114 protein-coding genes and 1 tRNA gene (1 of these 115 running past the window's edge) are annotated in these 108691 nt (G+C 70.5%); 56 read left to right on the top strand and 59 right to left on the bottom strand.

What is annotated here, in order from left to right; all coding sequences use genetic code 11:
* Positions 1-214, top strand: partial view of an ANTAR domain-containing protein gene (locus ACZ5U5_RS14570; protein ID WP_469020750.1) — the end only. The gene continues 683 nt to the left of window position 1, outside the view; only the last 214 of its 897 coding nucleotides appear in the window; its start codon lies beyond the left edge, outside the window; it ends in the stop codon at positions 212-214.
* Positions 215-244: 30 nt separating this feature from the next.
* On the opposite strand, the gene ACZ5U5_RS14565 is transcribed toward ACZ5U5_RS14570, so the two are convergent.
* On the bottom strand, positions 245-1129 hold the full coding sequence (locus tag ACZ5U5_RS14565) for an NAD(P)-dependent oxidoreductase (protein ID WP_469020747.1): 885 nt from the start codon (positions 1127-1129) through the stop codon (positions 245-247).
* 48 nt (positions 1130-1177) lie between these two features.
* Between ACZ5U5_RS14565 and ACZ5U5_RS14560 the strand changes: the two genes are divergently transcribed.
* Positions 1178-1582 (top strand): MerR family transcriptional regulator, encoded by a 405-nt coding sequence (locus ACZ5U5_RS14560; RefSeq protein WP_469020744.1) that lies wholly within the window; start codon positions 1178-1180, stop codon positions 1580-1582.
* A gap of 39 nt (positions 1583-1621) precedes the next feature.
* Here the strand turns inward: ACZ5U5_RS14560 and ACZ5U5_RS14555 are convergent, their stop codons facing one another.
* Both ACZ5U5_RS14555 and ACZ5U5_RS14550 read right to left on the bottom strand, forming a co-directional pair.
* Entirely contained in the window at positions 1622-1822 is a 201-nt protein-coding gene (locus ACZ5U5_RS14555; protein ID WP_469020741.1) for a hypothetical protein, read from the bottom strand.
* A complete protein-coding gene (locus ACZ5U5_RS14550; protein WP_469020738.1) occupies positions 1819-1971 on the bottom strand; it encodes a hypothetical protein in 153 nt (50 codons plus the stop codon). The genes ACZ5U5_RS14555 and ACZ5U5_RS14550 overlap by 4 nt, the downstream gene beginning before the upstream one ends.
* A gap of 176 nt (positions 1972-2147) precedes the next feature.
* Here ACZ5U5_RS14550 and ACZ5U5_RS14545 point away from each other — a divergent pair, with 176 nt between their 5' ends.
* From ACZ5U5_RS14545 to ACZ5U5_RS14535, 3 genes are all read left to right on the top strand, one after another.
* Positions 2148-3521, top strand: a complete 1374-nt coding sequence (locus ACZ5U5_RS14545; RefSeq protein ID WP_469020735.1) for an AMP-binding protein — start codon at positions 2148-2150, stop codon at positions 3519-3521.
* Between the two features lie 81 nt (positions 3522-3602).
* Complete coding sequence (locus tag ACZ5U5_RS14540; RefSeq protein WP_469020732.1) at positions 3603-4085, top strand: MarR family winged helix-turn-helix transcriptional regulator; 483 nt, start codon at positions 3603-3605, stop codon at positions 4083-4085.
* A complete protein-coding gene (locus tag ACZ5U5_RS14535; protein WP_469020730.1) occupies positions 4082-4552 on the top strand; it encodes a MarR family transcriptional regulator in 471 nt (156 codons plus the stop codon). The genes ACZ5U5_RS14540 and ACZ5U5_RS14535 overlap by 4 nt, the downstream gene beginning before the upstream one ends.
* Before the next feature lie 156 nt (positions 4553-4708).
* Here the strand turns inward: ACZ5U5_RS14535 and ACZ5U5_RS14530 are convergent, their stop codons facing one another.
* Positions 4709-4894, bottom strand: a complete 186-nt coding sequence (locus tag ACZ5U5_RS14530; RefSeq protein ID WP_469020728.1) for a hypothetical protein — start codon at positions 4892-4894, stop codon at positions 4709-4711.
* A gap of 300 nt (positions 4895-5194) precedes the next feature.
* Between ACZ5U5_RS14530 and ACZ5U5_RS14525 the strand changes: the two genes are divergently transcribed.
* Complete coding sequence (locus ACZ5U5_RS14525) at positions 5195-5596, top strand: nitroreductase family deazaflavin-dependent oxidoreductase (RefSeq protein WP_469020725.1); 402 nt, start codon at positions 5195-5197, stop codon at positions 5594-5596.
* A 92-nt stretch (positions 5597-5688) separates the two neighbouring features.
* Here the strand turns inward: ACZ5U5_RS14525 and ACZ5U5_RS14520 are convergent, their stop codons facing one another.
* Positions 5689-6453 (bottom strand): NAD(P)-binding domain-containing protein, encoded by a 765-nt coding sequence (locus ACZ5U5_RS14520; protein ID WP_469020723.1) that lies wholly within the window; start codon positions 6451-6453, stop codon positions 5689-5691.
* 457 nt (positions 6454-6910) lie between these two features.
* On the opposite strand from ACZ5U5_RS14520, the gene ACZ5U5_RS14515 reads away from it, so the two are divergent.
* The gene (locus tag ACZ5U5_RS14515) at positions 6911-7279 is read left to right on the top strand and encodes an STAS domain-containing protein (RefSeq protein ID WP_469020721.1); all 369 of its coding nucleotides are present in this window, start codon (positions 6911-6913) and stop codon (positions 7277-7279) included.
* A gap of 33 nt (positions 7280-7312) precedes the next feature.
* On the opposite strand, the gene ACZ5U5_RS14510 is transcribed toward ACZ5U5_RS14515, so the two are convergent.
* A complete protein-coding gene (locus ACZ5U5_RS14510) occupies positions 7313-8689 on the bottom strand; it encodes an FAD-binding oxidoreductase (protein WP_469020718.1) in 1377 nt (458 codons plus the stop codon).
* Positions 8690-8915: 226 nt separating this feature from the next.
* Between ACZ5U5_RS14510 and ACZ5U5_RS14505 the strand changes: the two genes are divergently transcribed.
* The gene (locus tag ACZ5U5_RS14505) at positions 8916-10742 is read left to right on the top strand and encodes a helix-turn-helix domain-containing protein (protein ID WP_469020715.1); all 1827 of its coding nucleotides are present in this window, start codon (positions 8916-8918) and stop codon (positions 10740-10742) included.
* A gap of 10 nt (positions 10743-10752) precedes the next feature.
* Positions 10753-11151, top strand: a complete 399-nt coding sequence (locus tag ACZ5U5_RS14500) for a VOC family protein (protein WP_469020712.1) — start codon at positions 10753-10755, stop codon at positions 11149-11151.
* On the opposite strand, the gene ACZ5U5_RS14495 is transcribed toward ACZ5U5_RS14500, so the two are convergent.
* A complete protein-coding gene (locus tag ACZ5U5_RS14495) occupies positions 11144-12511 on the bottom strand; it encodes an MFS transporter (protein ID WP_469020709.1) in 1368 nt (455 codons plus the stop codon). The genes ACZ5U5_RS14500 and ACZ5U5_RS14495 overlap by 8 nt on opposite strands.
* Before the next feature lie 280 nt (positions 12512-12791).
* On the opposite strand from ACZ5U5_RS14495, the gene ACZ5U5_RS14490 reads away from it, so the two are divergent.
* Positions 12792-13904, top strand: a complete 1113-nt coding sequence (locus ACZ5U5_RS14490; protein WP_469020706.1) for a polyprenyl synthetase family protein — start codon at positions 12792-12794, stop codon at positions 13902-13904.
* Positions 13905-13916: 12 nt separating this feature from the next.
* Here the strand turns inward: ACZ5U5_RS14490 and ACZ5U5_RS14485 are convergent, their stop codons facing one another.
* Entirely contained in the window at positions 13917-15056 is a 1140-nt protein-coding gene (locus ACZ5U5_RS14485; RefSeq protein ID WP_469020703.1) for a winged helix DNA-binding domain-containing protein, read from the bottom strand.
* Positions 15057-15058: 2 nt separating this feature from the next.
* Positions 15059-16282: a PucR family transcriptional regulator gene (locus tag ACZ5U5_RS14480; protein ID WP_469020701.1), complete on the bottom strand. Its 1224-nt coding sequence runs from the start codon at positions 16280-16282 to the stop codon at positions 15059-15061.
* Between the two features lie 107 nt (positions 16283-16389).
* On the opposite strand from ACZ5U5_RS14480, the gene ACZ5U5_RS14475 reads away from it, so the two are divergent.
* From ACZ5U5_RS14475 to menC, 5 genes are all read left to right on the top strand, one after another.
* Positions 16390-17286 (top strand): SGNH/GDSL hydrolase family protein, encoded by an 897-nt coding sequence (locus ACZ5U5_RS14475; protein WP_469020698.1) that lies wholly within the window; start codon positions 16390-16392, stop codon positions 17284-17286.
* Between the two features lie 29 nt (positions 17287-17315).
* A complete protein-coding gene (locus ACZ5U5_RS14470; RefSeq protein ID WP_469020695.1) occupies positions 17316-18269 on the top strand; it encodes a poly(ethylene terephthalate) hydrolase family protein in 954 nt (317 codons plus the stop codon).
* Positions 18270-18453: 184 nt separating this feature from the next.
* The gene (locus tag ACZ5U5_RS14465) at positions 18454-19545 is read left to right on the top strand and encodes a M20 family metallopeptidase (RefSeq protein WP_469020899.1); all 1092 of its coding nucleotides are present in this window, start codon (positions 18454-18456) and stop codon (positions 19543-19545) included.
* Positions 19542-20360 carry a GNAT family N-acetyltransferase gene (locus ACZ5U5_RS14460; protein ID WP_469020692.1) on the top strand — a complete coding sequence of 273 codons (819 nt, stop codon included), beginning with the start codon at positions 19542-19544 and terminating at the stop codon, positions 20358-20360. Before ACZ5U5_RS14465 ends, ACZ5U5_RS14460 begins: the two co-directional genes overlap by 4 nt.
* A 41-nt stretch (positions 20361-20401) precedes the next feature.
* On the top strand, positions 20402-21502 hold the full coding sequence (gene menC / locus ACZ5U5_RS14455; RefSeq protein ID WP_469020896.1) for an o-succinylbenzoate synthase: 1101 nt from the start codon (positions 20402-20404) through the stop codon (positions 21500-21502).
* Positions 21503-21507: 5 nt separating this feature from the next.
* Here menC and ACZ5U5_RS14450 read toward each other — a convergent pair whose 3' ends face one another.
* The 3 genes from ACZ5U5_RS14450 to ACZ5U5_RS14440 all read right to left on the bottom strand — a co-directional run bounded on the left by ACZ5U5_RS14450 (position 21508) and on the right by ACZ5U5_RS14440 (position 24821).
* Complete coding sequence (locus ACZ5U5_RS14450; protein WP_469020689.1) at positions 21508-23136, bottom strand: PucR family transcriptional regulator; 1629 nt, start codon at positions 23134-23136, stop codon at positions 21508-21510.
* 138 nt (positions 23137-23274) lie between these two features.
* Entirely contained in the window at positions 23275-23961 is a 687-nt protein-coding gene (locus ACZ5U5_RS14445) for a GNAT family N-acetyltransferase (RefSeq protein WP_469020686.1), read from the bottom strand.
* Positions 23958-24821 (bottom strand): class I SAM-dependent methyltransferase, encoded by an 864-nt coding sequence (locus ACZ5U5_RS14440; RefSeq protein WP_469020683.1) that lies wholly within the window; start codon positions 24819-24821, stop codon positions 23958-23960. The genes ACZ5U5_RS14445 and ACZ5U5_RS14440 overlap by 4 nt, the downstream gene beginning before the upstream one ends.
* Positions 24822-24997: 176 nt before the next feature.
* Between ACZ5U5_RS14440 and ACZ5U5_RS14435 the strand changes: the two genes are divergently transcribed.
* Together ACZ5U5_RS14435 and ACZ5U5_RS14430 are read left to right on the top strand one after the other, a co-directional pair.
* On the top strand, positions 24998-25606 hold the full coding sequence (locus tag ACZ5U5_RS14435) for a helix-turn-helix domain-containing protein (protein ID WP_469020681.1): 609 nt from the start codon (positions 24998-25000) through the stop codon (positions 25604-25606).
* A 126-nt stretch (positions 25607-25732) separates the two neighbouring features.
* Positions 25733-26599 (top strand): class I SAM-dependent methyltransferase, encoded by an 867-nt coding sequence (locus ACZ5U5_RS14430; protein WP_469020678.1) that lies wholly within the window; start codon positions 25733-25735, stop codon positions 26597-26599.
* 203 nt (positions 26600-26802) lie between these two features.
* On the opposite strand, the gene ACZ5U5_RS14425 is transcribed toward ACZ5U5_RS14430, so the two are convergent.
* Positions 26803-27468 (bottom strand): histidine phosphatase family protein, encoded by a 666-nt coding sequence (locus ACZ5U5_RS14425; RefSeq protein WP_469020675.1) that lies wholly within the window; start codon positions 27466-27468, stop codon positions 26803-26805.
* A gap of 157 nt (positions 27469-27625) precedes the next feature.
* Entirely contained in the window at positions 27626-28759 is a 1134-nt protein-coding gene (locus ACZ5U5_RS14420) for a PQQ-dependent sugar dehydrogenase (RefSeq protein ID WP_469020672.1), read from the bottom strand.
* Between the two features lie 432 nt (positions 28760-29191).
* Between ACZ5U5_RS14420 and ACZ5U5_RS14415 the strand changes: the two genes are divergently transcribed.
* The gene (locus ACZ5U5_RS14415) at positions 29192-30478 is read left to right on the top strand and encodes a phosphatase PAP2 family protein (RefSeq protein ID WP_469020670.1); all 1287 of its coding nucleotides are present in this window, start codon (positions 29192-29194) and stop codon (positions 30476-30478) included.
* A gap of 44 nt (positions 30479-30522) precedes the next feature.
* Here ACZ5U5_RS14415 and ACZ5U5_RS14410 read toward each other — a convergent pair whose 3' ends face one another.
* Together ACZ5U5_RS14410 and ACZ5U5_RS14405 are read right to left on the bottom strand one after the other, a co-directional pair.
* Positions 30523-30972, bottom strand: coding sequence for a DinB family protein (locus ACZ5U5_RS14410; protein WP_469020667.1), 450 nt, complete (start codon positions 30970-30972; stop codon positions 30523-30525).
* Positions 30969-31688, bottom strand: coding sequence for an SAM-dependent methyltransferase (locus tag ACZ5U5_RS14405; RefSeq protein ID WP_469020664.1), 720 nt, complete (start codon positions 31686-31688; stop codon positions 30969-30971). The genes ACZ5U5_RS14410 and ACZ5U5_RS14405 overlap by 4 nt, the downstream gene beginning before the upstream one ends.
* A 131-nt stretch (positions 31689-31819) precedes the next feature.
* On the opposite strand from ACZ5U5_RS14405, the gene ACZ5U5_RS14400 reads away from it, so the two are divergent.
* The gene (locus tag ACZ5U5_RS14400) at positions 31820-32416 is read left to right on the top strand and encodes a helix-turn-helix domain-containing protein (protein ID WP_469020659.1); all 597 of its coding nucleotides are present in this window, start codon (positions 31820-31822) and stop codon (positions 32414-32416) included.
* 33 nt (positions 32417-32449) lie between these two features.
* Here ACZ5U5_RS14400 and ku read toward each other — a convergent pair whose 3' ends face one another.
* Positions 32450-33481 (bottom strand): non-homologous end joining protein Ku, encoded by a 1032-nt coding sequence (gene ku / locus ACZ5U5_RS14395; RefSeq protein ID WP_469020656.1) that lies wholly within the window; start codon positions 33479-33481, stop codon positions 32450-32452.
* 173 nt (positions 33482-33654) lie between these two features.
* On the opposite strand from ku, the gene ACZ5U5_RS14390 reads away from it, so the two are divergent.
* Positions 33655-34497 (top strand): restriction endonuclease, encoded by an 843-nt coding sequence (locus ACZ5U5_RS14390; protein WP_469020653.1) that lies wholly within the window; start codon positions 33655-33657, stop codon positions 34495-34497.
* A 58-nt stretch (positions 34498-34555) separates the two neighbouring features.
* Here ACZ5U5_RS14390 and ACZ5U5_RS14385 read toward each other — a convergent pair whose 3' ends face one another.
* From ACZ5U5_RS14385 to ACZ5U5_RS14375, 3 genes are all read right to left on the bottom strand, one after another.
* Complete coding sequence (locus ACZ5U5_RS14385) at positions 34556-34816, bottom strand: GlsB/YeaQ/YmgE family stress response membrane protein (RefSeq protein WP_453685923.1); 261 nt, start codon at positions 34814-34816, stop codon at positions 34556-34558.
* 79 nt (positions 34817-34895) lie between these two features.
* The gene (locus ACZ5U5_RS14380; protein ID WP_469020650.1) at positions 34896-36155 is read right to left on the bottom strand and encodes a cation:proton antiporter; all 1260 of its coding nucleotides are present in this window, start codon (positions 36153-36155) and stop codon (positions 34896-34898) included.
* A 49-nt stretch (positions 36156-36204) separates the two neighbouring features.
* Entirely contained in the window at positions 36205-36804 is a 600-nt protein-coding gene (locus ACZ5U5_RS14375; RefSeq protein WP_469020648.1) for a flavodoxin family protein, read from the bottom strand.
* A 254-nt stretch (positions 36805-37058) separates the two neighbouring features.
* Here ACZ5U5_RS14375 and ACZ5U5_RS14370 point away from each other — a divergent pair, with 254 nt between their 5' ends.
* On the top strand, positions 37059-37187 hold the full coding sequence (locus ACZ5U5_RS14370; protein ID WP_351165998.1) for an LPFR motif small protein: 129 nt from the start codon (positions 37059-37061) through the stop codon (positions 37185-37187).
* A 31-nt stretch (positions 37188-37218) separates the two neighbouring features.
* Here the strand turns inward: ACZ5U5_RS14370 and ACZ5U5_RS14365 are convergent, their stop codons facing one another.
* Positions 37219-38430 (bottom strand): FUSC family protein, encoded by a 1212-nt coding sequence (locus ACZ5U5_RS14365; RefSeq protein ID WP_469020645.1) that lies wholly within the window; start codon positions 38428-38430, stop codon positions 37219-37221.
* A gap of 112 nt (positions 38431-38542) precedes the next feature.
* Complete coding sequence (locus tag ACZ5U5_RS14360) at positions 38543-38698, bottom strand: DUF6131 family protein (RefSeq protein WP_469020643.1); 156 nt, start codon at positions 38696-38698, stop codon at positions 38543-38545.
* A gap of 294 nt (positions 38699-38992) precedes the next feature.
* Between ACZ5U5_RS14360 and ACZ5U5_RS14355 the strand changes: the two genes are divergently transcribed.
* From ACZ5U5_RS14355 to ACZ5U5_RS14345, 3 genes are all read left to right on the top strand, one after another.
* On the top strand, positions 38993-39646 hold the full coding sequence (locus ACZ5U5_RS14355; protein ID WP_469020640.1) for a YceI family protein: 654 nt from the start codon (positions 38993-38995) through the stop codon (positions 39644-39646).
* A 108-nt stretch (positions 39647-39754) separates the two neighbouring features.
* On the top strand, positions 39755-40411 hold the full coding sequence (locus ACZ5U5_RS14350) for a maleylpyruvate isomerase N-terminal domain-containing protein (protein WP_469020893.1): 657 nt from the start codon (positions 39755-39757) through the stop codon (positions 40409-40411).
* Between the two features lie 160 nt (positions 40412-40571).
* Entirely contained in the window at positions 40572-41282 is a 711-nt protein-coding gene (locus tag ACZ5U5_RS14345) for a heparin lyase I family protein (protein WP_469020637.1), read from the top strand.
* A 22-nt stretch (positions 41283-41304) separates the two neighbouring features.
* Here the strand turns inward: ACZ5U5_RS14345 and ACZ5U5_RS14340 are convergent, their stop codons facing one another.
* The 3 genes from ACZ5U5_RS14340 to ACZ5U5_RS14330 form a co-directional block, all read right to left on the bottom strand.
* Positions 41305-43026, bottom strand: coding sequence for an ABC-F family ATP-binding cassette domain-containing protein (locus ACZ5U5_RS14340; RefSeq protein WP_469020635.1), 1722 nt, complete (start codon positions 43024-43026; stop codon positions 41305-41307).
* Between the two features lie 3 nt (positions 43027-43029).
* Positions 43030-43512 carry a cupin domain-containing protein gene (locus ACZ5U5_RS14335; protein WP_469020632.1) on the bottom strand — a complete coding sequence of 161 codons (483 nt, stop codon included), beginning with the start codon at positions 43510-43512 and terminating at the stop codon, positions 43030-43032.
* 51 nt (positions 43513-43563) lie between these two features.
* A tRNA-OTHER gene (locus ACZ5U5_RS14330) sits at positions 43564-43684 on the bottom strand.
* Positions 43685-43799: 115 nt separating this feature from the next.
* Here ACZ5U5_RS14330 and ACZ5U5_RS14325 point away from each other — a divergent pair.
* Entirely contained in the window at positions 43800-44417 is a 618-nt protein-coding gene (locus ACZ5U5_RS14325) for a GNAT family N-acetyltransferase (RefSeq protein WP_469020629.1), read from the top strand.
* 26 nt (positions 44418-44443) lie between these two features.
* Here ACZ5U5_RS14325 and ACZ5U5_RS14320 read toward each other — a convergent pair whose 3' ends face one another.
* The 8 genes from ACZ5U5_RS14320 to ACZ5U5_RS14285 all read right to left on the bottom strand — a co-directional run bounded on the left by ACZ5U5_RS14320 (position 44444) and on the right by ACZ5U5_RS14285 (position 50912).
* A complete protein-coding gene (locus ACZ5U5_RS14320) occupies positions 44444-45085 on the bottom strand; it encodes a class I SAM-dependent DNA methyltransferase (protein WP_469020627.1) in 642 nt (213 codons plus the stop codon).
* Between the two features lie 11 nt (positions 45086-45096).
* Positions 45097-45543: a response regulator gene (locus tag ACZ5U5_RS14315; protein WP_469020625.1), complete on the bottom strand. Its 447-nt coding sequence runs from the start codon at positions 45541-45543 to the stop codon at positions 45097-45099.
* Positions 45540-47129 (bottom strand): sensor histidine kinase, encoded by a 1590-nt coding sequence (locus ACZ5U5_RS14310; protein ID WP_469020891.1) that lies wholly within the window; start codon positions 47127-47129, stop codon positions 45540-45542. The genes ACZ5U5_RS14315 and ACZ5U5_RS14310 overlap by 4 nt, the downstream gene beginning before the upstream one ends.
* Before the next feature lie 70 nt (positions 47130-47199).
* A complete protein-coding gene (locus ACZ5U5_RS14305) occupies positions 47200-48471 on the bottom strand; it encodes a PP2C family protein-serine/threonine phosphatase (protein ID WP_469020622.1) in 1272 nt (423 codons plus the stop codon).
* A gap of 275 nt (positions 48472-48746) precedes the next feature.
* Positions 48747-49316: a mycothiol transferase gene (locus tag ACZ5U5_RS14300; RefSeq protein ID WP_469020620.1), complete on the bottom strand. Its 570-nt coding sequence runs from the start codon at positions 49314-49316 to the stop codon at positions 48747-48749.
* A gap of 32 nt (positions 49317-49348) precedes the next feature.
* Positions 49349-49735: a VOC family protein gene (locus ACZ5U5_RS14295; protein WP_469020617.1), complete on the bottom strand. Its 387-nt coding sequence runs from the start codon at positions 49733-49735 to the stop codon at positions 49349-49351.
* Entirely contained in the window at positions 49732-50025 is a 294-nt protein-coding gene (locus tag ACZ5U5_RS14290; RefSeq protein ID WP_469020614.1) for an ArsR/SmtB family transcription factor, read from the bottom strand. Before ACZ5U5_RS14290 ends, ACZ5U5_RS14295 begins: the two co-directional genes overlap by 4 nt.
* Positions 50026-50102: 77 nt before the next feature.
* Positions 50103-50912 carry an IclR family transcriptional regulator gene (locus tag ACZ5U5_RS14285; protein WP_469020612.1) on the bottom strand — a complete coding sequence of 270 codons (810 nt, stop codon included), beginning with the start codon at positions 50910-50912 and terminating at the stop codon, positions 50103-50105.
* Positions 50913-51028: 116 nt separating this feature from the next.
* On the opposite strand from ACZ5U5_RS14285, the gene ACZ5U5_RS14280 reads away from it, so the two are divergent.
* The 3 genes from ACZ5U5_RS14280 to ACZ5U5_RS14270 all read left to right on the top strand — a co-directional run bounded on the left by ACZ5U5_RS14280 (position 51029) and on the right by ACZ5U5_RS14270 (position 54815).
* Positions 51029-52003, top strand: a complete 975-nt coding sequence (locus ACZ5U5_RS14280; protein ID WP_469020609.1) for a 5-dehydro-4-deoxyglucarate dehydratase — start codon at positions 51029-51031, stop codon at positions 52001-52003.
* An 80-nt stretch (positions 52004-52083) separates the two neighbouring features.
* Positions 52084-53421, top strand: a complete 1338-nt coding sequence (locus ACZ5U5_RS14275; RefSeq protein WP_469020606.1) for a gluconate:H+ symporter — start codon at positions 52084-52086, stop codon at positions 53419-53421.
* A 62-nt stretch (positions 53422-53483) separates the two neighbouring features.
* Positions 53484-54815 carry an enolase C-terminal domain-like protein gene (locus ACZ5U5_RS14270; protein WP_469020603.1) on the top strand — a complete coding sequence of 444 codons (1332 nt, stop codon included), beginning with the start codon at positions 53484-53486 and terminating at the stop codon, positions 54813-54815.
* Positions 54816-54824: 9 nt separating this feature from the next.
* Here the strand turns inward: ACZ5U5_RS14270 and ACZ5U5_RS14265 are convergent, their stop codons facing one another.
* Positions 54825-55727 carry a TetR/AcrR family transcriptional regulator C-terminal domain-containing protein gene (locus ACZ5U5_RS14265; RefSeq protein WP_469020600.1) on the bottom strand — a complete coding sequence of 301 codons (903 nt, stop codon included), beginning with the start codon at positions 55725-55727 and terminating at the stop codon, positions 54825-54827.
* A gap of 115 nt (positions 55728-55842) precedes the next feature.
* Between ACZ5U5_RS14265 and ACZ5U5_RS14260 the strand changes: the two genes are divergently transcribed.
* The 5 genes from ACZ5U5_RS14260 to ACZ5U5_RS14240 all read left to right on the top strand — a co-directional run bounded on the left by ACZ5U5_RS14260 (position 55843) and on the right by ACZ5U5_RS14240 (position 60871).
* Positions 55843-57429 (top strand): MFS transporter, encoded by a 1587-nt coding sequence (locus tag ACZ5U5_RS14260; protein ID WP_469020597.1) that lies wholly within the window; start codon positions 55843-55845, stop codon positions 57427-57429.
* Between the two features lie 218 nt (positions 57430-57647).
* Positions 57648-58223 carry an HPP family protein gene (locus tag ACZ5U5_RS14255; RefSeq protein WP_469020594.1) on the top strand — a complete coding sequence of 192 codons (576 nt, stop codon included), beginning with the start codon at positions 57648-57650 and terminating at the stop codon, positions 58221-58223.
* A 99-nt stretch (positions 58224-58322) separates the two neighbouring features.
* Positions 58323-59156, top strand: coding sequence for an aldo/keto reductase (locus tag ACZ5U5_RS14250; RefSeq protein ID WP_469020591.1), 834 nt, complete (start codon positions 58323-58325; stop codon positions 59154-59156).
* Positions 59157-59261: 105 nt separating this feature from the next.
* A complete protein-coding gene (locus ACZ5U5_RS14245; protein WP_469020588.1) occupies positions 59262-59459 on the top strand; it encodes a DUF6479 family protein in 198 nt (65 codons plus the stop codon).
* Positions 59460-59470: 11 nt separating this feature from the next.
* On the top strand, positions 59471-60871 hold the full coding sequence (locus ACZ5U5_RS14240; RefSeq protein WP_469020586.1) for an NADP-dependent succinic semialdehyde dehydrogenase: 1401 nt from the start codon (positions 59471-59473) through the stop codon (positions 60869-60871).
* Here ACZ5U5_RS14240 and ACZ5U5_RS14235 read toward each other — a convergent pair.
* On the bottom strand, positions 60865-61545 hold the full coding sequence (locus ACZ5U5_RS14235) for a TetR/AcrR family transcriptional regulator (protein ID WP_469020583.1): 681 nt from the start codon (positions 61543-61545) through the stop codon (positions 60865-60867). The genes ACZ5U5_RS14240 and ACZ5U5_RS14235 overlap by 7 nt on opposite strands.
* 145 nt (positions 61546-61690) lie before the next feature.
* Between ACZ5U5_RS14235 and ACZ5U5_RS14230 the strand changes: the two genes are divergently transcribed.
* Positions 61691-62818 carry an FAD-dependent oxidoreductase gene (locus ACZ5U5_RS14230; protein WP_469020580.1) on the top strand — a complete coding sequence of 376 codons (1128 nt, stop codon included), beginning with the start codon at positions 61691-61693 and terminating at the stop codon, positions 62816-62818.
* A gap of 25 nt (positions 62819-62843) precedes the next feature.
* Here the strand turns inward: ACZ5U5_RS14230 and ACZ5U5_RS14225 are convergent, their stop codons facing one another.
* The 3 genes from ACZ5U5_RS14225 to ACZ5U5_RS14215 all read right to left on the bottom strand — a co-directional run bounded on the left by ACZ5U5_RS14225 (position 62844) and on the right by ACZ5U5_RS14215 (position 65289).
* Entirely contained in the window at positions 62844-63266 is a 423-nt protein-coding gene (locus tag ACZ5U5_RS14225) for a hypothetical protein (protein WP_469020577.1), read from the bottom strand.
* A gap of 123 nt (positions 63267-63389) precedes the next feature.
* Positions 63390-64355 carry an LLM class F420-dependent oxidoreductase gene (locus tag ACZ5U5_RS14220; RefSeq protein ID WP_469020574.1) on the bottom strand — a complete coding sequence of 322 codons (966 nt, stop codon included), beginning with the start codon at positions 64353-64355 and terminating at the stop codon, positions 63390-63392.
* Positions 64356-64461: 106 nt separating this feature from the next.
* A complete protein-coding gene (locus tag ACZ5U5_RS14215) occupies positions 64462-65289 on the bottom strand; it encodes a glycoside hydrolase family 16 protein (protein WP_469020572.1) in 828 nt (275 codons plus the stop codon).
* Positions 65290-65570: 281 nt separating this feature from the next.
* Between ACZ5U5_RS14215 and ACZ5U5_RS14210 the strand changes: the two genes are divergently transcribed.
* The 4 genes from ACZ5U5_RS14210 to ACZ5U5_RS14195 all read left to right on the top strand — a co-directional run bounded on the left by ACZ5U5_RS14210 (position 65571) and on the right by ACZ5U5_RS14195 (position 70195).
* Positions 65571-66386 (top strand): SAM-dependent methyltransferase, encoded by an 816-nt coding sequence (locus tag ACZ5U5_RS14210; RefSeq protein WP_469020571.1) that lies wholly within the window; start codon positions 65571-65573, stop codon positions 66384-66386.
* 148 nt (positions 66387-66534) lie between these two features.
* On the top strand, positions 66535-67068 hold the full coding sequence (locus tag ACZ5U5_RS14205; protein ID WP_469020569.1) for a 2Fe-2S iron-sulfur cluster-binding protein: 534 nt from the start codon (positions 66535-66537) through the stop codon (positions 67066-67068).
* Positions 67065-68060: an FAD binding domain-containing protein gene (locus ACZ5U5_RS14200; protein ID WP_469020568.1), complete on the top strand. Its 996-nt coding sequence runs from the start codon at positions 67065-67067 to the stop codon at positions 68058-68060. The genes ACZ5U5_RS14205 and ACZ5U5_RS14200 overlap by 4 nt, the downstream gene beginning before the upstream one ends.
* Positions 68061-68098: 38 nt before the next feature.
* On the top strand, positions 68099-70195 hold the full coding sequence (locus ACZ5U5_RS14195) for a xanthine dehydrogenase family protein molybdopterin-binding subunit (protein WP_469020565.1): 2097 nt from the start codon (positions 68099-68101) through the stop codon (positions 70193-70195).
* Between the two features lie 24 nt (positions 70196-70219).
* On the opposite strand, the gene ACZ5U5_RS14190 is transcribed toward ACZ5U5_RS14195, so the two are convergent.
* Together ACZ5U5_RS14190 and ACZ5U5_RS14185 are read right to left on the bottom strand one after the other, a co-directional pair.
* Positions 70220-71242 carry a PHP domain-containing protein gene (locus tag ACZ5U5_RS14190; RefSeq protein ID WP_469020562.1) on the bottom strand — a complete coding sequence of 341 codons (1023 nt, stop codon included), beginning with the start codon at positions 71240-71242 and terminating at the stop codon, positions 70220-70222.
* 111 nt (positions 71243-71353) lie between these two features.
* Positions 71354-71536, bottom strand: a complete 183-nt coding sequence (locus tag ACZ5U5_RS14185) for a hypothetical protein (protein WP_469020560.1) — start codon at positions 71534-71536, stop codon at positions 71354-71356.
* A 252-nt stretch (positions 71537-71788) separates the two neighbouring features.
* Here ACZ5U5_RS14185 and ACZ5U5_RS14180 point away from each other — a divergent pair, with 252 nt between their 5' ends.
* Both ACZ5U5_RS14180 and ACZ5U5_RS14175 read left to right on the top strand, forming a co-directional pair.
* Positions 71789-73093 carry a PP2C family protein-serine/threonine phosphatase gene (locus ACZ5U5_RS14180; RefSeq protein WP_469020557.1) on the top strand — a complete coding sequence of 435 codons (1305 nt, stop codon included), beginning with the start codon at positions 71789-71791 and terminating at the stop codon, positions 73091-73093.
* 157 nt (positions 73094-73250) lie between these two features.
* On the top strand, positions 73251-73742 hold the full coding sequence (locus tag ACZ5U5_RS14175; RefSeq protein WP_469020888.1) for a DUF5709 domain-containing protein: 492 nt from the start codon (positions 73251-73253) through the stop codon (positions 73740-73742).
* A gap of 78 nt (positions 73743-73820) precedes the next feature.
* Here the strand turns inward: ACZ5U5_RS14175 and ACZ5U5_RS14170 are convergent, their stop codons facing one another.
* Positions 73821-74393 (bottom strand): GNAT family N-acetyltransferase, encoded by a 573-nt coding sequence (locus ACZ5U5_RS14170; protein WP_469020555.1) that lies wholly within the window; start codon positions 74391-74393, stop codon positions 73821-73823.
* Positions 74394-74744: 351 nt separating this feature from the next.
* On the opposite strand from ACZ5U5_RS14170, the gene ACZ5U5_RS14165 reads away from it, so the two are divergent.
* From ACZ5U5_RS14165 to ACZ5U5_RS14140, 6 genes are all read left to right on the top strand, one after another.
* The gene (locus tag ACZ5U5_RS14165; RefSeq protein WP_469020552.1) at positions 74745-75395 is read left to right on the top strand and encodes a carbonic anhydrase; all 651 of its coding nucleotides are present in this window, start codon (positions 74745-74747) and stop codon (positions 75393-75395) included.
* A 54-nt stretch (positions 75396-75449) separates the two neighbouring features.
* Complete coding sequence (locus ACZ5U5_RS14160; protein WP_469020550.1) at positions 75450-77042, top strand: SulP family inorganic anion transporter; 1593 nt, start codon at positions 75450-75452, stop codon at positions 77040-77042.
* Between the two features lie 270 nt (positions 77043-77312).
* Positions 77313-77480: a hypothetical protein gene (locus ACZ5U5_RS14155; RefSeq protein WP_469020548.1), complete on the top strand. Its 168-nt coding sequence runs from the start codon at positions 77313-77315 to the stop codon at positions 77478-77480.
* Between the two features lie 87 nt (positions 77481-77567).
* A complete protein-coding gene (locus ACZ5U5_RS14150) occupies positions 77568-78794 on the top strand; it encodes a hypothetical protein (RefSeq protein ID WP_469020545.1) in 1227 nt (408 codons plus the stop codon).
* A gap of 65 nt (positions 78795-78859) precedes the next feature.
* Entirely contained in the window at positions 78860-79438 is a 579-nt protein-coding gene (locus ACZ5U5_RS14145) for a glycine-rich domain-containing protein (protein ID WP_469020544.1), read from the top strand.
* Positions 79439-79478: 40 nt separating this feature from the next.
* Entirely contained in the window at positions 79479-80786 is a 1308-nt protein-coding gene (locus tag ACZ5U5_RS14140) for an MFS transporter (protein WP_469020542.1), read from the top strand.
* Between the two features lie 178 nt (positions 80787-80964).
* Here ACZ5U5_RS14140 and ACZ5U5_RS14135 read toward each other — a convergent pair whose 3' ends face one another.
* From ACZ5U5_RS14135 to ACZ5U5_RS14120, 4 genes are all read right to left on the bottom strand, one after another.
* Positions 80965-83034 carry an iron ABC transporter permease gene (locus ACZ5U5_RS14135; protein WP_469020540.1) on the bottom strand — a complete coding sequence of 690 codons (2070 nt, stop codon included), beginning with the start codon at positions 83032-83034 and terminating at the stop codon, positions 80965-80967.
* Between the two features lie 6 nt (positions 83035-83040).
* The gene (locus ACZ5U5_RS14130) at positions 83041-84021 is read right to left on the bottom strand and encodes an ABC transporter substrate-binding protein (RefSeq protein WP_469020537.1); all 981 of its coding nucleotides are present in this window, start codon (positions 84019-84021) and stop codon (positions 83041-83043) included.
* Entirely contained in the window at positions 84018-84821 is an 804-nt protein-coding gene (locus tag ACZ5U5_RS14125) for an ABC transporter ATP-binding protein (RefSeq protein WP_469020534.1), read from the bottom strand. Before ACZ5U5_RS14125 ends, ACZ5U5_RS14130 begins: the two co-directional genes overlap by 4 nt.
* A gap of 238 nt (positions 84822-85059) precedes the next feature.
* Positions 85060-85653: a hypothetical protein gene (locus tag ACZ5U5_RS14120; protein ID WP_469020532.1), complete on the bottom strand. Its 594-nt coding sequence runs from the start codon at positions 85651-85653 to the stop codon at positions 85060-85062.
* A gap of 319 nt (positions 85654-85972) precedes the next feature.
* Here ACZ5U5_RS14120 and ACZ5U5_RS14115 point away from each other — a divergent pair, with 319 nt between their 5' ends.
* The gene (locus ACZ5U5_RS14115; RefSeq protein ID WP_469020530.1) at positions 85973-86917 is read left to right on the top strand and encodes a YihY/virulence factor BrkB family protein; all 945 of its coding nucleotides are present in this window, start codon (positions 85973-85975) and stop codon (positions 86915-86917) included.
* Between the two features lie 22 nt (positions 86918-86939).
* On the opposite strand, the gene ACZ5U5_RS14110 is transcribed toward ACZ5U5_RS14115, so the two are convergent.
* The gene (locus tag ACZ5U5_RS14110) at positions 86940-87959 is read right to left on the bottom strand and encodes an Lrp/AsnC family transcriptional regulator (RefSeq protein WP_469020528.1); all 1020 of its coding nucleotides are present in this window, start codon (positions 87957-87959) and stop codon (positions 86940-86942) included.
* A gap of 207 nt (positions 87960-88166) precedes the next feature.
* Between ACZ5U5_RS14110 and ACZ5U5_RS14105 the strand changes: the two genes are divergently transcribed.
* The 4 genes from ACZ5U5_RS14105 to ACZ5U5_RS14090 all read left to right on the top strand — a co-directional run bounded on the left by ACZ5U5_RS14105 (position 88167) and on the right by ACZ5U5_RS14090 (position 92531).
* Entirely contained in the window at positions 88167-89558 is a 1392-nt protein-coding gene (locus ACZ5U5_RS14105) for an MFS transporter (RefSeq protein WP_469020526.1), read from the top strand.
* Positions 89555-90754, top strand: a complete 1200-nt coding sequence (locus ACZ5U5_RS14100) for an amidohydrolase (RefSeq protein ID WP_469020523.1) — start codon at positions 89555-89557, stop codon at positions 90752-90754. Before ACZ5U5_RS14105 ends, ACZ5U5_RS14100 begins: the two co-directional genes overlap by 4 nt.
* 209 nt (positions 90755-90963) lie before the next feature.
* A complete protein-coding gene (locus ACZ5U5_RS14095; RefSeq protein ID WP_469020521.1) occupies positions 90964-91377 on the top strand; it encodes a hypothetical protein in 414 nt (137 codons plus the stop codon).
* Positions 91378-91637: 260 nt separating this feature from the next.
* The gene (locus tag ACZ5U5_RS14090; RefSeq protein WP_469020518.1) at positions 91638-92531 is read left to right on the top strand and encodes a DUF2382 domain-containing protein; all 894 of its coding nucleotides are present in this window, start codon (positions 91638-91640) and stop codon (positions 92529-92531) included.
* Positions 92532-92537: 6 nt separating this feature from the next.
* Here ACZ5U5_RS14090 and ACZ5U5_RS14085 read toward each other — a convergent pair whose 3' ends face one another.
* The 7 genes from ACZ5U5_RS14085 to ACZ5U5_RS14055 form a co-directional block, all read right to left on the bottom strand.
* Positions 92538-93029 carry a hypothetical protein gene (locus tag ACZ5U5_RS14085; RefSeq protein ID WP_469020517.1) on the bottom strand — a complete coding sequence of 164 codons (492 nt, stop codon included), beginning with the start codon at positions 93027-93029 and terminating at the stop codon, positions 92538-92540.
* Positions 93030-93162: 133 nt separating this feature from the next.
* Entirely contained in the window at positions 93163-93579 is a 417-nt protein-coding gene (locus ACZ5U5_RS14080) for a hypothetical protein (RefSeq protein WP_469020515.1), read from the bottom strand.
* 143 nt (positions 93580-93722) lie between these two features.
* Positions 93723-94922: an exo-alpha-sialidase gene (locus ACZ5U5_RS14075; RefSeq protein WP_469020512.1), complete on the bottom strand. Its 1200-nt coding sequence runs from the start codon at positions 94920-94922 to the stop codon at positions 93723-93725.
* Between the two features lie 48 nt (positions 94923-94970).
* A complete protein-coding gene (arfA, locus tag ACZ5U5_RS14070) occupies positions 94971-96491 on the bottom strand; it encodes an arabinosylfuranosidase ArfA (protein WP_469020510.1) in 1521 nt (506 codons plus the stop codon).
* Positions 96492-96540: 49 nt separating this feature from the next.
* Entirely contained in the window at positions 96541-97428 is an 888-nt protein-coding gene (locus ACZ5U5_RS14065) for a carbohydrate ABC transporter permease (protein ID WP_469020509.1), read from the bottom strand.
* 2 nt (positions 97429-97430) lie between these two features.
* The gene (locus ACZ5U5_RS14060) at positions 97431-98339 is read right to left on the bottom strand and encodes a carbohydrate ABC transporter permease (protein WP_469020506.1); all 909 of its coding nucleotides are present in this window, start codon (positions 98337-98339) and stop codon (positions 97431-97433) included.
* Between the two features lie 104 nt (positions 98340-98443).
* Complete coding sequence (locus ACZ5U5_RS14055; protein WP_469020503.1) at positions 98444-99811, bottom strand: extracellular solute-binding protein; 1368 nt, start codon at positions 99809-99811, stop codon at positions 98444-98446.
* Between the two features lie 286 nt (positions 99812-100097).
* Here ACZ5U5_RS14055 and ACZ5U5_RS14050 point away from each other — a divergent pair, with 286 nt between their 5' ends.
* The 3 genes from ACZ5U5_RS14050 (at position 100098) to ACZ5U5_RS14040 (ending at position 102728) form a co-directional block, all read left to right on the top strand.
* The gene (locus ACZ5U5_RS14050; protein ID WP_469020501.1) at positions 100098-101132 is read left to right on the top strand and encodes a LacI family DNA-binding transcriptional regulator; all 1035 of its coding nucleotides are present in this window, start codon (positions 100098-100100) and stop codon (positions 101130-101132) included.
* Positions 101133-101242: 110 nt separating this feature from the next.
* On the top strand, positions 101243-102022 hold the full coding sequence (locus tag ACZ5U5_RS14045) for an NAD(P)H-dependent oxidoreductase (protein ID WP_469020498.1): 780 nt from the start codon (positions 101243-101245) through the stop codon (positions 102020-102022).
* Positions 102023-102152: 130 nt separating this feature from the next.
* Positions 102153-102728, top strand: coding sequence for a GNAT family N-acetyltransferase (locus tag ACZ5U5_RS14040; RefSeq protein ID WP_469020496.1), 576 nt, complete (start codon positions 102153-102155; stop codon positions 102726-102728).
* Here the strand turns inward: ACZ5U5_RS14040 and ACZ5U5_RS14035 are convergent.
* Together ACZ5U5_RS14035 and ACZ5U5_RS14030 are read right to left on the bottom strand one after the other, a co-directional pair.
* Positions 102659-103183: a hypothetical protein gene (locus ACZ5U5_RS14035; protein WP_469020494.1), complete on the bottom strand. Its 525-nt coding sequence runs from the start codon at positions 103181-103183 to the stop codon at positions 102659-102661. The two genes, ACZ5U5_RS14040 and ACZ5U5_RS14035, sit on opposite strands and share 70 nt — an antisense overlap.
* A 26-nt stretch (positions 103184-103209) precedes the next feature.
* A complete protein-coding gene (locus ACZ5U5_RS14030; RefSeq protein WP_469020491.1) occupies positions 103210-103845 on the bottom strand; it encodes a TetR/AcrR family transcriptional regulator in 636 nt (211 codons plus the stop codon).
* A gap of 95 nt (positions 103846-103940) precedes the next feature.
* On the opposite strand from ACZ5U5_RS14030, the gene ACZ5U5_RS14025 reads away from it, so the two are divergent.
* Positions 103941-104531 (top strand): GNAT family N-acetyltransferase, encoded by a 591-nt coding sequence (locus ACZ5U5_RS14025; protein WP_469020488.1) that lies wholly within the window; start codon positions 103941-103943, stop codon positions 104529-104531.
* A 10-nt stretch (positions 104532-104541) separates the two neighbouring features.
* On the opposite strand, the gene ACZ5U5_RS14020 is transcribed toward ACZ5U5_RS14025, so the two are convergent.
* On the bottom strand, positions 104542-105162 hold the full coding sequence (locus ACZ5U5_RS14020) for a LysE family translocator (protein WP_469020485.1): 621 nt from the start codon (positions 105160-105162) through the stop codon (positions 104542-104544).
* Between the two features lie 111 nt (positions 105163-105273).
* On the opposite strand from ACZ5U5_RS14020, the gene ACZ5U5_RS14015 reads away from it, so the two are divergent.
* Positions 105274-105726: an Lrp/AsnC family transcriptional regulator gene (locus tag ACZ5U5_RS14015; protein ID WP_469020483.1), complete on the top strand. Its 453-nt coding sequence runs from the start codon at positions 105274-105276 to the stop codon at positions 105724-105726.
* A gap of 226 nt (positions 105727-105952) precedes the next feature.
* Here the strand turns inward: ACZ5U5_RS14015 and ACZ5U5_RS14010 are convergent, their stop codons facing one another.
* The 3 genes from ACZ5U5_RS14010 to ACZ5U5_RS14000 all read right to left on the bottom strand — a co-directional run.
* The gene (locus ACZ5U5_RS14010; RefSeq protein ID WP_469020480.1) at positions 105953-106759 is read right to left on the bottom strand and encodes a helix-turn-helix domain-containing protein; all 807 of its coding nucleotides are present in this window, start codon (positions 106757-106759) and stop codon (positions 105953-105955) included.
* Between the two features lie 74 nt (positions 106760-106833).
* Positions 106834-107979, bottom strand: coding sequence for a galactonate dehydratase (dgoD, locus tag ACZ5U5_RS14005; RefSeq protein WP_469020478.1), 1146 nt, complete (start codon positions 107977-107979; stop codon positions 106834-106836).
* Between the two features lie 77 nt (positions 107980-108056).
* Positions 108057-108691: SDR family NAD(P)-dependent oxidoreductase (locus ACZ5U5_RS14000; RefSeq protein WP_469020477.1), on the bottom strand; the 635-nt coding region annotated here is incomplete at its 5' end.

Genomic DNA, 108691 nt, shown 5'->3' with positions numbered 1-108691 from the left:
CCACAGCATTCCGCTGATCGACGAGCAGGACACCGTGCAGGGTGTCATCTCCTCCCACCACGCCGGCCCCTTGGCCGGCTTCGCCCAGGCGCAGTTGCAGTCCCTGGAGGCCACCGGCCGCGCCGTCGGCACCTGGGTCAAGTGGCACCAGCACACCGTCCTCGTCGACGCCCTGGAAGACCTGCACCGACTGGCCCTCGCCTCCCGCCAGTAGCGGCCGGAGGCGTCGGGGCGGGTGGACCGGTCAGTCGACGCGGGGCTTGACGAACTCTTCGATGAGTACGGGATATTGCTCGCCACCGTGGCCCGCTGCGATCGCACGGTCGGCCATGGCCTTGATCAGCCGCGGCAGTTCGGCGTTGACTCCTACCGCTTCGCTCTCCTCGATCAGATGGGTCATGGCCCGCACGTCGGTCTCCAGAGCCGACACCTCGGCCGGAAAGGACCCCTTGTCGATCTGCTCGGCGTACCCCGGCAGCCATTCGGCCACCCCGGCGGCGATCTGCTGCGCGAACGGCGCGTACGTCGCGGCGTCGACACCGGCCGTCCTGAGCATGGCGGTGCCCTGGAGCCAGGCGTTCAGGATGCTCCACATCATGACCAGGCCCGCCACGTCGTACAGGGAAGCGAGACCGTGATCCGCGCCGAGGTAGCTCACGGTGCCGAGTGCGTCGAGCGTCGGCTTGTGCGCATCGAAGTCCGACTCCGGCCCGCTGTGGAGGATCACCGCGTCGGCGGTGCCGATTCCCGCCGGGATGGCCATGATGGCGCCGTCCACGTAGTGCGCACCGCGCTGCTCGGCCAGGCGCGCGGCTTCCCGTGCCTGGGCCGAGTCACCCGAGGTCAGATTGACCAAGGTCGTGCCGTCCAGGGTGACATCACTCGCACCGAGCAACTCGTGCATGGCCTGGTAGTCGGTGAGGCAGATGACCGTCAGGGGACTCGCCTTGATGGCCTCCCCGACCGTGGGCGCCAACTGCGCCCCTTGGGCGATCAGTTGGTCGGCCTTGGAGGCCGTGCGGTTCCATACGGTGGTGGGGTGGCCTGCTCTCAGGAACGCGCCCGCGAGGGCTTGGCCCATCAGGCCGAGTCCGATGACGGAAACAGGTGCTGCGGTTTCGTTGTTCATGGCAGCATCGTCAACGTTCATACCGGTATGAAGGTCAAGTGAGGTTCGATGCGCATCGGGGAACTGAGTCGTCGTACGGGCGTCAACGCCCATCAGTTGCGCTACTACGAGGCCCAGGGCCTCCTGGAGGCGGAACGCAGGGCGAACGGCTACCGCGACTACGACGAGAACGCCGTGCTGCGGGTGAAGCAGATCCGGCACCTGCTGGGTGCGGGCCTGTCCTCCGAGGACATCGCGTACGTGCTTCCCTGTGCGGTCGGAGAAGCACCTGAGCTGCCCGGGTGTTCTGAACTCCTGTCCGCGATGCGGTCGCGGCTGGGGCGCCTCGATGATCAGATGCACCGCCTTGCTCAGTCCCGTGACGCCCTCGCCGTCTACATCGAGGCGGCGGAGCGGGGCAGCGAGAGCTATCCGCCCTTCGACGAGGTGTGCCAGGAGCCCGTCCCCGCCTGAAGCCTTTCGCGGCCGGGGCGAGGACGGGCGGCCCCAGGGTCAGGGCTTGAGCGGCACCTTCCAGCAGCAGGTGCTGTTGACCAGGGAGTTGGTGTCCGTGAGTACGCCGAGTCCCTTGGAGACCTCGGTGACCCGCCGGTGGATGTGGCGGTGGCTGTCCGCGTCGCCGCCCGACGGCCAGTGCAGCGACACGGAGTCGGTGGAGGCGTCGTACCGGAGGCGGCCGCGGTCGGGGCTCACCCCGAAACCGACCTCGAGGTCGTAGCCGCCCCGCGCACCCGCTCGGCGAACACCCGGGCCACCGTGTAGTTGGGGCTGGCGATCAGCGCCTCGGGCGCCGTTGCCAGCCGGAGCGTCTTCGCCACCCGCGGGTAGTGGATCTCGTTCATGCGGCGGCGGAGGGGTTGCCTTACTGAAGCCCGACAGCCCAACAGGCCAACGAGAGGCGAGAGGCGGCGACTCCGGGGGCGTGGTGCACAAGTGCTGGTTGTCGCCTCCGCATCCAGCATGCGAGGGTGAGCGGCCGTGATCCACATGGTCACGCGCCCCGGAAGGAGTCTGGACCATGCTGGACGGCTGCACCCCGCACCTGCCCGAGACCGTAGGCCGCCACTACGACCGTGGTTACTACCGGGGCGCCGCCCTGCCCCAACTCCTCGCCGAACACGCCCGCACCCACACCACCCGCACCGCCCTCGTCCACGGCGAACGTCGCCTCACCTACCGCGAACTGAACCGCCGTGTCGACCGCATGGCCGCCGGACTGACGCTCCGGGGCGTACGCGCGGGCGACCGGGTCATCGTCCAGCTCCCGAATGTGCCCGAGTTCGTCATCACCGTCTACGCCCTCATGCGCGTCGGAGCCTTCCCGGTGTTGGCGCCCACCTCCCACCGCGCCGACGAGATCGCGCACCTCGCCCAGGTCACGGAAGCCGCCGCCTACATAGGCCCCAGCGTCCACCACGGCTTCGACCACGCCAAGATGGTTGCGACGCTCAGCGACGACCATCCGCGTCTGCGCCGCGCCTTCACCCTCGACGGCCCCGACGGCGCTCAAGGCGGCTTCTTCACCGCGCCCAGCGGATGTCTGTTCTTTCCCCTCGGTTCCCTGGACGCCCCGCGCGACCCGGACCGCGCGTACGACCCCAACGACGTCGCGTTCCTCCTGCCGTCGGACGCCGCCGCGACCGCGCCCCGGCTGGTACCGCGCACCCACAACGACTACGCGTACCAGTCGCGCGCCGCAGCCGAACTCATCGGCCTCGGCCCCGAGGACGTCTACCTCGTGGCCCTCCCGGCCGCGACCAACTTCGCCTTCGGCTGTCCGGGCATCGTCGGCGCCCTCGCCGCCGGGGCCACCGTCGTACTGATCGACGACCCCGTCGGCACATCGCACGCGGCAGAGCCGGCCTTGCGCGCGATCGAGAAGGAAAAGGTCACGGTCGCTTCGCTCACCCGGGCTGACGCACAGCTGTGGCTCGACGCCCTCTCCCAGGGCCCGCACGAACACAGCCCGTACGAACTCTCCAGCCTGCGCCTCGTCCAGGTCTGCGGCGCGCCTCTCGACCCCGACCTCGCGCCCCACATCGGCTCGGCCTTCGACTGCCGTCTCCAGCAAGTCTTCGAGATGGCCGAGGGGCTGCTGTCCCTCACCCGCCTCACTGACACCGACAACGTCGTCCGTCACACGCAGGGCCGCCCCCTCGCGCCGGACGACGAGATCCGCATCACCGACGCGGACGGCACCGACGTACCTGCGGGGACACCCGGGCACCTCTGGATGCGCGGCCCCTGCACCCTGCGCGGCTACTACAAGGCCCCCGAGGCGAACGCCCGCGCCTTCACTGCCGACGGCTTCCTCAAGTCCGGCCACATGGCCCGCCTCACCGAAGACGGACACCTGGTCGTCGAGGACCGCGTCCAACACATGCGTCCCTGAGCCCCGGCGTACTGAGCCCCGGGCGCAGAGCCGTCAAGAAACAGTAGCCATGTACATAGTAGCCATGTACCGTACTTCACTGTGAGTACAGCAACTGAAGGCGCCACGGCGGGATTTCTGGTCTGGCGCCTGTCGACCAAATGGCGGGTGGCCGTCGACCGGGCGGTCGGGCCGCTCGGCCTCACCCATGCGCAGTACGCGCTGATGGCGTCGCTGTACGGCATGTCGCGCTCCGGGCAGCAGCCCAGCCAGCGCCGGCTCGCCGACCACACGGGGCTTGAGGCGCTGTACGTCTCCAAGCTCGCCCGCGCCCTGGAAACCGCCGGGCTCGTCGCCCGTACCCGCGATCCCAACGACCCACGTGCCATGCAGCTTTCGCTCACCGAGCAGGGGCGCGAGGTCACACTCCGCGCGATCAAGGTGGTCCAGGGTCTGCTGGACCAATTGCTCGCGCCGCTCGGAGGGCAAAACAGCCCGCGCACACGGCAGTTCACCCACGAGCTGGCGATCCTGCTCGACGCACCTCTTGATCCACACACCGAGAACAACGAGGAGCAGACATGACTACCACCGCGCCCATACCAGCCTCCGCCCCTGCACCCACGGTCAACGGCCGCGTCGTGGCCCTGGCCCACTACGCATCGCGCGCTCTCCTGGAGCGCGCTCTGGCCCGCCATGGCGCGACGTTCCAGCAGAATGTGACGCTCCAGTTCCTCGCGACCGCGGGCGAGTCCATCGGCCACGATGAACTCATCGGCAACGTCACCGGCTCGCTGAAGGTCGACGAGTCGGTCGCGCGCGGCGTCACAGAGGACCTGACGGCCTCGAAGCTGCTGGAGAAGGACCCGGCGGACGCGTCCCGGATCCGCCTGACGGACTCAGGACGGAAACTGCACGACACCACCAGCGCCGAGGCCGCACAGATCGCCGCTCGCCTGTACACCGGCATTCCGGCCGAGGATCTCGCGATCGCGGGCCAAGTGCTGACCCTGGTCACCGAGCGCGCGAACGCCGAACTGGCGGAAGCCTGAGGCTTGACCCCGGCCGAGACTGCGCCCAAATGGGTCCCGCCTGACTACAGTTGGCACCACGGGGATGGGTGACGACGACTGACTTGCGCCTCCCGATCGTCGGGTACGGCAGCGAGCACCGCATCGTCGTCGGTATCGCCGACCCCCCGCCGCCGCTCACCTCGCGGTGAGTCCGTGATCGTACTCCTGAGCGGACCGGGTCCTGCCGAGTTCTTCGTACGTGGCCTGCGTGCACCACATGCACGCGTCTCCCGCATAGACGAGGGAGTCCATCCAGTAGGCGCCGGTGAGGAGTTGACCTTGGGGCTGCGCGGAGTGCGGGTCTCTCGTGTCATCGTCCATGTTCCGCCCAACGAGGCCTGCGGGCCGGGGTATCGGGAACGCAAACGCGGCACCCCCGCAAGCCGTCCATACGCCTGAAGTTCCCTCGGTGGTGTCTTCAGCCGGAAAGGAGTGGGTAGAAGCGGCGCTTTCCGATCTGACCGGGCGGTTCGAGGGTGGTTGTGGCCCCCGCCGGGGTGTCGTCAGGCCGGGCACGCCGATTCGGCGGCACGCTGGCGGGAAGCCGCAGAATGACCATGAAGAGTTGGTCAGCGCAGGCAGAACACGCACGATCCGGCGAGTACACGAAGGAGACAGCAGATGCTGTTCGGCAAAGAGCACGTCGAGCGTTACGTCGCGACCGATGGCGAGGAGGGCCATGACTGGCAGAACACCACAGTGCTGATCCTCACCACCATCGGCCGCAAGAGCGGTGAGCAGCGCAGCACCCCCCTGATCTACCAGCCCTACGGCGACGACGTGCTCGTGGTTGCCTCCAACGGCGGAGCCGACCAGCCGCCCCTGTGGTTCCGCAACATCGAGGCGAACCCCGAGGTGCAGGTGCAGATCAAGAGCGACCGCTACACCGCCCGTGCGCGTACCGCGACCCCGGACGAGAAGCCGGACATGTGGCGGACGATGGCCGCGACCTGGCCCGCCTACGACGAGTACCAGAGCAAGACCGACCGGGAGATCCCGGTGGTGGTCCTGGAACGCGTCTGAGGCACGGGCCGACAGGGCGGATACGTGAACGAGCTGCCGGAGTCGCGCGGGGCACGGCCCGGTCCTTCTTACGTATCCCCCTGGCGTCCCGGCTACCTCAAGTGGGCGAGCAGGCCGTCCAAGGCTTTGTCGAGCGCTTCGGAGTTGGCCGGGTCGAACCACGTGGTGCGGATGCGTTCGTTGTTACCGCCCGGGGTCTCATGGTCGGCGGCGAGTTGCTGCAGGGAGCGGCTCTCGTCGCTCAGTGCGCGGCCGACGGCCTGAAAGAGCCCGCGGACGTAGCGGTCGGCGTCGTCGGAGGCGATGCCGTGGCCGGCGGCCCATGAGGTGAGCGTGGCGAGGTAGGCGTAGTGGGTGGTCAGCGTTCCCGTCAGCGCGGAGAAGACGTTGAAGGCCTCCTCGTCCGCGACCGGCTGCGCCCCGCCCAACCGCTCGAAGAGCGCGTCCGCCACCGGGTGGGAGGGGAACGTCACCGTGACGGAGCGGCGTTCGCGTATGGAGGGCAGGGGGATGGCCCGCACCAGCGGAGCGTCGGTGGCGAGTATGCGGCGCAGGTCGTCGTTGGCGACGCCGGCCATCACGTTGATCACCGTCTTGTCGTCGTCCACTCTCAGGCCCGCGAGTGCTTCGTGCCGGTCCTTCGCGCGTACGGCGATGATCACCACCTCGGAGCGGTCCACCACCTCCTGGTTGTCGGCGCAGACCTGTACGTCCTCGTGGCGCGCGGCCAACTCGTCCGCCGTGCGGGCTCCGCGCGGGGAGAGGAACACCTGCGGCGCCTCGTCGGCCCCGTCGCACAAACCCGTCACAAGGGCCCGGCCGATCTCGCCGACCCCGATGATGCCGATGCTCTTCACTGCGTCTTTCTCCTGTCCGGTCACGTGGGAGAGCCTCGCAGGTGTCCCGGCCTCTTGCACGCCTTCGGCGTAACGGCGGCAGGTCAGGTTCCACGCGCGTATCCGCGGCTTGACGCAATCTGGCCCGCCTACCTGCCGGTGACGAGGGCAGGCATGCCGGCGAGGGCAGCCTCCCAAGTGCCGCACCGACCGGGAGTCGCGCGAGCTCCTGGGCACTTGGTCGAGGGAGCGGGCCTCGCCTCGCGAGGAGGGAGCACTCCGGGCGGGGCCCGCGCAGACGCACCGTATGATCCGGAGGTCTGCCCACCCCAGCACGGCACCGACTCCGCCCGGGGTGTTCCTGGAAGCAGCGTTCCACTTATGCCGCGCGTGCGGCGCAGCTTTTCGGGGCATATTCATGCGCGACGGAGGAGTAGCCACCGACCGACCGGTCCACGTCCTGAGGAGACCACGAAGCATGGCTCCTGCTACACCCCAACCACTGCATGTGGACGCGGTCATGGGCCTCGAACCCGTACTGATCCGTGTGTGCGGGGACCTGGACATAGACAGCGTGCCGTCGCTGACGACGGTGCTGGAGCCCGTGATGGCCAAGAGGGTCGAGCTGGATCTCGCCAACGTCACCTTCATCGACTCCTCCGGGGTCAACGCACTCCTGTCGCATCACGAACGGAGCCGAGCAGCGGGGGGCCGCCTCGTCGTGCTCCACCCCTCCAGGGCCGTACGGCAGATCCTGCAGCTCCTCGGCGTGGACAGACTCCTTGCGGAGCAGCCGAGGACCGAGGGCCGGCACGACCCGGGGGAAGGCGCCCCAGGCATGCCGTAGGCCCGTCGGCGGGCCGTGGTCCGACGGTGACGTTCAGGACAGCACCTTGCCGGGGTTCAGCACGCCGTACGGATCGAGGGCCTGCTTCACGGCCCGCTGCATGGCCATCACCTCCGGCGTGAGTTCCGCGGCGAGCCCCGGGCGCTTGAGCAGGCCCACTCCGTGCTCGCCGGTGACCGTACCGCCCAGGGCGATGGCGTCGGCGATGATCTCCTCGAAGGCGGCCTGGGCGCGCGTGCGTGCGACGTCGTCGCCGGGCTCCGTGATCAACAGAGGATGCAGATTTCCGTCACCCACATGTGCGATGTTGGCGATGAGGATGTCGTGCCGGGCGGCGGTCTTCTCGATGCGGCCGAGCATCTCCGGGATGCGCTCCTTGGGCACGCAGACGTCCTCGGTGAGCACCGGGCCCAGGCGTTCCAGCGCGGGATAGGCCAGCCTGCGGGCCGCGAACAAGGCGTCGGCCTCGTTCTCGTCGGTGGACCGCTCGGCCCAGGAGGCGCCCGCCCCGCGGAAGCAGTCGACCATGCGCTCCGCCTGGGCGGCGCCGGTCTCGCCCGGCTCGTCGATCCGGCCGAGGAGCACCACGTCCGCGTCGAGCGAGAGCCCCATGTTCTTCCACGCGTCCACGGCACGCAGGCAGTGCCGGTCGATCAGTTCGAGCGCCGAGGGGGTCAACCCGGCCTCGGCGACCGCGCGTACGGCGGCTCCCGCGTCCACGACGGAACCGAAATGCCCGGCGACGGTGACCGCGGCGGGCGGCAGGGGCCGCAGGCGGACGGTCACTTCCGTGATGATGCCCAGCGTCCCCTCCGACCCGACGACGAGACCCGTGAGGTCATAGCCCGCTACGCCTTTCGCGGTACGTCGGCCGAGCCGCACGATCTCACCGAGTCCGTTGACCATCTCCAGGGCCAGTACATAGTCACCGGTGACGCCGTACTTGACGCAGCAGACGCCGCCGGCGTTGGTGGCCACGTTGCCGCCGATGGTCGACCACGGAGAACTGGCCGGATCGGGCGGGTACCAGAGCCCGTGCTCGGCCACCGCGCTCCGCAAGTGGTCGTTGATCACCCCGGGTTGGACGACCGCGAGCCGCTCCAGGGGGCTCACCTCGACGATCCGGTCCATGGCGTCGAGCGCCACGACCACATGCCCTTCACCTGAGTTGGCTCCCCCGGAAAGGCCGGTGCCCGCCCCGCGGGCCACGACCGGGGTGCGGTGACGGATACAGGCACGGACCGTGTCGGCGACGTCTTGGGTGGATGTCGCGCGGACGACGGCCGCGGGGCGACCGCTGGGCGCCCATGCCGCTTGGTCACGGCGGAAGGCCTCGACGCTGTCCGGATCGGTGAGCACCCGGTCGGCGGGAATGTGCTCGAGGATCGCTCGAACGACCGTGGTACTCATCGTGTGTCCTCTCGGTGGGTTCGCCCCGAGGCGGGCCTTCCGGTGGCGTGCATACCTGTATCCGTCCCCTCGGCGCAGTACCGCCGGGCCGGCGCGGGCGGTGCTGCTGATGTCGATCGAAACACGGCGGCACGGCGATCCGTACGGAGACAATCTCCATGCTCCGGCCCCTGCCGCGGAGAGACCCTCCACAGTGGGCTTGCGGGGCCCCCTGCATCATGAGGGGGTGCACACGAGTGAGAACCGCTGGCTGCGGCTGCTGTCCGAGGCTCCGTCGCCCGACGAGATCGACGCGCTGCGCCTCGCGCTCCTCGCCGAGGGGCGGCCCGCCGGGGAAGTCGAGGACTCCGCAGCGCACGCCCGCGAGATCCTGCGTCGCATGAACCGCCAGCAGCGCGAGTCGGCCGAGCTTTCGGCGCTCAACGACCTGGCCCGGCGGCTGGGGGCACTGACCGCGTCCAGCGGGGTACTGCGGGAAGTGGCGGCGCACGCGCGGCGCCTGCTCTCCGTGGACCTCGCCTACATCATGGTGCTTCACGACGACCGGCGGCTGCGGATCGAGACCGTCGACGGCTCGATGGGCTCGACCCTGCGGGGCATCGAACTCGATCCGGACACGGGCCTCGGGGGGCTCGTCCTGCGCAGCGGTGCCCCGCAGTCGACCGTCCGCTACCGCGAGGACCCGGCCATCAACCGCTCCCCCGCCGTCGACAGTGCCGCGGCCGCCGAGCAGCTCGGCGGGATCCTGGGCGTGCCGATGATCGTCGACGACGAGCCGGTCGGGGTCCTGCTCGCCGCCGACCGCAGCCCGCGCCGGTTCACCGACCGCGAGGTGGAACTGCTCGCCGCCCTGGCGGCGCACGCGGCGGTGGCCCTCCGTAACGCCGCGCTCATCGCGGATCTGCGCGAGGCCAACCTGACGCTGCGCAGCAGCGATTCACTGCGCCGGGCCGAGGCCGAGCTGCGTGACCGGCTCACCGACGTCGTGGTGGGCGGAGGCGGCTATCGCGAGGTGGCGCAGGCCATCACCGGCGCCACCGGTCTCACGGTGTCGGTCCTCGACTCGCACGGCGAACTGGTCGCCGGGCCGCGGTGCGAGCGTCCGCGGCCCTGGACAGACGACGAGCCGCAGACCCCACGCCGGTTCGAACACGACGGCCGCCACGGCGTGGCCCTGCCCGTGGTGGTCCGCGGCGGGCACACGGGGTCGCTCGTGGCGACCGGGGAACGCGCGTTCCACGACGAGGACGTACGGCTGCTCTCGATCGGCGCGGTCACCGTCGCGCTGGTGGCCGCGCTGGAACGCTCGGTCCTTGAGACGCAGTTGCGCACCCGCGGCGAGGTGCTGACCTCGCTGCTCTCCGCCGAGGCCGACGAGGCCGGTGTACGCCGCCGGGCGCTGGGCGCGGGCATGGACGTGGACTCCGTGGCTGCTGTCGCCGTCGTGGACGCCCGCGACACCGACCACACGGCCGACCAGATCGCCCGGCTCGCCCAGGAGACATCGGGCTGGAGTGCCCAGCTCGGCGACCAGATCACGTTCCTGGTGCCGGGTCTCGACCTGGCCGCGCTCAGGGCGCTCGTGGAACAGCGCGGTCTCGCCGGGCCCGTGGGCCTCGCCGCGTGCGGGCGGGGCGTCGCGGAGATCCGCCGGGCGCACCGGGAGGCCAGGCAGACGGCGACGATGCTGCGGGCCCTCGGCCGGCAGGGTGTGGTGGCCGAGCCGGCCGAACTGGGCGCATACCGCTCCCTGTTCACTCAGGCCGGGGCCGACGAGGCCCAGGTCTTCGTCCGTACGACCGTGGGCCCGCTGCTCGATCACGACCGGGTACGGGGGCGGGGCGGCGACCTGGCGGCCACGGTCGGGGCGTACCTGGCCAACGCGCAGCACCACGCCCGCACGTGCGCGGACCTGCACATCCACGCCAACACGCTCTACCAGCGCCTCAACCGTGCCGACGGCCTGCTCGGCGCGGGCTGGCGCGGCGTGGACCGGGCCCTGGACATCCAACTCGCCCTGCGGCTGCACGAGCTGGCGGGTCGGCTCGCCTAGGCTCCCGCCCATGCTGAAGCTCGGAATTCCCGTCCTCGGAGTCACCGACATTCCTCGCGCTGTCGCCTTCTGGACGCAGGCCCTGGCCCTGGTCGCCACCGAGGAGTGGCAGAGCGAGTCATGGCGGACGCTCGACCACTCCGACGGAAGCGGCCGCGCCCTCGGCCTGATGCTCAGTGCGTCGCCGGCGGAGCCCCGGCCGCGTCTGCACCTGGATCTGTTCGCCGAGACCACCGGGGAACAACGGACAGAGGTCAGGCGGCTGATCTCCCTGGGTGCGCGGGCCGTGGACTGGGACCTGTATCCGCCCGACCCCGACTTCGTCGTTCTCGCCGACCCCGACGGCAACCTCTTCTGCGTGGTCGACCTGAGCCGTGCGCCCAGCGGCAGCAACCGGCCGCCTACCTGACGCTCGCCCCTCCCCCGCCCCCTTGGGTGGCCGGCCTCGCAAGGACGGCCGCCTCGCCGTCCTTGACCCGGGGCCCGTCGCGCAGCACGGCCGCGCCCACCCCGGCGGCGACCATCACGATGCCGACGATCCACAGCCCGGTGTCCATGTCCCCGGTCGCGTCGCGGGCCCACCCCGTCACGTACGGCGCGAGGAAACCCGATGCGTTGCCGAGGGTGTTGATCAGCGCGATGCCCGCCGCAGCACCGGCGCTCGTCAGGACCGTGGGCGGGAAATGCCAGAAGACCGGCAGCGCGCAGAAGATGCCCATCGCCGTGACGGTGACCATGAGCATGACCGCGTACGGCGAGTCCAGGTACAGGGCGACCGGGATCGTCAGGCCGCCGACGACGGCAGGTCCGGCCAGGTGCCAGCGCCGTTCCCCGGTGCGGTCCGAGTGGCGGCTCCACAGGACCATGGCGATCGCTCCGGCCACGAAGGGCACGGCCACGATGGCCCCGGTCTGCACCAGGCTGAACTCGGTGTCGAACCGCTCGGAGAAGCCCGCCACCAGGGTCGGTCCGAAGAACGACAGGGCGTACAGGCCGTACACGACCCCGAAGTAGATGCCGCCGAGTGCGAGCACCTTGCCGCTGAGCAGGGCCCGCCAGACGGAGCCCTCCGCGGCGGGCGCGAGCTCGGCCCGCTCGGCCTCCAGGGCGGAGGTGAGTGCCTGGCGTTCGCCGTGAGTGAGCCAGGCGGCGGTCTCCGGCCGGTCGGTGAGGTAGAACCAGCAGACCACGCCGAGCACCACAGCAGGCACGCCTTCCAGCAGGAACATCACACGCCAGCCCTCAAGTCCGAGGAACCCGTCGAGGTAGGTGATGATCGCCGTGGACAGCGGTGCTCCCAGGGCGCTGGACAGGGGGATGGCGACCAGGAACGTGCCGATCAGCCGCACCCGTTCGGCCCTCGGCAGCCACCACGTCAGGTACAGCATGATCCCGGGGAAGAAGCCAGCCTCCGCGACGCCGAGCAGCACGCGCACCGCGTACAGCTGCCCGGCGGACTGCACGAAGGCCAGCAGCATCGCGCACAGGCCCCACGTCACCATGATGCGGGCGATCCAGCGGCGCGCGCCGAAGCGGTGCAGGGCGAGGTTGCTCGGCACCTCGAACAGCAAGTAGCCGATGAAGAACAGCCCCGACGCGAGCCCGAACATGGTCTCCGTGAGCCCGAGGTCCTCGCTCATCGTCAGCTTGGCGAAGCCGATGTTCGTGCGGTCGAGGTAGTTGACGAAGTACACGAGGCCCAGGAACGGGATGAGCCTCCGGGCGATCTTGCGCAGCGCGCTGCGGCGCAGTGTCTCGGCTTCCGTCATCGACGACTCCTCAGGTCCCTGTGCCGGGTGTACGACCGTCTCGCCAGGTGAGCCCGCTCACCGTAGGCAGGCGATGGTGACAGGCACAGGGAGAAGTTCTCCGGCCTCACGGAGTGCCGATGGAGAAACCGTCCATCCCGAAGGCGGAGCCCTTGGTGGACGTCAGGAACACGGCGCACCGTGGCCTGTCGACGACCTCTCCGGTACCGGTGGCGGACCCGTTCACGCCGGATGGCAGGCTGGGCACCGCACCCGTACGGGAAGGTCGGCCCGAGCATCCATGGACAGCAGCACCGTCAGCACCACCAGCGCCTTGGAGCGTGCCGCAGGCCACCGGCGGCGGTTCGACGCTTCCTTCGAGAAGTACTTCGCCGAGCTCGCGGGTGACCTCAACGGCGCACAACTCGGCCGCTTCCCGCCTCGCTGTCTGGAACTTCTGGCGCAGTTGTCACTGCGTGGCGGCAAGCGGATCCGGACCACCCTGCTCTACGAGGCTGCCGCCCTGGTAACCCGGGACGAGATTCCGGGGCTCACGGAAGCCGCGCTGAGTCTCGAACTGCTCCACAGCCACGCGCTCATCCTCGACGACATCATGGACGACTCGCCGATGCGGCGTGGTGGCCCCTCGACGTACTACGCGTGCCGCGAAGATCTCCCCGACCACCCGCAGTCCGCACTGGGACTGGCCATGATGGCGGGGGATCTCGCCGGTTTCCTGGCGCTGCGCGTCCTGTTCGGCGCCGACCTGCCCGCCGACCGCAAGCAGGCCATGCTCGACGTCCAGCTCGGAGTGAGCACCGACACCGTCATCGGCCAGGTCCTCGACCTCGAACGCGACGTGAACCCCTCAGCCGGCGAAGGCGAGGAGGGCGAGGGCGACGAGGCGCTGCTGGAGACGGTGTGCGAGTACAAGACCTCGCGCTACACCATTCTTGCGCCCATGCGCCTTGGCCTGCTCGCCGCCGGCCAGGACCTGTCCGAACATGAGGAGAGCCTGCACCGCTACGCCCGGCTGGCCGGCCTCAGCGGCCAGATGCGCGACGACCACCTCGACCTCTTCGGCGACCCCGGCCTCACCGGCAAGCCCCGCGGCACCGACCTGCGGGCAGGCCGCCACACCTACCTGACCCGCGAACTCCTTGCCGCCACCGACGGCGCCGATCACGACACGGTCCGAGCCGCCCTCGCCGACCCCGACTGCACCCCGGAGATCATCGACCGCATCCGGGACATCGCCCTCCGCCACGACGTCCACACCCGTCTCCAGGCGGCCATCGACCGGCACGCCCACGCCGCGGCAGCCGAAGCCGCCTCCTGGCACCGGCACTGGAACGGCGAGGCCGTCGCCCTCTTCGAGCAACTGCCGCTGTGGAACACCCGCAGGACCCGGTGAGCGACACGCCGGCTACAGCATCCGCACCTCGCCCGCGGTCTCAGGAAGCTTGGCCCACCAGTGGTGGTATCTGCTGTAGACCGTCACCTCGCGCTCACCGAGAAGGGCCTTCAAGGACTGTGCCTCCGCAGCAAGTTGGTCCCAGGTATCCGGTGGCAGCGCGTGGAAGGCCGTGGCCTCGATGCCGTCGTCCAGCGGACGCCACACACCGGCGACATGACCGTCGACCAGCAACGTGGGCAGTACGTCGCCGTTGCGCCGGATGACCCATGGCCGGTAGGCCGGGGGTATCACCCGGCCGCGGTCTGAGTAGGCCAGCAGAACGCTGTCCCACATGGCCATGAGACGGGGAGGAGCAGGTGTTTCGGCGGGTGGCCGGGAGGCGCCCGGGATGTCGAAGAGTACGTCCCCGTCCGGTCCCTTGAGTTGCTCGACGGTGTCGCCCAGCGCGAGGAACGCCGCGCGGAGGGGCGCCCTCTGCACCATGGCGAACTGCGCCACGTCCGCGACCGACGCGGGCCCGAACCCCGCCAGATAGCGCAGGATCAAGGTCCGCAGCGCCTGCGGGTCCGTCGCCCGCCCCGTAGGGACGAATCCGTGCGGGGCCGCGACGAAGGACGGCCGGTGACCGAAGGACCAGGGATGCTCCGTCGGGGCGTGATGCAACGGCGCGTACGCCTTCAGTCCCCACCACGCTCCCTCCTTCTTCTCCGCGCCGAGGCGCTCTTCGACCCACGCCTGCATCTGTGCCGACGTCCGCGGCCGTTCGGCGAAGTCGAGGAGCTCCGGCACCAGTTCGTCGGCGTCGTCCGGGCTCAGCCCCGAAGCGGCGAAGCGGAAACCGAGCCGGGAGGCGTACAGCGTGGGCTGCAACGCGGCACGGAAGACGGGGTAGTCCTCGGCGTGTACGGCGTGCAGCGTGATCCGCATCAGGGTGGCCTTGACCAGCGAACGCTCACTGAACGCCGCGTCGAGGTCCGCCGCGGTGAAACCGGTGAGCCGGTTCCACAGGGCGACGTAAGGAGAGGCCGGCTGCTGCGCCTGGAGCGCGACCACGCGCCGCATGCCCTCCTGGACGGTCAATGGCTCACGTTCAAGGAGCAGTTGGCGGCTGAGGGTCGCCCGGTTCAGTTCGCGCGCGGTGATCGTCACGGTCAAGGATTCTGCCCTTCCCGCACTCCCGCGTCATACGCGCTCAGCGCGGCCCGCAGTGTCAGCAGATCGGTGTGCGCGGCGAGGTCGAGGCCCGTGAGGACGGCGATACGGCGCAGGCGGTAGTCGACGGTGTTGGGGTGCACGTGCAGGCGGGCCGCCGTCTCGCGGCGGTCCAGGTTCGACGTGAAGTACGTCCGCAGGGTCCCGGTCAGGTCCGGGCCGTCCGCCAACGGGGTCAGCAGCGCGGCCAGGAGCGCGCGGGCTGGGCTCGCGCGGGTGAGCTGGTAGTCGAGGAGCAGCGCGGTCAGGGGGTAGACGCCCGGTGGCCGACCGGTGCCCGTCGCGGTGTCGCGCAGCTCGGTGGCCAGGCGGACGGCGTGCGGGACGTCGGCCGGGGCGGATGCGGCGACACCCGCGACCAGGGGCACTCCGCTGGCGGTGATGAGGGATGCCGTCAGCTTCTCCAGGCGGGCCCGGTCGCCGTCGGCCGCCCGGTCCGGCGCAAGGTCGGAGGGGATGAGCGCGAGCCCCTCGTCGGCGGACAGACGGGAGAGGACGGGGTGCCCGAGGGCGCGGTCGAGCTCCGTACGCAGGCGTCTGATCTTGCGCCGGGAGGCCACGGTGGCGTCGACGTCCGCGCGGTCCTCGTCGGGGTGGCGGCCGATGGTGAAGGCGAGCACCAGATAGCACGGCGGCAGGCGTATCCCCAGCTGGGCGGAGTCCAGTTGCGGGCCTTCGCCGTCGAGCAGGGCGGACAGGACGGTGTGACGGGCCGCGTCGCGCTCCCCTATCAGCGACTGGCTCTCCTCCACGTATCCCGATGTGACGGCGGCCGTGATCTCCCGCAGGCAGTCGAGCAGCAGCCGGTGGGCCTCGATCAGGTCCTGCGGTTCGGCCCTCGCCGTCACCTCTTCCACGCAGATGCGGGCCCCGTAGTAGTAGGCGCTGACGACCGCCTCCACGGGGATGCGTTCCTCCGCGCGTCTGGCCGCCGAGCGGCGCACCGTCCCGAGGAACTCCGGGGGCGGCATGCGCTCGGTGCGCAGCACATCGGCGAAGACGCGGATCGTCATGGCGACGATGGCACGGACGTCCCCGTGCAGTTCCTCGGCGGGCAACCGCCCGTAGACCGGCAGGTCATCCGCGAGGCGCCGGGTGACGGTCGCGGCCAGCCCCGGTACGTCGGCGATCAGGAAGCGGCCCACGCTTTTGTCACCGGTCACAACTGACCCCTCGGAAAGTCTGGTTGCGCGCCTAGAACACCAAGGCGTCGATGGCCCGGATCATAAGGGCGTCCGTTACCCCCGGTACACCCCACTCAGGAGAGCCCGTGCGCCCCACACGTGCCCGTACCACCGCGGTCATGGCCGCCGCCCTGTCCGCCTGCGCCCTCGGCGTGTCTCCGGCCGGCGCGACGTCTTCGGCCGGCGCGACGTCTTCGGCCGGCGCGACGTCTTCGCAGGCCGAGGAGCCTTTGGAGTACGTCGCCATCGGCGATTCCTTCGCGGCGGGACCCCTCATCCCCGACCAGAGCCAGTGGTCCTGTCTGCGCTCCGCCCGGAACTACCCGGCCGTCGTCGCCGAGGCCCTGGGCGCGCGGCTCACCGACGTCAGCTGCTCGGGCGCGAAGGTCGGCGACTTCTCCGGCCGCCAGTTCGGCCTGCTGCCGCCCCAGTACAACGCCCTCAAGCCGAGCACCGACCTGGTGACACTGACCATCGGCGGCAACGACGTCAGCCTCGTCAGCACCGCGCTCGGCTGCGTCAATCTCCTGCCCAAGCCCGCCGGCATCTCCTGCTCCGACACCGCCGCGGCCAAGGGCGACCCCACGGCGAAGGCCATCGAGGCCTGGCGTGCCTCCTTCGGCCAGGCCCTCGACGAGGTCCACCGGCGCGCCCCGAACGCCCGCGTGGTCGTCGCCGGGTACGCCACCTACATCCGCAAGGACGGCTGCTGGCCCACCCAGCCCATCTGGGACAAGGACGGCAACTACCTCCAGGCACGGGTGAGCCAGCTCAACGGCGTGCTCGCCGAGCAGAGCAAGGCCCACGGAGCCACGTACGTCGACACCGCTGCCGTCAGCGCCGGGCACGACACCTGCGCCGCGCCGTCCGACCGCTACATCGAGGGCCTGATCCCCACCAGCGTCGCGGCGCCGCTGCACCCCAACGCCCGCGGCATGGCCGCCTTCGGTGAGGCCATCGCGAAAGCGGCGGCGCGCCCGTGACGGCCGGCACCCCGGGCCGGGAGACCCCCATGCCGATGAACCACCGCACGCGGCAGTCCGCCGCCGCATCGGCCTCCTCCGCAGTGCGGCGGTATGCCACCGTGCTGGCCGCGTCGCTCGTGCTGTCCCTCGGGCTCACCGGCCAAGGCCTGGCGCAGTCGGACGGCACCGGCCCGGCAACGGCCGCCCGCGCGTCCGGCAGCTGTCCTTCGGTCGGCGGCCACTGGGCCGACGAAGGACCCTTCGCCGTGACCAAGGAGCGCGCCGGGCTGAGTCACACCATCCTGCGCCCCACCGAGCTCGGCAGCCAGGACTGCGCCAAGCACCCGGTGATCATCTGGGGCAACGGTTCGTTCGTGACGCCGGTCATCTACGACGGACTCCTGAAACACCTCGCGTCGCATGGGTTCATCGTGGTCGCCGCGAACACCACGCAGGCGGGGACCGGCAACGCCATGCTCGACGGACTCGACGTACTGAAGAAGGCCGACGCCGACCCCCGGAGCCCGCACTACGGCAAGGTCGACCTGGACAAGGTCGGAGCGTCGGGGCACTCGCAGGGCGGCGGCGGAGCGATCAACGCCGGCGCGGACTCGCGCGTCGACGTGACCGTCCCCGTCGAGCCGGGCCCCCAGGGCCGGATCGGCGACCTCAAGGGACCCATGTTCATCCTGGGCGGTGAGCGCGACCTGGTGGTCGTCCCCGAGCTCCTGGTGATCCCCCGTTACAACAGCGCCGATCATGTCCCCGCCGTCTACGGCGAGTTGGCGGGTGCCTCGCATGTGACGCCCGCGGGAGACGGCGGCGGGTTCAGGGGCCCGATCACCGCCTGGTTCCGCTACTTCCTGATGGGCGACCAACAGGCGCGCGCCGAGTTCTTCGGCGCCGACTGCGGGGCCTGCTCCTCGCCGGTCTGGTCGGACTTCCGGCGCAACGCCAGGGCGATCGGTCACCAGGACGTGGGAGGTGGCAATAGCACTTGACCGCTGAGCCGGTTGTCCGGAGATACGGAGAACGTGATTGATCTTGGGTCTCCCCCACGAACCACACCCCTCCAAAGTCGCATAGCGTCGCACGCATGCAACTGAGGAGGAGTCGAAGGTGACCGAAGATCTGCCCAGCCGAAGCGACACGACACAAGGACAGCCGGCGCCCCACCTTCCGGCGATGCTCGCGGACCTCGAGGAACTGGTGGTCTGCGAGTCCTTCTCCTCCGACCTGGACGCGGTGGCACGCAGCGCGGACGTCGTGGCCGCACAGGGAACCCGCCACCTGGGCGTCCCGCCCGAACGCATCGTCGTCGACGGCGTCACGCACCTGCGGTGGATGTTCGGCACCCCCCGGGTGCTGCTGCTCGGTCACCACGACACGGTGTGGCCGATGGGCTCGCTGACCACGCACCCGTGGTCGGTGACCGACGGCGTCGCACGCGGTCCTGGGATCTTCGACATGAAGGCCGGGCTCGTGCAGATGTTCCACGCGCTGGCCTCGCTGCCCTCCCTGGAGGGAGTCTGCGTCCTGGTGACCGGCGACGAGGAGGTCGGTGCGGACGCGTCGAAGCCGCTGATCGAGGAGGTGGCGCGGCAGTGCGCGGCGACCTTCGTCCTTGAGGCCGCGGCCGACGGCGGCGCGCTGAAGACGGCCCGCAAGGGCACCTCCGCCTACGAGTTGGTGGTGCACGGCAAGGCGGCCCACTCCGGCCTTGAGCCGGAGAAGGGCATCAACGCGGCAGTGGAGGCGGCGCATCTGATCCTCGCCCTTGAGGGGCTGGCCGAGGAGATCAACGTCGGCGCCCCGCAGGACTGGTGCACCACCGTGGTCCCCACGGTGGTCGGCGCCGGCACGACGACCAACACGGTGCCCGCGGAAGCACGTGTCTCGGTGGACGTCCGGGTCCCGACACTCAGGGCGCAGGAGCGGGTGGACGCGGCGATGCGTGCGCTGAAGCCCACCGTGCCCGGAGCACGCCTCGACGTGCTCGGCGGCCCCAACCGGCCGCCGCTGGAGCTGACGTCCTCCGCCGAGCTGTTCGAGCGGGCCCATCGCCTCGGCGCGGAACTCGGACTTGAGCCGTTGTCGTCGGCGGCGGTCGGCGGAGCGTCCGACGGGAACTTCACCGCCGGGCTCGGCTGCCCCACCCTCGACGGCCTGGGGGCGGTGGGCGGTGGTGCGCACGCCGACCACGAGCATCTGATCGTCTCCGAGATGGCCCCCCGCGCCCGCCTGCTGGCGGCCCTCGTCGAAGAGGTCGCCCGGTGAGCGCCGGCAACGTGCACGAGCCACCCGCGACGCACGGCCTCGTCGTACGGGAACTGCATGATCTGAGTGAACTGGAGGGCGTGAACGCCCTCTTCGAGGAGATCTGGGGCAGCGCCCCCGGCGCCTCCCCGATGGGAGTCGAGCAGATGCGGGCGCTCTCCCACGCGGGCAACTACGTCGCCGGAGCCTTCGACGACGGCCACCTGGTCGGCGCGTCCGTCGCCTTCTTCGCGGCCCCGGTCGGCGAGACCCTGCACTCGCACGTCACCGGCGCCCTGCCCGGCCACCGGGCGGGCCTGGCCCTCAAGTGGCATCAGCGGGCGTGGGCCCTGGACCGTGGGCTGCGACGGATCACGTGGACCTACGACCCGTTGGTCCGGCGCAACGCCCACTTCAACCTGACCAAGCTGGGCGGACGGCCGGTGGAGTACCTCACCAGCTTCTACGGGCCGATGGACGACGTGATCAACGGCGGTGACGACACCGACCGGGCGCTCGTCGCCTGGGAGTTGAACGATGCCGCGGCGATCGCCGCAGCCACGTCACGCCCCGTACCAGTGACGGTTCCCCACGACGCCGCGACCGCGCTGTCCATGCGTGACGGCCTGCCCGTGATCGGCCGCGGTGTCGCCGAGACCCTGCTGGTCGAGGTTCCGCCGGACATCGAAGGGCTGCGTCGCACCGACCCCGGCGCGGCGAAGGCGTGGCGTCTCGCGATGCGCGACGTCCTCGGCGGCCTGCTTGCCGACGGAGCCCGCGTGACCGGCTTCCACGACCGCCGCTTCTACGTCGTCACGCGCGCCACCACCGCGTGACGCCCGAACCACTCCTCCAGGAGCCAAGCAGCATGAGCAACATGAAGATCAACGGAATTGAACTGCGCCGCATCGCGATGCCCCTGCGGGCGCCGTTCCGGACCTCATTCGGTGTCGAGACCGCACGCGACGTCCTGCTCGTCCGCGTGGTCACGCCCGACAGCGAGGGCTGGGGCGAGTGCGTCGCCATGTCGGAACCGCGCTACTGCTCCGAGTACGTCGACGGGGCGGCCGACGTGCTGCGCCGCTTCCTGATCCCGGCGTTGCCCGCCGTGGCGGACGCCCACGCGGTCAAGCGCGCCATGAAGCCCTTCAAGGGCCACAAGATGGCCAAGGCGGCACTGGAGACGGCCGTTCTCGACGCCCAACTGCGCGCCGGTGGACAGTCCTTCGGATCCTACCTCGGCGCCGAGCGCGAGCGCGTTCCGTGCGGTGTCTCGGTCGGCATCATGGACTCGATCCCCGAACTCCTCGACACCGTCGGCGGTTTCCTCGACGAAGGCTACGTACGCATCAAGCTCAAGATCGAGCCGGGCTGGGACATCGAGCCGGTCCGCGCGGTGCGGGAACGCTTCGGCGACGACCTGCTGCTCCAGGTGGACGCCAACGCCGCCTACACCCTGGCCGACGCACGTCAGCTCGCCAAGCTGGACGCCTTCGACCTCCTGCTCATCGAGCAGCCGCTGGCGGACGACGACCTGGTCCAGCACGCCGCGCTCGCCAAGCAACTGCGTACGCCGGTGTGCCTGGACGAGTCCATCGAGTCCGCCGAGGACGCCGCCGCGGCCATCACCCTGGGCGCGGGATCGATCATCAACGTCAAGCCGGGCCGGGTCGGCGGCTACCTGGAGGCCAAGGCCATCCACGACCTGTGCGTGGCCCACGGCGTCCCGGTGTGGTGCGGGGGCATGCTGGAGACCGGGCTCGGCCGCGCCGCCAACGTCGCGCTGGCCGCGCTGCCCGGCTTCACACTGCCCGGCGACACCTCCGGCTCCAGCCGCTACTTCGCCACGGACATCACCGAGCCCTTCGAACTGGCCGACGGCCATCTCGACGTGCCCACCGGACCGGGCCTCGGCGTCGAACCGCTCGACGAGATCCTCGAGCGGGTGACCACGGCCAAGGAATGGATCCAGCTGTAACGGCGCTAATGCATCAACCTCAGCTGGAGCATGAGCGCGAACCGCACCGACGGGTCCCGCAGGTCGATCTCCGCCACTTCGGCGACCCGGCGGATGCGGTAGCGGAAGGTGTTGGGGTGGACGAACACGCTCGCCGATGCGGCGATGACGTCGCCGAAGGCGTCCAGCCACGCGCGCAGCGTCTCGACGAGGTGTGAGCGGTGCCTGGTGTCGTACTCCACCAGCCGGGCCACCGGGCTCAGCAGCTCGTCCCCCTGCACCGCGGCCAGATCCCGCAGGTCGAGGAGCAGCGCGTCGATGTAGACGTCGCCGATCGACGCCACCCGACGGCGGCCCAGGTCGCTCGTCAGCACACGCAGCGCGCGGTCCGCCCTGGTGCGTGAGCGGCCCAGGGCGGACGGGTCGGTCGCCACCGAGCCGATGCCGATCACCACGCGCGACCGCTTGCCTGCCCGCTCCAGGAAGTTGGCCGCGATCTGCTCCGCACGCTCCCGGCCCGCCACCGGGTCCGCCGGCACCGGAACCACGGCGTAGGCCACGTCGCCGAGGAGCGCGAGCGCCGACCGTGGCTGCACCGCGTTGAGGTGGATGCCCAGGGCGCTGGTCAGCCGTTGGCGTTCCGCCGCGAGCTGAGCGTGATCGCCCTTCTCCCCGGCGAGGCCCATGGCCATCACCACCGTGGGTTCCTTCACCAGGCCGAGCCGGTCCAGGGCGTCCACCGCGCCCGTGCCCCCTTCGAGCACCGTGCTCACGAGGTCGGCCCGCAGCCGGTTCTGCGCGTCGGCGCCCGCCCGGTGACGCAGCAGGTGCAGGGCGACGAGCTTCGCCGCGTCCTGGAACGCCTGTTCACGGTCGGGGGTCAGCGGCTCCTCGACCGCGGCCCACACCGACCCCAGGAACTCGTCACCGGCACGCACCGCGACGGCGACCCGCGGGATGGCCGTCTCCCCCTGCTCGACCGTCGCCGGGGCGATGTGCACGGGGCGGTCGCTGCGGTAGAGCTCGCTGAAGACGCCCCGGCTCTCCAGGATGCGCAGATATCCGTCCGGCACCTGGCGGGCCAGGATCGTGGCGACGCGCGACTGGTCGGCCTCGTCCTGACGGCCCGAGAAGGCCAGGATGCGCTGACGGCGGTCCTCGATCGTGATCGGCGCGTCCAGCAGGGTCGCGACGGCGTTGGCCAGCGCGAACAGATCACCGGAAGGGACTCCCCCGAGCGACTCGACGCCCGCGTCACCGACGTCCCCTTCGGTGAGCAGCGTCCGCAGGAGTGCCGTCAGCTGCGACCACGAGGCGCCCTGCGTAAGGCTGATCAGGACCACCGACGAGGCCGCCGACGCCTCGGCCAGCGCCTCGTCCCGCTCCACCGGGCCGCGCACCACCAGGGCCGCCGCACCGTGCTCGCCCAACTCGCGCAGGAGCCGGGCGATCTCCTCGGCCCCGTAGACGCCGACGCCCAGCACGATGGCGCGCGGCGGGTAGGCGACCGCGTCCCCCGGGTCGTGGATGACGACCCCGCCGACCTCGTCGGCCGGCCCGGGGCTGCCGTGCACGAGATCGAGCAGGGCGGGGCTGAAGTCCTCGAGCACGCGGGCAAGACTGGTGCGAAGGTTCGCGGGCACGTCACTGATCACCACCTCAGGCTAAGTGGGTGACTGTCACTGACGTTCGCGCGGGGACACAAGGCGCTGCGATGTATGTATCGCGGCTCGGGAAGGGGCAGGTGAGCGGGAAACTGAAGGGGCAGGTGAGCGGGAAACTGACCGGCGCGCTCAGCGTCCGCGCAGAGCCTTCCAGTCGTCCTCGAGGATCGAGTACTGGACGATGTCGTGCCACACCCCGTCCACATGGCCGTAGTGGCGCAGTCGCCCCTCACGGACCATGCCGGCCTTCTCGATGGCCCGCTGCGCGGCGACGTTCGACGGCATGAAGCCCGACCAGACGCGGTGCAGGCCGAGCCGGTCGAAGCCCAGGACGCCCAGCAGGAAGCCGATCTCGACGCTGTGGCCCACGCTGACCCGGTCGGCACGCAGGGCCAGGCCCACCTCCGCGCTGCGGTAGCCGACGCGGACCATCCCGCCCTCGCCCGACTGGTCCTCGACGATCAGCTTCGCCGAGCCAATCAGCTCGCCCGTGGCGATCTCGCTGACGGCCAGGCGGTAGTGCGTGCGGGGAGTGCGGCGGGCGCCCGCCCTGGCCTGCTCGACCAGCGCCGCGGCGTCGGCGTGCCGGAAGGGCGGCATACCGAACTCCCGGGTCGTGCGGGGGTCGCCGAAGATGCCGAGCACGGCCTCGACGTCGCCGGGCAGGAACTCCCGCAGGCGCAGTGTGCTGCCTTCCACGAGAACCGCACGCTGCTCCGGCACCGGCGGCGGCCGCTCCTCGACCCGCGCCTGGGGTGATGGTCGCGGAGGCCACAGGTGGGCCTGCTCCCGCGCGGCTTCCAGGCGTTCGGTCATCGGTTGACTCCTTGGGGCTGATTCGTCGGGCCGAACGACACGCGCGTGACCCAGAGTGGTTTTCGCGTACGGATTGCAGGAAGGAAGTTGGCCAGCGGCAGGAGCCATCCGCAGAGGAAACCCCGGCCCCGGGGTTCGCGGACCGCCTGCACGGCGGTGATGTTCGGGTGGACCGTGCGCAGCTTGCGCTGTTCCGTCGGTGTCATTCCCCAGACCATGGGCGGCGGGCGGTATCCGGCGGGGTACTTCCAGCGGCCGCGTTCGGTGCGGGCCGCCATCCAGGCGGGCGGGGTGTCGAACACCAGCTCCGCGCCGGGGAATCGGGCGGCGCAGGCCTCGATGAGCCGGTGCACCACATCGCGCGGGAGGTACATCAACATCCCCTGGGCGATGATCAACACCCCGCGCGATGCGTCCACTTCGTCCATCCACCGGGTGTCGGTGGCCGAACAGGGCAGTGTGCGGTGGCGTGGCTCGTCCGGCAGCAGTCGTTGGCGCAGCTCCGCGACCTCGGGCAGGTCCACGCCCAGCCAGCGCACCCTGCCGTTGTCCACCCGCCAGAACTGTGTCTCCAGACCCTCCCCGAGCGAGACGACCGTGCCGTCCGGGTGGTCCCTGAGGAAACGTCCCACCTCACGGTCATAACAGCGTGCCCGTACGGCCATTCCCTGCGCGTAGCCCCAGTTGCCGGTGCCGAAGCGCCCCTCGAAGGGGTAGTCGACGGCGTCGATCACCTCGATCGCCTTCGGGTCCCGCAGTGCCGAGCCAGGGTCCTTCGCGGCCAGAGCGCGGTGGTGCAACGTCCATAGCGTCGTCTCGGCGACGCCATCCAACTCGGCCTTCCGCTTCTGTCCGTTCATCCGGCGATGGTCACAACACTGTCGGCGCCCCAGCAAGGAGCGTCACTCCTGCGAGCAGATAGATCACTCCTTCAGTTGGGATTTTCGGAATGCGGACCCTTTGCCGACCTCGAGTCCGCCACGGAGGCACCAAGTTGACCCCCGACGACTTGCGAACAGGGCATACGATGCTGCTCATGACGCAAGACAATGGCGAGATGGACAGCCTGGTGCGCAAGCGGATCCGTGCCCTGCGGGTGGCGCAGGGCTGGTCCCTGGAGGAACTGGCCACCCGCGCCTCGGTCAGCCAGTCCACGCTCAGCCGCATCGAGAACGGTCAGCGCCGCCTGGCCCTGGACCAGCTCGTCACCCTCGCCCGTGCCCTGGACACCTCCCTGGACCAACTCGTCGAGACCGCCACCGACGACGTCATCGCCAGCCCGACCATCGACGCCGCCCACGGGCAGATGCGCTGGCCGATCAAGGCGGAACCCGGCATGAGCGTCGTACGCCAGCGGATGACGAACCCGCCGCCCGACAACCCGGCACGCATGCGCGCACACCCCGGCCGCGAATGGCTCGTCGTGCTGTCCGGCACGGCGGTCCTGCTGCTGGGCAACCGGCGCCTCCGCATCGAGACCAACCAGGCCGCGGAGTTCCCCACGATGCTTCCGCACGCGATCGGCGCCGAGGGCGGACCGTGCGAGATCCTGGGCATCTTCGACCGCGACGCCCGCCGAGGTCATCAACGCGCGGAAAAGGCGGACGAGACCGTCAAGGGCGACGGCGAGCACTCCGGTCTGTGACGCTCCGGCCTGATGCGGGACGCGAGGAGGCAGCCGATTGCGCGGACGGCAGCGCCGCGCGCCATCTTCTTGCGCATTCCGGGATACTTGCTGCCCCCAACGCATGAGCGTCCTAGCGTCGGGGGCATGAACCATTCTCCCTCGCACGCAAGCCACCACGGCGCCGACCATCACCCCCAGCACGCACCGGACACCGAAAGCCAGGCCGAGATCCTCGATCTGGACGCGGAGGTGCTCGCCGAGCACATCGCGTCCATCACCGCATGGTTGCCCGTCGAGAAGGCGCCGCGGCACATCGTGGACCTGGGGTGCGGTACCGGTGCGGGCACCTTCGCTCTGCTGGCCCGCTTTCCCGAGGCGGAGGTGACCGCCGTCGACGCGTCGGCCGAGCACCTGCACCGCCTGCGAGCGAAGGCGGACGAGCTGGGGATGGCCGACCGGGTGCGCACGGTGGCGGCCGATCTCGACGCGGACTGGCCCGCCCTCGGCCGGCCCGAGCTGGTGTGGGCGTCGGCGTCGATGCACCACATGGCCGACCCCGACCGCGCCCTGAAAATGGCCCACGACCTGCTCGCGCCCGGCGGCCTGTTCGCCGTCGTCGAGCTGGCCGGCTTCCCGCGCTTCCTGCCCGCCGACGCTCCGGCGGACCGGCCCGGCCTCGAAGAGCGCTGCCACGCCTCACTCGATGATCAAGCAGCCGAGCACGTGCCGCACCGCGGCGCGGACTGGGGCCCCAAGCTGACGGCCGCCGGGTTCACCGTCGAGGGCGAGCGCACGATCAGCGTGCACGTCGACGGCTCCCGCAGCCCGGCGGTCGGCCGGTACGCGCTGAGCAGCCTGAAGCGTCTGCGGGCCGGCGCCCAGGCGCTGACCGCCGAGGACCTCGCCGCCCTCGACCAACTGCTCGACACCGAGAGCCCGGCCTGCGTCCTGCGCCGCGGCGACCTCGCGCTGCGCACCGAGCGCGCCGTCTGGTCCGCACGCCGCGCGTGAGCCGAGCACCCGCATGAAAAGGGGTGGGCCCGTCACGTGCGAACGGAGACGGGCCCACCCAACAGCGTCCTCGGGAACGCCTTCGGCCACCGTACGATCACTCGCGCCCCCGCGCCCGCTGGGCAGGCCACTGGGGAGGGCTGGTGGCCTGCGGACGGTGAGTTCACCGCCCTTCGATGTCTCGGGCCGCGCCCCTCCGTGCCTCAGCCCACCGGCACGGGTGCTTCTCCGGTCGGACCGCTGTCCTCGGACGACTCCCCTTCCGGGCCCAGCGGACGCCCCTCCCACACCAGGGCCTGCCAGCCCTCGTCGGGTGAGCCGTCGAGAATCACCACGCCCGTGTTGGCCAGCGGGTGATTCGCCGCGTACTCCACGTCGACGTTGACGGCCCGGGCCGCCACCCACGTACGGATCACGGCTCCGTGGCTGACCAGCGCCACCGTCTCGGCTCCCGTCGCGGCAGCCTCCGCGACGACGGCGTCGAAGCGTCCCAGCGCCTCACGGCCGTTCTCGCCGCCGGGCATCCGGCGCTCGAGGTCGCCCCCTGACCAGGCGAAGGCGGTCGACATGTAGACGGCGGCGGCCTCCTGGTCACCCCGCATCTCCAGGTCCCCGGCGGACAGCTCCCGGATGCCGTCCCTGATCTGCGGCTCAAGGCCCGTCGCGGCGGCGAGCGGCGCGGCCGTCACCTGGGTGCGCAGCAGCGTGGAGACGTACAGGGCGTCGATCTTCTCCGCCGCCAACGCCTCCGGCAGCGCGGCCGCCTGGTCCTGCCCCAGCGGCGTCAGCGCCGGGCCCGGGACCCCGGTGTCCAGGAGGTGCTTGAGGTTGGACGGGGTCTGGCCATGGCGTATGAGCAGCAGGCGCATGCGGGGACTACCTTCCCTGGGCGGCGACGGAACAAGCTCTTCCACTCTGCCACCGAAATCCGGCATCACGGCACCACGGCATCGCGCTCGTCCTACGCCGTCCGGGCGGGCCTGATCACACCCTCCCGGACGGCTCGGCCGAGCCGCGAGGCGATACCTATGCGCGAGCGATGCGGTAGACGCTGCCGCCGATGTCCAGCACGTACAGCTCGCCGTTGCCTCCTTGCACGAACGAGACGACCTCCCCTGCGCTGACTCCGAGGTCGCTCACGCCGGTCACCTTGCCGTTCTGCATCCGCAGAGAGCGGATGGTGCCGTCGCAGTAGTCACTGAACACGTACTCGCCCCTGAGTTCCGGGATGGCCTTGCCCCGGTAGACGTACCCACCGGTGACCGAGCAGCCCAGGCCGGTGCGGTCGTACTCGTGGACCGGCGGCACGTGGTTGGCGGGCTCCGTGCCGCCCCGGAAGGGGTGGGTGCCCTCCATCTGGGACCAGCCGTAGTTCTCGCCGCCCTTGCTGTTCGCCGGCGCCCAGTCGATCTCCTCCCACGCGCTCTGGCCGACGTCACCGATCAGCAGGTCGCCCGTGCCGGCGTCGAAGGAGAACCGCCAGGGGTTGCGCAGCCCGTACGCCCAGATCTCGCCCCTCGCCTTCGGGTCGTCGACGAACGGGTTGTCCCGCGGGATCGCGTACGGCTCACCGCCTCTCGGGTCGATGCGCAGCAGCTTGCCGAGCAGGGTGTCGAGGTTCTGGCCGTTGCCGTGCGGGTCGCCGCCCGCGCCACCGTCGCCGAACGCGATGTACAGGTAACCGTCGGGGCCGATCTTGATGTCACCGCCGTTGTGGTTCGGGTAGGGCTGTGGCTGTGTGAGGACGGTGCGTCGGGTGTCGGGCCGTATCTTTCCGTGCCGCACGGCGAACTCGTCCACCGTGCTGGTGCCTTCGAGGTTCGTGTACGAGATGTAGAAGTGCGCGAACTTCTTGTCGAACGCGATGCCCAGCAGGCCGCGTTCGCCGTCGGTGGTCGTCTCCTTGGAGATGTCGAGGACGGGCTTTCCCAGCCCCTTGCGGTCCAAGATCCGTACGGTGCCCGCGCGTTCCGCAAGCCAGACCGTGCCGCCGGGTCCGGCGGTGCCCGCGGTCGGGTTCGTGGCCGTGGTCACTTTCTCGAGCGCGACCGTGGGGGCCTGTGGTGGGGTGGGTTCGTCGGCGGATGCGTCGGCCAAGGCGAGGGAGGCGACGAGGCAGAGGGTGCCGATGATCGCCGAGCTTCTGGTGCGAACTTTCACCGTGATCCTCCTGGAGGCGGCGAAGGGGGAGGTCACCCGGCTGCTGAGGGCAGAGTTCGGAGGGTGTTCGCCCGCGCCAGCACGCAACCTGGGTGGGGGGCGGTGTGCCACTGGCACGCATGAGGATACTGGGGCCGCGGTTGCTGGTATAGACCAAGAAGTAGCCTTCTGGAAGCGGATGTTGAAGGCTGAGTCGAAGAGGAGGGAAACTCTTCTGTGCCGTCTTGCGCACTGCTCCGCTAACATGATCGAACTCACGACGAGTGCCCTGATCGACCGTACTTCACCAGGAAACAACGTCATTCAGCACGAAGAGTGACTTATTACCCACAACTAACAAAACGGCCAAAACAATTGATATCTAGAGACTCGCGAGACTCTTCGCGCATCGATTACCGGGCAGTGCTCGCGGCATGGCGCCGGCCCCGCGCGATGGCGTGGACCGCGGCGGCCGTGGTGGCCCTCGGGTTCCTCGTCGCGCTGGAGATCGCCGCGCGCCACTACGGCGTGGCCGGACCGATCACCAACCAGGCGCGCGAAGTGATCTTCGCCCCCAAGTCAGGGCCGCTGCTGTACGCGGGCATGGCGTTGATGATGGTCGTGTTCACCTGGCGTCAGCGGTTCATCGCGCTGGGTGTGGCGGTCGGCATCGACGTCGTCTTCTTCCTGGTGCGATGGGCAGTCGACGCCAAGATGATGTTCGGCAACGGCGCGTTGTGGGTGATCTTGGGCTGTGCGGTGATCGCCTTCACCCGCCGCACCGGCCAGGAACGTGTCCTGCTCCTGAAGGGCATCGGTCTCAGCCTGCTCCTCGTGGCCGGCCGCAAGACGGGCGACACCTGGCTCCTCATCACGTCGAAGACCCGCCCCGCGGTGCTCGACCAGTACGTGGCCACCGCGGACCACGCCCTGGGCAACCCCTCGTGGCTGGTGGGCCGGATGGTCTCGGCCACCGGATCCGTCGGCGCCCATGTGCTCGACTACGTCTACATCCAGCTCGCGGTGGCCGCGGTCATCGTCGCGCTGTACCAACTGCGCAACGTGTCGGTCGAGCGTCGCTTCCCGGCCCACCACCTGGTGCGTACGTTCCTGGTCATCGGCCTGCTCGGACCAGCCATTTACATGATCTTCCCGGTGGTCGGGCCGATCTTCACCTACGGCGACGGCGCCTTCGGCACCGGTGGCGAGCAATGGGCCCTGGCCAATCTGTGGCCGCACACGCCGCCGCCGCTCGCCACCCCGGAATCGATGCCGTTCGACGAGATCACCCCGCGCAACTGCATGCCCAGTCTGCACACGGCGTGGGCGACCACGATCTTCATCCATTCCCGCCAGGGCCCCCGGGCACTGCGCTACGCGGGTGTCTTCTGGCTGCTCGCCACGCTCGGCGCGACGCTTGGATTCGGCTACCACTACGGCGTGGACATCATCGCCGGCGTGGTGTTCGCGTTCACGATCGACGCGGCGCTCCGCTCACTCGCCCGTGGCTGGGACCGGGCGGGAATCCAGCTCGTTGCGTACGGCACGACGGTATTCGCGCTGCTCCTGGTGTCCTATCGCTTTCTGCCGATGCAGATGGCCAGGCACCCGTGGATATTCGGTCCGCTTCTCGTTCTGGCAATGATCTCGGTGGTCCAGGGTTATGTGCGGACCACCAAGTTGTGGGAGCCGAAGGTCGTGCCGGCGCAGCAACCGGAACCCCAGCCCGAACCGGTCTGAGTCGGACGGCGGACTGATGTCGGCGGGTCCTGGGCCGGGCGCGGTCAGCGGCCGGTGGACCCGTCGATTTGTTCGCGGAGGATGTCGGCGTGACCGGCGTGCCTGCCGGTCTCCTCGATCATGTGCACCAGGGCCCATCGCATGGACGGCGCCGCTCCTCGGCGCCGGGCTCGTGGGGCGGGCCCCGCCAGGTCCGGGCAGGCGTCGATGACCTGGTTCGCCCGTTCGACCGTCTCCCGGTAGTCGGCGAGCAGGCCATCGACGGAGTCCTGAGCCGATGGCCGCAGCGTCGCGGGCCAGTCGCCGGAATCCTCCCCGAGGAAGTAGAAGCGTTCGACGCACGCCAGGTGCTTGAGCAGCCCGAGCAGGCTGGTGCCCGAGGGCACTCCGGCCGTCCGCACCTGCGGTTCCGGCACACCCGCGACCTTGTCAGCGACCGAGTTCCGCAGATGGTCGAGGGCTCCTCTCAGGGTGTCCCTCTCGTTTCCGGTCATCGGGTCACTCCGTCCCGACGTGCTGTGCCGGGGACGTGCTGTACGAGCAGCACGTTGTCGATGACGGTGGCGCTCTCACCGGCGGGTCCGGTGGCCCTGCGCTCCGGCATGTCGGCGCGCAGGACGGACCAGCGCGCCGGATCGAGAGCGAGTTCGGCGGCGATCTCGGCGGGGGTGGGGTGGTGGATGTCGGGGTCCTGGTTCCAGGACCAGGGCGCGGTGGAACCGTGATCGACGATCAGCAGGAGCCCACCCGGCCGCAGGGCACTCGCGGCGGTGCGCAGGACCCGGGCGCGGGGCAGCTGGAGCGGGGTGTGGAAGTACTGGGCGGAGACGAGGTCGAACCGCCCGGCCGGGAAGCTTTCGGCCAGGTCGTGCTGCTCAACGGTGACCCGGCCCGCGACGCCGAGCTCCCCGGCCCGTTCCCGTACTCGTTCGACGGCGGTGGTGGAGATGTCCACGGCGGTGACCTGCCAGCCCTGCCGGGCGAGCCAGAGGGCGTCACCGCCCGCGCCGCAGCCCAGATCCAGGGCGGTGCCGGGAGTCAGTGAGGAGACGGTCTCGGCGAGCAGCGGGTTGACGCGTGTCGCCCCGGGGCGCCGGGAGCGGTAGTGCCGCTCCCAGAAGACTTCGGCGTTTTCGTCCGCCGCGCCTTGCTCCTGGGCGCCCCCGGCGGTCGTGTCAGCCACGGCCCGGCGGTCTTCGGTGGAATCCATCTCGGTCCCCTTCTTCGGCCGACGTCGCCGAGCGCGATGCGATGTGCGCCCTGACGCCGGTGGTGTACCGACAGCATCGGCACCGCCGTTCCACCCTTGCAAGAAAAGTTGCGGATCCGCATGATCGGGGCATGGACACCACGGACAGCGGGAGCAACCCCGCGGAAGACGTCTTGGCCGGGGTCGGGCCGCGGCTGCGGGCCCTGCGCCAGGCACGGGGCGCCACACTGGCGGCACTGGCGGAGGAGACCGGCCTCACGGCGAGCACCTTGTCCCGCTTGGAGAACGGCAAGCTGCGCCCCACCCTGGAGCAGCTGCTGCCCCTCGCGCGGGCGCACGGCGTCCCGCTCGACGATCTCGTCGCGGCACCACCCACCGGCGACCCCCGCGTCCATCTGCGGCCGGTGCGGCACTCCGGGCTCGTGATGGTGCCGCTGACCAGACGGGCCGGAGGCATCCAGGCGTACAAGGTGATCTACCCGCCCGCGGGCCGGGCGCCCACCTCGAACCTCCAGACCCACGAGGGGTACGAGTGGTTCTACGTCCTCAACGGGAGCGTCAGATTCGTGCTCGGCGAGCAGGAGTTCCAGCTCGGCGAGGGCGAGGCCGCGGAGTTCGACACCCGCGTACCGCACTGGATCGGCAGTGCCGACAGCCGGCCCGCGGAGCTGCTCGCCCTGTTCGGCCCGCAGGGAGAGCGCGCGCATCTGGCACCGTCAAGCCACTGACCGAAGCGGCCCCGCGGACTGACGGCTCGCGACTCAGGCGGTGCGCCTCGGCTTTCTCGCAGCGGGCTTCTGGGCGGTCGCTTTCTTGGCGGTGGTCTTCTTGGCGGTCGCTTTCGTACCGGTCGTCTTCTTGCCGACGGTCTTCTTCGCCGCTGAGGTCTTGGCCGCCGAAGACTTGGCCGCGGAGGTCTTGGCCGCCGTCTTCTTCGCGGCCTTCTTGGTGCCCGCCGTCTTCTTCTTGGGCATCTCGTGGACGGTGGCGTCCTTGCCGGTCTCGCCCCGGGACGACTGAGCCTTCTGCACGGACTCCTGGAGCGCGGCCATCAGGTCGAGAACCTGCCCGGCCGGCGCTTCCTCCTCGTCCGGCTTGGGCGGCTTCTTTCCGCCTGCCTTCGCCTCGATGACCTGCTCCAGGGCCTCGGTGTAGCGGTCCGTGGCCCAGTCCTGGCCCGCGATGCCGTCCGTGGTCATGGAGTCGATGAGGAGGATCGCCCGGTCGATCTCGTCGTCGTCCAGGTCCATCTCCTTGGGGGCCAGCTCCTGGGGGCTGCGGACCTCGTCGTCCCACTTCATGGCGTGCAGCAGGATCACGTCGTCCTGCACGCGCAGCAGGCCAAGGCGCTCACGCCCGTGCCACGCGAACTTGGCGACGGCGGCCTTGCTGTTCCGCTCCAGGGCCTTGCGCAGCAGCGTGTAGGGCTTGTTCGCGACCTGTCCGTCGGCCTGCAGGTAGTACCCCTCACCGATTCTGATCGGATCGATCGATTCGTAGGGCACGAAACCGGCGATCTCGATGGCCTTCGCGGTCGGCAGCGGCATCTCGTCGAGCTCGTCGTCGGTGACCGCGACGATCGTGTCCTTGCTGACCTCGTAGCCCTTGCCGATCTCGGCGCTCGTGAGCTGCTTGCCGTCGAGGTCACAGATCTTCCGCGTACGGACCCGGCCCATGTCCTCCAGGTGGTACTGGTGGAAGCTGATGCTGTGGTTCTCGGTGGCAGGCAGAACCTTGATCGGGATCGTGACCAGGCCGAACGAGATCGCGCCTGACCAGACGGGTCGGGGCATGCGGTACCTCCGTGACAGCCCCGAGGACACCAGCCTAGGAGCGACTCCGGCGGGCGGCACGTGGAGCGCACCCACACGCATCGCATCACGTCGCCTCGCGGGATCTTCAGGTCGTTGATCTTGGGCACACGGAGACAAGTGATCTTCGTTTTCGTGCTCCGCAAGGGAGAACAATGACCGTACCCACGCGCCCGGTTCGACGTGTCGACCGTGAGCGGCGCTTCAATCTGCGGGCGACCGCCCTGTTCTTCGCCCTCCTCGCGATCATCCTGTGCGTCCTGGCATTCGTGGTCCGCACCGCGGCGGACATCGTCGAAAGCCGTCCGCTGTGGGCAGGGGCGATCATCGTGGTGGGCATCGCGGCCGCGCACCTGTGCCGTTCCAGGTGGCGGCGCTTCTCCGCCGCGAGATACGCGCGCCGGGCGGCCCAGGCGCTGGAGGAAGCGGCTGAGCGAGCCTCCGAGAGCCTCGGCGACGCGACCACGGCCGGCGAGGCGCGGCCGGAACCGATACCGGCGACCCCTCCAGAACGGGAGATTCCTCTCGACGTGCCACAACCCGGCCTCGCGGCAAAGGTGTTGGACGGGGAGGAGGCCACGGTCGTCCTCGATGCGCCGGACGACTTCACCGACCTCGACCCCGACGGCTTCGAGCACGCCATAGCCGAGCTGTGCGCCCGTGACGACTGCCGCGAGGTGGAAGTGGTCGGCGGCGCCTGTGACTTGGGCGCCGATGTCCTGGCGATCACCCCTGACGGGCTCCGCGTCGTCATCCAGTGCAAGCGCTACGGAGACGACAACAAGGTCGGCTCGCAGGACCTGCAGCGTTTCGGCGGCACGTGTTTCACCGTCCACGAGGCCGACATAGCGGCGCTCGTCACGACGAGCGATTTCACCGCCCCCGCCCTGGAGTACGCGCAGCAGTGCGGCATCGTGTGCGTGAACGGCGAAGAACTGCGGGCCTGGCTCGACGGCACCGGCCTCAGCCCCTGGGAGGCAGCAGGCGTCGAGGTCTGACTGGGGCCGGGGGAAGCCCCCCCCCGGCCTGCTTCTTGGCACTGCCTGCGTGCCGCCGTCAGCGCAGCTTCACCTTGCTCAGCGCGGCGACGCCCAGCGCCGCCAGACCGATCTGGATGAGCCATTCGATCCAGTCGACGCCGTCGGTGTTCGCCACGTCCAGACCCGCCGCGACGGCCGTACCGATCAACGCCGCCACGATGCCGACGACCAGTGTCCAGAGAATGCCGATGCGCTGGCGCCCGGGAACGACCAGTCGCCCCAGTATCCCGATGATGATTCCGATCACCACAGCACTGATGAGACCCGAAATCTCCACGATTTCCCCTTTGTTGGCGTCCTGTCGCCAACCGAGTGCCCCTGGGCCGGACGGATAGGCCCCGCTTCCGCACGCCCGCTCATCGACCGCCGTAACCGATCTTGTCCAGGCGCCTGAGCACGGGCGAAGCCGCGGTGCCGTGCAGTATCACCGACAGCAGGACGATGAACGTCACCACCGCCCACAACTCCTCCTGGAACGCCTTGAGATCCCCCTCCCCCAGCGCGTACGCGAGGTAGAAGACGGACCCGATCCCCCGGATGCCGAAGAAGGAGGTCACCGCGCGTTCCCCGGGGGTCGTCCGCCCCCGCAGCTGGGCGATCCAGCCGGTGAGCGGACGGATCACAAGCAGAACAAGGACGGCCGTCACCGCGCTGCCCCAGGAGAGCGCGGAGAGGCCGCCGCAGGCGATGAACCCTCCGATGAGGAGCAGCACACCGGCCGTGAGGAGCCGCTCCACCTGTTCCATGAAGGTGTGCATCACCAGTTGGTAGCCGTGGGCGCGCTCGGCGGCCCGGATCGCGCAGGCCGTCGTGAAGACCGCGAGGAATCCGTAGCCGTGCAGTACTTCTGTGAGGCCGTACGAGATGAAGGTCGCCGCCAGTGCGACGAATCCCTCCCGGTGTTCGGACAGCCGCAGCGCTTCCCAGCCTGCCCGGAAGAACATCCACCCGAGCAGCCGGCCGATCAGCAGGCCCACCGCCACGCCGACCGTGACGCGTACGAGCACGTCGCTCCACAGCCAGTGGCCCACCCACTCGCCGGACCAGCCCGTCTGCGAGGCGGCGAACATCGCGAGGGCGGCCATGACCAGCGGGAAGGCGAGACCGTCGTTGAGGCCCGCTTCCCCGGTGAGGGCGAAGCGCACCTCGTCCTCGTCGTGCTCGGCGTCGGTCGGCTCACCGACCCGCACCTCCGCCGCGAGCACCGGGTCGGTGGGGGCGAGCACCGCACCCAAGAGCAGGGCGACGGCCGGCGGCCAGCCCACCAGGCCCCAGGCGACGAGCGCGGTGATCACGACGGTCAGGGGCATCGTGATGCCGATGAGACGCCACGCGGTGGACCAGGACCGTCGGCCGAACGGCCGGTTGATCGCGAGGCCCGCGCCCATCAGGGCCACGATGACGCACACCTCGGTGAGGTGCTCCAACCACGCCCGGTGCTCGTAGGGGTCGAGCTCGGGCAGCCCGGTCGGCAGCAAATAGACGAGGAAGCCGACGGCGAGGAAGACCATCGGCATCGACATGGGCTGTCTCGCCACCAGCCGGGGCAGCACGGCGGCGAGCAGTGCGCCGACGCCCATGCAGGCGTATCCGATGTCCGCAGCCGTCACGTCCATCTGCCGGCGCCCGCCTTCGTGATCATCTCCCGTCCTTCCGCCGCCCGGTTCAGGGTGCCGGGTAGGGCTTGCCGGCGAGGAGCTCGGCCAGGTGGAAGGCGTTGACGGCGAGGGAGTGTGTGGCGGAGGCGACGGACTCGGGCGTCTCGTCCAGATCCTGGTAGTCCGTGCCCTGCTTTGCCTCACCCACCCAATAGGTGACGGCGTAGGGCGCCAGCGAGAAGCCGAGGTCGTTGAAGCCCTGGAAGACGTCCGCGCTCACCTTGTGGGCGCCGTCCTCGTTGCCGACCACGGCCAGCGCCGCGACCTTCCCGTACATCAGAGGGCGGCCGTCGTCGTCGGTCTCCGACATGTCCGCGTTCAGCCGCTCCAGGACGCGCTGGCAGACACTCGACGGGTGGCCGAGCCAGATCGGGGTGGCGAGGAGCACGATGTCGGCCGCCAGCACCTTCTCGCGCAGGGCCGGCCAGGCGTCGCCGTTGCCCAGGTCTGCCGCGATGCCGGGGTGGATGTCATGGTCGGCCACGCGGACCGTCTCCACCTCGACCCCCAGCTTGTCGAATTCGGCCATGACCTGATCGGACAGGGTATGGCTGCTGGATGCGGTGGGCGAGGAATTCAGCGTGCATACCAGGGACAGCGCGCGCATGTGATGCTCCATTTTTCGGTGCCGGGGCGGGTGTATCCCTGGAGGCGTTCCCGATTGGATCAACCCTAATCAAGCGGGCTTTAAAGAACGGAGTCGTCGCGGCATGCGGACCCCGTTCAAAGCGGCTCATGTTTTCGCCGTCATTCACAGGGCAACCGGTAGAGCACAGCCGAACGGCAGTTAACGAACTGTCGGCCGGCAAGAAGCGCAGCACCGCAAGACGAGCAAGTTAAGACGTTCTTTGGAGGTCCCTCATGCTGAAGGCCATTGCAGATGTACTCCGAGCCATCGGTGGAGCCATTGCCACGGTGGTCACCCTTCCCTTCCGCGCTGTCGCGCGGCTCTTCGGCGGCGCCTCCTCCAGCGCCCACGGTCACCACTGACCGCGGGGTCACCCGTGACCACGGGGTTTCGTCACGCCTCTTGATCGACGTACCGCTGAAGCACGTCACAGGCGTACTGGAACTCCTCCATAAGCCGGGTGGACTCCACGACAAGGACCCCGTACGGACGAGCCGGGTCGGCCAGCGGAAGGCCGGCCCGGCTCGCTCCGTCCCGCACCTTGCGGCAGCATTCCTGGGCCTCGTCGGCCAGCCGGCACAGCTGCCGGGCCTGCTCCGTGAGGGAATCCTCGTCCAGCTGGGCGAGCAGTTCAGCGACCTTCTCAAGGGATTCGAGGAAGTTTGCGTAGTCCTCGAGGAAGGCCCGGTCGTCATGCCGGCCCCCGTCGTCCTCCTGCCACTGATGCAGGCCGCGCGTCAGTGACGCCACCTGGTACAGCGAGCGTTCCAGGGCTCCGAGCACCGCGCCGTACCCCTCGAACGAGGTCCGGCCCCGATGCCTGCGCAACAGACGACGAGGGTTGAAGTAGAGGCTCTCCTCCGCCGTACGCAGCCCTTCCCGGGCCTGCGTGATCTGGCCTCCGGTCTGCTCGGCCCGCCGGCGCCACTGACTGCAGCGCTCCTCGTCCACCTCGCCCTCGCGCAGCGCCGGATACATGTCGCCCACCAGCTCGCTCAGAGCGGTGGACAGCGTGCGGATCCCGTACTCCGCGCTGCGGTAGCGCATCGGTGGGGCCACCGTGACGTTGACGACGACGCCGATGCCGCAGCCGATGAGGACCAGCAGGATGATCTCCCCGAGCTGGGTGATCTTCTGCGACGCGGTCGTGGCGGCGGCATAGGTAGAGAAAGCGAAGAAGGCCGCCGTGGCGACCTGTGAACCTTGCGCACCGAGCGCAGGCCAACGTCCGATGAACAGGGCCACCAGCGCGACCAGGATGAACGTCAGCAGGTCAGGCCCGCCCAGGAAGCCCAGGGCCGCCACCATGGCCACACCGACGGCCACCGCGCCGAGGTAGCGCAGCGACTGCAGCAGGGACTGGTACACCGTCACCTGCATGATCAGCACCGCGGAGAACGGTGCGAAGGCGGGTGACGGTGCGTTGAGCAGGTAGTAGGAGACCACCCAGGCCAGCGTCGCGGCCAGTGTGCTCTTCAGGACGAGGAGCAGGGTGTGGCGTTCATAGCCCGGTGTGTCCCAGGCTCGCTGCCACCATTGGCGCACACGGTCAAACCACCCCTGGGCCGCGGACTGCGTCCGCTGCCCTCCGCCCTTGCCGGCCATGCACCGACTCCATTCCGTCCAACAGGTTGATCGAGTTCAGCCTGCTACCCGGAGGAGCCGTCCGCATGCGCGCTTCGGGCCGTGGGGCCCGCACGGCACATCGAGGATGCGCCTACCAGTAATGCTTTCGCCCGCCCACCGCGTGGCCGACAGACCCGAGAATCCACAGGACCACACCGATGACGAGGAGAATGACACCGATGGTCCACAGGATGGAGATGCCTGCCACTAGACCGATGATGAGCAGGATGACTCCGAGTGCGATCATTGCGCCTCCGACCCTCAGAATTATTTCAAGTATGCACCTTCCGAATGCCGATGACAGCTTCAGCGCCGGTGCCGTCGAGCGGCGGAACAATCCCTGAGCGCAGACCATTCGGACACCGATGTGACGGTGTGTGATGCCGGACCACTCATTCGTGCATTCACATCCGTGTCGATCTTGTGCATCTTTCCAGTCCGTGGCGTCGAATCCGGACGAGACCTCTCATCTTGCTGAGCTGTATTTGCCGTCGGCGTGATAACACGGAGTGATCAAATCCGAAGGAGACGACGCGACATCATGGGTATCTTCAGCCGTCGCCAGACCCCGACCCTCGAGCCGATACCGGCGGTCGGCCCCAGCACGCCCTTCTCGGCATCCTCCGGCGCCGCCCTCGACCCGGCGCTTCGCGCGCTGACTGGGGAGTGGACCATCGACCGCCCGCACAGCCGCATCGGATTCTCCGTGCGGCACGCGATGGTGACGACGGTGCGTGGCGCCTTCGGTGACTACGACAGCACGCTGTACTTCGACGGAGCCCGGCCCTCCCAGTCTCGGGCCGAGATCGTCATCCGGGTCGGCAGCGTCGACACGGGCGTGGAGCAGCGGGACGCGCACCTCGTGGGCGGCGACTTCTTCGACGCGCGCCGCCACCCGGAGATGTCGTTCCGCAGCACCTCCACGGTCCATGAGGGCGGGGAGACCTTCCGGATGGCCGGGGAACTGACCATCCGCGGTGTCGCCCGGCCCGTCGAGCTGCAGCTCGACTACCTCGGCTCGGTCGTGGACCCCTTCGGCTTCGAGCGGGCCGGCTTCGACGGCACCACCACCATCGACCGCACCGACTGGGGCCTCGTCTACAACCAGCGCCTAGAGACGGGCGGCGCCATGGTGAGCGAGAAGGTCCGGCTGCAGTTCGACATCTCCGCGATCCGGGCCACGCCGCTGAGTTAGTCCTCCGCCGCGAAGGCGGGCAGGGAGGGCACGGGGTGCGGCCTGCCCGCGCGGGCAGGCCTCATGGCAGCCTTGTCCCCCTTCGCCGTGCCGCACTACCTTGACGCCGTGGATCTCTTCTCGCGCTCATGGACGGCCCTGCGCACGGTGGTCGCCGAACTCCCCGACGAGTCCTTCGCGCGGCCGTCCGGCTGTACGGGCTGGCTCGTGCGGGACCTGGTGTGTCATCTGGTCGTCGACGCCCAGGACGTCCTGATCACCCTCGTGACCCCCGCCGAAGGGGAGCCGACCCGCGACGCGTTGACCTATTGGGACGTCTCGGCGACGCCGCCGACCGGCGAGGACCCGCTCGACGCGTTGACCGTCCGGCTGGCCGCCGCGTACGAGGAGCCCTGGCTGCTCAAGTTCCACCTCGACGACGTGGGTTCGGCCGCAGGACGCGCCGCCGCGCTCGCCGACCCCGACGCCCGGGTCAGCACGCGTGACGAGGTGCTCACCACGGGCGACTACCTCACCACGTACGTCATGGAATGGACCCTGCACCACCTCGATCTGACCGCCCACCTCCCGAACGTGGCCGGACCGCCCGCCGAAGGGCTCGCCCGCAGCCGCGAGATGCTGGAGCAACTCGCGGGCGCCGCCTTCCCCGCGTCGTTCTCCGACGCGGACGCGCTGCTGGTCGGCACCGGGCGGCGCGTCCCGACCGACGCGGAGAAGTCCGCACTGGGCGACCTGACCGAACGGCTCCCGCTCGTCCTGGGCTGATCACCTCACCCGTGCTGGGCTGGTCACTGCACCGGCGAACTCCAGATACCGTTTTCTGCGGCAAGGTGCCCAACTGGCGCCACACCCTTGAGTGTTCGCACACGGCCATGCTAGAAACCGCTTACCACGCGAGCCCCTCCCCCACTCCCAAGGAGCTCCCATGCGCAAGCGAACCGGCACGCTCACGGCCGCCGCGTCCTCCCTGGTCCTGCTCACCGCCGCACCCGCCGACGCCTCCGTCATCTGGGACGGCGACGCCTCCGGTGGGACCGGCGTGTTCTCCTCGACGCTGTGCGACTCGCCCGGCAGCGTCTCCGCCCAGGACAACGACGACGGCCGCGGGCAGGTCTTCAAGTTCAACAAGCCGCTCGGCCTCGAACGTTGCGAGGCCCACGGGATCAGCGTCGGCGGCTCGCGGTACACCTTCAAGAACAACTCGACGTACTGGATCGGCTGGGACACCTCCACCAACACCCCGGACGCGGGCACGATCTTCCAGTGGAAGTCGTACGGCACCAACGACCAACACCAGCAGAACTACCCGGTGTTGATGAAGGTCGAGGGCGGCGCTCTCAAGCTGTTCCACATCGAGACCGGCGAGAAGTGGACCCTGAAGTGGTCCACGCCCGTCACCACCAGCACGTACAAGCGCATCGTGCTCGGCATCCACACCTCCTCCGACGCCTCCGCCGGGTGGGTGTCGGCCTTCTACAACGGCGCCAAGGTCGCCGAGTTCTCCGGCCGCACCTGGGACGACCTGGGCAATGACACCCGGTTCGGTTCGTACGGCTCCGAGGTCCAGGACAAGCGCGTCATCAACTGGATCGACGGGCTCAAGGTCGGCACGACGTACGGAGACGTGGACAACTGAGGGAGGCGCCGACCGGCCGGCTTCAGGCCTGCCCGATCAGCCGCCCCCCGGACAGCTCCAACAAGCCTTCCCGATGTCGTTCACGCAAGACCCGGTCGTGGGTGACCATCACGACCGGGCCCGTGAACTGCCCGACCGCCTCCTGGAGTTGCTCGACCAGCGCCAGGCTGAGGTGGTTGCTCGGCTCGTCGAGCAGCAGGAGCTGAGGACGCCGCGAGAACAGCAGCGCGAGTTCGAGGCGCCGCAACTGTCCCACGGACAGCCGGTTGACCGGGACATCGAATTCCGAGGCCGCGAACAGACCGAACCTGGTCAACTCCCGTGCCGCGTCGTCGACATAAGCCGCGCGGCGCGCCGCAAAGGTGGCCAGCACGCCGCGCTCCTCCCGGGAGAAGTCACTCTCCTGTGGCAAGTAGCCGACGCGCAGCCCCGGTTCACGTACCACCACCCCCGCATCGGGCTGCCGTAGACCGGCCAGGACGGTCAGGAGGGTGGTCTTGCCCGCGCCGTTCGCTCCGGTGATCACATGCAGCGCACCGGGAGCGAGCTCCAGGTCCACGCCCCGCAGCACATCGCCGACGACCAGACCCTCGGCCCGCAGCAGCACACCACTGGTCTCCGAAGGCTGATCCGGCGTCTGCCCCGTCGCCGGGAACGGCGCCCGGAAGGACAGCGGCTCGGGCGGGCGTCGCACTTCCTCGTCAAGGAGCCGCCCCAGTTGCTGTCGGGCCGCGCGGGTGGCGCGGGACGCGGCGGCCTGGGCGCCGCCACCGGCGAGGTTGTACGACAGCTTGTCGCTGTCCCGCATCGCGCCGAAGGTGCGGCCGGACCGGCCCGCCCTGTCGAGTCGGCGCCGCGCCTCGGCCAGTTCCTGGCGCCAGTCGCGGTACTGCTGCCACCAGCGCGCCTCGGCCGCGGCGCGTTCGTCCAGGTAGTCGCGGTAACCGCCGCCGTAGCGCACGGTGGAGCCGCGCGAGCCGTCCAGGTCGATAATGGCGGTGACGGCGGTGTCGAGCAGCAGGCGGTCGTGCGACGCGATGAGGCAGGGCCCCTGGTACTCGCCCAGCCACTGGACGAGCCAGTCCACCGCGCGGTCGTCGAGGTGGTTGGTCGGTTCGTCGAGGAGCAGCCCGGCGGGTTCGGCGAGGACCAGTTCGGCGAGCGCCAGGCGGGATCGCTCACCTCCCGACAGTGTCTCGGTGGGCCGGCGCCGGTCCAGGCGGCCGAGGCCGAAGACATCGAGGACCTCGCCGACGCGGGCGTCGAGTTCCCAGCCGCCGCGTCGGGCGAATTCGTCCTGGAGACGACCGTAATCGCCGAGCACCTCGCTCAGGTCCTCCGAGCCGGATGCCATCAACTCCTCGGCGGCCCGCATCCGTTCGGCCATTTCGGCGAACTCGGCGGTCGCCCGCTCGATGACGGTCTCGATGGTTGCCCCGGCCGGGAACCCGGGCTGCTGCGGCAGGAATCCCACGTGGCCCGCGACCGCCCGAACGACCTGGCCGCGCTGCGGCACGAGGTCACCGGCGAGGGCGCGCAGCAACGTCGACTTGCCCCGGCCGTTCTCGCCGATCAGACCCACGCGCTCGCCACGGGACACCTTCAGGGAGACATCGCGCAGGACCATGCGGTCCCCGAGGACGCAGTGCACGTTCTCGGCGAGGAGGTGCGCGGAGCGGTGGTCACCGGCCAGGACGTCCTGCACACCGGGCTGTTCCGGCCGCCCTGCCTTCGCTTGCGCCATGCGTCAGCCCGCCAACGGCGTGCCGCAGCGGACGCAGTACCGGGCGTCACCTTCGGTGGCGAGGCGGCCGCAGTCGGGGCAGACGCGGCCGAGCAGGCAGACCGGCTCACCCGCGTCGGAGCCACCGTCCGGACCTGCGCCTACGGCCGGGCGTCGGCAATGGGCGGTCGTGTAAATGAGCCCCTCCTCCCCCGCGTCCACGCAACGGGTGAGGCCCGCGGGGAGCCAGGCCAGGGCGCCTGGTGCGAGCGGCCAGGAATCGTCAGGCGTGCGGAGTTCACCCGTACCGGTCAGGACGCTGAACAGGACCCCGCACTCCTCCGTGTGGTCGCCGAGGCTCGCACCCGGGGCCAGCCGGACGACGGCGGCGTCCAGTTCCCTCGTTCGCTCGCCGAGCGACCACAGGACGCTGATCTGCCCCCGCCCGACGGCCGCGGTCTGCTCCGGTCCGACGAACACCGCGGCGGCGGGGACGGGCGTGCTCATGCGAACTCCAGTCAACGGAGGCGGACGTACGGCTCTGATACGGGTCGGCTGCGGCACCGGCGGGATTCGAACCCGCGCAAAGGGAGAGGCAAGGCCCGCCCGGCTCCCCTCAGTCGACGTGCGGGGGGGCTTCCCGCACACCGATCGCATTGGGCCGCTCTGCCACGGCGCCGCAACCTGCGGGACCGCGCGGTCCCGCTTCGCCGAGGATAGGTTCGGCGCGCGGCGCGAGCGAGTCGTTTATCGCGGTGGACCCGGCCCGGCAGTCCAAGATCATCGGGTGGAGAATGCCCCGTATGTCAATGACGACTACGCCCAAGACGGCCACCATCGAAGATGCTTCGCGGATCGGCCGGACCCTGGCCCGCGCCTTCGACGACGACCCGATGATGCGCTGGTTCTTCCCCGACGACGCAACGCGCGAGACGGGGCTCGACCGCTATTTCTCGACACTCTTCACCCGCCAGTACGTCCACCACGGCGTCTGCGAGCACACCGCGTCGGCGGCCGCGTACTGGGTGCCGCCGGGCGCGCAGGACAAGGCCGTTCCCGACGCGGAGACGATCAAGGAGCTGGTGGGGATCCTCGGTGACCGGGCCGCACTGTTCCAGGAGGCCGCGGCAGCCGCCGCCGGGCACGGCCCCCAGGAGCCGCACTGGTACCTGGCCGTGGTCGGCGCGGACCCGGCGGCCCAGGGCCAGGGGCATGGCGCCGCACTCCTGCGCTCGGGCCTCGCCAAGGCCGACACGGACGGTCTGCCCGCCTACCTGGAATCCTCCAAGCCCTCGAACCTCCCCGTCTACGAGCACTTCGGCTTCACGGTGCTCGGCGAGGTCCAACTGCCGGGCGGCGGACCGACCTTGTGGTCCATGCGACGCGAGCCCCGCCGCCCGGCAGGCGCCTGAGCCAGGTCCCTTCTGTCAGAAGGGGCCTAGTCGCCCGCGCGCATCAGGAGGTGGCCGCGGCGGAAGCGTTCGTCTTCGCCCGGCTCGCGCAGCATCCGTCCGATTTCCACGAATCCGGCCTCGCGGGCCAGTTCCGCGAGGCCGTCGACCGGCCAGCGGTAGGCGGTGGTGACCTTGTGGTCGAACGCCGTGACCGGGCCGCCCTCCGCCTCGAAGAACCCGAGCAGGAGGTGGCCGCCGGGGGCGAGGACCCGCCGGAACTCGGCGAAGTACGGAGGCAGGTCCGTCGGCGGGGTGTGGATGACCGAGTACCAGGACACGATGCCGCTCAGCCCGCCGTCGGCCAGGTCAAGGGCGTCCATGGAGCCGACCTCGAACCGCAGGTCCGGGTGGTTCTCGCGGGCGAGGTCGATCATCACCGGCGACAGGTCGATGCCGAAGACGTCAAGGCCCAGGTCCCTCAGGTGCGCCGTCGTCCGCCCGGGGCCGCAGCCCAGTTCGGCGACCGGCCCGGCACCGGCGGACGCGAGTTCGGCGAACGCGGCGAGCACCGCGCGATCCAGCGGGAAGGCGTCGAGCGCGCCGCGGGCGAGTTCGTCGTAGAGGGGGGCGATGGCCCCATAGGCGTCCGCTGTCGTGGCGAGGTAGGAGGGGGAGGTCTCAGTCATGAACGAGAAATCTACTGGCGACGCGGCAGGCGTACCACCTGCACGAAGAAGTCATCGATCTGCCGTACCGCGGCGATGAACTGGTCCAGGTCGACCGGCTTGGTGACGTAGGCGTTCGCGTGCAGTTTGTAGCTGCGCAGGATGTCCTCCTCCGCCGCCGACGTGGTGAGCACCACCACCGGGATGTCCTGCAGGTCCTGGTCCGACTTGATCTTCTCCAGGACCTGGCGCCCGTCGTACTTGGGGAGGTTGAGGTCGAGCAGGATCAGATCGGGACGCGGCGCCGAGGTGTGCTCACCGCGCCGGTAGAGGAAGTCGAGGGCCGCCTCGCCGTCCCGGACCACGTGCAGGTTGTTGCGGATCTTGTTGTCCTCGAACGCCTCGCGCGTCATCAGCTCGTCGCCCGGGTCGTCCTCCACGAGGAGCACGTCGATCGGCGCGGCATCAGGGGTGGTCATGTCAGGGCCTTTTCCTCGTTGCGGGATGCGGTGTTCTCGGTGGCGTTGTCGGCGGTGTCATCAGCGGCGTCGGCGGCGGCGTCTGCACCGGTCCCGGCGTCGGACGGCAGAGTGAAGCAGAGGCGGGTTCCCTCGGCCAAACCGCTGTCGATCCAGATGTGTCCGCCGTGATGCTCGACGATCTTCTTGCACAGCGCCAGGCCAATGCCGGTGCCCCCGTAGGCATCCCGGCCGTGCAGGCGCTGGAAGATCACGAAGACCTTCTCCGCGAACTCCTCGGGGATGCCGATGCCGTTGTCGGTGACGCTGAAACTCCAGTTGCCGGAGTCCTCGTCCTCCTCGCACGTGATCCGGATCCGCGGGGTGCGTTCGGGGTGGTGGAACTTGACGGCGTTGCCGACGAGGTTCTGCCAGAGCATCGTCAGGAGCGTCGGGTCGCCGACGATCTCGGGGAGATTCTCGGGGCGCTCGACGATCGCGCCGGTGTCACGGACGGCAGTCTCCAGATTGCCCAGTGCCTTGTCGAGGGCCTGGTCGAGGTCGACGGGCACCCTGGCGTCGTTGAGGCGTCCGACGCGGGAGAAGGTGAGCAGGTCGTTGATGAGGATCTGCATGCGCTTGGCTCCGTCGACCGCGAAGTCGATGTACTGCTTGCCGCGGTCGTCGAGGGTGTCCCCGTACCGCTTCTCGAGGAGCTGGCAGAAGGAGGCGACCTTGCGCAGGGGCTCCTGGAGGTCGTGGGAGGCGACGTAGGCGAACTGCTCCAGCTCGGCGTTGGAGCGGCGCAGTTCCACCGCCTGGGCGTCCAGTTCGGCCGCCTGCTGGGTCAGCTCGTCCCGCTGACTGCGGGAGGCTCCCAGTTCCGCGACCATCTGCTGCCGCATGCCCTCGACGTCCGCCGCCACCGCCCGGAGATCCGTGGGCCCGTCGATGGTGATGACGTGGTCGAAGTCGCCGCGCGCCACCTGCCGGGACGAGACGCGCAGCGCGTCCAGGGGCCTGGCCACCAGCGCGCGCACCAGGAACGCCAGGACGATCCCGGCCAGCAGGAAGACCACGACCATGGCGCCGAGGATCACCGTGCGCACCGTGCGTGAGCTGTCCAGTTCGTCCTTGCCGTCGTCGACGGCCTCGGCCAGGTCGGAGTTCTGCGTGGCCCATGCGGTGCGGATCTGGTCGAAGACCTCCTTGCCGCGCTCGGTGTCCTTCTCGGCGACGGCACGCGGCCGGCCGGGGGTGACCTCGTCCACCTGCGGTTGGGCGTAGGCACGCCGCCAGTCCGCCGCCTCCCGCTGGACCGTCTTGAGGTCCGCAAGGAGCCGGGGCTGGTCCGCGAGAAGCTTGCGGAGTTCGGCGCCTGCGCGGGCCTCGTCCCGCTTGCCCTGGGTGTAGGGCTGCAGGAACTGCCGGTCGGCGGTGATGGCGTAGCCCCGGACGCCGGTCTCCTGGTTCACCAGGGCGGCCTGCAGGCGGTAGGTCTGCGTGCGGGCCGGCTCCAGGCGGTCGACCAGCTCGTCGGTCACGTCCGCGGTCTGCCCCAGCAGGCGGGCGCCGATCACGGTGCCGGCCACCACCAGGAGCACCATCAGGGCCAGCACCAGCTGGAACCAGCCCTGCACGGTCAGCCGCCGGCTGATCCATGTCCTGCTCGTCGTCTCAACCACGGCGTTGTTCTCCGATGCTGCTCTTGTACCGGCCCTCGACGACAGATCTCGTCGGGCCCTCTCCGTCCCCGTGCCAGTGCAGGTGGACCACGGCCACGTCGTCGGCCAGGCCGCCCTGCTCCTCGGCGAGGTCTTCGGCACGCTGGATCAGCGTGTCGACGAATGCCTCGGGCGCCACATCGCCCAGCTCGCGCGCGAGGCCCAGCAGTCCTTCTTCGCCCAGTCGCTCCCGTCCGTTTCCTATGTGCCCCTCGAAAAGGCCGTCGGTGAACAGCACCAGTGCCGAGCCCGCGGGCAGGGACAGTTCCTCGACCGGCCAGAGCGAGACACCGGGTGCGACGCCCAGGGCAGGACCGCCGGGCGTCTCCACCCACTCGACGCCGCCCTCCGCGGTGCGCAGCAGCATTCCGGGGTGGCCCGCGCGCGTCACGTGCGCGTGCGCTGCCCCGACGGGTACGGAGAGGCTCGTCAGCGTGGCGAAGACGTACGGCTTCACGCGCTCGGCCAGCATGATCTCCTCGAGCCGGCCCACCTGCTCGGCGCCGGTGACGCCGCTGAGCACCAGGGTCCGCCAGGCGATGCGCAGGGCCACGCCGAGGGCGGCCTCATCGGGCCCGTGGCCGGAGACGTCGCCTATGAGGGCGTGCACGGTGCCGTCCGCGCCCTGGACGATGTCGTAGAAGTCGCCGCCCAGCAGAGCCTGGGCGCGGCCGGGGCGGTAGCGGGCCACGACGTCCACGCCCGCGCTGTTCAGGAGCGGCCTGGGCAGCAGTCCGCGCTCCAGGCGGGCGTTCTCCTGTGCCTGCATCTGGCTGGCCTGCAGGGCGACGGCCGCCTGCTCTGCCTGCTTGCGCTGGATCGCGTAGCGCACGGCCCGGCCGAACAGCTCCGGTTCGACGCGGCCCTTGACGAGGTAGTCCTGGGCTCCGGCGGCCACGGCGGCGGAGCCGGTCTCCTCCTCGGCGAGGCCCGTGAGCACGACGACCGCGACCTGTTCGGCGCGGGACCGGATCATGGAGACGGCCTCAAGGCCCTGGGCATCCGGCAGGTGCAGGTCCAGCAGCACGCAGTCCGGGACTTCCAACGTCAGTGACTCGCGCGCCTCGGCCATGGAGCGCGCCCACTGCAGCCGCATCTTCAGGGCACTGTCGGCGACGAGCTCCTCGACCAGGAGTGCGTCGCCGGGATCGTCCTCGACCAGCAGCACCAGCGGCGGCGACAACTGACGGGTCGCCGCAGCATCACTTGCACCGGCCGAACGCACGCCGGAAGTCCATGGCTGTGACGCCACCGCTACTCTCCCGCCCTTCCCACCCGGTAAGTTCGCCTGACCCTGCGGCCGTTGCCGTCGGCACTTCCACAGTGACTATGCCGCAACGACCCTCAAACGGTCTCCGGATCTTCGCACAATGCGCACACCACTCGGTAGCCGACCGTCAAGGACGAGGGGCTGCCACCGAGCGGCGAATGTGGGCGGGACGCGGGCAGGCAGTACACAAGTTCCACATGCCGCAAAACCCTACGACCAGGGCAATTCCGTCACTGGCCCACCCTGCCGTCGATGCACTCGCGCAACAGGTCGGCCTGCCCGCAGTGGCGGGCATACTCCTCGATCCTGTGCACCATCAGCTCGCGGACGGCGAAGCCGTCCTTCCCCAGCCGCTCGCCCAGGTCGGGGTGTTCGGCCAGTTCGGCGTCGAGTGCCGCCTGCTCGCGCGCCAGGTCGGCGTACGCGCCGTCGACCACAGTCTGCTCGCCGACGGCACCGTGGAAATCGGCGTCGCGCTCGCCGTACAGCTTCGGCAGGGGCTCGCCGTCCCTGATCCAGTTGCGCCAGTCCCGTTCCACCTCGGCGAGGTGCCGCAGCAGGCCGAGCAGCGAGAGCGTCGAGGGTGGGACCGAGCGCCGGGCCAGTTGCTCCGGGTCCAGGCCCTCACACTTCATCTTCAGGGTCATGCGGTAACTCGCGAGGAAATCCTGCAGGGTCGCGAGCTCACCGTCCGGGCTGACTCCGTCGCTGTTGCGCGGGTCGTCTTCCGGGTCCGCCCACATGTCGGGGTAGGTGGTGGCCTGGCTCCAGCGTTCGGGTTGGTCGCTCATGCGGGACATGGTCGTCCGCGTGGGCCCGCCGCGCCACCGACTTACCCGCCGTGCTGGATCTGGATGAGGTTGCCGCAGGTGTCGTCGAACACCGCGGTGGTGACCGGGCCCATCTCCGTCGGCTCCTGGGTGAATGTCACGCCGAGTTCACGCAGCCGGTCGAACTCGGCGGTCACGTCCTCCACGGCGAAGGAGGTCACCGGGATGCCGTCGGCGACCAGGGCCGTCTTGTACGGCTGCACCGCGGGATGGCCGGAGGGCTCGAGGAGCAGTTCGGTGCCGTCCGGGTCCTCCGGCGAGACCACGGTCAGCCACCGGTCCTCGCCGACGGGGACGTCGTGCTTCTTCACGAAGCCGAGCACGTCGGTGTAGAAGCGTGCGGCCTTCTCCTGGTCATCGACGAAAACGCTGGTCAGGTGGATCCTCATGGGGTGCGCTCCGATGCTTTGGGCCTGAGCCATCGGGTCACGATGTGCTCAAGCGGTTCGGCGTTCAGGTCGTGGAACTTGTAGCGGCCCTCGCGTCGCGAGCGGACCAGGCCGGCGGATTCCAGTACGGCCAGATGCTGGCTGATCGCCTGTCGGGACAGCCCGAGACCGTGCTTGTTCAGCAGCCTGGCGCATATCTCGAACAGGGTCTGACCGTCCCGTTCCACCAGCTCGTCAAGGATCCGCCGACGGGTGGGGTCGGCCAGCGCCTTGAACACATCGTCCGACATGACCACCACCATAGGCAAGTAGCCGCTTGCCTATCAAGTCGGAGCCTCGCCGCCGCCGATCGGACCGCGACGGGCGGTCAGCGCCAGTCGGGAGCGCCCGAAACGGGTGACAGGAGACTTTCGATCTTCGCCTGGATCTCTCGCATGACATCCACGACGCGGCTCTGGTGTGCGTCGGTGAGCCGGGCCACGGGCACCGAACAACTGATGGCGTCGACGGCCGGGACGTTGTACCGCAAGGCGAAGCCGAAGCCCGCGATGCCGGTCACCGTCTCCTCACGGTCGATGGCGTAACCGCGTTCACGCACCCGGCCGAGGTCGGCGAGCAGGGCGGCGCGGTCGGTGTGCGTGCTAGGGGTACGGGACTCCAGCAGGCCGTCGGGGAGCGGGAGTTCACCGTCCAGGCGTTCGGCGAGCAGCGCCTTTCCCAGGGCTCCGGCGTGCGCGGGAACGCGGCGGCCGACCCGGCTGATGGTGCGCGGGTACTCGTGCGACTCACGGGTGGCGAGGTACACGACGTGCGGGCCGTCGAGCCGCGCCAGGTGGATCGTCTCACCCAGGGCGTCCGACGCCTCGTCCAGATACGGGCGGATGGCGCGCACTCGCGCGTCGCCGTCCAGGTAACTCGTGCCGGTGAGCAGGGTGCGGATCCCGATGCCGTAGAGGGATCCGGTGGTGTCCGTGCGCACCCAGCCGCAGTCGACGAGGGTCCGCAGCAGTTGGTACATGCTGCTGCGCGGCACGCCCAATTCCTCGGCGAGTTCGTCCAGGCGGGCGGGCCGGTCGGCGCGCTCGGCGAGCAGTTCAAGGAGCGCCACGGTGCGCAGCGCCGACTTCACCCCGCGAACACCCGCGCCCGTCCCGGGGTCCGTCTCGCTCTGTGACATGCGCCCATCGTAGATCCGCCGTAGATCCGCGGGCGCCTGGCCATTGACCCCGATCGTTCATGACTCTAGCCTCCATTCTCATACGTGGACGCCATCTGCATATAGAGATGAGATTCGTGAGCGAGCTCAGCAGGAACAAGCTCAGTACGACCCCCCAGGGCATCGCCCGCCGACTGCGGGAAGGCATGGCACGCGGCGTGCTGTCCTTCCCGCTCACGAGCATGGGAAGTGACGGCAGCCTCGACGCGGAGGCCTACCGGGCCTATCTGACGGCCCAGTTGGCGACGGAGCCCGGTGCGGTGTTCCCCGCATGCGGCACCGGCGAGTTCTTCTCACTCGACGAGGAGGAGTACCGCACGGTCGTCAGGGTCACCGTCGAGGTCGCCGACGGCCGCCTGCCGGTGGTGGCGGGCACCGGATACGGGTGGGCCCAGTCGCTGCGGTTCGCCCGGATCGCCGAGGAAGAGGGCGCGGACGCCCTCCTGGTGATGCCCCACTACCTGGTGGAGGCCTCGCAGGCCGGCCTGGTGGAACAGCTGCGCCGCATCGCCGCCGGCACCCGGCTGCCGCTCATCGCCTATCAGCGCGGACAGGTCACCTTCACCGCCGACGCCCTGCGAGAGGTCGCCGACATTCCCACCGTCGTCGGCCTCAAGGACGGGCACAGCGACCTCGACCGGCTGCAGCGCCTGACCCTGGCCGCCCCCGACGACTTCCTCTTCTTCAACGGCGCCGCCACCGCGGAGATCCAGGCCCGCGCCTACAGCACCGTCGGCGTACCCGCCTACTCCTCCGCCGTGCACGCCTTCGCCCCCGAGATCGCCGACGCGTTCTTCGCCGCGCTGCGGCAGCGGGACGACGCGGCGGTGGACCGGCTGCTGCGGGAGTTCTACGTCCCGCTGGTCGAACTGCGCGACCGGGCGCCGGGATACGCCGTCGCCCTGGTCAAGGCCGCCGCCCGGCTGCGCGGACTGCCGGTCGGCCCGGTGCGCGCGCCCCTCACCGACCCCGGCCCGGCCGACATCGCCGATTTGGAGAAGGTCCTCGACGCCGGCCTCGACCTGGTCTCGGCCCCTCGCAGCAGAGCCTGAGCGCTCTGCCCCGCCCGGCCGTCCTTCCTGACTCCCCACCCCCCACACCGACTTGACCCACAGTTCAAAGGGGAACTGAAATGCCGCTCGTCGTAGTCGGGGTCAGCGTCTTGATCCTGTTGTTCCTCATGACCCGCCTGAAACTGAACGGCTTCGCCGCCCTCCTCCTCGTGGCCGTCGGCGTCGCGCTGGTGCAGGGGATACCGGTGGCCACGATCCCGGACGTCCTCTCGGAGGGCATCGGCGGCCAGATCGGCGACACGATGCTGGTCATCGGGCTCGGCGCCATGGTCGGCCGCGTCATGGGGGACTCCGGTGCCGCCCAGCGCATCGCCAACAAGATGCTGGACGCGTTCGGACCGCGCTGGGTCCAGGTGGCCATGGTGGTCACGTCCATGCTCATCGGCGTCACCATGTTCTACGAGGTCGCCTTCATCATCATCGTGCCCATCGCGTTCACCCTCGTACGCGTCACCGGCGCGAAGCTGCTGTGGATCGGGCTTCCGATGTCGATCACGCTCTCCACGATGCACAGCTTCCTGCCGCCTCACCCCGGTCCCACCGCCGTGGCCGCCACGTTCCACGCCTCCGTCGGACTGACCCTGGTCTACGGCCTGTTCATCGCGATACCCGCCGGCGCGCTGATCGCCCTGACGTGGCCCCGGCTCCCGTTCGTCAGGGCGATGAACCCCACCATCCCCACGGGCCTGGTCAGCGAACACGAGTTCACCGACGAGGAGATGCCCGGCCTCGGCTGGTCCCTTACCGTGGCCCTCTTCCCCGTCGTACTGATCGCGGGCGCCTCCGTCACCGAGATGGCCACCTCCGGCGAGAGCCCGTTCCTGCACTTCGTCGCCTTCATCGGTTCGGCACCGATCGCCCTGCTCCTGACCCTCCTCCTGGCGATCTGGGCATTCGGGCCGCGCATCGGCCGCAGCCTCTCCGACGTCAGCGCTTCCTGTACGTCCGCGGCCAAGGCCATGGCCATGATCCTGCTGGTGATCGGAGCGGGCGGCGCCTTCAAGAACGTCCTCGTCGAAGGCGGCATCTCCGACCACATCAAGGACACCACCGACGGCTGGGCCATCTCGCCGCTCATCCTCGCGTGGCTGATCGCGGTGATCCTGCGCATCGCCCTCGGCTCCGCCACGGTCGCCGTCGTCACCGCGTCCGGCGTCGTCCTGCCGCTCCTGGCGGGCAGCGGCGTCCACCCCGAGATGCTCGTGCTCGCCGTCTCCTGCGGATCGATCGCCTTCTCCCATGTCAACGACCCCGGATTCTGGCTGTTCAAGGAGTACTTCAACCTCTCGGTCATCGAGGCGATCAAGGTACGCACCACCTATACGACCGTGCTCGCGATCCTCGGCCTCGGCGGCGTCCTCGCGGTGGAGTGGGCGCTTGACGTCCTGAGCCTCTGACCCCCGTGCCCGTACCCCCGTTACATCCCACACCCGCTCTCACACCTGAGGAATCGCCGATCATGAACAGGCAGCCGACCGTCACCGCGTTCAGCGTCTACCCGGTCGCCGGCCGGGACTGCATGGAGCTCAACCTCTCCGGCGCCCACGGTCCTTACTTCACCCGCAACATCGTGGTCCTCAGGGACTCCGACGGCCGCACCGGCCTGGGCGAGGTGCCGGGTGGCGAGAAGATCACCCAGACCCTGCGCGACGCCGAGTCCCTCGTCGTCGGCGCCCGCGTCGGTGACTACAAGCGCGTCCTGCGCGAGATCGGCGACCGCTTCGCCGACCGCGACTCCGGCGGCCGGGGCGCCCAGACCTTCGACCTGCGCACCGCCGTCCATGCCGTCACCGCCGTCGAGTCCGCGCTGCTCGACCTCCTGGGCCAACACCTGGAGGTGCCCGTGGCGGCGCTGCTCGGCGACGGACAACAGCGCGACTCCGTGCGCGTACTCGGATACCTCTTCTACGTCGGCGACCCCGACCGCACCGACCTCGACTACGTCCGCGAGCCCGACGCCTCCGTCGAGTGGCACCGCATCCGGCATGAGGAGGCCCTCACCCCCGAGGCGATCGTCCGGCAGGCCGAAGCTGCCTACGACCGTTATGGCTTCCGGGACTTCAAGCTCAAGGGCGGTGTCCTGGCAGGCGCCGAGGAGATCGCGGCCGTACGTGCACTGAAGGACCGCTTCCCCCAGGCCCGCATCACCCTCGACCCCAACGGCGCCTGGTCCCTGCGCGAGGCGATCGAGCTGTGCGCTCCCCTGACCGACACCCTCGCCTACGCCGAGGACCCCTGCGGCGCCGAGGCCGGCTACTCGGGCCGCGAGGTGCTTGCCGAGTTCCGCCGGGCCACCGGACTGCCGACCGCCACCAACATGGTCGCCACCGACTGGCGGCAGCTGACCCACGCCCTGGCCCTGCAGTCGGTCTCCATACCCCTGGCCGACCCGCACTTCTGGACCATGCAGGGCTCCGTGCGCGTGGCGCAGCTGTGCAACGCGATGGGTCTCACCTGGGGGTGCCACTCCAACAACCACTTCGACATCTCCCTGGCCATGGTCACCCACTGCGGGGCCGCGGCCCCCGGTGACTACAACGCCCTGGACACCCACTGGATCTGGCAGGAGGGCCTGGAGCGCCTCACCACCACGCCGCCCCGCATCGTCGACGGGGAGATCGCCGTACCCCAAGCCCCTGGTCTCGGCGTCGAGCTCGACATGGACCGGCTGCTTGCGGCCCACGACCTCTACAAGGAGAAGGCCCTGGGCGCACGCGACGACGCCACCGGCATGCGCTACCTCATCCCCGACTGGCGGTTCGACAACAAGCGCCCCTGCCTGGTGCGTTGACCGTCCTGCTCAGCGCTTGGCGATGAGTGCCTCGACCCCGTCCAGGAAGCGCTGGAGACCGAACTCGAAGAGCGTGCCCAGTTCGAGATCGAAGTCGTCGTCGCCGAAGAGGTGAAAGAGGACCGGATAGGCCCCGCTGGACTGGATCGCGTCCATCCGGGGCTCGTTCGACGCCATCCACTCCTCGGGGGTCATGCCGGTGTCCTGCCGCGCCTGGGACTCCAGCTCCATGGCCAGCGTGACGCCCTGGGCGTATCCCAGCAGCGTGAGATGGACATGGATCATCTGGTACGGCGAGAGACCGAGCCCGCTCAGGGCGCCCAGGACCCGCTCCGTGTACCGCATCGCATGAGGTGAGGCCATCGGCCGGGTCAGCCCGGCCATGGCCCGCCCCAGCCAGGGGTGACGCTCATACCGGCCCCACAACCACCGTGCCTCCTCTGCCAGTTGGGCACGCCAGCCGTGGGGCCGAGGCCCCGACGGCTCCTCGCTGAACACCGTCTCCGACATCAGCCGTACGAGTTCACCCTTGCTCGGTACATGCCGGTACAGCGCCATGGTGGAGGCCCCGAACTCGGCCGCGACGCGGCGCATGGACAGCGCCGCCAGGCCCTCGGCGTCGGCGAAGGCGATCGCGGAGCGGATGATGCGCTCCCGCGTCAGCCCCTGCCCCGATGCGGCACGGCGTTCCCGCACGGGCTCCGCCACGACCGTGCCGACACCGGGCACGGCGCGCACCAGGCCCTCCTGCTTCAGTGCGGCGAGCGCCTTCGTGGCGGTCGCCATCGCGACACCCCATTCCTGGGTGATGTGCCGAGTGGAAGGGACACGGTCGCCCGGGGCGAGAGCGCCGGAGTCGATCCGGTGACGGATGTCGCGCGCGATACGGAGATAGGGCGGGTCGGCGGTCATGACCGCACTGTACTAGTGCGCTCCCCCGCCACTACCCCAGTTCAGCAGGTCTACCAGCAGAGGTGCACTAGGCCATTGTTTGCGGCGTACGCGTCGACCCGATTCCGTGACGGTCATGGAGAACACACCCGGCCCCCTCGCGGGCCGCAAGGAATGGTCCGCCCTCGGCGTCCTGATGCTGCCGCTGCTGCTGGTCTCGATGGACGTCTCGATCCTCTACTTCGCGATTCCCTACATCAGCCAGGACCTGGAGCCCAGCGCCACGCAGCAGTTGTGGATCCTGGACATGTACGGCTTCGTCCTCGCCGGACTGCTCATCACCATGGGCGCCCTCGGCGACCGGATCGGCCGGCGCACGCTGGTGCTCGCGGGCGCCGCCGTGTTCGGTGTCGCCTCGGTCGCCGCCGCCCACGCGCACTCGGCCGAACTGCTCATCGCGGTAAGGGCGTTGCTCGGGCTCGGCGGCGCCGCCCTGATGCCCTCGACGCTCGCCCTGATCCGCAACCTCTTCTGGGACGAGAAGCAGCGCCGCAAGGCGGTGACCGTGTGGACGGCCGTCATGACCACCGGCATCTCCCTGGGACCGGTGGTCAGCGGTCTGCTCCTGGAACACTTCTGGTGGGGGTCGGTCTTCCTGATCAATCTGCCCGCGATGGCGCTGCTGCTCGTCCTGGTGCCGTTCCTGGTGCCGGAGTTCAAGTCGCCGCAACAGGGCCGCTTCGACATCCTGAGCGCGGCACTCTCGCTCGCCGCCCTGCTCCCGGTCATCTACGGCATCAAGGAGATGGCCCAGCACGGCTACGAGCCCCTGCCTGCCCTCGGCATCACCTCGGGTCTTGTGCTCGGCTACGTCTTCGTGCGCCGCCAGCAGCACCTGGCGCACCCGATGATCGACCTCGGGCTCCTCGGCCGCCGTGCCTTCGGCGGCCCGATGGTCGCCAACCTCCTCGCCATGTTCGCCACGGTGGGGATGGCCGTCTTCCTCACGCAGTATCTGCAGTCCGTCCGCGGCATGAGCCCCTTCGAGGCCGCCCTGTGGAGCATGGTGCCGGCCGCGGGTATGGCCGTCATGGCTCCGACCGCGGCGGTGTTCGCACAGCGGGTCGACCGCGCGTATGTCATGGGCGGCGGCTTCCTCGTCTCCGCCTGCGGCTTCCTCTGGCTGACCCAGGTGCACACCGACACGGCTCTCTGGGTCACCCTGGGCGCCGCCTCGGTCTACGCGGGCGGCCTGGTCGCCGCCATGACACTCGCCAACGAGCTCGCCCTGGGGGCCGCCCCACCGGAGCGTGCGGGCTCGGCCGCGGCCGTCCTGGAGTCGGGCCAGGAGCTGGGCGGGGCCCTGGGCATGGCGATCCTCGGCTCCATCGGTTCGGCGGTCTACAGCCGCGACATGGCCGACGCGCTCCCGGCCGGTGTCCCGCAGGCCGACGCGGTGCGCGAAACCCTGGGCGGGGCGACGGCCGTGGCCGCGCACCTTCCGGCCGAGACGGCACAGAGGGTGCTCTCTGCCGCGCGCGACGCCTTCACCCACGGGATGGGCTACGCCGCCATCGGGGCGGCCACCGTCATGGCGGCGGCCGCCTTCTTCTCCTTCGCGCGGCTGCGGGGCGCGGGCAGCACCGGAGCTGGTGCCGGAGATCCTGGCGAGCCGCACAGCGCGCCCGCAACCGCGGAGCCGACCGGGACGGCACCCCACTGATTCCGCGTCACGCCTGGTCAGAAAGGTGATCACGGGACCTGGCCGCAGGTCCCGTGACCGGGCTTCGTAGGATCTTGGGTGAGTACGCGGACGCCCCGACCCCGGGCCGCCGATGCTGCCCGCACCCCTGCCGACCGCAGGGGTGGCCGAGGCGACTCCTGCCCTTTGTCATCCCGCCGGCCGGGTTCCCCGTCGGCTGAAGTCCGGAACGTCCTTACTTGAGCACCGTCGAAATGATCGAGGCGCCGCCCGCGCCTGCCCCGCCGGGCCCCACTCTCCCCGTCCGTCCCCGCATCTTGCCCCGCCGCCTCGTGGGCCGCGCCCCCGCCCCGCCGCCGACGAGCACCACCCTGCACAACATCAGCGCCGTCACCGCTGTGCTGCTGGCCCTGGTGGCGGTCGGTTCCGTCGTCCACGAGCCGGTGCTCATACCGCCGCTGGCGGCATCAGCGGCGATCGTGCACAGCGTCCCCGGGCTGCCGCTGGCCCAGCCGCGCAGCGTGATCGCGGGCCACCTGCTGTGCGCCGGTGTCGGATACGCCATCCTGGCGGCGCTCGGCAGCGCCCCATGGGCCGCGGCACTGGCCGCCGGCATCGGCCTGGCCGTGATGACCGTGGCGCGCACCCCGCACTCGCCGGCCTGCGCCACCGCGGTCGTCATCGTCCTGCACCACCCCCGGCCTGCGACGTTCCTGCCGCTGCTCGCCGGGGCGGTCGTCGTGGTCGTCCTGGCGGGGTGGGCGGCCTCGTGCGCCCGGCCCGGCGCGCCGCGCTACCCCACGTACTGGTGGTGATCGCTTGTGCGTCGGCGCAGGGCAGTGTGAAGTTCTCTGCGTGACGTCCGTGACCCGCACACGCGGACGTACACACAGTGAAACGAGAAGGGACATGCGATGACAGCGGCCAAGACGGTGACGTTCCCCTCCGGTGTGAGCGTGCCCGCCCTGGGCCAGGGCACCTGGCGCATGGGCGACGATCCCTCGCGCCGCGCCGAGGAACTCGCCTCCCTCCGCAGGGGCCTGGACCTGGGCATGACGCTGATCGACACCGCCGAGATGTACGGCAGCGGCGCCTCGGAGGAGCTGGTCGGCGAGGCGATCCGCGGGCGGCGCGACGAGGTGTTCCTGGTGAGCAAGGTGCTGCCGTCGAACGCGGACGCCCGCGGCACCGTGGATGCCTGTCGGGCCAGCCTGCGCCGCCTGGGCACCGACCGGATCGACCTGTATCTGCTGCACTGGCGGGGCGGGGTGCCCCTCGCCGAGACCGTCGAGGCCCTCGAAGGTCTGGTGAGCAGCGGCAGCATCGGCGCCTGGGGCGTGAGCAATCTCGATGTCGACGACCTCTCGGAACTCCCCGAGGGCGCCCTCCCGCAGACGAACCAGGTGCTCTACAACCTCACCCGCCGCGGCCCCGAGTACGACCTCTTCCCCTGGTGCCGTGAGCGTGCGGTGCCCCTGATGGCGTACTCACCGCTGGAGCAGGGCCGCCTGCTCGGTCAGCGTGCCCTGGAGTCCGTGGCATCCGCGCACGGCTGCACGCCGATGCAGGTGGCGCTCGCCTGGGTGCTGCGGCACGACGACGTCCTCGCCATCCCGAAGGCTTCCACCCCGGCGCACGTGGAAGAGAACCACGCCGCCCTCGACGTCAGCCTGACCGAGGCGGATCTCAAGGCGCTGGACGCCGCGTTCCCCGCGCCGGTGCACAAGGAGCCGCTGGAGATTCTCTGATCCGCCTCGGGCGGGGGGAGTGTGCGCTCCGCATGTCAGGGCACCCGCAAGTCCTGCGCATGCTTCCCCGCGCGGGTCGCTCTAGGGTGAATTCGGAGGCCGTACATGACCCTCGCCGCAGGCGGAGCCTCGTCACTGTTGCTGATCATCGGCGTGGTGATCGTCCTCGTGCTGCTCGCCCTCTTCTGGTTCGGGCGGCGGCAGGTCGCCCGACGCCCCAACCCACCGCAGGAGCCCCAGCCGCGCGCGAGTTCCTGGGAGAAGCCCCACCAGGGCCCCTCGCACTCGCGCCAGGCGTCTTGAGGAGGAACGGTATGCCCATCGCCACGGTTAATCCCGCCACCGGCGAGACGCTCGAGACCTTCGAGCCGCTCGAGGACGCCGAGGTCACACGCCGCGTGGCGGCGGCCCACGCCGCGTTCGGCGAGCACCGCACCAGCAGCTTCGCCGAGCGTGCCCGGCTCATGAACCGGGCGGCCGATCTGCTGGAAGAGGACAACGCGTTCATCGCCCGGACCATGACCACCGAGATGGGCAAGCCCATCAAGGCGGCGAGGGCCGAAGCGGCCAAGTGCGTCAAGGCCATGCGCTGGTATGCCGAGCGCGCCGAGGGGCTGCTGGCCGACGAGCACCCCGCGCAGGCCGACGTGGAGGACTCCGGAGCGAGCCGGGCGATCGTCCGCTACCGCCCGCTGGGCGTCGTGCTCGCGGTGATGCCGTGGAACTTCCCGCTGTGGCAGGTCGTACGGTTCGCCGCCCCCGCCCTCATGGCGGGCAACGTCGGTCTGCTCAAGCACGCGTCGAACGTGCCGCAGACCGCCCTGTACCTCGAAGACCTCTTCCGCCGCGCCGGGTTCCCCCAGGGCTGCTTCCAGACGCTGCTGATCGGCTCGGGCGCCGTCGAGGCCATCCTGCGCGACGAGCGGGTGGTCGCCGCGACCCTCACCGGCAGCGAACCGGCAGGACGCTCGGTGGCCTCCACCGCGGGTGACGAGATCAAGAAGACCGTCCTGGAACTGGGCGGCAGCGACCCCTACCTCGTGCTGCCGAGTGCCGACGTCGAGCGTGCCGCCGCGACCGCGGTGACCGCCCGGGTGCAGAACAACGGGCAGTCCTGCATCGCCGCCAAGCGCTTCATCGTGCACGCCGATGTCTATGACGCCTTCCGGGACCGTTTCGTCGCGGGCATGCGGGAGTTGACCGTCGGTGACCCCGCGAGCGAGGACACGGACGTCGGTCCGCTCTCCACCGAACAGGGCCGCGCCGATCTGGAGGAGCTCGTCGACGACGCGCTCGCCCAGGGCGCCACCGCACTGTGCGGCGGACAGCGCCCCAAGGAGCAGGAGCGTGGCTGGTACTACGCCCCCACCGTCCTCGCCGACGTGACCGAGCGGATGCGCATCCACCGTGAGGAGGCGTTCGGCCCGGTGGCCACGCTCTACCGCGTGGCGGACCTGGACGAGGCCGTGACCCTGGCCAACGACTCGCCGTTCGGGCTCAGCTCGAATGTGTGGACGCGCGACGACGCGGACATCGACCGCTGCGTACGGGACCTCCAGGCGGGCGGCGTCTTCTTCAACGGCATGACCGCCTCCCACCCCGGCCTGCCCTTCGGCGGCATCAAGCGCTCGGGTTACGGACGTGAGCTGGCGGGCCACGGCATCCGCGAGTTCTGCAACGCCACGACGGTCTGGTACGGCCCGACCGATCAGTGACCGGCGGTGATGCCGGTCAGGATGAGGTCGATCCCGGCGAGGAACTCCGTCCGGTCGTCGTGCACGCGTAGCTGGTCGGCGACGCTGCGCAGAAACGCGTACTCCTCGGGGTCGAGGTCGGACCAGGCGGTCGCGGCGGCGTCGAGGAAGTCGGTGCGGCTCGTGTCGGGTCGGCGTGCCTGGTGTGCGCGGGCGTCGGCCGCGTTCTGGCCGCCCACGCCGAGGATGTAGTTGAGGAACGCGGACGCGGCCGTGAACTGGGCAGGACGGGGTACGCCGAGCGCCTGGACCTGGCGTCCGATGTGTTCGAAGACCCGCAGCATCGGCGACTGCCCCGGGGCGCGGGAGAGCTGTGTGCCGACCCACGGATGTGCCTCGATCGCGTCGAACACGCCGAGTGCGAGGGCGCGGATCGCCTCCTGCGGCGTGATGTCGGTGGGGCCGGCGGCCACGGTGTCGGCGATGACGGCGTCGGTGGCGGCGTTGAGCAGTTCCTCTTTGCCCGCGACGTGCCAGTAGATCGCGCCGGGCCCCGTGGCGAGGCGCTTGGCCAGCACGCGGAAGGTGAGCCCACTCTCGCCCGCCGAGTCGAGGAGCTCGATCGCCGCCTCGACGATGCGCTCCCGGGAGAGCGGTTCCTCTCGTCGCTCCGCACGACGCGTCCTCGTTGCCATGCACACATCCTGGCATATCTCTGGAACCTCGTTCCAGCTTGACATCTCTGGAACGCAGTTCCAGTGTGGTGGTGGAACGTCATTCCAGAGGTGCCCCGTCGGGCCCACCCGGGAGGCGTATGACCTGAGGACCTGAGGAGCCACCATGAACACGCACACCACCGACATCGCGATCATCGGGGCCGGCCTTGGCGGGCTGACCCTCGCCCGCGTCCTGCACGTCCACGGCATCCCGGCCACGGTCTACGAGGCGGATGCCTCACCCACGGCCCGCTCACAGGGCGGGATGCTCGACATCCACGACGACACCGGCCAACCGGCACTTCAGGCCGCGGGCCTCATGGACGAGTTCCGTGGCCTCATCCTGGAGGGCCGCGAGGCGACACGGGTCCTGGCCACGGACGGCACCGTTCTGTACGACGACGACAGCGCACGCGGACGTCCGGAGGTCCAGCGCGGGGCCCTGCGCCAGTTGCTGCTCGACTCCCTCCCGGCCGACACCGTCCGGTGGGGACACAAGGTCAGCGGCGTCCGCTCCCTCGGTGACAGCCGCCACGAGGTGACCTTCGCCGACGGCACCACCGCCGTCACGGATCTGCTGATCGGCGCGGACGGCGCCTGGTCACGGGTGCGCCCGCTGCTCTCCGACGCCACACCCGAGTACATCGGCAGATCGTTCGTCGAGACCTACCTCTTCGACGCCGACGCCCGGCACCCGGCCGCCGCGAAGGCGGTGGGCGGCGGGTCGATGTTCGCGCTCGCGCCGGGCAAGGGGATCCAGGCACACCGGGAGAGCGGCGGGACCCTGCACACCTACGTGGCGCTCACCGAGCCGGCGGAGTGGTTCGCCGCCATCGATTTCACCGATGCCCCGGCGGCCACCGCACGGATCGCGGGGGAATTCGACGGCTGGGCGCCCGAGCTCACCGCGCTGATCACCGACGGTGAGACCGCCCCGGTCCTGCGCACGCTCAACGCCCTGCCTGCCGAGCACCGGTGGGAGCGTGTGCCGGGCGTGACCCTGCTCGGTGACGCCGCCCACCTCGCGGCGCCGAACGGCGAGGGCGCCAACCTGGCCATGTACGACGGCGCCGAACTCGGCAAGACCATCGCCACGCACCCGGAGGGCATCGAGGCCGCCCTCACCTCGTACGAGCAGGCCATGTTCCCCCGCAGCGCCACCGCCGCCACCGATGGCGCCCAGCTCCACGAGCTCCTCTTCGGCGACGACGCGCCCCACGGCCTGGTCGGCATGTTCGACGGAGGCGCATAGCCCCCGCCAGGGTCTGCGCTGCCGCTCAGTGGCCCGGCAGCGGCGGTTCGCCCTCTTCGGCGCCCGTCAGGCGCAGTTGGACCTGCACCTCCTGGTCGCCCGACACGTTGCCCTTCGGCGAGACGACGAAGGCTGATTCGAGCGTGGCCCGCAGCCGGTCCACCGCCACCGGGCTGCCTTGCAGATCGGCGGTGACGGGCCCCGCGAGCAGCACACCGCGGACCGGCCCCGGGCTGTCGGAGGCGAGGAAACCGCCGGTCCAGACGGCGGGGCGGGGCTGTTCCGTGCGGTGGGGCGCGTCCTCGCCGCGGTCGGAGGGGAAGTGGGTGCGCAGCACCCCGAAGACGGCGTCCGCGTCGGCCGCGGAGCACTCGCCGAGTACTACTTGCACCAGGTCCGGGGAGTCGGACTGAGCGGTGGGGGTTGACGGGTCGGGTGTGTCGTTCACGCTGTGCTCCAGTGGGTCGCGGGGCCTGATGTGTGATCACGGGTACCCGATGTGCGGGCAGGTATCTGAGGTGACGGCCGCTGTCCGGGACAGGACCGTGACCGGTGGCGGTACCCGAACTGCTCAGAGGTCGCGCAGCGCGGGCAGCAGTTTCTTCTCCGCCCAGTCGATGAAGGGGCGCTGCTGGTCGCCGCCGACCTGGACGAGGGCGACCTCGGTGAAGCCCGCATCGACGAAGGGGCGTACGGCGTCCACGAACGTGTCGACGTCGTCGCCGCACGGGACCTGCTTCGCCATGTCCTCGCGGGTGACGAACTGGGTGGCGCCCGCGAAGCCGGAAGGACCGGGGAGTTCGGAGTTGACGGGCCAGCCGCCGACCGACCAGCGGAACTGGTCGTGCGCGCGGGCGATGGCCGCGTCCTTGTCGGTGTCGTAGCAGACGGGCAGCTGGCCGACGCGGGGCTTGCCGCTGCCGCCGTGCCGGTCGAAGGATTCGACCAGGTCGGCCTTGGGCTCGGTGGCGATGACCAGGTCGGCCTTGCGCCCGGCCAGCGCGCAGGACCGGCCGCCGGAGACGGCCACCCCAATGGGCGGCAGCTTGTCGGGGACATCCCACAGACGGGCGTTCGACACGTCGAAGTGGGTGCCCTGGTGGTTGACGTTGTCGCCGGTGAACAGCGCGCGGATGATGTCCACGGCCTCCTCCAGCATCTCCAGGCGCACCTGCGGCGACGGCCAGCCCGCGCCGACGACGTGCTCGTTGAGGTTCTCGCCCGAGCCGAGGCCCAGCCGGAATCGACCCTCGGAGAGCAACTGCATCGTCGCGGCCTTCTGCGCCACCACGGCGGGGTGATAGCGCACCGTCGGGCAGGTCACGTACGTCATGAGCGGGATCCGCGAGGTCGCCTGCGCGGCCGCGCCCAGCACGCTCCACGCGTAGGGCGCGTGCCCCTGCGAGTCGAGCCAGGGGAAGTAGTGGTCCGAGGTGACGGAGAAGTCGAACCCGGCCTGCTCCGCCGCGACGAGGTCGTCGACGAGCGCACGGGGGCCTGCTTGCTCGGTCATCATCGTGTAGCCGATTTGCACCATATTTGTACGCTTTGCCGAACTGCCCTCGCTGAAACCTCACCGTCCGCGCACGCGTAAGACCGCGGCCCGCCCCATGTCAGCACTCGGGCTCGGGTGCCCTCCCGTCTCACTTCCAGTCGTACGCGTAGGCGGCGACCCAGGTGATCTCCAGCTGCGCGCTGCTGCCGGGCGCCGCGCCCGGGCCTTCCAGCGCGCTCTCGTTCTGCAGGATCCAGGACAGCGGCCGGTCGGGGACGCCGCGGGTGTCGTGTCCGGTCTCCCGTCCGTCCACGAAGAAGCGCACATGTCCCGGGGTCCATTCGGTCGACACCGTGTGCCATTCGGTCCACGTGTCGGCGCCGCGGAAGTAACCCTGTTCGCCGCCGCCGCACGGATGATGGAAGGCGGTGAGGGATCCGGACCAGTTGCCCTCGGGGTGGTCCATCTCGCAGCCTCCGCCGTAGTGCAGCCAGGCCGACTTGTATCCGGGAGCCGGCTTGGTCACCTTGATGCGGGCGCTGTACTTGCCGTACTTCATCTGCATGACGGCGCGCGGTACGACAGCGGCAGCGTGCACCGGCCCTCCGTCGGCGGGCCGCCACATCCGGATGCGCATCCGGCCGTCGCCGTTCTCCGCAGGGCCCACGCTCACGGTGTCCTCCGGGTGGTAGACACCGACGACGTCACGGTCCCGGTCGTTGGAGGTGTCACGCCAACCGGTCGGGTAGGCCCACCAGTTGGCGCGATAGGCGCCGTCGAGCCCGTCGCAGTACGCGGCGGAGGTGTCGGCATGATGGTCACAGTCACTGAACGCACCCAGCGGCACCCGGTCACCGTTGAAGTCCTCGGCCACGACCTGCCAGAACGGCCCACAGTCGCCACGCGGCAGCTCGTTGCCGACGCTGCCACAGGCATCGTCCGAACGCGGCGCTCCCCCCGCGCTGGGAATGGACAACAGAGCAGCAAGCAACGCACCACCAAGCGCCGCAACCACAACGGGCCTCCGCCGCCCGCCCGCCTCATGTGCTCCCATGGCGATGCCCTCCCTCCCGGACGCCCGGGTCCCCAGAGCTGGCGGGGCACCCGCGCGACACGAAGGGGACATCCTCGCGGAGGCCAGAGGGTCCCGCCATAGGGATCGCGCCGAGAGCATGAACTGTTGTACGCGGCCGGACGGTTGGGACGTAGGTTGTGTGTTGAACAGTTCTCGCCTCGGTGGAAAGACGGACGCTACCCATGACCGACCACGCCACGACGCCCGGACCTGCGGCGCATCAGAAGATCGACTCATCGGTGCCGCACTCGGCCCGGATCTGGAACTACTGGCTTGGCGGGAAGGACAACTACCCCGTCGACGAGGAGGCGGGGGACGCCTACAGCGCCGTTTTCCCCGGCATCGTCACCGTCGCCCGCAGCAGCCGCGCCTTCCTGCGCCGCAACATCACGTATCTGGTGTCGGAGGCGGGCATCGGGCAGTTCCTGGACATCGGGACCGGGCTGCCGACCGTGGACAACACCCATGAGGTGGCCCAGCGGCTCGATCCCAGCACCAGGATCGTGTACGTCGACCACGACCCGATGGTCCTCGCGCACGCCCGCGCCCTGCTGACCTCCACGCCCGAGGGCGCGACCGCGTACGTCGACGCCGATCTCTCCGACCCCGACCGCATCCTGGCGGCGGCGGCCGAGACGCTCGACTTCTCCCGCCCCACCGCGCTGATCCTCAGCAACATCCTGGGCCACGTCGCCGACTACGACCAGGCGCGCGCCATCGTCACCCGCCTGGTGGACGGCCTGCCCTCCGGCAGTTACCTCTCCATCAACGACGGCTCGCGAGGCACCGACGCCACCTACGAACAGGCCCAGGACGCCTACAACGAGACCGGCGCCGTCCCTTACTTCCTGCGCCCCGTCGACCAGATCACGGCGTTCTTCGACGGCCTGGAACTCCTTGACCCCGGTGTGGTCTCGGTCCCCTTCTGGCGCCCGGCCCCCGACTCCCCCACTCCGGAGCCCATCGGAGAGCACGGCGGTCTCGCCCGCAAGCCGTGACGTGACGCGAGGTGATGTGAGATGACGCGTCCGCGGGCCGCCGCACACACGGCCCGCGGGCGCGCACGACATGCCGGAACGTGTCTCCTGACCCACGCTGGATACGCGGTCAACCGCAGATCCCGCTTCGACGAGGGAGCAGAGCGCCATGGGGACCGATGTGTACCGGTCGGAAGTGCCCCTGACGGTGAACGGCACGCCCTGCCGTCCCACCGTCGACCACCGTTCGACGCTGCTTGACGTCCTGCGCGAGGACATGGGTCTCACCGGCGCCAAGAAAGGCTGCGACCACGGCCAGTGCGGTGCCTGCACCGTCCTCGTCGACGGGAGGCGCGCCAACAGCTGTCTGCTGCTCGCCGTCGCCCACGAGGGGTGCGACATCACCACCGTCGAAGGGCTGCACCCGGATGACGGCGAGGGGCTGCATCCGGTGCAGCGTGCCTTTCTGGAGCGCGATGCCTTCCAGTGCGGCTACTGCACGCCGGGCCAGATCTGTTCGACCGTCGGCGCCCTGGCCGAGGCCGCGGCGGGCCACGCCTCGCACGTGACCGATCCGGGCGCGGACACCGGCGCCCCCGTGGAGCTGACCCGGGACGAGATCCGTGAGCGGCTCAGCGGCAACCTGTGCCGCTGCGGCGCCTATCCGCACATCGTCGAGGCCGTCGAGGACGTGACCCGGTGAAGCCCTTCAGGTATGTGCGCGCCTACAGCGTCGAAGAGGCGACCGCCGCCCACGCGGGCCGCCCCGGCTCCTGTTATCTGGGCGGCGGCACCAACCTCGTCGACCTGATGAAGCTGGGCGTCGAACGCCCCGGGACGCTGATCGACGTCAGCAGGCTGCCGCTGGACGCGGTGGAGGAGCTGCCCGACGGGTCCGTCCGGGCCGGCGGGACGGTACGTAACAGCGATCTCGCCGCCCACCCCTTGGTGCGTGAGCGCTACCCGGTGCTCGCCCAGGCCCTGCTCGCTGGAGCGTCGGGCCAGCTGCGCAACGTCGCCACGACCGGCGGCAATCTTCTCCAGCGCACCCGCTGCCCCTACTTCCAGGACCTGGGAAAGCCGTGCAACAAGCGCGAGCCCGGCACCGGCTGCGGCGCACGCGACGGCGTCCACCGCGACCACGCGATCCTCGGCCACTCGCCGCAGTGCATCGCGACCCACCCCTCCGACATGGCGGTCGCGCTGGCCGCGCTCGACGCCCAAGTGGAGCTGCACGGCGTACGGGGCCGTCGCACCTTGCCCGTCGCCGAGTTCCACCGCCTGCCCGGCGGCCGTCCGGAGCAGGACACCGAGATCGCGCCCGGCGAGCTGATCACCGGAGTGCTGCTCCCGCCCGCGACGGCGGGCCTGCCCTCGGCCTACCGCAAGGCCCGCGACCGCGCCTCGTACGCCTTCGCGCTCGCCTCGGTGGCCGTGGTCCTGGACGTCGAGGACTCCGTCGTACGCCAGGCGCGCATCGCGTTCGGCGGTCTGGCCCACCGGCCCTGGCGCGCCCGGCGTGCCGAGGAGGAACTGCGCGGCGGCGCGCCGAGCGACCAGGCGTTCGGGGCGGCCATGGACGCCGAGCTCGCCGCGGCCGAGCCGCTGCACGACAACGCGTTCAAGGTGCGGCTGGCCCGCAACCTCGCGTGTGACGTCCTTCGGCACCTGGCGGACGCGCCTCCCGTCGCCTGAACTCAGCCCGCCTGCCCTCCGCTTCCAGGGAGATTGCCATGCCGGACCCCGTCAGCGCCCTCGGAGCGCCCGCCGAGCGCAGGGAGGGCCCCCAGAAGGTGACCGGGGCCGCCCTCTACGCCGCCGAGCACACCCCCGAAGGGTGCGCCTACGCCTGGCCGGTGCCCGCCACGGTGGCAAGCGGCTCGGTCAGCTCCGTCGACGACACGGCCGCCCGTGACGTGCCCGGCGTCGTCGAGGTCCTCACGCACCTGAACGCCCCTCGCCTGGAGGAGCCGGACGACGCGACGCTCGGTGTGCTGCAGGACGCGCGCGTGCCGCACCGGGGCTGGTACGTCGCGCTCGTCGTCGCCGACAGCCTGGAGGCAGCGCGCGAGGGCGCCGCGGCCGTCCGCGTCACCTACACCGAGGAGCCGCACGACGTCACCCTCAAGGCCGACCACCCCGATGCCGTCGTGCCCGAGGACGAGGACGGCACATCGGGAGAGCACGTCCGCGGCGACGCGGAAGGTGCCTTCGACTCCGCGCCCTCCCGCGTCGACGTCACCTACCGGGTGCCGCCGCTGCACAACCACCCCATGGAGCCGCACGCGGCCACCGCTCAGTGGCGGGACGGGCGGCTGACGGTGCACGACAGCAGCCAGGGCGCCACCACCGTCCGCGATGTCCTTGCGTCCCTGTTCGCGCTGCCCAAGGAACAGATCACCGTCATCTCCGAGCACGTCGGCGGCGGCTTCGGCTCCAAGGGCACGCCACGCCCGCATGTGGTGCTTGCCTCCATGGCCGCCCGCGCGACCGGACGGCCCGTCAAACTCGTCCTGCCGCGGCGCCAGTTGGCGGCCGTGGTGGGCCACCGCTCGCCGACCCTGCACCGGCTGCGGCTGGGCGCGGAGCGGGACGGCAGGCTGACCTCCGTGATCCACGAGGTGACCGCGCACACCTCCCGCATCAAGGAGTTCATGGAGACGGCCGCCGCCGCCACGCGTGTCATGTACCCCTCGCCACACGCCCGCACCACCCACCGCGTGGTCCCCCTCGACGTGCCGAGCCCCTCCTGGATGCGCGCCCCCGGCGAGGCGCCCGGCATGTACGCCCTGGAATCGGCGATGGACGAACTCGCCGGAACCCTCGGCATCGACCCCGTCGAACTGCGTCTGCGCAACGACACCGACACCGAGCCCGACTCCGCCAAGCCCTTCAGCAGCCGCCACCTCGCTGAATGCCTGCGCGAGGGCGCCCGCCGCTTCGGCTGGTCCGAACGCGACCCGCGCCCCCGCTCGCGTACGGAGGGCCCCGTACTCATCGGCAGCGGAGTCGCCTCGGCCACCTACCCGGTGGTCGTCGCACCCAGCCGGGCGAGCGCACACGCCTACCCCGACGGCAGCTTCGTGGTCCGCGTCAACGCGACCGACATCGGCACGGGCGCCCGCACCGTGCTCGCCCAGGTCGCCGCCGACGTGCTCGGCGTCCCGCTGGACTCCGTACGCACCGACATCGGCAACAGCGACCTCCCGAACGCGCCGCTGGCGGGCGGCTCCTCCGGTACCGCCTCCTGGGGCTGGGCCGTCCACGAGGCGTGTACGCGACTGGCCGCACGCCTGGCCGGACAGCGGGACCAGCAGCTGCCCCCGGAGGGTGTCGGCGCCACCGCCGACACCAAGGGCGAGGCCGACGCGGACAGCGACTACGCCCGCCACGCCTTCGGCGCCCACTTCGCCGAGGTAGGCGTCGACGCGGTGTCCGGTGAGGTCAGGGTGCGTCGGCTCCTCGGGGTCTACGCGGCCGGGCACATCCTCAACTCCCGTACCGCGCGCTCGCAGTTCATCGGGGCGATGACGATGGGCCTGGGCATGGCGCTGACCGAGGGCAGCACCATGGACGCGGCCTTCGGCGACTTCACGGAGGCCGACCTCGCCGCCTACCACGTACCGGCCAACGCGGACGTGCCCGCCATCGAGGCGCACTGGATCGACGAGGACGACCCCCACCTCAACCCCATGGGCAGCAAGGGGATCGGAGAGATCGGCATCGTCGGGACGGCCGCGGCCATCGGCAACGCGGTGCACCACGCCACCGGTCTGCGGCTGCGCGAACTGCCCCTGACGCCGGACCGGCTGCTGGCGGGCGGTCTGTAAAAGCGCAGACACTGAGCGCCTTGCTCAGGCCGCCGCCCGCTTCTCCCTCGTCCAGGCCAGCACTTTCTCCGCCGTCCAGGTCGTCACCACGCGTTCGGCGGGCACCCCGCACTCCTCGGCCCGCTCGCACCCGATCACCTGCCAGTCCAGCTGGCCGGGCGCGTGCGCGTCGGTGTCCACCGAGAACAGCACTCCGGCATCCACGGCCCGGCGCAGCAGCCTGCGCGGCGGGTCGAGCCGTTCCGGGCGGCTGTTGATCTCCACCGCCGTGCCCGCGGCCGCGCACGCGGCGAACACCTCGTCCGCGTCGAACTGCGACTCCGGTCTGCCGCGCCCGGTGACGAGGCGGCCGGTGCAGTGACCGAGCACGTCGGCCCGCGGGTTGCTGACGGCGGCGACCATGCGCCGCGTCATCGCGGCGGCGTCCATCCGCAGCTTGGAGTGCACGGAGACGACCACCACGTCCAGACGGTCGAGCAGCTCCGGCTCCTGGTCGAGCGAACCGTCGTCCAGGATGTCGCACTCGATGCCCGTGAGCAGCCGGAAGGGGGCCCAGCGTTCGTTCAGGTCCGCCACCACCGCCAGCTGCTCGCGCAGCCGCTCCGGCGAGAGGCCGCGCGCGATGGTCAGCCGGGGCGAGTGGTCGGTGAGCACGGCCCACTCGTGGCCGATCGCCTGGGCCGCACGGCCCATCTCCTCGATCGGGCTACCGCCGTCGGACCAGTCGGAGTGCAGGTGACAGTCACCGCGCAGGAGCGCCCGCAGCTCGGCGCCGCCCCCGGAGAGCGGGGCGTCCGCCTCACCTTCGAGCCGCTGCAGATACCCCGGAACGTCGCCGCCCAGCGCCTCGCTGATCACACCGGCGGTCTTGGGGCCGATCCCCTTGAGCGACTCGAGGGATCCGTCGGCGACGCGCCGCGCGGCCTCACCCTCGGCAAGACCGCCCACCACGGCCGCCGCGGTGCGAAAGGCCCGCACCCGGTAGGTCGGGGCACGGCCGCGCTCCAGCAGGAAGGCGATCCGTTCCAGCGCCTCGACGGGATCCATCAGCACCTCCGGCCGTCGGGGACCACGACGGCATACGTGTGCTTCCAGCGTCGCCCACAAAGGGCGGCGGGGCATGTGAGGGCCGGGGCCCTGTCCGCCCCGGAGTGACGCCTACGCCGCGGGTTCGGCGGACGAGGCGTCGGGCACGACGGTGATCGGCCCCCTGAAGTCCAGCACGGCCTCGGCTCTCTGCTGGGTCTCCTCGGCTGCCTTGCGGGCTGTCGCGAGGACGTCGCCGTGCTCCTGGACGAGGGTTTCGTAGATCGGCGCCTCAGCGGCGTCATGGGCTGGCATGACCAGCGGCTCCTTGTTCGGGTGGCGGTAATGGTTCAGATCGGCCGCATGCGACCGGTCCGCGACCTTACGCTGCGCGTGCGGGCCCCCGCGGACCGGGGTCGAACGCTGAGACGTCCGCCCCGGGGCACCGGGGAAAGCCCGGGGAGGCCGGGAATCCGGCGGGTGTAGGCGAGATGGGCGCCCCGCACGCCCGAGGCCGGGCGGGATCAGTGGGCCGATGTGAGACTGCTGGTGAGGCGGTGATCACACATGGCGAGCCATTCCAGGGAACCCGGACCCGGGAACCCGGACGCGGGACTTCCGGCACCCGGAAGTCCCGGCCCGGATAGCCACGGCCCCGGAGCCCCCGGCTCGGGGAAGTCAGGCCCGCGGCAGCCCGGCCCCGGGGAGCAGCTGTTCGAGCAGTTGCTCGCCTCGGCGCACGCGGCGGCGCCGATGGAGCTCCCCGCCCTGGCGCAGCGCTTCGCCGACGCCGTCGGGCTCGACCGGATCGACATCTACCTCGTGGACATCCAGCAGCGGGATCTGGTGCCGCTGTCCGACGGGCCGCCCACGCTCGGTGTGGACGCCTCCGTCGCCGGTTCGGCCTACCGGGCGCACGCACTCCGCGTCGAGGAACTGCCCCACGGCCGGATCGTCGCCTGGCTGCCCCTGATCGACGGCGCCGAACGCCTCGGCGTGATCGGGGCCACGGCCGCGGCCCTCGATGTGGCGTTGCTGCGCCGCTGCCGCATGCTGGCTTCGGTCCTGGCCATGACGATCACCTCGAAGCGGGCGTCGAGCGACAGCTTCGCGCGCCGGACCCGGTCCGAGACCATGCAACTGCCCGCCGAGATGCTCCGGGCCTTCCTGCCGCCCAGGACGATCGGCAACTCCCATGTGATCTCGACGGCCGTTCTCGAACCGGCGTACGAGATCGGCGGCGACGCCTTCGATCACTCGCTGACCCCGTCGACCCTGCACGTGGCGATCCTGGACGCCATGGGCCACAACCTCGCGTCGGGTCTGACGACCGCGGTGGCCATGGCCGGCTGCCGCAACGCCCGGCGCGCGGACGCCGAACTGCCCGAGCTCGTCGACACCGTCCAGCGCGCACTTGCCGAGTGGCTGCCCGAGCAGTTCTGCACAGGGGTCCTCGCTCAGCTCGACCTGGCCCAGGGCATCCTGCGCTGGTGCAACTGCGGTCATCCGCCGCCCCTGCTGATCCGGGACCACCGCGTGCTCGACCGCGCGCTCGAGCGGCCGTCGCAGCCGCCCATGGGGACACCCGCTCAGCTGGCCGGCGTGACGTGGGAGGTCCACGAGCAGAGGCTCGAACCGGGTGACCGGGTGCTGATGTACACCGACGGCGTCACCGAGTTGCGTACCGGTGGCGGGGCCCAGTTCGGCCTTGAACGGTTCACGGACAGCATCATCCGCGCGACCGCCGCGGGTGAACCGGCGCCCGAGGCCCTGCGTCAGCTCATCCACTCCATCCTCGACCGGCAGGACAACCAGTTGCGCGACGACGCGACACTGCTGCTCCTTGAGTGGCGCCCACCGGAAACGCGCTGACCTGCCGCTGCCTCACGCTTGCCCCGCTGCCCCGCGACTCTCCTCACGGCTCTCCCGCGTGCCGGAACGTGTGTTCTGGATCAGGGTGGATACACGGCAGGACACCAGCGACAGTCGCGCATGAAGGAGGACGAGCACCGTGGGAAACGACGAGGTCATGGGCGACGAGGTCTACCAGCCCGACACGGACGAGGCGGAGGTCCGCGAGGACGAGGGCATCCTTGACGCGGAGGACACTCTCAACGACCGCGGGGCGGATCCGTACGACGAGGGCTGGTCGCCGCCCGAACGCCCTCTTGGCGTGGGCCACACGGGCACCACCGCCCAGGAGCAGCAGGAGGGCGAGAGCCTGGACGAACGTCTCTCCGAGGAGCGGCCCGATCCCGCGCTCGAGGTTCGCGATCCCGCCGAGGAGGACGACGGCATCGGTGACACGACCGACACCGACGGCGAGCCGATCGAGGACGCGGAGGTGGGAGACGCCCGCGCCGGACGGCTGTTCACCCCGGACGACGGGGCGAGCGTGGACGCGGAGGACGACGCCGAGCAGGACATGATCGGCGAGGACATGGGCATCGACGGCGGGGCGGCGTCCGCCGAGGAAGCCGCGGTGCACGTCATCGACGGGGACTCCGACACGGCGAGGTGACCGCCGCTGCCTCACGAACGGCTGAGCGGCGGGGAGGTTCAGGCACACCTGCCCCCCGCCGCAGCCGGTGATGCTCCGTCAGCGCAGGTCGAGCCGCATCAGGACGCGGGGGTGACCGGCCAGCACGGAGGTGGTGTCGGCGGCGTGGATGAACCCGGCGCGCTCGAAGTTCTTGCGGATCCCCGCGTACGCCATCGTCAGGTCGACCTTGGCCTCACCGTTGTCGAGCGGGTACGCCTCGATCGCCGGTGCGCCGTGGGAGCGGGCGAAGTCGACCGCGCCGACGATGAGGGCGTGCGAGATCCCTTGCTTCCGATGGCCGGGACGCACTCGAATGCACCACAGCGACCAGACCGGCAGATCGTCGACGTGGGGGATCTTGCGGTTGCGCGCGAAGGACGTCTCCGAGCGCGGCGCCACGGCAGCCCAGCCCACCGGCTCGACCCCGTCGTAGGCGAGCACTCCCGGCGAGGGCCGCACACGGCACAACTCGGCGACGTACTCCCCCCGCTCCGGCCCGCGCAGCGCGTTGTTCAGCTTGGACGGAATGCGATAGCTCAGGCACCAGCACACATTGGCGCCGGGCGACTTGGGCCCCACCACGGCACGAACGTCCTCGAAGACCGAGGCGGGGCGCACTTGAACGGTCATGGCGACAGAGTGGCACGCGGGCGGAAGTTCCCGCTCATCGCGCCTGCAACGGAACGTGAACGGAACTGCCCCATGTGCTCCACATGATCTCCACGTGAACCCTTGACCAACGGTTGAGGTTTCGACTAACTCGCAGCTCAGGGGCGTTTATTACTCAATCTTTGGCAGAATTTTGCTCTGTCATCCGCGGTTAATGTAATGGCAAAGTGAGAGACACAGCTGCCGTTCAAGCTGTTACCGGGGCGACGTGGTGCCCGCTGTCCTTCAGCGGTCCGCGCCGCCTCACTGTCACCATCGACCCGACCACACCGCGTCCCGGCTCCGCCGCAGCGACGCAGGAGGCAGGCCAGCATGAAGTCCCTGATCGACAACGCCCGTTCCTTCGCCGCGACACACCTCGCGGCCCCAGAGAACGCCGCGGCCTTCCAGGCCCTCGGCGCCGGGCAGTCGCCCGAAGTCCTGTTCGTCACGTGCTCCGACTCACGCGTCGTACCGTCCCTGATCACCGGCGCACGTCCCGGCGAGCTCTTCGAGCTCCGCACCGCGGGCAACGTCGTACCGATCTACCCCTCCGGCAACGACGCCGGCCGGGACAACCACCCCATGAGCGAAGCAGCCACCATCGAGTACGCGGTATGCGTGCTCGGAGTCCGCGACATCGTCGTCTGCGGACACTCGCACTGCGGCGCGGTAGGCGCCCTGGTGCGGGGCGAGGACCTGTCGGCCGTACCAGCGGTACGCGACTGGCTGAACCACTCCGTCGCCCCCGACGCCGCCCTGCGCTCCCTCGGCGAGGCCTCCCAGGCCGCCTCGGACGTGGCCGAAGCCGTGCAGACCCACGTGCTCGCCCAGGTGCAGAGGCTGCGCGCCTACCCCTGCGTGAGTGAGCGCCTCGCCGACGGCTCACTGAACCTGCACGCCTGGTACTACGAGGTACACACAGGCGCCGTCACTGCCCACGGCCCGTCGTTCGACGACCGGCCGGCTTTCGGTCCCTTGTGAGAGCTGCCACGCCCCACCAACCGGCCCGCTCCCACGACAGGACCCCCCACCCTCATGTCCTCTTCCCGTTCCTCCCTCTCTCCCCTTTCTTCCCTCCGCTCCTCCTTCAGCCCGCTACGTGAACCCGGCGTCCGGCGCAAGGACTTCCTCGCCTCGCTCGTCGTCTTCCTCGTCGCCCTGCCGCTGTGCGTCGGCGTGGCCGTCGCCTCCGGAGTGCCCGCCGAACTGGGCCTGGTCACCGGCATCGTCGGCGGCCTGGTCGTCGGGTTCCTGCCGGGCAGCGCCCTGCAGGTGAGCGGGCCCGCCGCCGGCCTGACCGTCCTCGTCTTCGAGGCGGTACAGGAGTTCGGGCTCGGCATGCTCGGCGCCATCGTGCTCCTCACCGGTGCCCTGCAGATCATCCTCGGCCTGCTGCGCTGCGGCCGATGGTTCCGCGCCATCTCCGTGTCCGTCGTGCAGGGCATGCTGGCGGGCATCGGACTCGTACTGATCCTCGGCCAGCTCTACACCATGGCCGGGGCCGAACAGCCGCGCTCCGGGATCGACAAGATAGCCGGGCTGCCCGGACTGCTCGTCGACGTGCTCGGCGACACCGCCTCCCTGACCGCCGCGGCCCTGGGCATCGGCACCATCGCCGTGCTCATGCTCTGGCCGAAGCTGCCCGCCGCCGTGCGCGTGGTGCCCGCCCCGCTGGCCGCCGTCGCCCTGGCCACGGCCGTGGCCGCCGGACTGCGCCTGGACGTCGCCAACGTGACGGTACGCGGCCTGGTCGACGCCATTCAGCCGCCAGGGCTCGGCGATCTGGCGGCCCTGGGCAGCGTGGCCGTGCTCGGCACGGTCCTCGCGTTCACCCTCATCGCGTCGGCCGAGTCGCTGTTCAGCGCCGCGGCCGTCGACCGCATGCATGACGGGCCCCGCACGCAGTACGACAAGGAGCTCGTCGCCCAGGGCATCGGCAACGCCACGTGCGGCGTCCTCGGCGCGCTGCCGATGACGGCCGTCATCGTCCGCAGCTCCGCCAACGTCCAGGCCGGCGCACGCACTCCGCTCTCCCGCATCCTGCACGGCGCTTGGCTGCTGCTGTTCGCCGTGCTCTTCCCGGCCGCGCTCGGCATCATCCCGCTGGCGGCGCTGGCCGGCGTCCTGGTCCACGCGGGCTTCAAGCTGATTCCCGTCAAGGAGATCGTCCCGCTCGCCCGCGCCCACCGGGGCGAAGCCCTGGTGCTTGCCACCACGGCGATCGCCATCGTGGTGACCAACATGTTCGAGGGCGTGGTGCTCGGCCTGGTGCTCGCGGTGGTCAAGTCCGCCTGGGACACCTCCCATGTACACCTGGACGTACGGGAGTTGACCGGCGGCCGGATGGTCGTCACCCTCACCGGCAACGCCACGTTCCTGCGGCTGCCCCGCATCCTGGAGACGCTGGAGGCCCTGCCCAAGGACCAGCCCATCGAGCTGGACCTGACGGCCGTACGGCATCTGGACCACGCCTGCCGCACGACGCTGGAGAACTGGGCGCTGCGGCACAACGACAGCGGCACGGAGGCGGTCCGCATGAAGACCTCTCCGGTGGCCTCTTCCGAGGCCGATCCGGTGGCCGATGCCGGGGCCGAGAGCTCCGACACGCGGGCCCGCACGCGCCTTTGATGCCGGGAATCCGCCGGCACTGACGCCGGACGCCCATCCCTGAACGCCGTCTGCCGCCCGCCCCGGTGGCAGACGGTGCGGGCCGGTGGGCCCGTCGGCGTGCCCACCACCGCGCAACAGCCGGGCTCGGCATGCGGTTACGCCATCCAGTCCGCCCCCATTGACACTCCCTTGACCATCTCTTTACGTTCAAGGGGATGGGGCGAAGGCTCATAAACCCATCGTTTCGTCAGCTATCGCCAAATAGCCACCATGCATGGAGGTTTCACCGTGGAGCAGCTCATCAAGCGCATGACCGAGGAGTCCGTGTGGCAGAAGTGGGTCGCCGCCAACTCCGCCCAGGCGGGCCCCGGGCAGGGTTCCAAGGACGGCTGCATCAGCTCAGCGCCCAAGAGCGGCTGCATCAGCGCCACCGGCAAGAGCGGCTGCATCTCCTGAGCCACTGAGGCCGCGGGGCCGCCGCCGCACCCTTCTCGGCGGCGGCCCCGCCCCGCTCCCCCCACCCCCACCTGCACCGGAGCCGCCGTGAATCGCCTGCCCAGCGCCGACGTCCTGGACCGCGTACGCGACATCCCCCTCTACCGCGCGTCCACCGAGCGCGGCGACTTCCCCGTCCTGGAGAAGCCGGACATCGCCCGGGGCTTCCCCGACAACTGGATGACTCCCGAACTGGCCAGGGCCCTGAAGACGGGCGAGGCCGAGTTCGTGCTCTCCACCGGGACCAACCACGCCCGTATGCAGATCATCCGGCCGCCGTACTTCCTGCTCCGCTCCTACTACCGACTGTGGAGCGAGCACCCCGACCTCGGCGCCTCCTGGCACTCCGGCGCGCGGCGGGTGTCGCTGACCACCGTCCTCGCCACCGAACACGTCGCACGTGTCAACGCCCGCAAGCCGGGTGCGACCCCGGGAGAACGCTGGCTCGACGACCGCACCCTGTACCTCAACCAACAGCTTGACCCGGCCAGTTGGGAGCGACCCGAGGTCGAGCGGATGCTCGCCGAGATCCGGGAGGCGAGCGCCGCACACCCCGACGGCTCATATCTCCTGGACTGCTCCGGCTATCACCTGGCGCATCTGGTCCGCAAAGTGACCGAGTGGGATCTGTGGGACGGCTTTCCGCGGCCGACCGGCATCGTCCACGCCTACGAGTACACGCCGTTGAACGTCCGGGCCTACCTGCGCGCCCACTTCGACTGCCCCGTCGTCGACCTCTTCGGCAGCACGGAACTCGGTTACCTGTTCTACAGCGACGCCGAGGGCCGCTATCAGCCCTATCTGCACGACATGAGCGTGGAGTTGATCCCGGTGGAGGAGGGCAGCGGCATCCACAGCCTCATCGTCACCAGCATCCGCAACCCCTACATGCCGCTCGTGCGCTACAGGTCAGGCGACTGTGTCCGCACCCGCGACGGCGGCACCGACCCGCAGCAGATCGTCTCCTTCTGCGGCCGCGAGAAGGAACTCCTTCCCGCGCCCGGCGGCCCCGTCGCCCAGGCCGACCTGGACACCCGCATCGCAGCCATCTGCCCCCGCGTTTTCCTGCACCAACTACAGCTGACCGGCGATGACCAGTGCCGACTGTGGTGCACCACGTTCGACGGCGCGCCCCTGACTCCCGGCGAGGAGGGCGAGTTGGCGGCCTCGGTCAGCGCCCTGACCGGCCGTGCCTGTCACGTCGAGCACCGCGCCCACGTACCGATCGGCCGCTCGGGCAAGTACGCCTGGCTGGCCGCGCCGGACCCCGCCTGACTTTCCTGCTCCCGCACGCACGCCCCCACGCCCGCCCGCAGCGCCACCGCCGACAGGACAACGCCATGCACACACCTGCCGCCGCACCCTCCTCCTCTTCTCCCTCCTCCTCCGAAGCAGCCCCCACCGCCCGCGAGTTGCTCGGCAGCGCTCTGCACGACGAGGTGGTGGCACACTTCGCCGCGAAGCCCGGCGCCCCGGCCGCCTCCGTCGTCACCCACCAGGTCCGTGAGTGTCTGCGGTATCTCTACCTCGTCTCGCGCCATCCCGACCGGCTCGGCGGCCTCTTCCTGCCCGTCGAGCAGGACATCGACGAGATCTGGCACTACCTCATCCTGCAGACGCGCGAGTACCGCCGGCTGTGCGAACAGCGGCTGCCCGGCGGCCACTTCATCCACCATCGCAGCATCTCGTACGACGCCTACCAGGCGGACCCGGGGCGCGAGGCGGCCGCCGAGGAGGCCCTGCGGTGGATCCCCCTCTACACCGCCGCGTTCGGCCCCTTCGACGAGGCCGCGCTGCCGCACTGGACGGTCGTACGGTTCCTGCACGAGGAGCTGGAGTTGTCCCTGACGCAGATCGCGGACCTCGACGTCGGCGAGCAGGCGCCCGCGGCCGGCCCTCGCCCGCTCGCCACACCGTGACGGCCGCTCCAGCGACGACAGCGCCGGAGCGGGGAACGGCATGAGCGCCACCGTCACGCGGACCGGAGAAGAGGCTTCGCCCCGCGTGCTGCGGCGTGTGTTGACCGTTCTCGTCCTCTCGCAGGCACTGGGCGGCGCGGGCATGGCGGCCGGCATCACCGTCGGTGCGCTGCTCGCCGAGGATCTGCTCGGTTCCACCGGCCTCGCGGGGCTTCCGGTCGCCTTGTTCACCGCGGGCGCCGCCCTGGGGGCCGCGGTCATCGGGCGGGTCTCGCAACGCCTGGGCCGACGCCCCGGCCTGGCGCTCGGGCACGCCGTCGCCGCGCTGGGCAGCGTCGGAGTCGTGGCGGCGGCCGCGGGCGAGCGGGCGGGGCTGCTGCTGTTCTCGCTCTTCGTGTACGGAGCGGGCACGGCCACCGGGCTGCTCGCCCGGTACGCGGGCGCCGACCTCGCTCCGCCCGAGCGGCGGGGCCGCGCCACCGGCACGGTACTCATGGCCACGACGCTGGGCGCGGTCGCAGGCCCCAACCTCGTCGGCCCGACCGGCGCACTCGCGCACGCCTACGGACTCCCGCGGCTGGCCGGTCCCTTCCTCCTTGCGGCATTCGCCTACACGGCCGCGGGTCTCGTGCTGCTGGTGTGGCTGCGTCCCGACCCCCTGCACCTGGCCCGTCGCCGGCCTGCGCACGGCGCCCCGGCCACCACAAGGGAGCCGGAGGAGCGGGAGGAGCGGGGGCGCTTCTCCCCCGGTGTCGTCACGGGCACCACCGTGATGATCACCGCCCAGTTGGTGATGATCGCAGTGATGACGATGACTCCCCCGCACATGACCGGGCATGGCCACAGCACGCAGGCCGCGGGGTTCGTCATCGCCCTGCACGTGGGCGCGATGTTCCTGCCCTCCCCGCTCAGCGGTCTGCTCACCGACCGGCTCGGACGGCTGCCCGTGGCGGCCGCTTCCGGTGCCGTCCTGCTGAGCGCGGGTGTGCTCGCCGGTATCGCCCCGCCGGGCAGCGTGCCGCTGCTGTCCTGCGCTTTGGTCCTGCTCGGCCTGGGCTGGAACCTGGCGCTGGTCAGCGGTACCGCCCTGATCACGGATGCCGCCCCGCCCGACAGCCGTGCCTCGGTGCAGGGCCTGGCCGATGTGGGCATGTCCCTGGCCGGCGCGACGGGTGGCATGGCCTCGGGCCTTGTGGTGGCGGGCGGCGGTTATCCGCTCCTGGCGGTGGCCGCGGGCACGCTGGCCGTCGCGGTGATCCCAGCGGTGGCCCATCGGGAGAATCGCGCAACCGTGCGACGATGCCCGCGAGTTGACCGCGATCACAGCGAAGGACCGCGCGACGTGTGACGCACAACCAGGCCATCGGTACGCGTCACACGCACTTCCTTCGCTGACCTCGCCGACGGCTGATCGTCGGCGAACGCGGCGGAATCCGGGCGGAATCCGGATGCGTGACACGGATTTTCCGGGGCACCCGCCTTCTAGGCCCCGCCGCGTCCCCCCGTCGCGGCGGGGCCGCTGTCCTTCATCGGCGGCTGCGCACCAGCAGGTACACGAAGTACGGCGTCCCGATGGCCGCCGTCATGAGCCCCGCGCCCAGTTGCGCCGGGGCGATCACGGTCCGGCCCAGCAGGTCCGCAAGGCAGACGAGCGTCGCGCCCAGCATCATCGCCACCGGGACCACCCGCAGATGGCGCCTGCCCACCAGTGCGCGAGCCGCGTGCGGCGCCACGAGTCCCACGAAGCCGATCGTGCCGGCCGCGGCCACCGCGGTGGCGCTGAGCAGCACGCTCAGGACGAGGAAGCCGAGGCGTCCACGGGCCAGATCGAGGCCCAGGAGCCGCGGGGTGTCCTCGTCGAGCGACACGAGGTCGAGTTCCTTGCGGCGCGAGATCGCCACGACCGCCCCGGCCACGAGTACGGCCGCGACCGGCAGGACATCGGTGCCGGTGCGTCCGTAGGTGGAGCCCGAGAGCCAGATCAACGCCTTGGTCGCGCTGAACCGGTCGGTGAGAACGATGACCAGGCTGATCAGCGCCAGGGACCCCGAGGACACACCCATGCCGACGAGGACGAGCCTGCTGTTCTGGAAGCCGCCCCTCGCCGCGAGCCCGAAGACGACCAGGGAGCTGACCGCCGCGCCGGCGAACGCGGCGCCCGCGATGCCCCACGATCCGACGCCCGGTGCCGAGGTGACAAGGATGATGGCGCCGAGCGCCGCTCCACCGGACACGCCGAGCGTGCCGGGTTCCGCGAGCGGATTGCGGGTCACGGACTGCACGAGCGTGCCGGACAGCGCGAGCGCGGCGCCCGCGAGGAGCGCGGCGAACACGCGTGGCACGCGGGTGTCGAGGACGAAGGTGATGGCCTGACCCGACTGGCCACGGGCCCAGTTGACGACGTCGCCGAGCAGGAACGTGCTGTCGCCGATGAGCACCGCGGCGATCGTGACGCCGACCAGCGCGACGACGAGGAGGACCACGGTGATGACGTAGGCCGTGCGGCTCGGGATGCGCAGCCGGTCCGGCGCGGCGGCAGTGGCGCCGTCGCGGGTGCGCATCGCCATGACGACGAGGAACACGGCGCCGACGACGCTCGTGATGACGCCCGTGGGCACGGTGACGGCGGTCTGGGAGGACGTCACCGCACGGAGGAGCACGTCGGAACCGAGCACGAGGGCGGCGCCCACGAGACCCGCGACGGGGATACGGATGCGGTGGCGCACCAAGGCGCGGAAGCGACCGGCCAGCGGCCGCACCAGGGCCGGGGCGCACAGTCCCACGAAGGCGATCGGCCCCGCGAGCGTCACCGTCGCGGCAGCGAGCAACGACGCCAGGACGACGGACGTGACGCGCGTACCGCGGACCGGGATACCGAGTCCGTGCGCGGCGTCATCGCCCAGGGCCAGGGCGTCGATGCGGCGTGCGATCAGCAGGAGGCCGGCGAGCGCGGGCACGATGACGGGCGCCATCTGGACGACGCCGTCGAAGCCGTTCTGGCTGATGCTCCCCTGACCCCACTGGTAGAGGCCCTCGGTCCGTTCGGGGAAGAGCAGGAGCAACGCCTCGGTGAGGGCGTTGAGTCCGAGGGCGAGCGCGCTGCCCGCCAGGACGAGGCGAACGGTTCCGGCGCCGCGTCCCGACACGGCGAGGACGACGGCGGCCGCCGCGAGACCGCCGAGGAACGCCACTCCCGATGAGGCGAGCAGCGGAGCCGTGGCGCCGCTGGCGACCAGGATGGTCACTGCGAGGTAGGCACCGCTGTTGACGGCGAGGGTGTCAGGTGCGGCGAGCACATTGCGGGTGACGGCCTGCAGGGTGGCGCCCGCCGCGCCGAGCGCGACGCCGATGAGTATCCCGGCGACCATGCGCGGCATGCGTGAGGCGATGACGACGGAGGAGTCGCCCTGCTCGGCCTGGCCGGTGAAGGCCTTCCACACCTCGCCGGGACCGACGGACGCGGTGCCTTGCGTGATGTCGATGACGGCGAGAACGGCGACCAGGAGAACCAGACCGGCCGTCACCGCGACCGCGCCCGTCGGGGACGACGTGACGGCGCGCTCGGATGTGGCTGGGGGCGTTGCGGTGACGGCCACGGTCTCCTACTTCTTCAGGCTGTCGATGAGGGCGTCGATGTACGCCTCCATCGCCTGGGGGCCGCCGAACATCCAGATGCCGTCGGGCAGGCGGTGGACCTCGTCGTCCTTGACGAACGGCAGCGACTTCCAGACGGAGTTGTCGGCGAGTTCGTCGGTGAACACGTCGGAGCTGTCGTCGCCCTTGTTGCCGATGTAGACGAACTTGACGTCGTCGGGGAGCTCGGTGAGGCCCTCGACGTCGGTGGTGGCGAGCCCGTAGTCCTTGTCGCCCTTGATCTTCCAGGCGTTCTTCAGGCCGAGGTCCTCGTTGACGGCGCCGAGCAGGGAGTTGCTGGTGTAGCCGCGCAGGGAGACCTGATTGGAGGCGGCGTAGCCGTCGGCCATGGCGATCTCCGAGCCGTCGAGCTTGGCCTCCTTCAGCGCCTTCTTGCCTTCGGCGACCTTCGCCTCGTACGACTCCTTGGCCTTCTTGGCCTCGGCGGTCGTGCCGGTGGCCTTGGCGATGACGTCGAGCGTGTCCATCATCTGGCCGACCTGGTCGGAGCCGTCGGCGGCATTGACCTGGAGGACGGGGGCGACCTTCTTCATCTGCTTCACCGCGGAGGCCGACATGTCGGTCGTGGTGACGATGAGGTCCGGGGTGAGACCGGCGAGCGTGTCCATGCTCGGCTCACCGCGGGTGCCGATGTCCTTGGGGTCGTTCTTGAGCGGAACGGCGGAGTCCCACGCCTTGTAGCCCTTGACGTCGGCGACGCCAACCGGGTCCACGCCGAGCGTGACCATGGACTCGACGACGTTCCACTCGGTGCCGACGACCTTCTTGGCCGGTCCGTCGAGCTTCACCTCGGCGCCGTTGGCGTCGGTGACGGTGATCGGTTCGGCCTTCTTGTCCGAGCTGGTCTCGGCGGGCTCGGAGGTACCGCAGCCGGACAGGACGAGGGCTACGGCGCCTGCGGCCGCCGCGGCGATGAGGGGGCGTCTCATGAGGAGTGGAGCCTTTCACTTCTGCTGTGGTGGCGGCCTATCGCGCGGGTGCGCAGCCGGCCGGTGAGGGGGTCTGTGTCGACCTCGATGCGGATGCCGTACGTCTCGGAGAGGCGCTCGGGACTCAGGACGTCCTCGGGAGCGCCGTCGGCCACGATGCGCCCGGCGTCGAGCAGGGCGATCCGGTCGGCGACGGCGGCCGCCTGGTCGAGGTCGTGCAGGACGACACCGACGGCGATGCCGCCGTCGTCCGCGAGGTCACGCATGAGGTCGAGGAGTTCGATCTGGTAGCGCAGGTCGAGGTAGGTGGTCGGCTCGTCGAGGAGGAGCACGCCGGTCTCCTGGGCGAGACAGCTGGCGAGCCAGACCCGCTGCAGCTGTCCGCCGGAGAGCTGGTCGACGGCGCGCCCGGCGAGGCCTTCGACGCCGGTCATGGTGAGCACGCGCTCCACCACGGCCGCGCCCTCGGCGTCGGCCTGACCCCAGCGCCCCCGGTAGGGGTAGCGGCCGAATTCCACGACGTCACGGACGGTCAGACCGCCGGGCGTGGGACGTCCTTGGGTCAGGAGCGCGACGCGCCGGGCGAACTGGCGCGCGGTGAGGTCGAAGCCGTCGGCGGCCTCGGTCGTGCCGGAGTCGAGGGTCAGCGTGCCGAGCCGGGCGCCCTGCAAGCGGGCGACGCTGCGCAGCAGTGTGGACTTGCCGCTCCCGTTCGGGCCGACGAGGGCGGTCACTTCGCCGGGCCTGAGCTGGAGGGCGGCGTCGTGCACGACGTCGACGCCGTCGTACGACACAGTCATGTGCTCGGCGGACAATTCGTGACCGCGCGGACGTGTTGCGCTACCTGCGCGTTCACCTGATCTCACGGCGTGCAGGTTAGCCTAACCTTAGTCTGGCTGGAAGTAGGGGGTCCCACCCCGGGCGAAAAGCACGCGCGGACCGTTGCACGGCAGGTCTGTTGAACGGCGATGCCGCCCATCGGTGGAGCTGATGGACGGCATCTGCCGGTGGCGCTGATTCGCCCTCGCCCTTGCCCGCTCAGTAGAGCTTCGCGACGGCCTTGATGGTCGTGGTCTTGAAGTCGCCCACCTGCGCGTGCGCGAAATTGCCCATCTGTCCCCAGTGGACGACCGTCACCGTGCTGCCGTCACGGCCGACCGAGAACATGTTGATGTCCGAGGAGCCCGTCGTGGCCTCGGTGTGGACGCCGTAGACGTGGGCGCCCTCCTCGATGTTCAGCTTTCCGTAGTACTTCTGGGTCGCGGTGACATCGGGGTTCTCCTTCATCACTTTCGCCGAGCAGCCCTGGAGGTTCTTGCGCAGCAGGGCCGCGAAGTCCTTGGCGCGCTGCTCGCTGCGCTCGACCACCGTCACCTGGAGGGCACCGGTGTCGTACTCCGTGCGGTAGGCGCGGTGCACGGAGGTCGACGGCAGGGCCTCCCCCACACACATCGGCAGCGGGTCGGGCTGCCCGGCCGTCACCGGCCCCGCGGTCCACGCCGACGACGCGTGCGGCGGCAGTTCGGACGGGGCCAGAAACCGGGGCGAACCGGCGGCGGCCGCCGGACTCGTACCGGCCACCACGCCCGCCACGGCCACCGCGGCACCCAGCGCACACAGACCTCGGTTCATGCGAACACTCGTCATCGTCAACTCCCCGTTTCGAGAGGGTCAGCTTGCCTGCCCCCACACCACGTACGACCCGCGACACCCCGTGGTCGTTGCCCTCGCCCACGTCACAGCCCTGTCCGCGATGTCACAGAATGGCTACCTCCGCTACTGGCCGGGCGTGGGCAGCCCCGCGGACCCGTCGTGAGCCACGGGTGACGGGAAGGGGAAGATTGCTTTCCGCCCGCTTCCGCGTGACGGACCCGGGCAGGACGTGTCCAAGGGGTCGAACCGGGAAGACGGCGCAGTGCGCCGCCCGCAGGAGACAACGAGGAGTAGCCCCATGGACAGTTCCGCTGCGCCCGAAGGTGCGGGGCACACTTCCATATCGGGCGGGTCCGGCGCGCTTGCCGCCCCCGCCGGGCCGACCGGGGCGCCCTCGGCATGGGCGCGGCGGGGCGACGCGCTACGGCGCACCCCGGTGGCGATGTGGAACGACGATGTCTCGGACTGGGCCGCGGCCCTGACGTACTACGCGATTCTCGCCCTGCTGCCCGCGCTCCTCGTCACGGTCAGCCTGATCAGCCTGGTCAGCCCCGACACCACGCAGGAGCTCATCGCCGAGGTCACCGACTGGGCGCCCGCGCAGTCGGGCAGCGCCTTGAACGAGGCGCTCACCGAGATGGCCGACGCGCATGCGGCCGCCGTGACGGTGGTGATCGGTGGTGGGGTCAGCGCACTGTGGTCCGCCTCCAGTTACGCGGCCGTCTTCCGCCGGGCGCTGCACGCGATGCACGGCGTGAAGGACGCCCGGCCCGTGTGGCGCAAGGCGCATCGGGTGCTGATGACCGCCCTGGCGCTGCTGGCGCTGCTGGGTGCCAGCGCTCTCCTGCTCGTATTGAGCGGCTCACTGGTCCAGACGGTCGGGCAGCGCGTCGGGGTCGGCGACGCGGGACAAACCGTGTGGACCATCCTGAAGTGGCCCGCTCTGGTCTGCCTGGTGGTCCTGCTCGTCCTCGTGCTCTTCCGCAACGCGCCCCCCTCGGCGCGCGGATGGCGCCGCAGCCTGCCGGGCGGTCTGCTCGCCGCACTCCTGTGGCTCCTGTCCTCGGGCCTCTTCACCTTGTACGCCACGGGGTTCGGCACCTACGGCAAGCTCTACGGCTCCCTGGCCGGAGTGGTCGTCTTCCTGGTGTGGCTCTGGGTGTCCAATCTGGCGCTGCTGGCCGGAGCCCAGTTCACGGTGGAAATGGCCCGCGCCCCGGCCGCGGTGGCCGCCCGGACCTGAGGCTCCCCCCGAGGCGCGCCCGCTACCAGGGTGCGATCGGTTCCATCCCCGTGCGGCGGCCCTCGTCGTCCAGGAGATGGCCCATCCGCTTGACCGTCCGCAGGCCGACGATGCGGTCGGTGACGGTCAGCGAGGGCAGGCGCGCGCACAGGGCCGTCTCCCGGCGCTGGATGTCCGCGATGTCGTGGACCCACAGGGTGGCGAGGACATTGGCGGGGCCCGTGACGCCCGCGACCAGGCGGCATTCGGGGAGCGCGGCGAGCGTGCGGTGGAGCGCGCCCATGTCGCGCGCAGGCACCTGGGCGAGCAGAGTCAGCGGCACCGGGTGCCCGGCCAGCGGGGCGGCGAGATCGCAGCGGAAGGTCAGCACGCCGGCGTCCGTCAGGCGGCGCAGCCTACGGCGGACGGTGGCGGGGCTGGTGTCGGTGCGGTCGGCCAGTTCGGCGAGGGCCAGGCGGCCGTCGCGTACCAAGCCGTCGAGCAAGGTCCGGTCGACGGCGTCCAGTTCGAGCACACGGATCTGATCGGCGGTCCCTGAGGCGGAGTTGCCCAGCGCGGAGAGCTGGGCGGGGGCCAGGGAGCGCAGCCGCCAGCGGCTCCCCTCGACGTACAGCGAGGTGGCGAAGAGGCAGCGGACCGAGGTGATGCCGGGCAGCGCGTCCAGCGTCTCGGTCACGAAGCGGCCGAGCGAGGGGAGGTCCGGAGCGAGCACGTCCAGGAACAGGTCGGCGCTGCCCGGCGCGGTGACCTCGATCGTGGCGGCCTCCGGGAACGCGCTGAGCTCGGCGATCAGCCGCGACCGGGCGCCAGGGGCGCAGCGCAGCAGCACGAAGGCGGTGCACCGGCTGCGGGCGAACTCCCTGCCCGGCACCGCGTACACCCAGGCGAGTCCCGCGCCGCAGAGCCGCTCCCAGCGGCGCGCAAGGGTGCTCGCCGTGACGCCCAGGAGGGGCGCCAGCTCGGACCAGGAGGCTCGCGGGCGCAGCTGAAGGGCGTTCACGAGGGCGAGGTCGAGTTCGCTGGCCGTCGTCTCCTGTCCCATGCACCCCGCTCCCTCACATGACCGTTTCTCGCATCGGGCGCGCTTCGTACGTACGAATCCTTCGATCTGCACGGCCGAAGACGCCCCGGCCCGCACAGTAGCCACCACTTCCGGTTCCCGGCCACCAGATGAGGTGAGTCTTTGTCCACGCACACATCGCGGTCACGGCTGCGACCAGCGGGTTCAGGCCCAGGGATGCTCCCGGCCATGGCCGTCGTCGTGCTGTTCAGCGGCATCGTGCAGGGCTACCTCACGCCCCTGCTGCCCGAGCTCGGACGTCAACTGAACATCGGCGGCGTCGGCCAGAACAACATCTACCTGCTCTCCCAGCTCGCGTTCGCCGTGCTGACTCCCCTGCTCTCACGCCTCGGCGACCTCTACGGACACCGCAGGCTGCTCCGCGTGGCGCTCGCCATGGTCGCGGGCGGCTCGCTGCTGATGGCCGCCTGGCCGACGGCGGTCACGCTCGCCGTCGGAGTGGTGCTGCAAGGCGCGCTGGTCGGCTTCTTCCCGCTGCTCGTCGGGATCCTGCGCTCCCGGGCCCCGGAACGGAACCGCGCCGGGATCTCCCTTCTCGTCGGCGTGCTGCTGATCTCCATCGGGGTGGGCGGCCTCGTCGCGGGCACGCTCAGCGAGCGGCACGCGGCGGCCGGACTGTGGACGGCCGTGCCCGTCGCCGCCCTTGCCCTGCTCGCCGGGGCCGCGCTGCCCGACAGCGACGTGCCGCGCGGCGGGCGCTTCCACTACGGGGCGGCCGCCCTGCTGACCGGCGGGCTCGTCGCGCTCGTCCTGGTCCTCGCGCAGGGCAGCTCCTGGGGGTGGGCCGCGCCTGTGACGCTCGGGCTCGCGGCGGCGGCCATCGTCCTGCTTGCGGTGTGGGTGGCCGTCGAGCGGCGATCCGCGCATCCGCTGGTGAGCGTGCGGATGCTGCGCGATCCGCAGCTGGCCGTGGTCAGCGGCCACACTTTCTGCGCCGCTTTCGGCACCATCGGCTTCCTCGGCGCCAACGCCCTCTTCCTGGGCGCCTCCCCGGACGAGACGGGCTACGGCATGGACATGGGTCCGCGGACGATCGCCACCGTCTCCCTCGCCATGGTCGTCGCCGGGTTCGCGGGGTCCACGCTGACGCCGCGGCTCGCGCGCCGTGCGGGTGACCGTGCGGTACTCGTCGCCGGGGGCGGCCTCATCGCGCTCGGCTTCGTGGGGATGGTGCTCTTCCACGACACCCTCGCGCAGTACCTCGCCGCCGCGCTCGTCGTCGGGTTCGCCACCGGGCTCTTCGAGTCGATCACGCGCACGCTGTCCGCGGAGGTCGTCGCGGACCACGAGACCGCCCTCGCCGTCGGCCTCAACGAACTGGCCCTGTCGCTCGGCGCGGCCATCGGCGCCGCTGTGATCGGGGCGTTCTTCACCGCCCACGTGGTGCCCGGCACCGGGCACATCGGGATGGCCGGTTTCCTCTGGGGCTGGGGCGCGTGTGCGGCCGTCGCCGCCGCCGGGTCACTCCTCGCCCTGCGCTATCGCGCGCCGGGGACGGCGGACAGCCACACCGTACGACCGTCGTCCGCACGCATGGCGGAGAAAGAAGGGATGGCATGACCGAGGTGACCGGCCCCCGGGCGAAGGACGCCAATGAGGCGCGTGAGGCGGTGACTTCCGCCGCGCGCGGCTGGGGCGACCGGCTCGTCGACCTCAGCCACAGCCTGCACGACGAGCCGGAGACCGCGCTTCTGGAACACCGCTCGGCCGCGAAGATCGCGGCCCTGCTCGCGGAGGCCGGATTCGACGTGACCCAGGGCGTGGGCGAGCTGCCCACCGCACTGGTGGCCACCTATGGCAGCGGAGAGCTGGTGATCGGGTTCTGCGCCGAGTACGACGCCCTGCCCGGCATCGGCCACGCCTGCGGACACAATGTCAACGGCGCGGCGGCGGTCGGCGCCGCCGTCGCACTGGCCGCCGTCGCGGACGAACTCGGCCTGACCGTCAAGCTGATCGGCACCCCGGCCGAGGAGGACATCGGCGGCAAGGTGCTGCTCATGGAAGCCGGGGCCTTCGACGACGTCGCCGCGGCGATGATGGTGCACGCCGCACCGGAGGACTCCGTCGGCGCGTCTTCGCTGGCCATCGGCGCCTGGGACATCACGTACACGGGCACGCCTTCCCACGCGGCCCTCGCACCCTGGGAGGGCGTCAACGCCCTCGACGCGATGGCCCTCGCGCACACCGCGATCGGTCTGCTGCGCCAGCAACTGCCGCCCGGCGCGCTGGTGCACGGCATCGTCACGGACGGCGGCCAGGCCGTGAACGTGATCCCCGCGCGCAGCGCCGCGCGCTACGAGATCAGGGCGCCCTCCTCGGAACTGCTCTCCGAGGTGCGCGACCGGGTGCGCCGCTGCTTCGAGGCGGGCGCACTCGCCACCGGCGCCTCCCTCGAACTGCGTCTCCACGGGCGGGACTTCGCGGATCTGCGACAGGACCCGTACCTCACCGAGGCCTACGTCAGGGCGGCCCAGGGCCTCGGGCGCACGGTCACCTCACGCCAGGGCGAGACGCTGGCCTCGACGGACATGGGCAACGTCTCGCGGCTCGTGCCCACCATCCACCCCACCATCGGCTACGACACCGGGGGCGCCCACCAGCACACCCCCGAGTTCGCGGCCCACGGCAAGAGCCCCGGGGCGGACCGTGCAGTACACGACGGCGCGACGGCCCTCGCTCTGGTGGGCGTCGAGCTCGCGGCCTCGGCCGGGCAGCGCCGCAGACTGCTGGACGGGGTCGCTCGACGGCGTCTTTGAACGGCGCTCGGCGGGGAGCGGTCGGGGCGGGGCCGTGTTGTGCGCCCCCGGGCGGAAATCCGGGGCGCCGCGCCCGCGTTCGTTCTTCCCTGCGCGCCGCGTGCGCTCCCCCCATGGGGGTTCGGGCACGGCACGCACCGGTGATACGCCTGAAGGACGAACTACTCGTGTGCGTGTTTCCCCACGCGGCATCGAAGAGGAGTCATCCCATGGCCTCGTTCGACACGGGACGGTTGTGCGCGATCGTCAAAATACTGGACCAGGCAAGCACCCACCTCCGACTGGCCGCCCGCGAGCACTCTCTCGCAGGCACCGCGACCGGCATCCCGTCAGCCGGTCCGACCGACTCCGGCATCACCGCGCTCCTGAGCGTTTCGGAAGAGGCCTCGGGCAGTGTCCGGCGCGCTCTCGTCCACATCCGCAACGGTGAGGATCAGCGCGCCCAGCACGAACTCGACTGGGCCCGGACCCAGCCCCCGTGTGTGGCGGCCCTCGCCACTCCCGCGGGACTGCCGCGGCCCCTCCCCCGGCGCGTGAGCACGGCGCTGCGCCTCATGCAGGGGATCACGAACTTCTTCCCGTCCGAGACGGAGCAGGTCCTTGTACGGGCGGCCCTGCCGTAACAAGGCCACGTATCCCGGCAACGTATCCCGCGTACCCCATGGAGGGTCACCCGAATGGGCTAGTACGAGGAACAGTGGGCCAAATCGCTCCGATCGCCCCAAACAGCCCGTTCAGGGGCCTCGATCGTGCTCTCCGCACACGCTCAGTGACTCTCCTGGTTGCGTCACCCACCAGTACGGCGCGGGATGGAGGGGACGCGTGCGGCGTCCGTGGCGAAATTCGATTCTGCCCGTCGCGCGCTGCGAGGGAGTGATCACCCATGGCTCAGGGCGAGGCCTTCACCAGCGCCGACGGGCTCGCGGGCCTTACGGCCTACGACCGCACCGGCGAGAAGATCGGCAGCGTCGAGCAGGTGTATCTCGACGACCGAACTGGGCGTCCCGAGTGGGTGACCGTCAAGACCGGTCTCTTCGGCATGAAGCAGAGCTTCGTGCCGCTCGCCGGAGCCCGCCGCCAGCAGGACGAGCTGCACGTGACGGCCACCAAGGAGGCCGTCAAGGAGGCTCCGCGCGTGGACGCCGACCAGCACCTCGAGCCGGGCGAGGAGCAGGAGCTCTACACCCACTACGGGCTCACGCGGCCCACTGGGACGCCCCGCTCCGCCCCGGGCGCCGGTGATCGTGCCGGTGCCGCGGGCATGGCCGGAGCCGGTGCGGGTGCCGGGATGGGCATGGGCGCCGGCGAGGGACGCAACGCGGGCGCGCGGGAGTTCGCCACGCGCTCCGGCGCGGGCGACGACAGCAAGCACGACGACATGATCCGCTCGGAGGAGCGGCTTCGTGTCGGGACGGAAGAGCAGGAGGTCGGGCACGCCCGACTGCGCAAGGTGGTCGTCGACGAAGACGTGAAGACCTCCGTCCCCGTCTCCCACGAGGAAGTTCGCGTCGTACGCGAGCCCATCCGTGAGGGTGACCGCACGCGGGCCAACATCGGTGAGGAGCAGACCGAGGTGACCCTGCACGCCGAGAAGGCGGTGGTCAGCAAGGAGTCCGTGCCGGTCGAGCGTGTCCGTCTGGAGACCGAGAAGGTCACCGAGACCCAGGAGGTCTCCGACACGGTGCGCAAGGAGCAGATCGAGTTCGACGACGCCAAGGGCGAGCGCGGCGCGAAGGGCGAGAACTGGCGTGACCGGAAGCAGGGTCCGCGCCACTGACGCCCCTCAGGGCGCCCCGTTCGAGGGCAACTGACGGTGGAGGGAGGGAGCACTCACCCCGAGTGCTCCCTCCCTCCATGCGTCCGCGCACGCGAGGCAGGCCGGCCTGCCGTCGATCAACGCCCCGTTCTCCGATGCCGCTTCGCAGATGCCGGGGCGGTCGGGGTGGTTGGCCTGGCAGTGACAGGTGCAGGTGTCCGTGACCGCTGCCAGGGAGGAGTCGCGTTGGGGGGCCAGGCCCATGCGGATGTCGTGGCAGTTGCGGCACATCGGTACGTGTCGGGGGTCGCCGGTGGGCGAGTCGAGGACGCCGGTGAAGCCTGGTTCGGCGCGACCGATGCAGGTACCGGGGAACTCGGGGTGGGCGTCGCACGGACAGTGGCAGGCGCCGGGCCGGGGGTGTCGGGCGGAGGCCTGGAACTGCTCTGCGTGCGTGTGGGATTGCTCCGCGCTCGTCTGGAACTGCTCTGCGTTCGTGGCGGGTGCAGGCTTGGTCATACGTTCATTGTCCAGCCAAGTCGCTCCTGCCCGTCGGGCGAATGTGTGGTGATCCCCCGAAGGTCTGCCGGCCCGCGATCCGGGCCGATCAGCACAGTGCCCCCGCCCGGTCCGGGCGGGGGCACTGTGCTGGTCAGGCGCCGGTTCCGGCCAGGGTGACGGCGCCCGTCCGGCACGCCGCCGCTGCGGTCGTGATGACCTCCTCGTACAGCTCGTCGTCGAGCAGCACCGTGAGCCCGCAGGCGATCCCCCACGCCACGTGCGCCGCGTCCTCACCGAGGGTCTGTTCCCGCTCGTGGAGCTCCCGCCCGAGGTAGTGGCTGTGGAGGTCCTTCGGGCCCTGGCTTTCCGCGCGCCGCCGGACAGCTTCGACGGCGCTCTCCGTGAACGTCTCGTAGTCGGTGTCGCCGAGCAGTCTGCGCAGTTGTTCGAGCTGGGCGTGAGCGGCGCGCAGGCGCAGCGGCCAGTCTCTGCTGATGCCGAACCGCTCTTCCATGGCCTGCGTCAGATCGATCCGCCGGAACATCTCGTCGAGTGGGTCGTAGGTCATGATCTCTCGGTAGCCGTTGCCGGGGCCCCGGCGGCGAAGGCTCGCTGCGCGCTCCCCCGTGTGGCCGCACATCGGCCGGCCGGGTCCGCGGCTGCCCCGCGTGTGCGACGTGGTCATCACTCACACGCGGGGCACCTCCATGCTCAGGCGCCCGGCACCGAACCAGTGGCGAAGTACGGCTTGCAGACCGAGCCGGACCAGTCCGTCGCGATTTCGAGGAGCCTGTTGCCGTCGGCCGAGGGCAGCAGGCTCGAGCTGTAGTTGGGGCAGTAGTCGACGGTCGTCGACTCAACCGCTACGGGCGCGGGGATCTCCCGCCAACTCCCCGCACCCCCCGCACTGTTCACCCAGACGGTACGTCCGCTTGCGGCAGCCTTGCTGCCGTCGCGGTTGTACATCACCTGGCCGACGAGGAAGAGCCTGCCCTTCGGGTTGCCCGCCTCCGGCGCCCACGCCAGGTTCGGCGCGTGCTTGAAGTACTTGCCGTCGGCGGTCTCCGGGCGGATGCCCAAGTAGGTGGGAGAGCCCCAGTTCCAGCCGTCGGACGAGGTCCGGTAGTGCACGACGCACTGGAACTGGCCGGCGGCCGCGCAGATCTCGAACGACATGAAGTAGGTCCCGTCGCCCATCTTGCGCACCACCGCCATGCCGGGCCGGTCCGAGGCGAGGGTGCTGGCGACGGTGTCGTGGTGGCCCGTCCAGGTCACCCCGTTCGCGGTGCGGGCGGCCACCAGCTTCTGGCTGTGCCCGGCGTCGGTCTCGTCGGAGTAGTGCGCCACGAGCTGACCGGAGGCGTCGACGGCGAACTCCGGTTCCCACAGACCCTTGTCGTTCGACGCGGTGGCGATCGTGGAGAGGTAGCTCCAACTGCGGCCCACGTCCGTGCTCTTGAAGACCCGCAGGGCCATCCGCCGGTTCGGCTCGTCCTGCCCGACCGACGCCGCCCACAGCAGTGTCCCCGCGGGCAGTTTGCCGATGCGCCGCGGCAGTTCATAAAGCGTCGAGCAGCACAGTCCCTGTCCGCCCGCGGCCTCGGGGTCGCGCACCGTGCCGACCTCTCGGAACGAGGCGCCCCCGTCGGTGCTCTCGTGGATGGCGCCGAGTCCGTTGTTCCCGTCGAACGTGACCACGGAGGCCAGGGTGCGGCCGTTGGCGTCGCCGTTGTGGGCGAGTCTGACGGCGCGCGGGTACAGACCGGTGCCATCACGCAGCAAGGTGCCGGTCGCGGCGTCGGCCGGTGTCCCGGACTGCGTGACGAACAGCGCCGCCACGAGGGCGAGCAGCAAGGGGATCAGGGCGGTGGGGCGGAGGAGACGTGGTCGTGCGGGGTGGTGCGCTGACATGGGCCTCTCCTGACTCTGCGGGGGTGGGGAGCGAACGGCGAGCTGTCGTCAGTTCTGTTGGGGTGCGAGCCGGATGACGTTCCAGGAGACCGCGGGCAGCTCGGCCGCCAGAGCGCCCTCGGCGGTGATGTGTGTTCCGGACGCGCGGCGCGGCACCACGCGGTCCGGCGCCGCCTCGGTGTTGACCGCGTCCGGGTCCTGGTCGGACAGGACCAAGTGCTCCACCACGCGGTACCCGGCGGCTTCCCCGCGCAGCGCGGCCTCGAGGAGCAGTGGCTGCTCCTGGTCGCGGTTGACGGCCAGGACGGTGAGCGCGCCGGTCTCCTCGTCGTGCGTCACGACGGTGTCGAGCGCGGACACGTCCCCGTACTGCGGTGTGTCGATGCGCGGGCCGGTGGTGTCGGTGCGCAGGACGCGTCCGGTGGCGTAGCGGGCTGCCTGGGCGAAGGGGTGGAAAATGGTCTGGCGCCAGCTGGCACCGCCGGGCTCGGTGCGGATGGGCGCGATAACGTTGACCAGCTGGGCCAGGCAGGCGATGGCCACCCGGTCGGCGTTGCGCAGCAGCGTGATGAGCAGCGAGCCGACCACGGCGGCGTCCGTCACGCTGTACGTGTCCTCGATGAGGCGGGGTGTCTCGGCGGTCTCCAGATTGCGCTCACCGACGAAGCGGGCGGCGTACCAGACGTTCCACTCGTCGAAGGAGAGCTTGATGTGCTTCTTGGCGCCCCGCACCGCGCGCACGTGATCGGCGGTCGACACGACGTCGCGGATGTACTGGTCCATGTGCGCGCCCGAGGCGAGGAAGCTGGCGCGGTCGCCGTCGAACTCCTCGTAGTAGGCGTGCAGGGAGAGGTAGTCGACCTCGTCGTAGGTCTGCTCCAGGACCTCGCGCTCCCAGGTGCCGAAGGTCGGCATCCGCGAGTTGGAGCTGCCGCACGCGACGAGCTCGATGGACGGGTCGACCTGGCGCATCGCCTTGCCGGCCTCGGCCGCGAGCCGCCCGTACTCGGTGGCCGACTTGTGGCCCGTCTGCCAGGGCCCGTCCATCTCGTTGCCCAGGCACCACAGCTTCACGCCGTGCGGGTCGCTCACGCCGTGCTTGATGCGCAGGTCCGACCAGGCGGTGCCGCCCGGGTGGTTGCAGTACTCGACCAGGGCGCGGGCGGCGTCGATGCCGCGCGTCCCGAGGTTCACGGCCATCATGGGGTCGAGACCCAATTGGCGTGCCCAGCCCAGGAATTCGTTGGTGCCGACGCGGTTGGTCTCGATGGAGCGCCAGGCCAGGTCGAGGCGGCGCGGGCGGTCGGCGACCGGGCCGACGCCGTCCTCCCAGTGGTAGCCGGAGACGAAGTTGCCTCCGGGGTAGCGCACCAGGCCCGTGCCCAGTTCGCGGACCAGATCTGCGACGTCACCGCGGAAGCCGTCGGCGTCGGCGGTGGGGTGCTCGGGGTCGTGGATGCCGGTGTAGACGCAGCGTCCCATGTGCTCGACGAAGGTTCCGTACAGGCGCGGGTCGACGTCTCCGACGCTGAACTCCGGGTCGATGACGAACCGTGCGGTGTGCGGCATGTTCGGGTGCCTCTCTGTGGTGCGGTCTCTTGACGTGGGCGAGGTGGGGCTATTTGAGGCCGGTGCCTGCGATGCCCTCGACGATGCGGCGCTGGAACAGCGCGAAGACGGCGAGCAGCGGGATCGCGCCGAGCACGGCGGACGCCATGAGCTGGGCATAGGGCACGCCGAACACGTCCTGGACGGAGGTGAGTCCGACGGGCAGCGTCATCATCTCGGGGTCGGTCACCACGAGCAGGGGCCACAGGAAGTTGTTCCAGACGCCGACGAACACGAAGATCGTGACCGCGGAGACGGCCGGTCGGGAGATCGGCATCACGATCTGCCAGTAGGTGCGCAGCCAGCCCGCACCGTCCGCGCGTGCCGCGTCGATCAGCTCCCGCGGAATCCCGTCGAAGAACTGCTTGAAGACGAACACGGCCACCACGTTGGGGACTTGGGGCAGCACGACACCCCAATAGGTGTTCAGCAGGCCCGCCGACTGGAGCGCGAGGAACTGCGGGATCATCAGGACCTGGTTCGGGATCATGATCCCGGCCAGCAGCATCACGAACGCGACGCGACGCAGCCTGAACCGGGTCTGTGACAGGGCGAACGCGGCCAGGGACGCCATGATCACCGTGAGGACCGTGGTGAGGGTCGAGGTGATGAAGCTGTTGGCGTACCAGTAGGGCAGCTTGCCCGCGTCGAAGATCTCTCCGTACGCGTCCAGTGTCGGATGCGCGGTGAACCAGCCGGTGGGATTGGTGACGACCTCCTGTGCGGGGCGCACCGAGGTGGCCAGCGCCCACGCGAGCGGCACGAGCCACAGCAGCGCGAGGGCGATGAGCGTGCCGAGCGCCACCCGGTTGAAGAGGCGCTCGGAGTCGTGGCGCCGGGCCGGTGGCGCGGTGGCACTCCGCTGTTCCGTGTCTGGCCGTGTGGCGATCGCGGTCATGGTCAGCTCTCCTTCTCGGCGCGGCGTACGAGGGCGAACCAGACGAGGGAGACGAACAGGATCACCAGGAACAGCAACAGCGACACGGTCGAGGCGTAACCCACGCGGCCCTCGACGAAGCCGGTGTCGTAGATGAGCTGCAGCGACGGGCGGGTGCTGCCGTCGGGGCCGCCGTTGGTCATCATGTAGATCTGGTCGAAGACCTTCAGCGAGGCGATGATCTGCAACACCGTCACCAGCGTCGTCGTACGGCCCAGCATCGGCACGACCACGTGCCGGATGCGCTGCCAGGGCCCGGCGCCGTCGATGGCGGCCGCCTCGTGCACCTCGCGCGGCACGTCCTGCAGTCCGGCCAGGTAGAGCACGAAGTTGAAGCCGATCGTCCACCACACCGTGGCTGCCGCGATGGAGATCATCGCCCAGTCGGGGTCGCCGAGCCAGGACGGCGGAGTGTCGACGCCGAACCACGTCACCACCTCCTGGGCCAGGCCCAGTTGGTCGGCGTAGATGAACATGAAGAGCAGCGAGATGACCGCGGAGGGCAGCACGAACGGGGCGAAGAACGCGAACCGGAAGAACCAGCGGCCGCGCACGAACCGGTCGGCGAGCAGAGCGAGGGCCAGGCTGAGCAGCACCAGGGGCACGGTCGTCAGGACGGTGAACCACAGCGTGTTGCGCAGGGTGCGCCAGAACTCCGCGTCGCCGAGCACCGCCGTGTAGTTCGACAGGCCCGCGAAGTCACCGAGTCCGCTCTTGAGCAGGCTCGTCTCGAAGAAGCCGGCGACCACGGTGTAGATGAGCGGCCCCACCAGGAACACCAGGTAGAAGAGGGCGAAGGGCAGCAGCATCCCCGGTCCTGCCCAGCGGTCGCCTCTGCTGGACGTCGAGGTGGGAGCGGTTGTCGTGGCCACGGTTCGGCCTTTCGGTCAAGGCGTACGGGATCCAGGGGCAGGTGGGGCAGATGGAGCAGGCGGGGCAGGCGGAGCTGGGCGGCGGCGGACAGGGGCGGGCCGGGTCATACCGGAGCGGGGCGTGAGGCCAGGGTCCGCAAGTCGCGGCGCAGCCGCGCGGCGCCCGCGGTGGGGCTGGTGTCTCCGGTGAAGACTGAGGTCACGGCGTCGCCCACCACGTTCTGCAGGGTGCTTCCCGCGCCGCCGTACCAGGCGGCCGGGTCATAGACCGCGCCGTCGGCGGCCGTGGCGTAGTGCGATTGCGGGACGAGTTCCTTGTACGCGCGTGAACGCTGGGTCGGCAGCCATGCCGGGACATGGCCGCCCTCCGACCACAACTTGCTTGAGTGCAGCATCGACGCGACGAAGCCGAGCGAGAGGTCGAGACGCTGGGCGCTCTCGGTGGGAGCCTTCGGCAGCACGAGGGCGTGTGAGTCGGCGGCGCAGGCGTAGGGCGCGTCCTTGAAGACGCGCGGCAACGGCCGCATGTCGAACTTCACCTTCGCCGACTGGACCGCGAGGACCTGCCAGACACCGTCCATCAGGAACCCCGCCTTGCCGGTGGTCAGCAGCGTGATGGCGGCCTTCCCGTCGGTGTTCGCCGGGATCACCTTCTCCGCGCTGAGCCGCCGGATGTAGGCGAGCGCCTCGGCCGCGGCGGCGGTGTCGATGACCACGCGCTTGCCCTGGTCGGCGACGAGATCCCCGCCGCCGACCTGCCGGTAGAACGACCAGAAGAGACGGAACTGCATCGAGGCCTCCTTCACCGAGGCCACCGAACCTCCCCAGGCGCCGGTCACCTCCTTCGCCGCACGCAGCGCGTCGATGAACGCGTCGGGCCCGTCCACGTCCACCAACTGGCCCTGCTTGTCGAGCAGTCCGGCCTTTTCGGCGATGTCCGTGCGGAAGAAGAGCACGAAGGGGTGCGTGTCCAGCGGCACGGCGTGCGGCGCACCACCGAACTGGGACTTCCGCCACGGCCGCGCGTCGAACTTGTCCTCGGTCAGTCCGTGCCGCGCCAGATCCTCGGTGCGCAGCTCGCTGAGCAGGCCCGCCTCGGCGAGCGTGGGCAGCTTCGACAGATGGATCACCGCGACCTGCGGCGGCCGGTCGCCGAGCGTGGCCAGGGTGAGCTTCGTGTAGTACGGGTTGCCCCACAGGAAGGTCGCCGATTTCAGATCCGTCGAGCGGTGCGCGGCCCGGTAGACGTCCTGCATCGCCAGCATCCGCTCGCCGTCGCCGCCGGTGAACGGGTTCCAGAAGTTCAGCCGCGACGGCGAGGGCGCACCGCCGGTGAACCCCTGCGCGAGGGTGCTGCCGCAGCCGCCGACGGTGAGGGCGGCGGCGCCGGTCGCCCCGAGCGCGAGCCCTCCGCGCAGCAGACGGCGGCGGGACGGGGCGGGCAGCGACGGGGTCGGTATGCGGTCCCGCATGGGCATGCGTCCTTCCACGGCGAACAAGGTGGGCAGGCAAGGCGAACAAGGCTGATACGGGTACAACGTTGGAATGTGCACCGATGGCAACCGCACTTCGTGGCTGCCCGCTGCGTTTACAACGTTGTACTAAGCTGGCAATACGGCGTCAACACCTAGGCACGCATTACCTGTTCATGTAGTCGTTCCCGCCCGCGACCGGCGTACGTCGACTCCCCCGGGTTACAACGTTGGACCATGACGTACGCTGAGGCTGTCGGGGAGGTCAGGGGGAGGGAGAAACACCGTGGCAGGCACCCGCCTGAAGGACGTCGCGGAGCGCGCCGGGGTATCGATCAAGACGGTGTCCAACGTCGTCCGGGGCGAGACCAGAGTCGCCGACCGGACACGTGAGCGCGTCCTGCGCGCCATTGCCGACCTCGACTACCAACCCAACGCCTCCGCACGCCACTTGCGCACCGGGCGCAGCGGCATCATCGCCCTCGCCGTGCCCGAACTCGTCGCGCCGTACTTCGCCGAACTGGCCGCTCAGGTCATCGCCGCCGCGAAGAAGCGCGGCTGCACGGTGCTCATCGAGGACACCGGCGGCAGCGCGGACGAGGAACTGCGGATCGCCTCCGGGCTCAGCGACCCGCTCATCGACGGCGTCCTGCTCAGCCCGCTCCGCCTCGACGAACAGGTCCTGGCCGCCCGCGAACACCGCGTACCCCTCGTCCTCCTGGGCGAGCAGTCGTACGAGATCCCCGCCGACCACGTCCTGATCGACAACTCGGCGGCGGCGCGCGAGGCCACCGACCATCTCCTGTCCCTCGGCCGGCGCCGCGTCGCCGTCATCGGACAGCCCTCCGGCCCCTCCCATGCGACGACGGTCCAGCGCATGCACGGTTACCTGACCGCGCTGCACGCGGCGGGCGTTCCGCATGACCCGCAACTCGCCCCGGACACAAGGTCGTTCACCCGCGCCTCGGGAGCCGACGCGATGCGCGCGCTGCTCGCCCTTGACGACCCGCCGGACGCCGTCTTCTGCTTCAACGACCTGCTGGCCTCCGGCGCCCTACGGGTGGCGCACGAGCACGGGCTGCGGGTCCCGCACGACCTGGCCGTCGTCGGTTTCGACGACGTGGAGGAGGCCCGCTACAGCGTGCCCAGCCTGACCACAGTCGCCCCCGACAAGCGAGGCATCGCGGAACTGGCCGTGGACGCCCTGCTCCGCAGGATCGACGCGGGCGCGATGGCCCCGCACACGCGGCTCACGGAGGGATACGAACTGATGGTGCGGGAGAGTTCGATGGCGCGGGAGAGCACACGCCCGACCGACTGAGGGCGCCCGCCGGGACTGCCGCGGGACGTCTACCGACGTGGCCAGATCCTTGCACTCCCTGGCCATCTGGCCACTCGTCCACCACCGGCCAGCGGCGCAGGATCGATGGCATGAAGATTCTTTGGGTATTCGCACACCCCGAACCGCAATCCCTCAACGGCTCCCTGCGCGCCGACGGGATCCGGGAACTGCGCGACCTCGGGCACGAGGTCCGCGAGTCCGATCTCTACGCGATGGACTGGAAGCCCGTGGTGGACTCCGGCGACTTCCACCGCGAGAACGTCGACCGGCTGCTTGTCGGCGCCGCGCAGGAACACGCCTACGGCGCCGCCAAACTGACGGACGACATCGCCGCCGAGCAGGAGAAGATCGCTTGGGCCGACGTGCTGGTGTTCCAGTTCCCCCTGTGGTGGTTCGGGCCGCCCGCCATCCTCAAGGGGTGGTTCGACCGGGTGCTCGTGCAGGGCTTCGCCTTCGGGCTCCAGGACCATGCGGGGCGGACCCTGCGCTACGGGGACGGCGGGCTCGCCGGCAAGCGCGCCATGGTCATCACCACGGTCGGCGCGCGGGAGTCGGGCTTCGGGCCGCGCGGCATCCACGGACAACTGGACGAGGTGCTGTTTCCCGTACTGCACGGCACCTTCTGGTACACGGGGATGGACGCACTCCCGCCGTACGTCGTCTACGGAGCCGACCGCCTCGACGCGACCGGCTACGGCGACCGCGCGGCCGAGCTGCGCGAGCGGCTCCGCGCGCTGCCGGTCACCGAGCCGCTCCCCTACCGCCACGAGCACGGCGGCGACTACGACGAGGCACTCGTCCTGCAGCCCGGGATCGAACCCGGCCTCACCGGCGTCGCGGCCCACCGCTCACGAACTCAGGAGCACTGACACAGCCCTCCCCGACACTGCCCTCTCATCCCCGGATGCGTTCGATCATCTGCCGCATGACGTCACCATTCGGCGAGTTCGTCTCCCCCAAAAGTCATGGGACGTCATCCTGCCGCACCCACTACGTTCGATGACCATGCAGCTCTTCGGCCCCGATGTCCTCGCCCTCGCCGACCGCCTCACCGATACCTACGTCGAGGTCTTCACCGCCCCGCCCTGGGAGCACAGGTACCCCGACGCCACCGGGAAGGCGTTCCGCGAGCGTCTGGAGACCGACACGCGACGACCGGGTTTCCGCGCCGCCCTCTCTTTGTCGCCCGAGGGCGAGGTCGACGGCTTCGTCACCGGCTGGGTCACGCAGGCCCCGTTCCCCGCCGACCGCGCCTACGGCAAGGCGACGCGACTGCTCGGCGCCGATCGGGTGGACGAACTGTTGGTGGGAGCCTTCGAGATCGACGAGCTGGGGGTACGAGCGAGGGCACGCGGCACTGGTCTGGGGCGGCAGTTGTTGTCCGCACTCACCTCTCCCGCCACTGTTCCCGGCGGGCGCGCCTGGCTGCTGACGTGGGATCAGGCCCACGAGACGCTCGCGTTCTACCGCCGTCTGGGCTGGACCGAGCCGGAGCCCCTACCGGGTCACGACACTGACGTCGTCGTGTTCCTGTCCTCGCCAGGGTCCGCGTCGAGGACCACGAGCAGCGCGTAGGCGCATCGCGTCAGAAGGGACGGGTCGGCCGGGGCCACCTCCCGGAACTCCAGGGACGCCGTGCCGTAGGGGTTGCGGTGGAGGGGCTCACCGCTCGGGGAGCGGCCGACGAGGTCCCGCGCGGGGTCGAAGGCGACTCCGGCGGTGAAGTACAGGTCGTCGCCGTCGTACCCGACGGTCACTTGCGCTTCCGCGTGGCCGTCGTCGTAGAGGGTGAAGTCCGGTTCGCCCGACCCCCGTTCGAGGGTGTCCAGGATTCCCTCGGCCAGCGCGCGCACATCGGCGGGACGCGCAATGCCCAGCAGGTGGGGGCCCAACTCCATGAGCCAGGTGCCCTGCCGTGTGCCCCGCTGTGTGTCCTGCGGGGGATGGTGCCGCACGGCGAAGCGGACCGGCTCGCCGCGTAGATCCGCGAGCCCGCGGAACTCCGCGACGGCCACGCTCGCATCCCGCATCGCCTCTTTGGTCCAGCCCTCGGGGGTCACCCGGGCACGCCGGCCAACCCCTGGGCGCCGCCTGCGACCCCCGCCAAGTACGCGTCCACCAGGGCGATCTGCCGCTCCGCGGGAAACTCCCGGGGCGCGAACAGTGCCTGGACCACCAGGCCGAGCACGAAGCTCTGGGCCGCGGCGGCGGTGTCGGCGGGCCGTGCGCCGGGCGGCAGTTCGCCCAGTTCCTGGGCTTGCGTGATGTGCCCGGCCATCCGCTCGCGCGCACGGCGGTAGCGCTCGGCGTGTTCCTGGGCCAGCTCCGGGTCGGCGAGCGCGACGTCCCAGGAGGCCACCCAGATGCGGTTGCTCGCGGCGCTTTCGGCGTCCAGCGGGAGGATGTCGAGCAGCGTCGCCCGCAGCATCACCAGGCCGGACGCCTCCCCGGCCCGCTCAGACGCGGGGCGCGGGCGGCCGGCCGAGTGCCGGTCGAGCACCTCAAGGGCGTGCCTCAGCAGAGCGCGCTTGCTGGGGAAGTAATGCGTGAGCAGGCCGGTGGTGGCCCCCATCTCCGCGGCGACGGCACGCAAGGTGAGACCGCCGAAGCCATGCGCGGCCAGCACCCGCCAGACCGCCTGGGAAACCTCGGTCCTGCGGGCGTCATGATCTGTACGGGCCGGCGGCGTCATAGCCGCTAGAGTACATACCCAACGTTCGTTACGTACCTGGTCGCGTGGCACGAACACCCGCACGCGGCCGCCCGGACAACCGCATAGGACCAGTCATGTACGCCATATCGCTGACCGAGAATGCCGAGCTCCGCATGCTGGAGCCCTGGCAGGACGCCGAGTTCCTGGCCCACATCGACCGGGCCCGCTCCCACACCGACCCGTGGATTCCGTGGGCCTCGTTCTCCACCGACCTGGAATCCGCCCGTGCCACCCTCCAGAAGTACGCGGACAAGCAGGCCGCCGACGCCGGGCGGATCTACGGGATCTGGCGGGACGGCGTCCTGATCGGCGGCGTGATGTTCGTGCGGTTCGACGCCAAGGCAGGCACCTGCGAGATCGGCGTGTGGGCGGAGCCCGCGGGTGAGGGCCACGGCCTGATCAGTGCCTCGGTGCGGCACTTGATCTCGTACGCGTTCGGCGAGCGCGGCATGCACCGCATCGAGTGGTGGAACAGCGCCGGGAACGCCCGCAGCCGGGCAGTCGCCCAGCGCATGGGCATGCACCTGGACGGCACCCTGCGCGAGCAGTCTCTGTACAAGGGCGTCCGCCACGACATGCAGATCTGGTCCCTGCTGGCGCACGAGTGGCGGGGCGAAGAGGGCGAAGCCGACGAGGGCGTGGCCACTCAGCAGGGCGCGGCCTGACGCGCGCGCCTCAGGCCGCGAGGCGTTCCGCGATCAGGAGGACGCCGATCACGATCATGGCGGCGCCCGAGACGCGGGTGACGGCGCGCGCGGCCGCGGGGCGTGCCCGCAGGATGGTGCGGGCCAGTACGCCCACGCTCAGGTAGATCGCGGCGCAGCTGAGCGTGTGGACCAGGCCGAGCGTGCCGATCTGGGCCGCCAGTGGCCAGCTGCCGTGCGGGGCGGTGAACTGCGGAAGCAGGGCCAGGAAGAGCAGGAGCGCCTTGGGGTTGAGGCCGCTGATCCCCACCCCCTTGAGGACCCGGGCCCGGGCCGCAGCGCCGTCCTTCTCCTCCGACGCGGTCCCGGCGACCGCGGGCCGGGCCAGCGTGGTGGCACCGAGCCACACCAGGTAGAGGGCGCCGAGCAGGGTCAGGGCGGTGAGGACGGACGGCGTGCTCGCCACCACGGCCGCCACCCCGGCGGCGACGACGGCGGTCAGTGCGAGGTAGCCGAGCAGCAGACCGCCGACGGCCGGGACCACGGACCGATCTCGCAGCCCGGCGTTGATCGCATAGGCCCAGTCCGCCCCCGGCACGAGGATGAGCAGGACTGAGACCGCCCAGAAGGCGGTGATGGAGCTGACGGCCACGACGTACTTCTCCCTCTCAAACAGGTTCTGAGGAGGAGATTAGTTCGGAAGAGCCCAAAGGTGTTTCCAAGTATTGCCAGCTCAGGAGGTTACGGTGGCAGAATCTTCCCCATGGATGATGTGGACAGGAAGATTCTTGCGGAGCTTCAGGACGACGGCCGTCTGACGGTCACGGAACTCGCGGCGCGCGTGCGGCTGAGCCTCTCCCCCTGCCACCGCCGCCTGCGCGAACTCGAACGCAGCGGTGCCATCCGCGGATACCGCGCGATCCTGGACGCGGGCGTCGTCGGTCTGAGCTTCGAGGCGCTGGTCTTCGTCACCATGCGCCAGGAGGACCGCGACACCGTCTCCGCCTTCGAGCACGCCCTCACCGAGATCCCCGAGATCCTGCAGGCCGAGCGCCTCTTCGGTGATCCCGACTATCTCGTACGCATCGTCAGCAGGGACCTGCCCGCTTTCCAGCGGCTCTACGACAACAAGCTGGCCACCCTGCCCGGCGTGCAGCGCCTGAGTTCCACGCTCGTCATGAAGCACGTGGTGAACGAACGCGCGCTGCCCCTGTGAGCGTCAGCAACGGTTCCGCGGCGGGGACGCCGCCAGGGGCAGCGCGCGCTCTTGCCCTGGTCAGCAGCAGAACCAACGGGTTCCACCCGGCTGTTGGGGCGGCGTATCCGTGAATCAGCACCAGAGCGGGCGCGTCGGGCTTGGTCCCCGCGGGGTCATGGCTGCACATGGCCCCACCCTCACCGGCTGCGGCGCGTCACGTCTTGGACGAATGTTCCGCGCTCTGTCAGGTGTCCGCGGGCGGCCCCAAGGCGCCCGGCGTGCAGCCGGCGAAGGCCAGGACGTCGCGATGCAGGTGGGACTGGTCGGCGTAGCCGCACGCCACGGCGACCTCTACCGGGTCACGGCCCGCCGAGAGACCGCGGACGGCGCGGTCGAAGCGTACGAGCATCGCGGCGCGCTTGGGCGTCAGGCCGACCTGGGCGGTGAACCTCGACCACAGACGCTTGCGGCTCCACCCGCACGAGACCGCCAGGTCAGCGACCCGTACCTGGCCCCGGCGGGAGACGATGCGCTCCCAGCTGGCGACGACCTCCGCGTCCATCGACGGCGACAACGCATGGCGGCGTACCAGGAACTCATGCATCAGCGCGAAGCGGTCGTCCCACTCGACGGCGCACGTCAACTGCTCGCGCAGGAGCGGCTCATGGCGCCCCCACAGCTCCTCGAGACCGAAGACCCGGCCGTCCAGGTCGGCGGGTGGGACGCCGAGAAGTGAGTAGGCGCTCACCGGAGACATGTGTACCTCCACGCAGTCCACGCGCTCGGCGCGGACGCGGGCCTCCCCCGGCGCGAGACCGGCGGCGAGACTCCTCAACTCCCGGCTGCCGCCCCTGTTCTCGACGGCCAGGGCGCCGTCCCCGAGTTCGATGACGACCGTCACACTGGGCTGCGGGATGACCCGCATGTCCAGGCCGGCCGCCGACCGGTCACGGAAGCCTGCGAGCAGCACGCCGTCGAGCGGCGCGGCGCGACGCGGGAACGCGACTTCCCATCCGCGCATGCGGTCGTACTCGTGCAGAACCGAGTCCACACCGTCCAAAGTACCGGCTCAACCTCCGGGGCGCCCTTGCCGCCCTCTCCCGCGGACCTGCTGCCAGCGCGCGCTCACCACTCGGCGAACGAGCCGTCCTCGTGCCGCCACACCGGGTTGTGCCAGTCGGCCTCGCTGTCGTCGGCCGCACGCACCGCCGCCTCGTCGATCTCGATGCCGAGCCCCGGCCCGGTCGGGCGCAGGATGTGCCCCTGATGGAAGCGGAACACCTCGGTGTCGGCGAGGTAGGAGAGGACATCGGCACCCTTGTTGTAGTGGATGCCGATCGACTGTTCCTGGATGAGGAAGTTGGGGACGCTGACCGCGATCTGGAGGCTGGCGGCCAGCGCCACCGGGCCCAGCGGGCAGTGCGGGGCGATGAGGGTGTCGAAGGTCTCGGCGAGGGAGGCGATGCGCCGCACCTCGGAGATGCCGCCCGCGTGGGACAGGTCGGGCTGCAGGACCGCGACGCCTGCCTGGAGGGCGGGCAGCACGTCCTGGCGCGAGAACAGCCGCTCGCCGGTGGCGATCGGCACGGGTGAAGAGGCGACCAGGGCAGGCAGCAGGTGCCCGTACTCGGGCAGGAGCGGTTCCTCTACGAACATCGGCGCGAGCGGGGCCAGGTGCGGCAGCAACTGCCGGGCGTTCGCGGCGTGGAAGCGGCCGTGGAAGTCAAGGGCGAAGTCCCTGTGAGGGCCGAGGACTTCGCGCGCCGCCGCGGCACGGCCGACGATCTCGTCGACGTCGGCGACGGTGGCGAGACGGTTCATGTGCCCGCTCGCGTTCATCTTCACCGCGGTGAAGCCCGCCTCGACCTGCGCCGCCACCTGCTCGGTGATGTGGGCGGGGCTGTCACCGCCCACCCAGCTGTAGGCCCGTACCCGCTCGCGGACCGGACCGCCCAGAAGGACGTGTGCGGGTACGCCGAGCCGCTTGCCCGCGATGTCCCACAGCGCCTGGTCGAGCCCGGCCACCGCGCTGGAGAGGACAGGGCCGCCCCGGTAGAACGACCCCTTGGTCATCACCTGCCAGTGGTCCTCGATACCCGAAGGGTCCTTGCCGATGAGCAGTTCGGCCAGCTCCCCGACGGCCGTACGGACGGTTGCCGCGCGCCCTTCGACCACCGGCTCACCCCACCCGACCACTCCCTCGTCGGTCTCCACGCGACAGAGCAGCCAGCGCGGCGGCACGGCGAACGTCTCGATACGGGTGATCTTCAACGGATGAACCTCCTTGTGCCCTTGTGCCCTTGTGCGGCACGCAGATGACGGCCAGTGGGGGTGGCACGGGCGTTGACTCAGGCGGACGTCTTGTACACGCTCCAGCCGCCGTCCACCACGAGGCTGGCACCGGTGACGAAGGACGCCTCGTCGCTCAGCAGGAACGCGGCGCTCGCCGCGACCTCGTCCGGGCGGCCGAGGCGGCCCGCGGGGGTCTGCTCGATGCTGCGCGCCCGGTCGTCCGCGCCGATCGTGTCCCAGGCCCGGGTCAGGATGGGGCCCGGCAGAAGGGCGTTGACCCGTACGACGGGTGCGTACTCCACGGCCAACTGGCGTGCAAGTCCGGTCAGGCCCGCCTTCGCCGCCGCGTAGGCGGGGCGGCCGGGCAGGCCCATGACGGCGTGCACGGACGAGACGAGGACGACCGCGCCGTGCGTGGCACGCAGGTCGTCCAGGCAGGCCCGTACGCCGAGGAACGCGCCGGTCAGCATGACCGACAACTGCAGGTTCCAGTCCGCTGGTTCGATCACGTCGGCAGCACCCCCGCGCACCGCGTAGGCGTTGCTGAGCAGGCCGGAAACCGGGCCGAAGCGGGCGCGGGGGGCCGCCACCGCCCGCGCCCAGGAACCCCCGTCCGCCCCACCCCACGCCCCGAAGAACGCGCGTCCCCCCCTCTCGCGGACGGTCTTTGTGGTGTGTTTCCCCTCCTCTA

It is taken from the genome of Streptomyces sp. NPDC033177 (genome assembly GCF_055577715.1).
Note: the sequence above shows the minus strand (reverse complement) of the source record. Positions and strands in the feature narration are given on the sequence as shown.

Bases quoted from the DNA above. Each gene is read 5' to 3' on its own strand.
- ACZ5U5_RS14430 (WP_469020678.1), top strand. From the start codon at position 25,733: ATGAACCATTCTCCCTCGCACGCAAGCCACCACGGCGCCGACCATCAC.
- ACZ5U5_RS14035 (WP_469020494.1), bottom strand. From the start codon at position 103,183: ATGCGGGATGCGAGCGTGGCCGTCGCGGAGTTCCGCGGGCTCGCGGAT.
- ACZ5U5_RS14565 (WP_469020747.1), bottom strand. From the start codon at position 1,129: ATGAACAACGAAACCGCAGCACCTGTTTCCGTCATCGGACTCGGCCTG.
- ACZ5U5_RS14230 (WP_469020580.1), top strand. From the start codon at position 61,691: ATGAACACGCACACCACCGACATCGCGATCATCGGGGCCGGCCTTGGC.
- ACZ5U5_RS14245 (WP_469020588.1), top strand. From the start codon at position 59,262: ATGACCCTCGCCGCAGGCGGAGCCTCGTCACTGTTGCTGATCATCGGC.
- ACZ5U5_RS14250 (WP_469020591.1), top strand. From the start codon at position 58,323: ATGACAGCGGCCAAGACGGTGACGTTCCCCTCCGGTGTGAGCGTGCCC.
- ACZ5U5_RS14015 (WP_469020483.1), top strand. From the start codon at position 105,274: ATGGATGATGTGGACAGGAAGATTCTTGCGGAGCTTCAGGACGACGGC.
- ACZ5U5_RS14040 (WP_469020496.1), top strand. From the start codon at position 102,153: ATGACCATGCAGCTCTTCGGCCCCGATGTCCTCGCCCTCGCCGACCGC.
- ACZ5U5_RS14160 (WP_469020550.1), top strand. From the start codon at position 75,450: ATGTCCTCTTCCCGTTCCTCCCTCTCTCCCCTTTCTTCCCTCCGCTCC.
- ACZ5U5_RS14170 (WP_469020555.1), bottom strand. From the start codon at position 74,393: ATGACCGTTCAAGTGCGCCCCGCCTCGGTCTTCGAGGACGTTCGTGCC.
- ACZ5U5_RS14275 (WP_469020606.1), top strand. From the start codon at position 52,084: ATGCCGCTCGTCGTAGTCGGGGTCAGCGTCTTGATCCTGTTGTTCCTC.
- ACZ5U5_RS14290 (WP_469020614.1), bottom strand. From the start codon at position 50,025: ATGTCGGACGATGTGTTCAAGGCGCTGGCCGACCCCACCCGTCGGCGG.
- ACZ5U5_RS14125 (WP_469020534.1), bottom strand. From the start codon at position 84,821: ATGACTGTGTCGTACGACGGCGTCGACGTCGTGCACGACGCCGCCCTC.
- ACZ5U5_RS14065 (WP_469020509.1), bottom strand. From the start codon at position 97,428: ATGACCGCGATCGCCACACGGCCAGACACGGAACAGCGGAGTGCCACC.
- ACZ5U5_RS14100 (WP_469020523.1), top strand. From the start codon at position 89,555: ATGACCGAGGTGACCGGCCCCCGGGCGAAGGACGCCAATGAGGCGCGT.
- arfA (WP_469020510.1), bottom strand. From the start codon at position 96,491: ATGCCGCACACCGCACGGTTCGTCATCGACCCGGAGTTCAGCGTCGGA.
- ACZ5U5_RS14265 (WP_469020600.1), bottom strand. From the start codon at position 55,727: ATGACCGCCGACCCGCCCTATCTCCGTATCGCGCGCGACATCCGTCAC.
- ACZ5U5_RS14220 (WP_469020574.1), bottom strand. From the start codon at position 64,355: ATGGTGCAAATCGGCTACACGATGATGACCGAGCAAGCAGGCCCCCGT.
- ACZ5U5_RS14405 (WP_469020664.1), bottom strand. From the start codon at position 31,688: ATGGATTCCACCGAAGACCGCCGGGCCGTGGCTGACACGACCGCCGGG.
- ACZ5U5_RS14180 (WP_469020557.1), top strand. From the start codon at position 71,789: ATGGCGAGCCATTCCAGGGAACCCGGACCCGGGAACCCGGACGCGGGA.
- ACZ5U5_RS14335 (WP_469020632.1), bottom strand. From the start codon at position 43,512: ATGAGCACGCCCGTCCCCGCCGCCGCGGTGTTCGTCGGACCGGAGCAG.
- ACZ5U5_RS14095 (WP_469020521.1), top strand. From the start codon at position 90,964: ATGGCCTCGTTCGACACGGGACGGTTGTGCGCGATCGTCAAAATACTG.
- ACZ5U5_RS14315 (WP_469020625.1), bottom strand. From the start codon at position 45,543: ATGACCACCCCTGATGCCGCGCCGATCGACGTGCTCCTCGTGGAGGAC.
- ACZ5U5_RS14425 (WP_469020675.1), bottom strand. From the start codon at position 27,468: ATGCGCCTGCTGCTCATACGCCATGGCCAGACCCCGTCCAACCTCAAG.
- ACZ5U5_RS14025 (WP_469020488.1), top strand. From the start codon at position 103,941: ATGTACGCCATATCGCTGACCGAGAATGCCGAGCTCCGCATGCTGGAG.
- ACZ5U5_RS14205 (WP_469020569.1), top strand. From the start codon at position 66,535: ATGGGGACCGATGTGTACCGGTCGGAAGTGCCCCTGACGGTGAACGGC.
- ACZ5U5_RS14400 (WP_469020659.1), top strand. From the start codon at position 31,820: ATGGACACCACGGACAGCGGGAGCAACCCCGCGGAAGACGTCTTGGCC.
- ACZ5U5_RS14120 (WP_469020532.1), bottom strand. From the start codon at position 85,653: ATGAACCGAGGTCTGTGTGCGCTGGGTGCCGCGGTGGCCGTGGCGGGC.
- ACZ5U5_RS14195 (WP_469020565.1), top strand. From the start codon at position 68,099: ATGCCGGACCCCGTCAGCGCCCTCGGAGCGCCCGCCGAGCGCAGGGAG.
- ACZ5U5_RS14435 (WP_469020681.1), top strand. From the start codon at position 24,998: ATGACGCAAGACAATGGCGAGATGGACAGCCTGGTGCGCAAGCGGATC.
- ACZ5U5_RS14260 (WP_469020597.1), top strand. From the start codon at position 55,843: ATGGAGAACACACCCGGCCCCCTCGCGGGCCGCAAGGAATGGTCCGCC.
- ku (WP_469020656.1), bottom strand. From the start codon at position 33,481: ATGCCCCGACCCGTCTGGTCAGGCGCGATCTCGTTCGGCCTGGTCACG.
- ACZ5U5_RS14550 (WP_469020738.1), bottom strand. From the start codon at position 1,971: ATGAACGAGATCCACTACCCGCGGGTGGCGAAGACGCTCCGGCTGGCA.
- ACZ5U5_RS14495 (WP_469020709.1), bottom strand. From the start codon at position 12,511: ATGACGGAAGCCGAGACACTGCGCCGCAGCGCGCTGCGCAAGATCGCC.
- ACZ5U5_RS14500 (WP_469020712.1), top strand. From the start codon at position 10,753: ATGCTGAAGCTCGGAATTCCCGTCCTCGGAGTCACCGACATTCCTCGC.
- ACZ5U5_RS14345 (WP_469020637.1), top strand. From the start codon at position 40,572: ATGCGCAAGCGAACCGGCACGCTCACGGCCGCCGCGTCCTCCCTGGTC.
- ACZ5U5_RS14300 (WP_469020620.1), bottom strand. From the start codon at position 49,316: ATGTCCCGCATGAGCGACCAACCCGAACGCTGGAGCCAGGCCACCACC.
- ACZ5U5_RS14080 (WP_469020515.1), bottom strand. From the start codon at position 93,579: ATGACCTACGACCCACTCGACGAGATGTTCCGGCGGATCGATCTGACG.
- ACZ5U5_RS14410 (WP_469020667.1), bottom strand. From the start codon at position 30,972: ATGACCGGAAACGAGAGGGACACCCTGAGAGGAGCCCTCGACCATCTG.
- ACZ5U5_RS14115 (WP_469020530.1), top strand. From the start codon at position 85,973: ATGGACAGTTCCGCTGCGCCCGAAGGTGCGGGGCACACTTCCATATCG.
- ACZ5U5_RS14085 (WP_469020517.1), bottom strand. From the start codon at position 93,029: ATGACCAAGCCTGCACCCGCCACGAACGCAGAGCAGTTCCAGACGAGC.
- ACZ5U5_RS14470 (WP_469020695.1), top strand. From the start codon at position 17,316: ATGCCGATGAACCACCGCACGCGGCAGTCCGCCGCCGCATCGGCCTCC.
- ACZ5U5_RS14165 (WP_469020552.1), top strand. From the start codon at position 74,745: ATGAAGTCCCTGATCGACAACGCCCGTTCCTTCGCCGCGACACACCTC.
- ACZ5U5_RS14360 (WP_469020643.1), bottom strand. From the start codon at position 38,698: ATGATCGCACTCGGAGTCATCCTGCTCATCATCGGTCTAGTGGCAGGC.
- ACZ5U5_RS14490 (WP_469020706.1), top strand. From the start codon at position 12,792: ATGGACAGCAGCACCGTCAGCACCACCAGCGCCTTGGAGCGTGCCGCA.
- menC (WP_469020896.1), top strand. From the start codon at position 20,402: ATGAAGATCAACGGAATTGAACTGCGCCGCATCGCGATGCCCCTGCGG.
- ACZ5U5_RS14440 (WP_469020683.1), bottom strand. From the start codon at position 24,821: ATGAACGGACAGAAGCGGAAGGCCGAGTTGGATGGCGTCGCCGAGACG.
- ACZ5U5_RS14185 (WP_469020560.1), bottom strand. From the start codon at position 71,536: ATGCCAGCCCATGACGCCGCTGAGGCGCCGATCTACGAAACCCTCGTC.
- ACZ5U5_RS14340 (WP_469020635.1), bottom strand. From the start codon at position 43,026: ATGGCGCAAGCGAAGGCAGGGCGGCCGGAACAGCCCGGTGTGCAGGAC.
- ACZ5U5_RS14075 (WP_469020512.1), bottom strand. From the start codon at position 94,922: ATGTCAGCGCACCACCCCGCACGACCACGTCTCCTCCGCCCCACCGCC.
- ACZ5U5_RS14055 (WP_469020503.1), bottom strand. From the start codon at position 99,811: ATGCGGGACCGCATACCGACCCCGTCGCTGCCCGCCCCGTCCCGCCGC.
- ACZ5U5_RS14325 (WP_469020629.1), top strand. From the start codon at position 43,800: ATGCCCCGTATGTCAATGACGACTACGCCCAAGACGGCCACCATCGAA.
- ACZ5U5_RS14545 (WP_469020735.1), top strand. From the start codon at position 2,148: ATGCTGGACGGCTGCACCCCGCACCTGCCCGAGACCGTAGGCCGCCAC.
- ACZ5U5_RS14110 (WP_469020528.1), bottom strand. From the start codon at position 87,959: ATGGGACAGGAGACGACGGCCAGCGAACTCGACCTCGCCCTCGTGAAC.
- ACZ5U5_RS14560 (WP_469020744.1), top strand. From the start codon at position 1,178: ATGCGCATCGGGGAACTGAGTCGTCGTACGGGCGTCAACGCCCATCAG.
- ACZ5U5_RS14525 (WP_469020725.1), top strand. From the start codon at position 5,195: ATGCTGTTCGGCAAAGAGCACGTCGAGCGTTACGTCGCGACCGATGGC.
- ACZ5U5_RS14270 (WP_469020603.1), top strand. From the start codon at position 53,484: ATGAACAGGCAGCCGACCGTCACCGCGTTCAGCGTCTACCCGGTCGCC.
- ACZ5U5_RS14105 (WP_469020526.1), top strand. From the start codon at position 88,167: ATGGCCGTCGTCGTGCTGTTCAGCGGCATCGTGCAGGGCTACCTCACG.
- ACZ5U5_RS14320 (WP_469020627.1), bottom strand. From the start codon at position 45,085: ATGACTGAGACCTCCCCCTCCTACCTCGCCACGACAGCGGACGCCTAT.
- ACZ5U5_RS14145 (WP_469020544.1), top strand. From the start codon at position 78,860: ATGCACACACCTGCCGCCGCACCCTCCTCCTCTTCTCCCTCCTCCTCC.
- ACZ5U5_RS14530 (WP_469020728.1), bottom strand. From the start codon at position 4,894: ATGGACGATGACACGAGAGACCCGCACTCCGCGCAGCCCCAAGGTCAA.
- ACZ5U5_RS14045 (WP_469020498.1), top strand. From the start codon at position 101,243: ATGAAGATTCTTTGGGTATTCGCACACCCCGAACCGCAATCCCTCAAC.
- ACZ5U5_RS14310 (WP_469020891.1), bottom strand. From the start codon at position 47,129: ATGGTGCTCCTGGTGGTGGCCGGCACCGTGATCGGCGCCCGCCTGCTG.
- ACZ5U5_RS14090 (WP_469020518.1), top strand. From the start codon at position 91,638: ATGGCTCAGGGCGAGGCCTTCACCAGCGCCGACGGGCTCGCGGGCCTT.
- ACZ5U5_RS14210 (WP_469020571.1), top strand. From the start codon at position 65,571: ATGACCGACCACGCCACGACGCCCGGACCTGCGGCGCATCAGAAGATC.
- ACZ5U5_RS14510 (WP_469020718.1), bottom strand. From the start codon at position 8,689: ATGAGTACCACGGTCGTTCGAGCGATCCTCGAGCACATTCCCGCCGAC.
- ACZ5U5_RS14030 (WP_469020491.1), bottom strand. From the start codon at position 103,845: ATGACGCCGCCGGCCCGTACAGATCATGACGCCCGCAGGACCGAGGTT.
- ACZ5U5_RS14175 (WP_469020888.1), top strand. From the start codon at position 73,251: ATGGGCGACGAGGTCTACCAGCCCGACACGGACGAGGCGGAGGTCCGC.
- ACZ5U5_RS14370 (WP_351165998.1), top strand. From the start codon at position 37,059: ATGCTGAAGGCCATTGCAGATGTACTCCGAGCCATCGGTGGAGCCATT.
- ACZ5U5_RS14355 (WP_469020640.1), top strand. From the start codon at position 38,993: ATGGGTATCTTCAGCCGTCGCCAGACCCCGACCCTCGAGCCGATACCG.
- ACZ5U5_RS14535 (WP_469020730.1), top strand. From the start codon at position 4,082: ATGACTACCACCGCGCCCATACCAGCCTCCGCCCCTGCACCCACGGTC.
- ACZ5U5_RS14415 (WP_469020670.1), top strand. From the start codon at position 29,192: ATGGCGTGGACCGCGGCGGCCGTGGTGGCCCTCGGGTTCCTCGTCGCG.
- ACZ5U5_RS14190 (WP_469020562.1), bottom strand. From the start codon at position 71,242: ATGGATCCCGTCGAGGCGCTGGAACGGATCGCCTTCCTGCTGGAGCGC.
- ACZ5U5_RS14465 (WP_469020899.1), top strand. From the start codon at position 18,454: ATGCTCGCGGACCTCGAGGAACTGGTGGTCTGCGAGTCCTTCTCCTCC.
- ACZ5U5_RS14390 (WP_469020653.1), top strand. From the start codon at position 33,655: ATGACCGTACCCACGCGCCCGGTTCGACGTGTCGACCGTGAGCGGCGC.
- ACZ5U5_RS14295 (WP_469020617.1), bottom strand. From the start codon at position 49,735: ATGAGGATCCACCTGACCAGCGTTTTCGTCGATGACCAGGAGAAGGCC.
- ACZ5U5_RS14515 (WP_469020721.1), top strand. From the start codon at position 6,911: ATGGCTCCTGCTACACCCCAACCACTGCATGTGGACGCGGTCATGGGC.
- ACZ5U5_RS14140 (WP_469020542.1), top strand. From the start codon at position 79,479: ATGAGCGCCACCGTCACGCGGACCGGAGAAGAGGCTTCGCCCCGCGTG.
- ACZ5U5_RS14130 (WP_469020537.1), bottom strand. From the start codon at position 84,021: ATGAGACGCCCCCTCATCGCCGCGGCGGCCGCAGGCGCCGTAGCCCTC.
- ACZ5U5_RS14240 (WP_469020586.1), top strand. From the start codon at position 59,471: ATGCCCATCGCCACGGTTAATCCCGCCACCGGCGAGACGCTCGAGACC.
- ACZ5U5_RS14375 (WP_469020648.1), bottom strand. From the start codon at position 36,804: ATGCGCGCGCTGTCCCTGGTATGCACGCTGAATTCCTCGCCCACCGCA.
- ACZ5U5_RS14445 (WP_469020686.1), bottom strand. From the start codon at position 23,961: ATGACCGAACGCCTGGAAGCCGCGCGGGAGCAGGCCCACCTGTGGCCT.
- ACZ5U5_RS14235 (WP_469020583.1), bottom strand. From the start codon at position 61,545: ATGGCAACGAGGACGCGTCGTGCGGAGCGACGAGAGGAACCGCTCTCC.
- ACZ5U5_RS14365 (WP_469020645.1), bottom strand. From the start codon at position 38,430: ATGGCCGGCAAGGGCGGAGGGCAGCGGACGCAGTCCGCGGCCCAGGGG.
- ACZ5U5_RS14380 (WP_469020650.1), bottom strand. From the start codon at position 36,155: ATGGACGTGACGGCTGCGGACATCGGATACGCCTGCATGGGCGTCGGC.
- ACZ5U5_RS14285 (WP_469020612.1), bottom strand. From the start codon at position 50,912: ATGTCACAGAGCGAGACGGACCCCGGGACGGGCGCGGGTGTTCGCGGG.